Annotated in this window: 115 protein-coding genes, 1 tRNA gene and 1 pseudogene (2 of these 117 running past the window's edge); 56 read left to right on the plus strand and 61 right to left on the minus strand. The window is 68.1% G+C overall.

Annotation, left to right across the window (positions count from 1 at the left end; genetic code table 11):
• The 3 genes in view from EOW66_RS04690 to EOW66_RS04700 are tightly spaced (each overlapping or abutting the next) and all read left to right on the plus strand, a layout consistent with a single transcriptional unit that may run on beyond the window.
• Nucleotides 1-154, plus strand: the 3' end of a protein-coding gene (locus tag EOW66_RS04690; protein WP_128155216.1) for a hypothetical protein. 476 nt of this gene lie to the left of the window's left edge; only the last 154 of its 630 coding nucleotides appear in the window; its start codon lies beyond the left edge, outside the window; it ends in the stop codon at nucleotides 152-154.
• Nucleotides 147-545 (plus strand): cell division protein ZapA, encoded by a 399-nt coding sequence (locus EOW66_RS04695; RefSeq protein ID WP_113899388.1) that lies wholly within the window; start codon nucleotides 147-149, stop codon nucleotides 543-545. Before EOW66_RS04690 ends, EOW66_RS04695 begins: the two co-directional genes overlap by 8 nt.
• The gene (locus EOW66_RS04700) at nucleotides 545-883 is read left to right on the plus strand and encodes an MliC family protein (protein ID WP_128155218.1); all 339 of its coding nucleotides are present in this window, start codon (nucleotides 545-547) and stop codon (nucleotides 881-883) included. Before EOW66_RS04695 ends, EOW66_RS04700 begins: the two co-directional genes overlap by 1 nt.
• Before the next feature lie 121 nt (nucleotides 884-1,004).
• Here the strand turns inward: EOW66_RS04700 and purF are convergent, their stop codons facing one another.
• The 10 genes from purF to EOW66_RS04750 form a co-directional block, all read right to left on the minus strand.
• On the minus strand, nucleotides 1,005-2,486 hold the full coding sequence (gene purF / locus EOW66_RS04705) for an amidophosphoribosyltransferase (protein ID WP_128155220.1): 1,482 nt from the start codon (nucleotides 2,484-2,486) through the stop codon (nucleotides 1,005-1,007).
• 121 nt (nucleotides 2,487-2,607) lie between these two features.
• Nucleotides 2,608-3,213, minus strand: a complete 606-nt coding sequence (locus EOW66_RS04710; protein ID WP_128155222.1) for a CvpA family protein — start codon at nucleotides 3,211-3,213, stop codon at nucleotides 2,608-2,610.
• Between the two features lie 25 nt (nucleotides 3,214-3,238).
• Complete coding sequence (gene radA / locus EOW66_RS04715) at nucleotides 3,239-4,606, minus strand: DNA repair protein RadA (RefSeq protein ID WP_128155224.1); 1,368 nt, start codon at nucleotides 4,604-4,606, stop codon at nucleotides 3,239-3,241.
• Between the two features lie 185 nt (nucleotides 4,607-4,791).
• Entirely contained in the window at nucleotides 4,792-5,238 is a 447-nt protein-coding gene (locus tag EOW66_RS04720) for a paraquat-inducible protein A (protein WP_128155454.1), read from the minus strand.
• 11 nt (nucleotides 5,239-5,249) lie between these two features.
• On the minus strand, nucleotides 5,250-5,996 hold the full coding sequence (locus EOW66_RS04725; RefSeq protein ID WP_128155226.1) for an ABC transporter ATP-binding protein: 747 nt from the start codon (nucleotides 5,994-5,996) through the stop codon (nucleotides 5,250-5,252).
• Complete coding sequence (locus EOW66_RS04730) at nucleotides 5,993-6,772, minus strand: MlaE family ABC transporter permease (RefSeq protein WP_128155227.1); 780 nt, start codon at nucleotides 6,770-6,772, stop codon at nucleotides 5,993-5,995. The genes EOW66_RS04725 and EOW66_RS04730 overlap by 4 nt, the downstream gene beginning before the upstream one ends.
• Nucleotides 6,769-7,818, minus strand: coding sequence for an alanine racemase (gene alr, locus EOW66_RS04735; protein ID WP_128155229.1), 1,050 nt, complete (start codon nucleotides 7,816-7,818; stop codon nucleotides 6,769-6,771). The genes EOW66_RS04730 and alr overlap by 4 nt, the downstream gene beginning before the upstream one ends.
• Before the next feature lie 90 nt (nucleotides 7,819-7,908).
• On the minus strand, nucleotides 7,909-9,147 hold the full coding sequence (gene arsJ / locus EOW66_RS04740) for an organoarsenical effux MFS transporter ArsJ (protein ID WP_128155231.1): 1,239 nt from the start codon (nucleotides 9,145-9,147) through the stop codon (nucleotides 7,909-7,911).
• A complete protein-coding gene (locus EOW66_RS04745) occupies nucleotides 9,147-10,169 on the minus strand; it encodes an ArsJ-associated glyceraldehyde-3-phosphate dehydrogenase (RefSeq protein ID WP_128155233.1) in 1,023 nt (340 codons plus the stop codon). Before EOW66_RS04745 ends, arsJ begins: the two co-directional genes overlap by 1 nt.
• A 12-nt stretch (nucleotides 10,170-10,181) precedes the next feature.
• Nucleotides 10,182-11,012: a metalloregulator ArsR/SmtB family transcription factor gene (locus EOW66_RS04750; RefSeq protein WP_128155234.1), complete on the minus strand. Its 831-nt coding sequence runs from the start codon at nucleotides 11,010-11,012 to the stop codon at nucleotides 10,182-10,184.
• 161 nt (nucleotides 11,013-11,173) lie between these two features.
• Between EOW66_RS04750 and EOW66_RS04755 the strand changes: the two genes are divergently transcribed.
• From EOW66_RS04755 to EOW66_RS04770, 4 genes are read left to right on the plus strand one after another with little or no spacing between them, the layout of a single operon-like run.
• The gene (locus tag EOW66_RS04755) at nucleotides 11,174-11,461 is read left to right on the plus strand and encodes an ArsR/SmtB family transcription factor (protein WP_128155235.1); all 288 of its coding nucleotides are present in this window, start codon (nucleotides 11,174-11,176) and stop codon (nucleotides 11,459-11,461) included.
• Entirely contained in the window at nucleotides 11,458-12,516 is a 1,059-nt protein-coding gene (locus EOW66_RS04760) for a permease (RefSeq protein WP_128155236.1), read from the plus strand. Before EOW66_RS04755 ends, EOW66_RS04760 begins: the two co-directional genes overlap by 4 nt.
• A gap of 13 nt (nucleotides 12,517-12,529) precedes the next feature.
• Entirely contained in the window at nucleotides 12,530-12,760 is a 231-nt protein-coding gene (locus EOW66_RS04765) for a thioredoxin family protein (RefSeq protein ID WP_128155238.1), read from the plus strand.
• Nucleotides 12,761-12,770: 10 nt separating this feature from the next.
• Nucleotides 12,771-13,178 (plus strand): rhodanese-like domain-containing protein, encoded by a 408-nt coding sequence (locus EOW66_RS04770; RefSeq protein ID WP_128155239.1) that lies wholly within the window; start codon nucleotides 12,771-12,773, stop codon nucleotides 13,176-13,178.
• Nucleotides 13,179-13,412: 234 nt separating this feature from the next.
• Here EOW66_RS04770 and EOW66_RS04775 read toward each other — a convergent pair whose 3' ends face one another.
• The 3 genes from EOW66_RS04775 to pyrC all read right to left on the minus strand — a co-directional run bounded on the left by EOW66_RS04775 (nucleotide 13,413) and on the right by pyrC (nucleotide 16,937).
• Complete coding sequence (locus EOW66_RS04775) at nucleotides 13,413-14,909, minus strand: replicative DNA helicase (RefSeq protein ID WP_128155240.1); 1,497 nt, start codon at nucleotides 14,907-14,909, stop codon at nucleotides 13,413-13,415.
• A gap of 221 nt (nucleotides 14,910-15,130) precedes the next feature.
• Nucleotides 15,131-15,811 carry an orotate phosphoribosyltransferase gene (locus EOW66_RS04780; RefSeq protein WP_128155242.1) on the minus strand — a complete coding sequence of 227 codons (681 nt, stop codon included), beginning with the start codon at nucleotides 15,809-15,811 and terminating at the stop codon, nucleotides 15,131-15,133.
• Between the two features lie 85 nt (nucleotides 15,812-15,896).
• Entirely contained in the window at nucleotides 15,897-16,937 is a 1,041-nt protein-coding gene (gene pyrC, locus EOW66_RS04785; RefSeq protein ID WP_128155243.1) for a dihydroorotase, read from the minus strand.
• A gap of 144 nt (nucleotides 16,938-17,081) precedes the next feature.
• Between pyrC and EOW66_RS04790 the strand changes: the two genes are divergently transcribed.
• From EOW66_RS04790 to EOW66_RS04800, 3 genes are all read left to right on the plus strand, one after another.
• Nucleotides 17,082-17,387 carry a hypothetical protein gene (locus EOW66_RS04790; RefSeq protein ID WP_128155245.1) on the plus strand — a complete coding sequence of 102 codons (306 nt, stop codon included), beginning with the start codon at nucleotides 17,082-17,084 and terminating at the stop codon, nucleotides 17,385-17,387.
• A 116-nt stretch (nucleotides 17,388-17,503) separates the two neighbouring features.
• Nucleotides 17,504-17,725 (plus strand): hypothetical protein, encoded by a 222-nt coding sequence (locus EOW66_RS04795; RefSeq protein ID WP_128155247.1) that lies wholly within the window; start codon nucleotides 17,504-17,506, stop codon nucleotides 17,723-17,725.
• A gap of 140 nt (nucleotides 17,726-17,865) precedes the next feature.
• Nucleotides 17,866-18,210 (plus strand): urease accessory protein UreE C-terminal domain-containing protein, encoded by a 345-nt coding sequence (locus EOW66_RS04800; RefSeq protein WP_128155248.1) that lies wholly within the window; start codon nucleotides 17,866-17,868, stop codon nucleotides 18,208-18,210.
• Nucleotides 18,211-18,243: 33 nt separating this feature from the next.
• Here the strand turns inward: EOW66_RS04800 and EOW66_RS04805 are convergent, their stop codons facing one another.
• From EOW66_RS04805 to EOW66_RS04820, 4 genes are all read right to left on the minus strand, one after another.
• The gene (locus tag EOW66_RS04805) at nucleotides 18,244-19,215 is read right to left on the minus strand and encodes a phosphoadenosine phosphosulfate reductase (RefSeq protein WP_128155250.1); all 972 of its coding nucleotides are present in this window, start codon (nucleotides 19,213-19,215) and stop codon (nucleotides 18,244-18,246) included.
• 133 nt (nucleotides 19,216-19,348) lie between these two features.
• Complete coding sequence (locus EOW66_RS04810; protein ID WP_128155251.1) at nucleotides 19,349-20,401, minus strand: glycosyltransferase family 2 protein; 1,053 nt, start codon at nucleotides 20,399-20,401, stop codon at nucleotides 19,349-19,351.
• A complete protein-coding gene (locus EOW66_RS04815) occupies nucleotides 20,401-21,348 on the minus strand; it encodes a glycosyltransferase family 2 protein (protein ID WP_164881027.1) in 948 nt (315 codons plus the stop codon). Before EOW66_RS04815 ends, EOW66_RS04810 begins: the two co-directional genes overlap by 1 nt.
• A gap of 139 nt (nucleotides 21,349-21,487) precedes the next feature.
• Nucleotides 21,488-23,839, minus strand: coding sequence for a glycosyltransferase family 2 protein (locus EOW66_RS04820; RefSeq protein ID WP_128155254.1), 2,352 nt, complete (start codon nucleotides 23,837-23,839; stop codon nucleotides 21,488-21,490).
• Between the two features lie 152 nt (nucleotides 23,840-23,991).
• Between EOW66_RS04820 and EOW66_RS04825 the strand changes: the two genes are divergently transcribed.
• On the plus strand, nucleotides 23,992-24,852 hold the full coding sequence (locus EOW66_RS04825; protein ID WP_128155256.1) for a hypothetical protein: 861 nt from the start codon (nucleotides 23,992-23,994) through the stop codon (nucleotides 24,850-24,852).
• 3 nt (nucleotides 24,853-24,855) lie between these two features.
• Nucleotides 24,856-26,232, plus strand: a complete 1,377-nt coding sequence (locus EOW66_RS04830) for a hypothetical protein (protein ID WP_128155258.1) — start codon at nucleotides 24,856-24,858, stop codon at nucleotides 26,230-26,232.
• Nucleotides 26,233-26,470: 238 nt separating this feature from the next.
• Here the strand turns inward: EOW66_RS04830 and EOW66_RS04835 are convergent, their stop codons facing one another.
• Nucleotides 26,471-27,064, minus strand: a complete 594-nt coding sequence (locus EOW66_RS04835) for a L,D-transpeptidase (protein WP_128155260.1) — start codon at nucleotides 27,062-27,064, stop codon at nucleotides 26,471-26,473.
• A gap of 165 nt (nucleotides 27,065-27,229) precedes the next feature.
• Entirely contained in the window at nucleotides 27,230-27,820 is a 591-nt protein-coding gene (infC, locus tag EOW66_RS04840) for a translation initiation factor IF-3 (protein ID WP_239017496.1), read from the minus strand.
• A gap of 146 nt (nucleotides 27,821-27,966) precedes the next feature.
• Between infC and EOW66_RS04845 the strand changes: the two genes are divergently transcribed.
• Complete coding sequence (locus EOW66_RS04845; protein WP_128155262.1) at nucleotides 27,967-28,683, plus strand: hypothetical protein; 717 nt, start codon at nucleotides 27,967-27,969, stop codon at nucleotides 28,681-28,683.
• A gap of 156 nt (nucleotides 28,684-28,839) precedes the next feature.
• Here EOW66_RS04845 and EOW66_RS04850 read toward each other — a convergent pair whose 3' ends face one another.
• The 5 genes from EOW66_RS04850 to EOW66_RS04870 all read right to left on the minus strand — a co-directional run bounded on the left by EOW66_RS04850 (nucleotide 28,840) and on the right by EOW66_RS04870 (nucleotide 32,869).
• Nucleotides 28,840-29,661, minus strand: a complete 822-nt coding sequence (locus tag EOW66_RS04850; protein ID WP_128155264.1) for a ferredoxin--NADP reductase — start codon at nucleotides 29,659-29,661, stop codon at nucleotides 28,840-28,842.
• 132 nt (nucleotides 29,662-29,793) lie between these two features.
• On the minus strand, nucleotides 29,794-30,165 hold the full coding sequence (locus tag EOW66_RS04855; RefSeq protein WP_128155266.1) for a DUF934 domain-containing protein: 372 nt from the start codon (nucleotides 30,163-30,165) through the stop codon (nucleotides 29,794-29,796).
• Nucleotides 30,162-30,920 carry a phosphoadenylyl-sulfate reductase gene (locus tag EOW66_RS04860; RefSeq protein ID WP_128155268.1) on the minus strand — a complete coding sequence of 253 codons (759 nt, stop codon included), beginning with the start codon at nucleotides 30,918-30,920 and terminating at the stop codon, nucleotides 30,162-30,164. Before EOW66_RS04860 ends, EOW66_RS04855 begins: the two co-directional genes overlap by 4 nt.
• Nucleotides 30,910-32,571, minus strand: a complete 1,662-nt coding sequence (locus EOW66_RS04865) for a nitrite/sulfite reductase (protein WP_128155270.1) — start codon at nucleotides 32,569-32,571, stop codon at nucleotides 30,910-30,912. The genes EOW66_RS04860 and EOW66_RS04865 overlap by 11 nt, the downstream gene beginning before the upstream one ends.
• On the minus strand, nucleotides 32,564-32,869 hold the full coding sequence (locus EOW66_RS04870) for a DUF2849 domain-containing protein (protein WP_128155272.1): 306 nt from the start codon (nucleotides 32,867-32,869) through the stop codon (nucleotides 32,564-32,566). The genes EOW66_RS04865 and EOW66_RS04870 overlap by 8 nt, the downstream gene beginning before the upstream one ends.
• Before the next feature lie 142 nt (nucleotides 32,870-33,011).
• Here EOW66_RS04870 and EOW66_RS04875 point away from each other — a divergent pair, with 142 nt between their 5' ends.
• Nucleotides 33,012-33,473 carry an Lrp/AsnC family transcriptional regulator gene (locus tag EOW66_RS04875; RefSeq protein WP_113899353.1) on the plus strand — a complete coding sequence of 154 codons (462 nt, stop codon included), beginning with the start codon at nucleotides 33,012-33,014 and terminating at the stop codon, nucleotides 33,471-33,473.
• A gap of 155 nt (nucleotides 33,474-33,628) precedes the next feature.
• Here the strand turns inward: EOW66_RS04875 and tpiA are convergent, their stop codons facing one another.
• From tpiA to EOW66_RS04895, 4 genes are all read right to left on the minus strand, one after another.
• Complete coding sequence (gene tpiA, locus EOW66_RS04880; protein ID WP_128155274.1) at nucleotides 33,629-34,375, minus strand: triose-phosphate isomerase; 747 nt, start codon at nucleotides 34,373-34,375, stop codon at nucleotides 33,629-33,631.
• 97 nt (nucleotides 34,376-34,472) lie between these two features.
• Nucleotides 34,473-34,832, minus strand: a complete 360-nt coding sequence (locus tag EOW66_RS04885; RefSeq protein ID WP_128155276.1) for a HesB/IscA family protein — start codon at nucleotides 34,830-34,832, stop codon at nucleotides 34,473-34,475.
• A gap of 72 nt (nucleotides 34,833-34,904) precedes the next feature.
• A complete protein-coding gene (locus tag EOW66_RS04890) occupies nucleotides 34,905-35,978 on the minus strand; it encodes an alkene reductase (protein WP_128155278.1) in 1,074 nt (357 codons plus the stop codon).
• 114 nt (nucleotides 35,979-36,092) lie between these two features.
• On the minus strand, nucleotides 36,093-36,458 hold the full coding sequence (locus EOW66_RS04895; protein ID WP_113899349.1) for an SUF system Fe-S cluster assembly protein: 366 nt from the start codon (nucleotides 36,456-36,458) through the stop codon (nucleotides 36,093-36,095).
• Nucleotides 36,459-36,563: 105 nt separating this feature from the next.
• On the opposite strand from EOW66_RS04895, the gene prfA reads away from it, so the two are divergent.
• The 3 genes from prfA to EOW66_RS04910 all read left to right on the plus strand — a co-directional run bounded on the left by prfA (nucleotide 36,564) and on the right by EOW66_RS04910 (nucleotide 39,406).
• Nucleotides 36,564-37,619 carry a peptide chain release factor 1 gene (gene prfA, locus EOW66_RS04900; protein ID WP_128155280.1) on the plus strand — a complete coding sequence of 352 codons (1,056 nt, stop codon included), beginning with the start codon at nucleotides 36,564-36,566 and terminating at the stop codon, nucleotides 37,617-37,619.
• Nucleotides 37,616-38,473 (plus strand): peptide chain release factor N(5)-glutamine methyltransferase, encoded by an 858-nt coding sequence (gene prmC, locus EOW66_RS04905; protein WP_128155282.1) that lies wholly within the window; start codon nucleotides 37,616-37,618, stop codon nucleotides 38,471-38,473. The genes prfA and prmC overlap by 4 nt, the downstream gene beginning before the upstream one ends.
• 258 nt (nucleotides 38,474-38,731) lie before the next feature.
• Nucleotides 38,732-39,406, plus strand: a complete 675-nt coding sequence (locus EOW66_RS04910; RefSeq protein WP_128155284.1) for a DUF4167 domain-containing protein — start codon at nucleotides 38,732-38,734, stop codon at nucleotides 39,404-39,406.
• Between the two features lie 76 nt (nucleotides 39,407-39,482).
• On the opposite strand, the gene rsmA is transcribed toward EOW66_RS04910, so the two are convergent.
• The 6 genes from rsmA to lptF all read right to left on the minus strand — a co-directional run bounded on the left by rsmA (nucleotide 39,483) and on the right by lptF (nucleotide 47,218).
• Nucleotides 39,483-40,325 carry a 16S rRNA (adenine(1518)-N(6)/adenine(1519)-N(6))-dimethyltransferase RsmA gene (gene rsmA, locus EOW66_RS04915; RefSeq protein ID WP_128155286.1) on the minus strand — a complete coding sequence of 281 codons (843 nt, stop codon included), beginning with the start codon at nucleotides 40,323-40,325 and terminating at the stop codon, nucleotides 39,483-39,485.
• 105 nt (nucleotides 40,326-40,430) lie between these two features.
• Nucleotides 40,431-41,438: a 4-hydroxythreonine-4-phosphate dehydrogenase PdxA gene (gene pdxA / locus EOW66_RS04920; RefSeq protein ID WP_113899344.1), complete on the minus strand. Its 1,008-nt coding sequence runs from the start codon at nucleotides 41,436-41,438 to the stop codon at nucleotides 40,431-40,433.
• A complete protein-coding gene (locus EOW66_RS04925) occupies nucleotides 41,435-42,670 on the minus strand; it encodes a peptidylprolyl isomerase (RefSeq protein WP_164881028.1) in 1,236 nt (411 codons plus the stop codon). The genes pdxA and EOW66_RS04925 overlap by 4 nt, the downstream gene beginning before the upstream one ends.
• 80 nt (nucleotides 42,671-42,750) lie before the next feature.
• Nucleotides 42,751-44,988 (minus strand): LPS-assembly protein LptD, encoded by a 2,238-nt coding sequence (locus tag EOW66_RS04930; protein WP_128155290.1) that lies wholly within the window; start codon nucleotides 44,986-44,988, stop codon nucleotides 42,751-42,753.
• Nucleotides 44,988-46,097 (minus strand): LPS export ABC transporter permease LptG, encoded by a 1,110-nt coding sequence (lptG, locus tag EOW66_RS04935; protein WP_113899341.1) that lies wholly within the window; start codon nucleotides 46,095-46,097, stop codon nucleotides 44,988-44,990. Before lptG ends, EOW66_RS04930 begins: the two co-directional genes overlap by 1 nt.
• The gene (lptF, locus tag EOW66_RS04940) at nucleotides 46,094-47,218 is read right to left on the minus strand and encodes an LPS export ABC transporter permease LptF (RefSeq protein ID WP_128155292.1); all 1,125 of its coding nucleotides are present in this window, start codon (nucleotides 47,216-47,218) and stop codon (nucleotides 46,094-46,096) included. The genes lptG and lptF overlap by 4 nt, the downstream gene beginning before the upstream one ends.
• A gap of 129 nt (nucleotides 47,219-47,347) precedes the next feature.
• Between lptF and EOW66_RS04945 the strand changes: the two genes are divergently transcribed.
• The gene (locus EOW66_RS04945; protein ID WP_128155294.1) at nucleotides 47,348-48,841 is read left to right on the plus strand and encodes a leucyl aminopeptidase; all 1,494 of its coding nucleotides are present in this window, start codon (nucleotides 47,348-47,350) and stop codon (nucleotides 48,839-48,841) included.
• 1 nt (nucleotide 48,842) lies between these two features.
• Nucleotides 48,843-49,295: a DNA polymerase III subunit chi gene (locus EOW66_RS04950; RefSeq protein WP_128155296.1), complete on the plus strand. Its 453-nt coding sequence runs from the start codon at nucleotides 48,843-48,845 to the stop codon at nucleotides 49,293-49,295.
• Here the strand turns inward: EOW66_RS04950 and EOW66_RS04955 are convergent, their stop codons facing one another.
• Nucleotides 49,296-49,973: a DUF2270 domain-containing protein gene (locus EOW66_RS04955; RefSeq protein ID WP_380711086.1), complete on the minus strand. Its 678-nt coding sequence runs from the start codon at nucleotides 49,971-49,973 to the stop codon at nucleotides 49,296-49,298. It abuts the gene before it with no gap.
• Between the two features lie 125 nt (nucleotides 49,974-50,098).
• Here EOW66_RS04955 and tgt point away from each other — a divergent pair, with 125 nt between their 5' ends.
• Nucleotides 50,099-51,229 carry a tRNA guanosine(34) transglycosylase Tgt gene (gene tgt / locus EOW66_RS04960; RefSeq protein WP_128155300.1) on the plus strand — a complete coding sequence of 377 codons (1,131 nt, stop codon included), beginning with the start codon at nucleotides 50,099-50,101 and terminating at the stop codon, nucleotides 51,227-51,229.
• Between the two features lies 1 nt (nucleotide 51,230).
• Here tgt and trhA read toward each other — a convergent pair whose 3' ends face one another.
• From trhA to EOW66_RS04975, 3 genes are all read right to left on the minus strand, one after another.
• A complete protein-coding gene (trhA, locus tag EOW66_RS04965; RefSeq protein WP_128155302.1) occupies nucleotides 51,231-51,875 on the minus strand; it encodes a PAQR family membrane homeostasis protein TrhA in 645 nt (214 codons plus the stop codon).
• Between the two features lie 187 nt (nucleotides 51,876-52,062).
• Nucleotides 52,063-52,758: a sugar transporter gene (locus tag EOW66_RS04970; protein ID WP_239017497.1), complete on the minus strand. Its 696-nt coding sequence runs from the start codon at nucleotides 52,756-52,758 to the stop codon at nucleotides 52,063-52,065.
• A 3-nt stretch (nucleotides 52,759-52,761) separates the two neighbouring features.
• Nucleotides 52,762-53,379, minus strand: coding sequence for a thiamine phosphate synthase (locus EOW66_RS04975; RefSeq protein ID WP_128155304.1), 618 nt, complete (start codon nucleotides 53,377-53,379; stop codon nucleotides 52,762-52,764).
• Nucleotides 53,380-53,503: 124 nt separating this feature from the next.
• Here EOW66_RS04975 and EOW66_RS04980 point away from each other — a divergent pair, with 124 nt between their 5' ends.
• A complete protein-coding gene (locus EOW66_RS04980) occupies nucleotides 53,504-54,256 on the plus strand; it encodes an RNA methyltransferase (RefSeq protein ID WP_128155305.1) in 753 nt (250 codons plus the stop codon).
• 50 nt (nucleotides 54,257-54,306) lie between these two features.
• Complete coding sequence (locus EOW66_RS04985) at nucleotides 54,307-55,005, plus strand: hypothetical protein (RefSeq protein WP_128155307.1); 699 nt, start codon at nucleotides 54,307-54,309, stop codon at nucleotides 55,003-55,005.
• A 15-nt stretch (nucleotides 55,006-55,020) separates the two neighbouring features.
• Here the strand turns inward: EOW66_RS04985 and EOW66_RS04990 are convergent, their stop codons facing one another.
• Nucleotides 55,021-55,917, minus strand: coding sequence for a LysR substrate-binding domain-containing protein (locus EOW66_RS04990; protein WP_128155309.1), 897 nt, complete (start codon nucleotides 55,915-55,917; stop codon nucleotides 55,021-55,023).
• A gap of 88 nt (nucleotides 55,918-56,005) precedes the next feature.
• On the opposite strand from EOW66_RS04990, the gene EOW66_RS04995 reads away from it, so the two are divergent.
• From EOW66_RS04995 to EOW66_RS05020, 6 genes are all read left to right on the plus strand, one after another.
• Complete coding sequence (locus EOW66_RS04995) at nucleotides 56,006-57,151, plus strand: ABC transporter ATP-binding protein (RefSeq protein WP_128155311.1); 1,146 nt, start codon at nucleotides 56,006-56,008, stop codon at nucleotides 57,149-57,151.
• A gap of 70 nt (nucleotides 57,152-57,221) precedes the next feature.
• A complete protein-coding gene (locus EOW66_RS05000; protein WP_128155457.1) occupies nucleotides 57,222-58,115 on the plus strand; it encodes a carbohydrate ABC transporter permease in 894 nt (297 codons plus the stop codon).
• Entirely contained in the window at nucleotides 58,112-59,005 is an 894-nt protein-coding gene (locus EOW66_RS05005) for a carbohydrate ABC transporter permease (protein WP_128155312.1), read from the plus strand. The genes EOW66_RS05000 and EOW66_RS05005 overlap by 4 nt, the downstream gene beginning before the upstream one ends.
• A 32-nt stretch (nucleotides 59,006-59,037) precedes the next feature.
• Nucleotides 59,038-60,279 (plus strand): ABC transporter substrate-binding protein, encoded by a 1,242-nt coding sequence (locus EOW66_RS05010; RefSeq protein ID WP_128155314.1) that lies wholly within the window; start codon nucleotides 59,038-59,040, stop codon nucleotides 60,277-60,279.
• A gap of 69 nt (nucleotides 60,280-60,348) precedes the next feature.
• Nucleotides 60,349-61,203, plus strand: coding sequence for a phosphodiesterase (locus EOW66_RS05015; protein ID WP_128155316.1), 855 nt, complete (start codon nucleotides 60,349-60,351; stop codon nucleotides 61,201-61,203).
• Nucleotides 61,203-61,952 carry an HAD-IIA family hydrolase gene (locus EOW66_RS05020; RefSeq protein ID WP_128155318.1) on the plus strand — a complete coding sequence of 250 codons (750 nt, stop codon included), beginning with the start codon at nucleotides 61,203-61,205 and terminating at the stop codon, nucleotides 61,950-61,952. Before EOW66_RS05015 ends, EOW66_RS05020 begins: the two co-directional genes overlap by 1 nt.
• Here EOW66_RS05020 and EOW66_RS05025 read toward each other — a convergent pair.
• Nucleotides 61,949-62,800 (minus strand): EamA family transporter, encoded by an 852-nt coding sequence (locus EOW66_RS05025; protein WP_128155319.1) that lies wholly within the window; start codon nucleotides 62,798-62,800, stop codon nucleotides 61,949-61,951. The genes EOW66_RS05020 and EOW66_RS05025 overlap by 4 nt on opposite strands.
• Nucleotides 62,801-62,881: 81 nt before the next feature.
• Here EOW66_RS05025 and EOW66_RS05030 point away from each other — a divergent pair, with 81 nt between their 5' ends.
• The 7 genes from EOW66_RS05030 (at nucleotide 62,882) to trpB (ending at nucleotide 67,084) form a co-directional block, all read left to right on the plus strand.
• Nucleotides 62,882-63,400 carry a MarR family winged helix-turn-helix transcriptional regulator gene (locus tag EOW66_RS05030; protein WP_128155321.1) on the plus strand — a complete coding sequence of 173 codons (519 nt, stop codon included), beginning with the start codon at nucleotides 62,882-62,884 and terminating at the stop codon, nucleotides 63,398-63,400.
• Nucleotides 63,401-63,824: 424 nt separating this feature from the next.
• On the plus strand, nucleotides 63,825-64,112 hold the full coding sequence (gene ihfB, locus EOW66_RS05035; RefSeq protein ID WP_128155323.1) for an integration host factor subunit beta: 288 nt from the start codon (nucleotides 63,825-63,827) through the stop codon (nucleotides 64,110-64,112).
• A 1-nt stretch (nucleotide 64,113) separates the two neighbouring features.
• Nucleotides 64,114-64,470: a LapA family protein gene (locus EOW66_RS05040; RefSeq protein WP_239017498.1), complete on the plus strand. Its 357-nt coding sequence runs from the start codon at nucleotides 64,114-64,116 to the stop codon at nucleotides 64,468-64,470.
• Between the two features lies 1 nt (nucleotide 64,471).
• A complete protein-coding gene (locus EOW66_RS05045; protein ID WP_128155324.1) occupies nucleotides 64,472-65,143 on the plus strand; it encodes a phosphoribosylanthranilate isomerase in 672 nt (223 codons plus the stop codon).
• The gene (locus EOW66_RS05050; RefSeq protein WP_128155326.1) at nucleotides 65,140-65,589 is read left to right on the plus strand and encodes a GNAT family N-acetyltransferase; all 450 of its coding nucleotides are present in this window, start codon (nucleotides 65,140-65,142) and stop codon (nucleotides 65,587-65,589) included. The genes EOW66_RS05045 and EOW66_RS05050 overlap by 4 nt, the downstream gene beginning before the upstream one ends.
• A gap of 17 nt (nucleotides 65,590-65,606) precedes the next feature.
• Nucleotides 65,607-65,849 carry a hypothetical protein gene (locus tag EOW66_RS05055; protein ID WP_128155327.1) on the plus strand — a complete coding sequence of 81 codons (243 nt, stop codon included), beginning with the start codon at nucleotides 65,607-65,609 and terminating at the stop codon, nucleotides 65,847-65,849.
• A 2-nt stretch (nucleotides 65,850-65,851) separates the two neighbouring features.
• Entirely contained in the window at nucleotides 65,852-67,084 is a 1,233-nt protein-coding gene (trpB, locus tag EOW66_RS05060; RefSeq protein WP_128155328.1) for a tryptophan synthase subunit beta, read from the plus strand.
• Between the two features lie 54 nt (nucleotides 67,085-67,138).
• Here trpB and EOW66_RS05065 read toward each other — a convergent pair whose 3' ends face one another.
• Together EOW66_RS05065 and EOW66_RS05070 are read right to left on the minus strand one after the other, a co-directional pair.
• On the minus strand, nucleotides 67,139-67,642 hold the full coding sequence (locus EOW66_RS05065) for a GbsR/MarR family transcriptional regulator (RefSeq protein ID WP_128155330.1): 504 nt from the start codon (nucleotides 67,640-67,642) through the stop codon (nucleotides 67,139-67,141).
• An 83-nt stretch (nucleotides 67,643-67,725) separates the two neighbouring features.
• Complete coding sequence (locus EOW66_RS05070) at nucleotides 67,726-68,712, minus strand: zinc ABC transporter substrate-binding protein (protein ID WP_128155331.1); 987 nt, start codon at nucleotides 68,710-68,712, stop codon at nucleotides 67,726-67,728.
• An 84-nt stretch (nucleotides 68,713-68,796) separates the two neighbouring features.
• On the opposite strand from EOW66_RS05070, the gene EOW66_RS05075 reads away from it, so the two are divergent.
• The 4 genes from EOW66_RS05075 (at nucleotide 68,797) to EOW66_RS05090 (ending at nucleotide 71,305) form a co-directional block, all read left to right on the plus strand.
• Nucleotides 68,797-69,300, plus strand: coding sequence for a Fur family transcriptional regulator (locus EOW66_RS05075; RefSeq protein ID WP_128155332.1), 504 nt, complete (start codon nucleotides 68,797-68,799; stop codon nucleotides 69,298-69,300).
• Complete coding sequence (locus EOW66_RS05080) at nucleotides 69,297-70,085, plus strand: metal ABC transporter ATP-binding protein (protein ID WP_128155334.1); 789 nt, start codon at nucleotides 69,297-69,299, stop codon at nucleotides 70,083-70,085. Before EOW66_RS05075 ends, EOW66_RS05080 begins: the two co-directional genes overlap by 4 nt.
• Nucleotides 70,078-70,863: a metal ABC transporter permease gene (locus tag EOW66_RS05085; RefSeq protein WP_128155336.1), complete on the plus strand. Its 786-nt coding sequence runs from the start codon at nucleotides 70,078-70,080 to the stop codon at nucleotides 70,861-70,863. The genes EOW66_RS05080 and EOW66_RS05085 overlap by 8 nt, the downstream gene beginning before the upstream one ends.
• Nucleotides 70,864-71,116: 253 nt before the next feature.
• Entirely contained in the window at nucleotides 71,117-71,305 is a 189-nt protein-coding gene (locus tag EOW66_RS05090) for a hypothetical protein (protein ID WP_164879952.1), read from the plus strand.
• A 162-nt stretch (nucleotides 71,306-71,467) separates the two neighbouring features.
• Here EOW66_RS05090 and EOW66_RS05095 read toward each other — a convergent pair whose 3' ends face one another.
• The 5 genes from EOW66_RS05095 to EOW66_RS05115 all read right to left on the minus strand — a co-directional run bounded on the left by EOW66_RS05095 (nucleotide 71,468) and on the right by EOW66_RS05115 (nucleotide 77,635).
• Nucleotides 71,468-72,163: a YjbF family lipoprotein gene (locus EOW66_RS05095; protein ID WP_128155338.1), complete on the minus strand. Its 696-nt coding sequence runs from the start codon at nucleotides 72,161-72,163 to the stop codon at nucleotides 71,468-71,470.
• Nucleotides 72,160-74,328 carry a YjbH domain-containing protein gene (locus EOW66_RS05100; RefSeq protein WP_239017499.1) on the minus strand — a complete coding sequence of 723 codons (2,169 nt, stop codon included), beginning with the start codon at nucleotides 74,326-74,328 and terminating at the stop codon, nucleotides 72,160-72,162. Before EOW66_RS05100 ends, EOW66_RS05095 begins: the two co-directional genes overlap by 4 nt.
• A gap of 359 nt (nucleotides 74,329-74,687) precedes the next feature.
• The gene (locus EOW66_RS05105) at nucleotides 74,688-75,728 is read right to left on the minus strand and encodes a TRAP transporter substrate-binding protein (RefSeq protein WP_128155341.1); all 1,041 of its coding nucleotides are present in this window, start codon (nucleotides 75,726-75,728) and stop codon (nucleotides 74,688-74,690) included.
• Nucleotides 75,729-75,803: 75 nt separating this feature from the next.
• Nucleotides 75,804-77,129 carry a TRAP transporter large permease gene (locus EOW66_RS05110; protein WP_128155343.1) on the minus strand — a complete coding sequence of 442 codons (1,326 nt, stop codon included), beginning with the start codon at nucleotides 77,127-77,129 and terminating at the stop codon, nucleotides 75,804-75,806.
• Nucleotides 77,129-77,635 (minus strand): TRAP transporter small permease subunit, encoded by a 507-nt coding sequence (locus EOW66_RS05115; RefSeq protein ID WP_128155344.1) that lies wholly within the window; start codon nucleotides 77,633-77,635, stop codon nucleotides 77,129-77,131. The genes EOW66_RS05110 and EOW66_RS05115 overlap by 1 nt, the downstream gene beginning before the upstream one ends.
• A 386-nt stretch (nucleotides 77,636-78,021) precedes the next feature.
• Here EOW66_RS05115 and EOW66_RS05120 point away from each other — a divergent pair, with 386 nt between their 5' ends.
• The gene (locus EOW66_RS05120; RefSeq protein ID WP_113899484.1) at nucleotides 78,022-78,228 is read left to right on the plus strand and encodes a cold-shock protein; all 207 of its coding nucleotides are present in this window, start codon (nucleotides 78,022-78,024) and stop codon (nucleotides 78,226-78,228) included.
• Between the two features lie 274 nt (nucleotides 78,229-78,502).
• Here EOW66_RS05120 and EOW66_RS05125 read toward each other — a convergent pair whose 3' ends face one another.
• The 4 genes from EOW66_RS05125 to EOW66_RS05140 form a co-directional block, all read right to left on the minus strand.
• On the minus strand, nucleotides 78,503-79,549 hold the full coding sequence (locus EOW66_RS05125; protein ID WP_128155346.1) for an ABC transporter ATP-binding protein: 1,047 nt from the start codon (nucleotides 79,547-79,549) through the stop codon (nucleotides 78,503-78,505).
• Nucleotides 79,546-80,328: an ABC transporter permease gene (locus EOW66_RS05130; RefSeq protein WP_113899308.1), complete on the minus strand. Its 783-nt coding sequence runs from the start codon at nucleotides 80,326-80,328 to the stop codon at nucleotides 79,546-79,548. Before EOW66_RS05130 ends, EOW66_RS05125 begins: the two co-directional genes overlap by 4 nt.
• Nucleotides 80,325-81,197 carry an ABC transporter permease gene (locus tag EOW66_RS05135; protein WP_128155348.1) on the minus strand — a complete coding sequence of 291 codons (873 nt, stop codon included), beginning with the start codon at nucleotides 81,195-81,197 and terminating at the stop codon, nucleotides 80,325-80,327. The genes EOW66_RS05130 and EOW66_RS05135 overlap by 4 nt, the downstream gene beginning before the upstream one ends.
• A gap of 72 nt (nucleotides 81,198-81,269) precedes the next feature.
• Nucleotides 81,270-82,373 carry an ABC transporter substrate-binding protein gene (locus tag EOW66_RS05140; protein ID WP_206363665.1) on the minus strand — a complete coding sequence of 368 codons (1,104 nt, stop codon included), beginning with the start codon at nucleotides 82,371-82,373 and terminating at the stop codon, nucleotides 81,270-81,272.
• A 272-nt stretch (nucleotides 82,374-82,645) separates the two neighbouring features.
• On the opposite strand from EOW66_RS05140, the gene EOW66_RS05145 reads away from it, so the two are divergent.
• Nucleotides 82,646-82,963 (plus strand): antibiotic biosynthesis monooxygenase family protein, encoded by a 318-nt coding sequence (locus EOW66_RS05145; RefSeq protein WP_128155350.1) that lies wholly within the window; start codon nucleotides 82,646-82,648, stop codon nucleotides 82,961-82,963.
• Nucleotides 82,964-83,076: 113 nt separating this feature from the next.
• On the plus strand, nucleotides 83,077-83,706 hold the full coding sequence (gene parA, locus EOW66_RS05150; RefSeq protein ID WP_128155352.1) for a ParA family partition ATPase: 630 nt from the start codon (nucleotides 83,077-83,079) through the stop codon (nucleotides 83,704-83,706).
• Nucleotides 83,707-83,712: 6 nt separating this feature from the next.
• Here the strand turns inward: parA and uvrB are convergent, their stop codons facing one another.
• Nucleotides 83,713-85,896: an excinuclease ABC subunit UvrB gene (gene uvrB, locus EOW66_RS05155; protein ID WP_128155354.1), complete on the minus strand. Its 2,184-nt coding sequence runs from the start codon at nucleotides 85,894-85,896 to the stop codon at nucleotides 83,713-83,715.
• A 355-nt stretch (nucleotides 85,897-86,251) separates the two neighbouring features.
• On the opposite strand from uvrB, the gene EOW66_RS05160 reads away from it, so the two are divergent.
• Nucleotides 86,252-86,563 carry an ETC complex I subunit gene (locus EOW66_RS05160; protein WP_128155356.1) on the plus strand — a complete coding sequence of 104 codons (312 nt, stop codon included), beginning with the start codon at nucleotides 86,252-86,254 and terminating at the stop codon, nucleotides 86,561-86,563.
• A 583-nt stretch (nucleotides 86,564-87,146) separates the two neighbouring features.
• On the opposite strand, the gene EOW66_RS05165 is transcribed toward EOW66_RS05160, so the two are convergent.
• Nucleotides 87,147-87,761, minus strand: a complete 615-nt coding sequence (locus EOW66_RS05165) for a TetR/AcrR family transcriptional regulator (protein WP_128155358.1) — start codon at nucleotides 87,759-87,761, stop codon at nucleotides 87,147-87,149.
• 56 nt (nucleotides 87,762-87,817) lie between these two features.
• Between EOW66_RS05165 and EOW66_RS05170 the strand changes: the two genes are divergently transcribed.
• Both EOW66_RS05170 and EOW66_RS05175 read left to right on the plus strand, forming a co-directional pair.
• Nucleotides 87,818-88,264 carry a nuclear transport factor 2 family protein gene (locus tag EOW66_RS05170; protein ID WP_128155359.1) on the plus strand — a complete coding sequence of 149 codons (447 nt, stop codon included), beginning with the start codon at nucleotides 87,818-87,820 and terminating at the stop codon, nucleotides 88,262-88,264.
• Nucleotides 88,257-89,084, plus strand: a complete 828-nt coding sequence (locus EOW66_RS05175) for an NAD(P)H-binding protein (protein ID WP_128155361.1) — start codon at nucleotides 88,257-88,259, stop codon at nucleotides 89,082-89,084. Before EOW66_RS05170 ends, EOW66_RS05175 begins: the two co-directional genes overlap by 8 nt.
• Before the next feature lie 258 nt (nucleotides 89,085-89,342).
• Here the strand turns inward: EOW66_RS05175 and EOW66_RS05180 are convergent, their stop codons facing one another.
• Complete coding sequence (locus tag EOW66_RS05180) at nucleotides 89,343-89,963, minus strand: hypothetical protein (RefSeq protein ID WP_239017500.1); 621 nt, start codon at nucleotides 89,961-89,963, stop codon at nucleotides 89,343-89,345.
• Between the two features lie 61 nt (nucleotides 89,964-90,024).
• Here EOW66_RS05180 and EOW66_RS05185 point away from each other — a divergent pair, with 61 nt between their 5' ends.
• Nucleotides 90,025-90,702: a helix-turn-helix transcriptional regulator gene (locus tag EOW66_RS05185; protein ID WP_128155363.1), complete on the plus strand. Its 678-nt coding sequence runs from the start codon at nucleotides 90,025-90,027 to the stop codon at nucleotides 90,700-90,702.
• Between the two features lie 178 nt (nucleotides 90,703-90,880).
• Here EOW66_RS05185 and EOW66_RS05190 read toward each other — a convergent pair whose 3' ends face one another.
• The 4 genes from EOW66_RS05190 to EOW66_RS05205 form a co-directional block, all read right to left on the minus strand.
• A complete protein-coding gene (locus tag EOW66_RS05190) occupies nucleotides 90,881-91,846 on the minus strand; it encodes a sensor histidine kinase (protein WP_128155365.1) in 966 nt (321 codons plus the stop codon).
• Nucleotides 91,843-92,517, minus strand: coding sequence for a response regulator transcription factor (locus EOW66_RS05195; RefSeq protein WP_128155366.1), 675 nt, complete (start codon nucleotides 92,515-92,517; stop codon nucleotides 91,843-91,845). Before EOW66_RS05195 ends, EOW66_RS05190 begins: the two co-directional genes overlap by 4 nt.
• Nucleotides 92,514-94,001 (minus strand): DUF4153 domain-containing protein, encoded by a 1,488-nt coding sequence (locus EOW66_RS05200; protein WP_164881029.1) that lies wholly within the window; start codon nucleotides 93,999-94,001, stop codon nucleotides 92,514-92,516. Before EOW66_RS05200 ends, EOW66_RS05195 begins: the two co-directional genes overlap by 4 nt.
• A 306-nt stretch (nucleotides 94,002-94,307) precedes the next feature.
• Nucleotides 94,308-94,940, minus strand: coding sequence for a tyrosine-type recombinase/integrase (locus EOW66_RS05205; protein ID WP_128155370.1), 633 nt, complete (start codon nucleotides 94,938-94,940; stop codon nucleotides 94,308-94,310).
• A gap of 355 nt (nucleotides 94,941-95,295) precedes the next feature.
• Here EOW66_RS05205 and EOW66_RS05210 point away from each other — a divergent pair, with 355 nt between their 5' ends.
• From EOW66_RS05210 to EOW66_RS05225, 4 genes and pseudogenes are all read left to right on the plus strand, one after another.
• Nucleotides 95,296-96,051, plus strand: a complete 756-nt coding sequence (locus tag EOW66_RS05210) for a hypothetical protein (RefSeq protein ID WP_128155372.1) — start codon at nucleotides 95,296-95,298, stop codon at nucleotides 96,049-96,051.
• Entirely contained in the window at nucleotides 96,048-96,674 is a 627-nt protein-coding gene (locus EOW66_RS05215) for a hypothetical protein (protein ID WP_128155374.1), read from the plus strand. The genes EOW66_RS05210 and EOW66_RS05215 overlap by 4 nt, the downstream gene beginning before the upstream one ends.
• Nucleotides 96,675-96,857: 183 nt before the next feature.
• Nucleotides 96,858-97,325, plus strand: a pseudogene (locus EOW66_RS05220) (integrase core domain-containing protein); the annotation flags it as partial.
• A gap of 40 nt (nucleotides 97,326-97,365) precedes the next feature.
• The gene (locus tag EOW66_RS05225) at nucleotides 97,366-97,617 is read left to right on the plus strand and encodes a tyrosine-type recombinase/integrase (protein ID WP_239017501.1); all 252 of its coding nucleotides are present in this window, start codon (nucleotides 97,366-97,368) and stop codon (nucleotides 97,615-97,617) included.
• An 8-nt stretch (nucleotides 97,618-97,625) separates the two neighbouring features.
• Here the strand turns inward: EOW66_RS05225 and EOW66_RS05230 are convergent.
• A tRNA-Leu gene (locus EOW66_RS05230) sits at nucleotides 97,626-97,709 on the minus strand.
• A 142-nt stretch (nucleotides 97,710-97,851) separates the two neighbouring features.
• Here EOW66_RS05230 and EOW66_RS05235 point away from each other — a divergent pair.
• Complete coding sequence (locus tag EOW66_RS05235; RefSeq protein ID WP_128155378.1) at nucleotides 97,852-98,388, plus strand: Hint domain-containing protein; 537 nt, start codon at nucleotides 97,852-97,854, stop codon at nucleotides 98,386-98,388.
• Here EOW66_RS05235 and EOW66_RS20905 read toward each other — a convergent pair.
• Together EOW66_RS20905 and EOW66_RS20910 are read right to left on the minus strand one after the other, a co-directional pair.
• Nucleotides 98,385-99,239 (minus strand): NAD(P)H-hydrate dehydratase, encoded by an 855-nt coding sequence (locus EOW66_RS20905; protein WP_128155380.1) that lies wholly within the window; start codon nucleotides 99,237-99,239, stop codon nucleotides 98,385-98,387. The two genes, EOW66_RS05235 and EOW66_RS20905, sit on opposite strands and share 4 nt — an antisense overlap.
• 61 nt (nucleotides 99,240-99,300) lie before the next feature.
• Complete coding sequence (locus EOW66_RS20910; RefSeq protein WP_128155382.1) at nucleotides 99,301-99,969, minus strand: NAD(P)H-hydrate epimerase; 669 nt, start codon at nucleotides 99,967-99,969, stop codon at nucleotides 99,301-99,303.
• A gap of 173 nt (nucleotides 99,970-100,142) precedes the next feature.
• Here EOW66_RS20910 and EOW66_RS05250 point away from each other — a divergent pair, with 173 nt between their 5' ends.
• From EOW66_RS05250 to EOW66_RS05270, 5 genes are all read left to right on the plus strand, one after another.
• Nucleotides 100,143-100,481 carry a P-II family nitrogen regulator gene (locus EOW66_RS05250; protein WP_113901462.1) on the plus strand — a complete coding sequence of 113 codons (339 nt, stop codon included), beginning with the start codon at nucleotides 100,143-100,145 and terminating at the stop codon, nucleotides 100,479-100,481.
• Between the two features lie 56 nt (nucleotides 100,482-100,537).
• A complete protein-coding gene (gene glnA / locus EOW66_RS05255; protein WP_113901461.1) occupies nucleotides 100,538-101,947 on the plus strand; it encodes a type I glutamate--ammonia ligase in 1,410 nt (469 codons plus the stop codon).
• Nucleotides 101,948-102,055: 108 nt separating this feature from the next.
• Entirely contained in the window at nucleotides 102,056-102,580 is a 525-nt protein-coding gene (locus tag EOW66_RS05260; protein WP_128155383.1) for a hypothetical protein, read from the plus strand.
• Nucleotides 102,581-102,712: 132 nt separating this feature from the next.
• Nucleotides 102,713-103,288, plus strand: a complete 576-nt coding sequence (locus tag EOW66_RS05265; protein WP_128155385.1) for a YceI family protein — start codon at nucleotides 102,713-102,715, stop codon at nucleotides 103,286-103,288.
• Between the two features lie 478 nt (nucleotides 103,289-103,766).
• A protein-coding gene (locus tag EOW66_RS05270) for a tyrosine-type recombinase/integrase (protein WP_128155387.1) crosses the window boundary here: on the plus strand, nucleotides 103,767-104,823 show its 5' portion. It continues 224 nt past the right edge of the window; the window shows 1,057 of its 1,281 coding nt (coding positions 1-1,057); its start codon is at nucleotides 103,767-103,769; the stop codon falls past the right edge of the window.

Raw genomic sequence — 104,823 nt, forward strand, 5'->3', positions numbered from 1 at the left:
TCTGATCAACCGCGCGATGCAGGCCGAGCTCGAGGCGCTGCGCGCCGCACGGGCCGGGGAGGCGGCGGAACTGGCCGAGATCCTCGGCACGCTCGCACCGCTCTTCGCGACATCGGCCGAAGAGGCGCAACCGGGGGAGGGCGAAGATGCCTGAGCTGAAGATCACCATTGGCGAGCGCGACTTCGCCGTCGCCTGCGCCCAGGGCGAGGAACATTTCCTGCAGGCCGCGTCGGCGCTTCTCGATGCCGAGGCGGCGGTGCTGCTCGGCCAGATCGGGCGGATGCCCGAGACGCGGATGCTGCTGATGGCGGGGCTGATGGTGGCAGACAAGGCCGCCGGCACCGGCGACCGGCTGCGCCGGCTGCAGGCCGAGCTCGAGGCCGCACAGGGCCAGATCGCCGCCCTCGAGGCGGCGCTCGCCGAGGCCCGGGCGCATCCGGTCGAGGTCGAGGTGCCGGTGGTCCCGCACGAGGTCTTCGACACCCTCGCCGAGATTGCGGCACGGGCCGAGGCGATGGCCGACGCGATCGAGGAGAACGCCTGATGCGCCTTGTTGCAGCCGCTCTCCTGCTCGCCGCCCCGGCGGCCGCGCAGGACCTGGAGACCCTGCCGATGCACTATGGCTGCGACCGCGGCGCGCGGATCGAGGCGGTCTATGTGAACGGCGGCATGCCGGCGCTTGCGATCCTGACGCTCGAGGGGCGGATGGTCGTGCTCTCCAACGTGCCCTCGGGCTCGGGGGCCTTCTATGCCGAGGCGCCGGAGGGCCGGGCGGGCTATTTCTGGCGCACGAAGGGCGAGGAGGCCACGCTGAGCTGGCGCGCGGCCGACGGGGCGGAAACCGATCTGCTCGACGGCTGCACGGCACTGGCGAAGGACTGAGCGCCGCGATTGAAGACGGGGCGATCCCCGGTCTTCCAATTGCCTCAAATATCCCGGGGGTGAACTGGCCGGAGGCCAGGAGGGGGCAGCGCCCCCTCGCGACCGCGGAACTGAAGCGGCCTTACTCGGCCGCCTCCTGCGTCTTCATCTCGAAACCCTTCTCGATCTGGTCCGAGGGCACCACCGGATATTCACCCGAGAAGCAGGCGTCGCAATATTGCGGGCAGGCGTTGTTGCGGCCATTGGCCTCGCCGGCGGCGCGGTAAAGCCCGTCGAGCGAGATGAACTTCAGGCTGTCGACGCCGATCCAGTCGCGCATCTCGTCCTCGGTCATCTTCGCGGCGAGCAGCTTGTTGCGGTCCGGCGTGTCGACGCCATAGAAGCACGGCCAGGCGGTCGGCGGCGAGGCGATGCGGAAATGCACCTCGGCCGCGCCCGCGTCGAGGATCATCTCCTTGATCTTGCGCGAGGTGGTGCCGCGCACGACCGAGTCGTCGACGAGGATCACCCGCTTGCCCTTCACCAGCGACTTGTTCACGTTCAGCTTCAGCCGCACGCCCATGTTGCGGATCTGCTCGGTCGGCTCGATGAAGGTGCGGCCCATGTACTGGTTGCGGGTGATGCCAAGGGCGAAGGGGATGCCCGATTCCTGGCTGAAGCCGATCGCCGCGGGCGTGCCCGAATCCGGCACCGGGCAGACGAGATCGGCCTCGACCGGGGCCTCGCGGGCCAGCTCCACCCCGATCTGGCGCCGCGTCTCATAGACCGAGCGGCCGCCGATGATGCTGTCGGGGCGCGAGAAATAGACATGTTCGAAGATGCAGAACCGCGGCGACGCCTGATGGAACGGGCGTGCGCTCTCGATCTTGCCGTCCTGGATCACCACCATCTCGCCCGGCTCGATCTCGCGCACGAAATGCGCGCCGATGATGTCGAGGCCGCAGGTTTCGGACGACAGCACATAGCCGTTGTCACCGATCCGGCCGAGCACCAGCGGCCGCACGCCGAGCGGGTCGCGCACGCCAATGAGCTTGGTGCGGGTCATCGCGACGACCGAGAAGGCGCCCTCGCAGCGGCGCAGCGCGTCGGCGATGCGGTCGGCATGGGTCTTCTGGAACGAGCGCGCCATCAGATGGATGATGCATTCGCTGTCCGAGCCCGACTGGAAGATCGCGCCATGCTCGATCAGCTCGCGGCGCAGCGCCTCGGCATTGGTCAGGTTGCCGTTGTGCGCGATTGCCGCGCCGCCCATCGAAAACTCGCCGAAGAAGGGCTGGATGTCGCGGATCACCGCGGCCTTCTTGCCGGCGGTCGAATAGCGCACATGGCCGATGGCGAGGGGACCGGGCAGGGTCTCCATCAGCGAGGCCTTGGTGAAGTTGTCGCGCACATAGCCGAAGCGGTGCGCCGAGTTGAAGCCCTTCTCGGGATCATGGGCGACGATGCCGCCCGCCTCCTGGCCGCGGTGCTGCAGCGCGTGCAGGCCAAGGGCGACGAAATTCGCCGCATCGGTCACACCGATCACGCCGAAGACGCCGCATTCCTCCTTCAGCTTGTCGTCGTCGAACGGATGCGACAGGAAATGCGGTTCCGGTTGGGTCATGGGGGGTCTCCGACTCCGGCTTGCGATGGGGGCTTGCGCGGCGACATGTAATGCGAAACGGGAGGGGTGTTAAGCCCTCCCGCTGCGAATTCCGTCATCAGCGCGTCACGTTTGCGACGTTTCAGTTCGCCGTTGCCGCCGGAGCGGTCTCGGTGGTGCTCGGCGCCGCCGCGGGCGCGGGGCATTTCGACACCAGCTGCTCATAGCGCGCCACGATCCAGCCCGGCGCATCCGAGGGCATGGTCTCGTCGAGATTGCCGCTGAGCTGGGCAAAGACCTTGGCCGAGCGCGAGGCGTCGACGACCGGGATCGCCTCCTCGGCGACGACGCGGTCGTAGACGACGAAGGCCACCGCCACCAGCACCACGCCGCGCAGGACGCCGAAGAGGAAGCCGAGCGCCTGGTCGAGCCCGCCGATCGCCGAACGCTGCACCACCGAGGCGAAGAGCGGGGTGATGATCGAGAACACGACGAGGGCGAGCGCGAAGACCGCGGCAAAGCCGCCGATCGTCGCAAGTTCGCAGCTGTCGCCGAGGAACTTGTTGATCACCGGCAGCTGCGCGATCAGCGGCCGCGCCGCATCGGCGAACATATAGGCCACGACCGCGGCGGCGATCCAGCCGACGATCGCCAGCCCCTCGCGCACGAAGCCCCGGCTGTAGGCGAGGATCGCCGACAGGATGATGACGACCGCCACGATGGCGTCAACGATGGTAAAACCTTCCATGGTCCCCACATTTGCCTGCAGCGCCTCAGCCGGCGCCGAACATGTCCCCGACGAATGTCACGAGGTCGGGCAGCTTGCGCAACCGCATCCCCGCGCCGCCCTCGACCTTGGTCCCCTGCGGCAGGATTGCCTGTGTGAAACCAAGTTTCTCCGCCTCTTTCAACCTGTTTTCCACCTGACCCACCGGGCGCAGCGCCGCCGAAAGAGAGATTTCGCCGAAAATCACCAGGTCTGGCGGCAATGCCACATCTTCGCGCGCGGAAAGCAGCGCCGCGGCCAGCGCAAGGTCGGCGGCAGGCTCGCTCACCTTCATCCCGCCCGCGACGTTCAGGAACACGTCGAGCCCGGTGAAGGGAATGCCGCAGCGGCTTTCGAGCACCGCAAGGATGGTCGAGACGCGCCCCGAATCAAGCCCCACCACCGTGCGCCGCGGGCTTGCGAGCGAGGAGGGGGCGACGAGCGCCTGGATCTCGGTCAGCACCGGACGCGTGCCCTCGATGCCGGCAAAGACCGCCGAGCCCGGCGCGGGCTGGCCGCGCTCGGACAGAAACAGCGCCGAGGGGTTGGCGACCTCGGCCAGCCCGCCGCCGGTCATCTCGAAGACGCCGATCTCCGAGGCCGGGCCGAAGCGGTTCTTCACCGCGCGCAGGATGCGGAACTGATGGCCGCGCTCGCCCTCGAAATAAAGGACCGTGTCGACCATGTGCTCGACCACGCGGGGGCCGGCGATCTGGCCCTCCTTGGTGACATGGCCGACGAGGATCACCGAGACGCCGCGGGTCTTGGCGAAGGTGACCAGCTCATGCGCGGCCGAACGCACCTGGCTGACCGAGCCGGGCGCCGCCTCGACCGTGTCGGCCCACATCGTCTGGATCGAATCGATGATCACGAGGTCGGGCCGCTCGGCCTCGAGCGTGGTCAGGATGTCGCGCAGGTTGGTCTCGGCGCCCAGATCGACCGGGGCCTCCGCAAGACCCAGCCGCTGCGCCCGCATCCGCACCTGCGCCGCCGCTTCTTCGCCAGAGATGTAAAGGCATTTCAGCCCCTTGCGGGCGAATGCCGCGACCGCCTGCAACAGCAGCGTCGATTTCCCGATGCCCGGATCGCCGCCCACGAGGATCGCCGAGGCGGGCACGAGCCCGCCGCCGAGCACCCGGTCGAACTCGGCCATGCCGCTCAGCGTGCGCGGCGGCGGCGCCTCTTCGGTCGCGAGCGTGCTCAGCGCGATGCGCCGCCCCTTCGTGCCGCCAAGCGTGCGCGAAGCGGGGCCCGCGGACAGCGGCGCCTCCTCGGCGATGGTGTTCCACGCGCCGCAGGCCTCGCAGCGGCCGGCCCATTTCTTGTGGACGGCGCCGCAGGCGGTGCAGGTGAACTGGGGGGATGCCTTGGCCATGCCCCCTTGTGCCAGAGGGGCGCGCCGGCGGCAAGGCGGGGAAGGGGGCGCCGCCCCCTCGCGGCCAGGGCCGCTCACCCCCGAGGTCTTTCGGGCAAGGAGAAAGCAGGGGACAGGCTTCCAATTGCTGCAAATATCCCGGGGGTGAGGGCGAAGCCCGAGGGGGCAGCGCCCCCTCCGCCCGCTCAGCCGCGCGGCGGCGGAACATGCGAGAGTGCGAGCGAGGCGAGGACGCAGCCGGTGAGCAGGTAAAGCCCCCAGCCGGTCTCGATCCGGCCGACGCCCACCCCCTTCGCCACCACGATATAGAGCGCGACCAGGAAGATGTCGGCCATCGCCAGCCGGCCGAGCGCGTGCAGCGGCCCGAGCCAGCGCTGCGGCGCAAGGCCGGCATCGACGGCGGCGCGGCCCGCGACCTTGGCGAGCGGCGCGACAATGGCAAAGACGGCAACGAGTGCCGCCAGCAGCGGATCGGTCCTGACAAGCGTGGCAAGCCCCGAGACGACCGAAATCTCGTCAAGACCGAAGACGGGCAGCAGCCCGGCGCGTAGAAGCGGCGCGCTCCAGGCGACGGGAAAGAGGATCAGCAGCGACAGGTTCGCGAGCCGGGCAAGCCGGGCGGGGGCGCGCATGCCGCGCCGCATCAGCGCAGCGCGGTGATCGGGCCCTTGGCCCGGCCGTGGATGAACTGCTGGACGTAAGGGTCTGGTGTGTCGTCCATTTCCTGGACGCTGCCCTGCCAGCGCAGGACCCCTTCGTGCAGCATCGCGACACTGTCGGCGATGGCGCGGACCGAGGACATGTCATGGGTGATGGTGATCGCGGTGGCGCCCATCTCGCTGACGATCGAGCGGATCAGGTCGTTGATCACCCCCGCCATGATCGGGTCGAGCCCGGTCGTCGGTTCGTCGAAGAAGATCACCTGCGGGTCGGCGGCAATGGCGCGGGCAAGGCCCACGCGCTTTTGCATGCCGCCCGAAAGCTCGGCCGGGTAGAGGTCGGCCACTTCCGGGCCGAGGCCGACGCGCTTGAGCTTGTCGAGCGCGATCGCCCGGGCCTCGTCCTGCGGTCGCTTCGTGGCGCCGCGCAGCAGCCGGAAGGCGACGTTTTGCCAGACCGAGAAGCTGTCGAACAGCGCCCCGCCCTGGAACAGCATGCCGAAGCGGGCGAGGAAATCCTCGCGCGTCGCCTCGGTCACCGGCCGGCCCTCGAGCCGGATCACGCCGGCATCGGGCGGCACCAGGCCGAGGATGCATTTCAGCAGCACCGACTTGCCGGTGCCCGAGCCGCCGATCACCACAAGGCTTTCGCCGCGCTTCACGGTCAGGTTCACATCACGCAGCACCTGCTTGCTGCCAAAGGATTTTTTCAGGCCTTCGATCTCGATCATGCGGAGAAGAAAACCTCCGTCAGCGTGTAGTTCGCGGCAAGGATCAGGATCGAGGCGGCGACCACGGCGGATTTCGTGGCGGCGCCCACGCCCTGCGCGCCGCGGCCCGAGTTCATGCCGTAAAAGCAGCCCATCAGCGCCACGATGAAGCCGAAGGCCGCGCCCTTCACAAGGCCCGAGCCGACGTCCCAGAACTCGAGGTATTCCCAGGTGTTCTTGATGTAGGTCGCGGAGTTGAAGCCGAGCCGGCCGGTGCCGACCATCCAGCCGCCCATGATGCCGATCACGTCGCCCACGCCGACGAGCAGCGGCACGCTCAGCGTCGCGGCCAGCACGCGCGGTGCGGCGAGGTATTTCAACGGGTCGGTCGAGAGGGTGACGAGGGCGTCGATCTGCTCGGTCACCTTCATCGTGCCGATCTCGGCGGCGATCGAGGAGGCGACGCGGGCCGCCACCATCAGCCCGCCGAGCACCGGGCCGAGTTCGCGCACCATGCCGATCGCGGTGATCGAGGGCACGACGGATTCGGCCGAGAAGCGCGCGCCGCCGGCATAGATCTGCAGCGCCAGCGCCGCGCCGGTGAAGAGTGCGGTCATGCCGACGACCGGCAGCGAGAGCCAGCCGATCTGCATCAGCGCATGCAGGAACTCGCGGCCGTAGAACGGCGGACGCAGCAGGTGCGAGACCACGGTCAGCGCGTAAAGCGCCACCCGGCCCGCGCCGGCAAGCCCGTCGAGCACGATACGGCCAAGCGAGGCAAGCCCGCGCTCGATCACACCGAGCCCCCGACGTAGTGGCGGGTGTAGCGGTTGCCGAGCGAGGTCAGGATCTCGTAGCCGATGGTGCCGGCGACGTCGGCGAGGTCATCGACGCCCTGGTGCGGGCCGAGGATGTCGAGCGCCTTCGGCACTTCGCCCAGATGGGTGATGTCGACGGTGATCAGGTCCATCGAGATCCGGCCGACGAGCGGGCAGGGCACATTGCCGTGCCACAGCGTCGCCTTCGAGCTGAGCGTGCGCATCAGCCCGTCGGCATAACCGCCCGAGACGGTGGCGATGCGCGCATCCTCCTCGGCAGTCCAGGTGTTCGAATAGCCCACGGTCTCGCCCGCCTGCACGTCGCGCACCTGAATCACCGGCAGTGACAGGGTGACGACCGGCCGCGCCGCCTCGAAGGGCATGCCGCCATACAGCGCGATGCCCGGGCGGGTGACGTCGAAATGGTAGTCGCGGCCAAGGAGGATGCCGCCGGTGGCCGAGAGCGAACGCGGCACGTTCATCCCTGCGGTCATCTTGCGGAAGGTGTCGAGCTGATAGCGGTTCATCTCGTGCGCGGGTTCGTCCGAGCAGGCGAGGTGGCTCATGATCAGCTTCGGATGCGAGCCGAGCACGATCGGCGCGACGGCCTGCCATTCGGCGGGCTCGAAGCCGAGCCGGTTCATCCCGGTGTCGAGCTGGATGCCGAAGGGGGCGCCGGGCAGCGACTCGAAATGCCGCGTCACCTGATCGAGCGAGTTCAGCATCGGCGTCAGGCCGAGGTCGCCGATCATCTCGGTGTCGCCCGCCATGTGGCCGGAGAAGATGAAGATCTCGGGGCCTTCGCCCAGAGCCTGGCGCACCGCGGCGCCTTCCTCGGTGCAGGCGACGAAGAACTTGCGGCATCCCGCCCGCGCCAGCATCCGCGCGATGCGCGCGGCGCCGAGGCCATAGCTGTCTGCCTTGACCACGGCGCCCGTCTCGGTCGTCGTGCCCGTGAGCGCGTCCATCGCGCGCCAGTTCGAAAGGATGGCATCGAGGTCGATGCGAAGGGATGCGGTAGCCATGGGGGTTTTCTTGAACCATGGGCCGCGAAGGTCAAGGGCAATCGCACCCTGCATCCCGTGCGATGACGGAACTGTGGCCGGCGGGGCCGCTCAGGCGGCGGCGATCCGCGCAAGCGGGCGCATTGCAAGGGCGCTCGCCAGGGCCATCAGCCCGGCGGTGGCAAGGCAGAGCGGCAGCCCTCCCGCCTGATAGCTGAGCCCCGAGAGCAGCGTGCCGAGAAGCCGGCCGGCCGCATTCGCGCTGTAGTAAAAGCCCACGTCCATCGTCACCCGGCCCGTGCCCGCGAAGGCGAGGATCAGCCAGGAATGGAGCGAGGAGTTGAGCGCGAAGACCACGCCGAAGAGAAGCAGCCCGGCGACCAGCACCGCGGTGAGCCAGGGGGCGGGGCCGCCCGCGGCAAGCGCGGCCGCGGCCAGCGCAAATGGGATCGGCACCAGCGCACCGGCCCAGCGGGCGGCGGCGCGCGCGCCGTTCGCCGCGGCGCCGTGCAGGATCTTCGGCGCCAGCGCCTGCACCAGGCCATAGCCGATGATCCAGGCCGCCATGAAACCGCCGATCAGGAAGAAGGCGGCGCGGTTGCCGGCGGGCGTGCCATCGGACAGCACCGTGCCGAAATAGACCGGGATGCCGACCACGAACCAGACATCGCGCGCACCGAACAGGAACATGCGGGCGAGCGAAAGCCGGTTCACCCGCGGATCGCGCGACCAGACGGCGGCGAATTTCGTGCCCTTCTTGCCCGCCGGCAGACCGGGCGGCAGGAAGGCCGTGACGGCGATCAGGATCAGCGCCAGCACCGCGGCCATGCCCCAGACCGCGGCGCCGAAGCCCGCAACCGCCAGCAGCGCCGCGCCGAGGAAGAAGCCCACGCCCTTCACCGCGTTCTTCGAGCCGGTGAGGGCCGCGACCCAGCGAAAGAGCGCGCCATCGCCTGCGGGGGCGAGCAGCTTTACCGCCGATTTCGCCGACATCTTCGCCAGATCCTTGGCGACGCCGCTCACGCCCTGCACCGCCATCACGAAGACAACCGAGGCGCTGAGGCTCCAGCCCGGATCGAGATTGGCGAGCGCGACCAGCGCTGCGATCTGCAGCGCGAGGCCGCCGTAAAGGGTGGAGGCCAGCCCGAAACGCGCCGCGATCCAGCCCGCGGCAAGGTTGGTGACGATTCCCGCGATCTCGTAGAGCAGGAACAGCCACGCCAGAGCCACCGGCGAGAAGCCGAGCGCGTTGAAATGCAGCAGCACCAGCATCCGCAGCGCGCCGTCCGACAGCATGAAGGCCCAATAGGCCGCGGTGACGGCCGCATAGGCGCGCAGGGGCCGGTCCATCACAGCGCCCCCGCGACAAGGCCCAGCACATCGGCCAGCCGGCAGGCATAGCCCCATTCGTTGTCATACCAGGCGAAGATCTTCACCTGCGTGCCGCCGGTGACCATCGTCGCCCCGGCATCGACGATCGACGAGCGCGGGTCGTTCACGTAATCCGAGGATACGAGCGGCCGGGTCTCGAAGCCGAGGATGCCGGAGAGCGGCCCCGCGGCCGCGGCGGCGAGAAGCGCGTTCACCTCGGCCACGGTGGTCGGGCGCATGACCTCGAAGACGCAATCGGTGAGCGAGGCATTGAGCAGCGGCACCCGCACCGCATGGCCGTCGAGCCGGCCGGCAAGGTCCGGGAAGATCAGGCCGATGGCGCTCGCCGAGCCGGTGGTCGTCGGGATCAGGTTGGTCAGTGCCGAGCGGGCGCGGCGCATGTCCTTCGCCGGGCGGTCGACGATGGTCTGGGTGTTGGTCACGTCATGCAGCGTGGTGATCGCGCCGTGGCGGATGCCGATCCCCGCGTGGATCACCTTCACCACCGGGGCAAGGCAATTGGTGGTGCAGCTTGCCGCGGTGACGATGCGGTGGCGCGCGGGCTCATAGGCCGCGTGGTTCACGCCATAGACAAGGTTCAGCGCGTCGCCGTCCTTCACCGGGGCCGAGACCACGACCTTGCGCACGCCGGCATCCCAGCAGGGCGCGAAATCGGCGGCCTTGCGGAAGGCGCCCGAACAGTCGAGCACGATGTCGATGCCCATCTCGGTGAGCGGCAGGTCCTGAAACCGGCGCGCCGCGGTCAGGCGCAGGTGCTGGCCGTTCACCGTCAGGCTGTCGGCGCCATGGCCGATCTGCGCCGGCCAGCGGCCGTGCACGCTGTCGAATTCCAGCAACAGCGCGTGCTGCTCGGCGCGGCCCGCGGGCTCGTTCACCAGGACGAGGCCCTCGGCCGCGCCGGTGTCGATCAGGCGGCGCAGGACAAGCTTGCCGATGCGGCCAAGGCCGTTCAGCGCGATGCGCGGGGGCGTGCGGGTCATGGGAAGGCTCCGTCAGAGGTGATCAAGGCCGATCCGGTCGAGCTGCTGTTGCAGCGCGAGGCGGTCGAGCGTGTCGAAGGGCAGGGCGGCGAAGGCGGCGATGCGGCGGTGCAGCTCGCTGAAGGCGCGGGCGAAGGCAAGGCCGCGCTCGGCCTCGGTGCCCTCGGCCTGCACCGGATCGGCAACGCCCCAATGCGCGGTGAGCGGTGCGCCGGGCCAGGGCGCGCATTCCTCCGACGCCGCGGCGTCGCAGACGGTGAAGACGAAATCCATCCGCGGCGCGCCGGGCAGCTCGAACTCGGCGATATGCTTGGCGCGCAGCCCCTCGATGGGCAGCCCGTTGCGGCGCAGCAGATCGACCGCGATCGGGTTCAGCGCCGATCCGGGCCGGGTGCCGGCCGAGAAGGCGCGGAACCGCGTGCCGCCAAGCTCGCGCAGGATCGCCTCGGCAAAGATCGAGCGCGCCGAGTTGCCCGAGCAGATGAAGAGCACGTTCAGCGGCCGGTCGCGCGGCACGGGGCTTGCGCCTTGCGCGATCAGCGCCGCCGACAGCTCGGGCCGGCCGCGGCCGCAATCGGCGACGAGATAGCCGACGAGCGCGGTCAGGTTCTCGAGCGCGACCGAATAGAGGATCGCGCGGCCCTGCCGCTCCGAGCGGATCAGCCCCGCCGCCTCGAGATCGGCGAGGTGATGCGAGAGGGTGTTGGGCTTGACCCCGGTGAGGCGGGCGATCTCTCCGGGCCGCGTTGCCTGGGGCACGCGGCGCATCAGCAGCCGGAAAACGGCAAGCCGGCCGGGGTGGCCGAGGGCGGTGAAGGCGAGGGGGGCGTCAATCTGTTCCATTGTTCCTGAATAATGGAATTAATAACGCGTGCCAAGTGACGTTTCGATGACGGACAGGCGACAGCCGCGCTGCTGCATTCCGTCGCACCCCCGCTGGCGCGCTTGCACGGCCTGGGCGGCAGGCGCAACATGCGCCAGAACGCATATGCGCGAGTCCGGAAATGACCCTGACCATTCTCACCGCCCTTGCCGAACCCACCCGCCTGGCCGCGATCCGGCTGCTGGCGGACGGCGGCGAGCATTGCGTGTGCGAGTTGATGGCGCGGCTCGATGCCACGCAAAGCCGGATGTCACGGCACATGCAGACCCTGAAACAGGCAGGCCTCGTCACCGACCGGCGCGATGCGCAATGGGTGCGCTACCGGCTGAACCCGGAGATGCCGGCCGAGATCCGCGTCCTCCTTGACGCGGTTCTGGCGGCCGAGGCCGCAGAAAGGAGCGCCGCATGAGCGCCGACATCGAAGCCCCCCGCCCGTCGCCTCCCGCGCCTTGGCCGCATCTGGCGGTGCTCGCGGCGGTGGCCGCCTGGTTCTGGCTTTACGGCCGGTTGCCAGCGATTTCCGAGGCGCTGACCGCGCTGATCCCGGTCGAGCGGCACAGCCACACCGGCGAGGCGCTCGCCTTCTTCTTCTATGATGTGCCGAAGGTGCTGATGCTGCTCGCGCTCATCGTCTTCGCGATGGGGGTGGTGCGCAGCTTCTTCAGCCCCGAGCGCACCCGCGCGCTGCTGGCCGGACGACGCGAGGGGGTCGGCAATGTGCTGGCGGCGCTTCTCGGCGTGGTGACGCCGTTCTGCTCCTGCTCGGCGGTGCCGCTCTTCATCGGGCTCGTCTCGGCCGGGGTGCCGCTTGGCGTGACCTTCTCCTTCCTGATCGCCGCGCCGATGGTGAACGAGGTGGCGCTGGTGATGCTGTTCGGTCTGGTCGGGCCGGGCGTTGCGCTGACCTATTTCAGCTTCGGCCTCGCCGTCGCGATCCTTGCCGGCTGGGTGATCGGGCGGCTGCATCTCGAGGGCTGGCTGCAGGACTGGGTGCGCGACATCGCGACCGGCGCCTCTGCCCCCGAGGAGGCGGGCGGCGCGCCGCTGAGCATGGTGGCGCGCTATCGTCTCGGCCTTGAGGCCCTGCGCGAGATCATCGGCCGGGTCTGGCTCTGGATCCTGCTCGGCATCGCGATGGGGGCGCTGATCCACGGCTATGTGCCCGAGGAGCTGATGGTGCGGATCATGGGCGCCGATGCCTGGTGGAGCGTGCCGGCCGCGGTGGCGCTGGGCATCCCGATGTACACCAATGCGGCCGGCGTGATCCCGATCGTCGAGGCGCTTCTGGGCAAGGGCGCGGCGCTGGGCACGGTGCTCGCCTTCATGATGAGCGTGATCGCGCTGAGCCTGCCCGAGATGATCATCCTGCGTCAGGTGCTGACACTGCGGCTGATCGCCGTCTTCATCGGCACCGTCGGCAGCGGCATCCTGGCTGTGGGGTTCCTGTTCAACCTTCTGTTCTGAAAAGGGGATTTCGATGGAGATCAAGGTTCTTGGCAGCGGCTGCGCGAAATGCCGCGCGACCGTCGAGCTGATCGAGCGCGTGGCGCGCGAGGCGGGGCGCGAGGTCTCGGTCGTCAAGATCGAGGATCTGCGCCGGATCGCGGGCTACGGGGTGATGTCCACCCCCGCCGTGGTGGTGGGCGAGAAGGTGGTCCACAGGGGCTCGGTGCCGGCGCCGGCCGAGGTTCTGGGCTGGCTCGGCTGAGGAGGAAACGATGAGCGAAACGAGCGTGAAGGATCTGCCTGAGGTGCGCCTGGCCTGCCCGAGCACGAGCCAGCGGATGCTGGCCGAAGGGGCACTGCTGATTGACCTGCGCCCGCCCGAGGCGGTGGCGAAACTGGGCTTTGGCGGCTGCGATCTGCGCGCCATCCCCTTTGCCGAGTTCGAGGATCGCTGGACCGAGATCCCGCGCGAGCGGGCACTGATCCTCGTGGGCGACAGTGGCACGCAGGCGCGCAAGGCGGCATATTTCCTGATGTATCAGGGTTTTGCGGATGTCGCGGTGATGGAGCCGGGGCTCGAGCGCTGGATCGCGCGCGGCTTCCCGGTGACCGGCGATCCGGCGGCGCTGGCCGAGGCGAGCGCGGCGTGCTGTTCGGGCGCGGGGAGCTGCTGCGGCTGAGCGCGGAAGGGGGCGCTGCCCCCTCGGCCCTTCGGGCCTCACCCCCGGGATATTTGGGGCAATTGGAAGCGGGACGGGCGGGAGACGCGGCGCCGCGTGGCTCTCCTCCATCTTCCAATTGCTAAAAATATCCTCGGGGGGTGAATTGCCCGGCACGGGCAAGAGGGGGGCAGACAGCCCCCCTTTTGCGCTCAAGGCCCTGAGATCGCGTCGAATTTTTTCGGCGGGCCGGGCTCAGTAGCTCTCGCCGCCGTCGCCCTGCCATTGCCGCGCCAGATCCGAGAACCGGGTGAACTGGCTTTCGAAGGCGACCTCGACGGTGCCGATCGGCCCGTGGCGCTGCTTGCCGAGGATGATCTCGGCCTTGCCATGCACGCGTTCGGCCTTCTGCAGCCATTCGGCGAATTTCGGGTCGTCTTCCGGCGGCTTCATGCGCTCGTGGTAGTATTCGTCGCGATAGACGAACATCACCACATCGGCGTCCTGCTCGATCGAGCCCGATTCGCGCAGGTCGCTCAGCTGCGGCCGCTTGTCCTCGCGGCTTTCGACGGTTCGGCTGAGCTGCGAGAGGGCGACCACCGGGATGTTCAGCTCCTTCGCGATCGCCTTCAGCCCCATCGAGATCTCGCCGATTTCCTGCACGCGGTTGTCGGTGCGGCCGGTGCCGCGCAGCAGTTGCAGGTAGTCGACGAAGACCACGTCGAGCCCGTGCGTGCGCTTCAGCCGCCGGCAGCGTGCGGCGACCTGGCTGATCGGCAGGGCGGGGGTGTCGTCGATGTAGAGCGGGCAGGTCTCGAGCGCCTTCGCCGCCTCGACGAAGCGGCGGAACTCGCCCTCGGTCATGTCGCCGCGGCGGATCTGCTCCGACGGCACGCGCGAGGCCTCCGAGAGCACGCGCGCAGCCAGCTGTTCGGCCGACATTTCGAGCGAGAAGAAGCCGACCACACCGCCTTCGATCGCGCCTTCGGTGCCGTCGTGGCGCTGGCCGCGCTTGTAGGCCTTGGCGATGTTGAAGGCGATGTTGGTGGCAAGCGAGGTCTTCCCCATCGACGGCCGGCCGGCCAGGATCAGCAGGTCGGAGGGGTGCAGCCCGCCGAGCTTCTTGTTCAGGTCGCTCAGCCCCGTCGACACGCCGGCAAGCCCGCCCTCGCGCTGATAGGCGGCGTTCGCCGATTGCACCGCCTCGGTCACCGCCTTGAGGAAGCTGACGAAGCCCTTCTCGGCGGTGCCGGTCTCGGCGAGCTTGTAAAGCGCGCCTTCGGTCTTCACGATCAGCTCGTCGGGTTCGATGCCGACATCCACCTTCGACGCCGAGGCGCTGAGATCCTTGCCGAGCCGGATCAGCTCGCGCCGCAGCGCGAGGTCATGGATCATCTGCGCGTAGTCGCGCGCGGCATAGGAGGAGATCGCCGCGCCCGCGAGCCGCGCGAGATAGGTCGCACCGCCAAGCGCCTGCAGCCCCTGGTCATCCTCGAGATAGGCCTTGATCGTCACCGGCGAGGCCAGCGCGTTCTTCTGGATCCGCGCGATCGCGGTCTCGTAGATGGTGCGGTGCACCGGCTCGAAGAAATGCTCGGGCTTCACCACCGAGGCGATGCGGTCGAAGATGTCGTTGTTGGTCAGGATCGCGCCGAGCAGCTGCTGCTCGGCCTCGATGTTGTGCGGCAGCGCCTCTTCCGGCACCTCGGCGGGGGCGGCGGTGTCGTTGCGGATCGCGGTGGTCTCGTTCATCTTTGCCTCATGGCCCGGAACCCGTCGCATAGCCGATCGGGGGCGGGCCGCGCCATCTGGAAATCTCTGTGGATAACCGGCCGCCGGAGCGGCCGCTTGCGGCGTTGGTTGTGGGTGGTGAGGTTCAGCCTACCACGGATGGTGGGCGCATGCGAGGGGGCAGCGAGTCGGGGGCAGACTGTCCACAGCCTGCCCCCAAAACTGTCCACAGGTTTTTCGCCTCAGCCCTTCTGCCGGGCCTCCTGCCAGGCGCGCGGGGCCTTCAGGAAGGCTTCGACCTCGTCGAGGGTCTTCGCATCGAAGGCGCCCTGGGCGCGGGCCTCGGCCAGCACGTCCCACCAGGTGCACAGGTAGTGCAGCGCCACGCCGTGCTCGGCAAGCTTGCCCACGGTCTCGGGGAAGATGCCGTAGTAGAAGATCACCGCGGTATGCGCGCAGCTCGCACCGGTGTCGCGGATCGCATCGACGAAGCTCAGCTTCGAGCCGCCGTCGGTGGTCAGGTCCTCGACCAGCAGCACGCGCTGGCCTTCGCTCATCGCACCTTCGATGCGGGCGTTGCGGCCATAGCCCTTCGGCTTCTTGCGCACATAGGTCATCGGCAGCGCGAGCCGCTCGGCCACCATCGCGGCGAAGGGGATGCCCGCGGTCTCGCCGCCGGCGATGTTGTCGAAGGCCTCGAAGCCCGCATTGCGCAGCACGGTGACCGACAGGAAATCCATCAGCGTCGAGCGGATGCGCGGGAAGGAGATCAGCTTGCGGCAGTCGATGTAGGTCGGGCTGGGCAGGCCGGAGGCGAGGGTGAAGGGCTCTTCGGCGTTGAAATGCACGGCCTTGATCTCGAGCAGCATCCGCGCGGTGAGACGGGCGATTTCGTCCTGGGTCGGGTAGGAGGAGGGGATCATGTCGCTAATCCTTCTGAAGGGGCGTCCGGGGCTGCCCCCCGTCGGGCGCCGCCGGCGCTCCTTGGGGGACGGTTCCAGGGAAAGGTCAGGGTTTCACATGCCAGTAGACCGGGAAACCCGGGTCGAAGACGGTGACGGGGCCGGCGCCGCCGAAGATCTTCGCGGGCCAGTGCGCCGCGGTGTCGGTCTTTTCCAGCGTCAGCATCTCGTCGTTCACCGGCAGCCGGTAGAAGGCCGGGCCGTTGCGCGCGGCGAAGGCTTCGAGGTTGGCAAGCCGGCCCTCGGCCTCGAAGACATGCGCGAGCAGCGGCATCGTGTTCGTCGCGGTGAAGCAGCCGGCGCAGCCGCAGGCGCTTTCCTTGGCCGGGTCGGCATGGGGCGCGGAATCGGTGCCGAGGAAGAAGCGCGCCTCGCCCGAGGTCGCGGCCTCGACCAGGGCAAGGCGATGGCTCTCGCGCTTGGCGACCGGCAGGCAATAGTAATGCGGCTTGATCCCGCCCACCAGGATGTGGTTGCGGTTGATGATCAGGTGATGCGTGGTGATCGTCGCGCCGAGGTCTTCGCCCTGGCTGCGCACATAGTCCACACCATCCTTCGTGGTGATGTGCTCCATCACCACCCGCAGCCCCGGGGTGGCGCGGCGCACCGGGTCGAGCACGCGCTCGATGAACACCGCCTCGCGGTCGAAGATGTCGACGGCCGGGTCGGTGACCTCGCCATGCACGCACAGCGGCAGGCCGATCTCGGCCATCGCCTCGAGCACGCCGCGCACCTTGTCGAAGTCGCGCACGCCCGAGGCGGAATTGGTGGTCGCCCCGGCCGGATAAAGCTTGACCGCGGTGACGATGCCCGCGGCCGCGGCGGCGGCGACATCGGCCGGGTCGGTCTCCTCGGTCAGGTAGAGCGTCATCAGCGGGGTGAAGCGCATGTCGGCGGGCAGCGCGGCCAGGATCCGGTCGCGATAGGCCGCGGCCTGCGCGCCGGTCACCACCGGCGGCACCAGGTTCGGCATGATGATCGCGCGGGCGAAATGGCGCGCGCTCTCGGGCAGCACGGCCGCCAGCATCGCGCCGTCGCGCAGGTGCAGGTGCCAGTCATCGGGGCGGGGGAGCGTGATCTGGGTCATGGCTTTCCGACTACACCGGGTGCCGGTCCGAATCCAGTGGCAGCTTCGCGCCGATGTGACGCGGCGGGGGCCGGGAGGGGGATTGCCGCGGCGCGCGCGCCGGTGCAGCATGGCGCCGCCTTCAGGCCAACGAGGAGCGCAGCAATGAAGACCCTTTCCGCCCTGGCCGGTGCCCTGCTGGTGCTGGCCGCCTGCAACGATCCCGGCTTTCGCGGCGTGACCGGCGTGCGCACCGCCGAGGCGAGCGAGGTGGGAAGCTGCCGGTTCGTTTCGACGATCACCATGGAGCCCGGGGTCTATGGCCCGGTGCTCGGCGATCAGGGGATCAAATACGCCCGCAACAAGGTGCTCGACAGCGCCCGCGAAAGCGGCGCGAACACCGTCGTCTTCGACCGGGTCGAGCCCGGCGCGGCGGTCTATCTGATCAGCGCGCGGGCATTTTCCTGCTGACCGACGCATGGCTTGGGGGTCCGGCATGCGCCATGCGCAATAGTTATGGCAGCGATTCTGACGTATCCTGAGTGTCATGGGAGGAAACAGACTGACCCGAGATCAGGAGGTTTCCAATGGCATACGTCTTCACGGCAAGTCCGCGCGCCGTCCGCGCGTCCAAGGCCCACCCCCTGCTGGCGTCGCTTGCGGCGGCGCTTGCCTGCCACACCGAACGACAGGCGCGTCTGGCCGAGATCGACGCGCTTGCCGCACTGGGCGATGACGAGCTTCGGCGCCGGGGGCTGACCCGGTCGGGGCTGGCCTCGCATGTGCTGAGCGACCGGTTCTGCTACTGACCTCGGGCGGGCGCCTGGCCGGGGCGCGCATCTTGCCGCAGCTTCGGTCGTTCTCCCCGGGCCCCCTTGCGCATCGGCGCCGCGCGGCGGATAGTCGCCGGTGCCGGCCGGAAGCGCCGGGCGACGCAGGAGGGGACCGGATGCCTGAGACATCGACGATGCAGACGCTGACCGAGGTGCGGGGCGACCTGGTGCTTGCCGCGCTCTGCGTGGGCCAGTTCCGTGCGCCGTGCCAGATCGACAGCGACCGGCTGCTGGTGCAGGCGGACGAGGCACTGGGGCAGGCGCTGCACGCGCTTGGCCTCGAATTGCGGGTGACCACCGAGCCGTTCACCCCCGCGCCGCTTTTCGCGCCCGAACAGACGATCCTCGGCCAGGTCGCGCATGGCAGCGCGGCGCGGCGCGCCGCGGTGCATGTGCACGGGTCGCACGACCACGACGCCGACGCCCCCGAAGAGCCCACGGGCCGCGGCTCGAACGCCTGAGGCCACGCCCGCCCGATCTCCCGCGTCGCGGGCTCAGATCTCGCCGGGCAGGGGCAGCGGTTCGGGCAGGGGCGTGCCCTTTGCGGCAAGCGCCTCCTCGAGCGGGTCGAGACGCGCGCGGAATCGCGGCGCGTTCATTCGCCGCACCACGTTGCGGCACAGCATCGCCGCCAGATAGGTCCGCCCGGCGCCCTCGAGATGGGCAAGCCGGTGGCGCAGGTAGCGCCCCGAGATGCGCCGCGTGCGGTAGAGCCGCCAGAACGACATCGCGTCGAAGCTGCCGGCACAGGCCTGGGTCAGCATCGTTTCCAGCACGTCGAGATCGGTCAGCATGCGCTCGACCGTCGAACCGGCGCCGAAGCAGGCGAGCAGCTCGACCCAGGGCCGCGCCATCAGCGCCGCATGCATCGCGTCGAGCGTCACCGCCGGATCGAACAGCACATAGGCCCGGCCCACGCCCTCGAGCATGTCGGGGGCAAAGCCGTAACGGTCGGTGAAGCACAGCCGCCGCATCTCGGTGAACCGGTCGTCCCAGCCGGTCAGCCGCGGCTCGAGCGTGGCCTGCGGCTGGATCGCGATCACCGTGGCACCGGGGGCGACCACCGAGAAGGCCGCGGCGGCATAGCCGCAGGGCCCGGCACCGTAGAAGACGACGCGGTCAAAATCCTCGAAGAAACCGTCATCGACCAGCCGGTCGAAGAAGGCATAGACCGCCGGGTCGCGAAACCAGGTGTCGCGGTCCGAGATCAGCGTGAGGCTCGAATGATCGGCGGTCTCGGCTACGGCATAGCCGAGCGGCAGCTGCCCCTCGCCGCGGCTGCGGATCGCGCCGCGGCTCTCGAAACTGACCAGCAGCACCGGCCCGCGATCGGCGAAAAGCGCGGCATGGGCCGGGCCGAGCGGCTCGTAATAGCCCTCTTCCTCGCCCAGTTCCGCGATCTGCCGCTTCCAGTCGCTGTCGCTCATTTCCCGCATCGGTTTTCCGGGTTCCAGAATGCTGTCCATGACCTCCTCCGTTGTCCTCGGAAAGGTGCGCTTCGAAATATTAACCTAGCATTGCCGAATTCAGGCGAAAATCAGAGAAATTAAGGAATTTCAATGAACTGTCCGCCATTTCGCGGAAATGCTCCGAATCCGGTCAGACTGTTTCTCCGCGCGCCTTCTGGGCCCGCAGGGCAAGCGCCATCATCCGCGCGGCAAAGGCCGGTGGCAGCGGGCGTGAGGGCGGCGTCAGCAGCAGCCGGCCAAAAAGCGCCCGGAACGGCTCCTCGAGCAGCAGCTCGGCAATCCGGCTGTGTCGCCAGGCGACCGCGGCGGCATGCAGGCGCGCGAGCGCGGCATCGGCCATCAATTCGGCCATCCCTGCCGCCAGCGCCGGGGCGTGGCGGGCGATGGAGGTGTCTTCCTCGGTGCAGAAGTTGCGCTCGACCCAATAGCTCATGTCGAAGGTCGAGGCCTCGCGATTCGCCCGGCCGCGGTCGCATTTCAGCACATAGCTTTCCATCGCGCCGAGGGCGTAGTGGTTGAGCTGCACAAGGCCGTAATGCGGCGCGCCCGGCGGCGAGAACAACCGCGATCGGTGGTAGAGCGGCGGCAGCTCCAGTCCCGAACCGTCGAACCAGCGCTGCGCCGCCATGCGCGCGGGATCGGGGCTGCGCGGGCGGTGCACGCCGAGCTTGCGATAGCTGCCGTCATTGCGAAAGAGCGTCTTGAACAGCAGCGCCCGCCACGGCCATGTCATGGCGTCGGGTGCGGCGCGGGTGAATTGCGCGGTGACCGGCGTGTCGGTGTAATCGACGACGCCCGCATTGCCGAACAGCCGCCAGGTCAGCGGGATCGCCGTCGCCTCGGGCAGGGCGGTCAGCAGCGCCGCAACCGTGCCGTCGCCGGCGTGGATGTTGACGAATTCGTCGATGTCGAGGAACAGCACCCAGTCGGCCGCGGCCTTGAGCGGGTGCCGGTCGGCGGTCTTCAGCGCCGCCCATTGCGGGCCCTCGGGCCATGGCCCCGGGTTTCGCACATGGGTCAGCAGCCCCATCGCCGCCAGCCGGTCGAGCATCGCATCGGTGCCGTCGCTGCAATCGTTCGAGAAGACAAGGAAATCGGTGAAGCCGATGGCGCGGTGATGGGCCAGCCATTCGAGCAGGAAGGCGCCCTCGTTCTTCACCGTCAGGATCGCCAGCACCCGCATCACATCGCCCCCGCGGCAAGACGCGCCGAGAACGCGGCCCAGTCGGGGCGGGCGTGCAACGCGGCAATGCGGGCGCGGTGCCAGTCGCGCGCGGCGGCCTCGAGCCGGGCAAGCTCGGGGTCCGCCCGCAGCGCCGCAAGCTCCGCCGTGACCGCCGCGTCATAGCGGGCAATCGCGTGATCCTCGACCTCGTTGCGCTCGAACCGCGCCCAGTAGTCGGCGCCCATGTCCTCGCCCGCGTGGTTCACCCGGCCGCGGTCGCGCTTCACCAGAAAGCTGTCGCGCGCCCGCAGCGCATAGTGATTGACCTGCGCCACGCGGGTGTCGGCCCGCAGGATCAGCCCGCCGCGGCCGTTGCGCCAGGGCGCGCCGCCGGCAATGGCGCGTGCCATCTCGACCCCCTCGCGCGGGTGCGGCATGTGCACGCCGATCCGCGCCATCTCCGGCAGGCGGCGGAACAGCGATTTCACATAGGCCACACGCGGCGGCCGCTCGCAGCGGGTGAACTGCCGGGTGACGGGGGCAGGGTCATAGCCGGTGATCCCGGCCGAGCCGAACTGCCGCCAGCTCACCCCGATCACATCGACGCCGGGTGTGGCCCCGATCAGCGCGGCAAAACTGCCGTCGCCCGTCTTCACCACCAGAAATTCGTCGGCATCGCAGACCCAGATCCACTCGGCCTGCGTCACCTCCTCGTACCAGCGCGCCTGCCGCAGCGCCGCGCGCTGGATGCCGCCATGTTCGGTCGCGCGCGTCGCATGCGGGCGCACAAGGCCCATCCCGGCCAGGCGCGCCAGCATCTCGGGCTGACCATCCTCGCAATCGTTATGGGCGACATAGAAAGACGTCGCCCCCAGCACCCGGTAATGGGCGAGCCATTCGAGCAGGAAGGCGCCCTCGTTCTTCATCGTGGTGACGATGGCAACGCGTGGGGACGAGCCTGTCATCGCCGCCCCCGGCCGCCGCGCCGGACGCTCCGCGGGGAGTATTTTTGCCAAGAAAAAGGCCCATTTTCCTGGCCCAAATACTCCCGCCGGAGGCTCCTGCCATCGGGGCCGAGCACGCGGTCGGGCAGGGCGTGCGCGCTCAATGCTCGGCCTCCCCCACATGCTCGACGGTGAACAGGAAGTCGGGCGGCAGCACCTGTTCGTGCAGGTCGGGCGGGATCACGCCGGGCCCGGCGTTGAACACGCTCGAGCCGAAGACATGCAGCATGCGCGAGTATTTCTCGAAGCGCGGCGAGCACAGTTCGCCATAGAATTTCTCGTAATTCTCGGTGGCGCGCAGTTCGGCGATCTTCTCGCGGTGCTTCTTGACGGAATAGTCATGCGCGGCGCGGATCTCGGGGTCGGCCATCAGCCGGTCCCATTCTGCCTGAAGTGCGGGGATCATCCGCTGGATCGAGCGGTCCTCGACGGCGTTGTGGTTCATCCGGAACCAGTAGCTAAGCCCCTGATCGCGGTCGACATGGTTCACCCGGCCGCGGTCGCGCTTGACGAGGAAGCTTTCGGCCGAGCGCACGGCGTAATGGTTCAGCTGCACCCAGTCATAGCCATAGGTGTCGGTGGTCGAGCGCCAGCCGTTGCGGAACATCTCCTTCGGCATCGGATGGCCCGAGCCGTTGAGCCATTTCACCTGATCCCAGAGATCGGGGATCAGCCCCTTCGGCCGGTGCACGCCGAGCTTCTTGTAGATGTCGATGTTGCGGAAAAGGGTCTTGAACCCCCAGGCCTGATGCGGCTTGCGCACCACCTCGGGGGCGCAGGTGGTGAACTGGTCGAGCAGGAAGCGGTCTTCGTAGCCGTGCACGTCGCAATTGCCAAAGAGCCGCCAGGTCAGCGAGATCATGTTCGCCTCGCCCATGGCGGTATAGAGCGCGCGTAGCGTGCCGTCGCCGATCTTGATGTCGATGAATTCGTCGACATCCATGCAGATCGCCCAGCCGGCGTTCTGCATCATCGGCTCGCTTTCGGCGGCCTGCAGCGCCGCATGCTGGGGCTTGAGGTCCATCGTGCGGAACGGGTTGTCGCGATGTGCGCAGATCCCCTTGCGCTCGAGCAGGTCGAGCATCTCGTCGGTGCCGTCCGAGCAGTCGTTGGTGTAGATCAGGAAGTCGTCGACCCCGATCGCCCGGTGATAGGCGATCCATTCCATGATGAAGGGGCCCTCGTTCTTCATCGTGGTGACGATGCAGGTGCGCCCGCCCTCGACGGCGCGTTTCGGCGCCGCTTTCGGCTTCGACACCGGCGGCCGGATCGGCTTGTGGCCCCAGACCTGGGTGGCAAGCTCCAGAAGCTGCGGGTCCTCGATCAGCGAGGTCTTGGGCGCAAGCTCCGAGGCGGCGCGGCCCGGCACGCGCAGCCCCATGGCGCGCCAGAACGGGAAAGTGGTGTTCGGGTCGGGTTTCGCATAGGCCACGCGGATCGCGCGCCAGGTGGCATCGAGCCCGGCACGCGCGGGCGCGACGCCCCAGCGGGCAATGCCGCGGCGGGCGTCGAACTGGCGGCAGATGTGGTCGGAAAAGCGCGTGGACGCGCCCTGCCGCACCCGCCACGGATAGATCCGCCGCCCGACCAGCAACACCACGCCCGAGCGCGCGGTGGTGCAGGCGTCGAAGGCCGAGGGCGTGCCTGCCGCGCGCGGTGCGAGCAGGTCGGTGACGTCAAGCGTCAGCATCGCCCGCGCCTCGGTGAGGAAGCGCCATTTCGCGATCTCGTAGATCAGCGCCTGACCGAGCGGGGAACGCCAGGGGTCGGCCGCGGGCACCTCCATGCGGTCCTTGCCGGGCGCGTCGGGGGCGAGGAAAGGGTGGCTTTCCGGGCCGAGATCGGGCTTGCCGAGCGGGATCGCGCTTTCGACGATCGCCACCGCCATCTCGAGCTCGCGCTCCTCCAGGCCGCGGCGCAGGGCGCGGGCAAACTCCTCGGCACTGCCCGCCGCACTGTCGGGCGGCGCGCGGTTCACGATCACCGCGCCGGTCGCGCCGTGGTAATCGTGATGCCAGCTCAGCCAGTCGACCACGGTCTCGGCGCTTTCCTCGAGCCGCTGGCCGAAGAGGCAGTCGCGCCCGGCGAATGTGGCGCGGTCGGGGGCGGCGGCGTCGATCTCGTGCACGATCACCGGGGCGGCGGGGAGGGCGGCCTCGGGGCCCGGGCGCGGCGCCTCGGGGCTCAGCGCGATGCGCAAGGGGCCCTCGGCCGGGGCGCGCGCCACGACCATCACGCCGCCCGAGATCTCGCGCCGTTCGAGCACCTCGACGCAGCCCTCGGGCTGCTCGGGCGGCACCTGTCCGGCATGGGAAGGATTGGCGAGGAAGAGATGCAGGGTGCGCACCGGCTCGCCGTCGCGCCGGTCGGGCCAGAGCACCGCGTCGAGCACCGTCAGCCCGCCAAGCTGCACGACCCCAAGTTGCCGGCGGAACACCCCTGCCTCACTCATCTGCTCACCCCTTGCCTTTGCCTCTTCCTAGCACAGCCCTCCGCGCCCGCAAACCGCACCGGGCGGCGCGCGAATTTGCGTTGGCAATCCGGGGGGATTTGGCGATTATGGCGGCAAGAGAGACCAGTAAAGCCAAAAAGGGCAGTGTATTCATGTCGAAGGATTACCAGGTTGCGGCGCTCTGGATCGGAGGGTCGCTGAGCTATCTCGAACAGCTTTGTCTGAAATCCTTCGTCGATGCCGGCCAGCATGTGAAGCTTTACTCCTACGAGCCGATCGACAACGCCCCCGAGGGCATCGAGATGGCCGATGCGAACGAGGTGCTGTCGCAGGAGAACTTCCTGCGCCATGGCCGCACCAACAGCCCGGCGCTGCATTCGGACCTGTTCCGCTACCACCTGCTGGCGCAGAATGACCGCACGATCTGGGCCGATACCGACGCCTATTGCGTGAAGCCCTTCGAGACGCCGAACGGCCATTTCTATTCCTGGGAAAGCGCCGAGGGCATCAACGGCGGCGTGCTCGGCCTGCCGCGCGACAGCGAGGCGCTCGGCCAGCTTTTGGAATTCACCACCGACGAATATGCGATCCCGGAATGGTATGGCGATGCCTACCGCCGCGAGCTTGAGGCAAAGAAGGCCGCGGGCACGCCGGTGCATGCGGGCGAGCAGCCCTGGGGCGTGTGGGGGCCGCATGCGCTGACCCATTTCCTGAAGAAGACCGGTGAGTCGCGGTATGCGATGCCGATCTGGGGGCTCTATCCTTTTGAGTACAGCGAGCGCGCGCTGATGCTGCGCCCGGGCTATGACTGGCACAGCCACATCAAGGACGACACCTACTCGATCCATTTCTACGGCCGGCGGATGCGGGCGCGGCTCTTGGACAAGTTCGACGGCGTGCCGAAGCCGCGCAGCCTGATCGGGCAGCTCGTCAGGAAGCACGGCATCGACCCGGCCGCGGCACCGTTGCGCCGCCACGGCAAGCCCGAGCCCGACACCGGCGCGGAAGACTGAGCGATGCGCGGGGCAGGGGAAGACGCGCTCCTCGCGGCGACGGGGCTGACGCAGGTGGCCTCGGTCGCCGATCTCGGCGGCGGGGCGCTCGGGCCGGTGCTCGCGGCGCATGACCGCTGGGATTGCGACATCACGCTGATCGACATGGGGGCGAACGGCAGCTGGACCGGGCTGCGCTCGGACTGGATCGCGCCTTATCTTGCGGCGCTCGAGGCGGCAGGGGTGGACCCGGGCCGGGTCCGCGTGGTGACCCGCGCGGACGAGCTGCGCGCGGTTGATCTGCTGCTGAACCTGTCAGGCTGGGGCGACCGGCACAAGATCAAGCACCTGAGCGAGGTGCTCGAGACCGCGCTTCATGCCGACAGCCGGATGGTGCTCGACATCCGCCACGGCACCGGCAGTTTCCCGTTTCTCAAGGATTTCGGCGAGACCGAGATCGTGGCTGAGCTGCCGCCCCGCGACGGCAAGTCGGTGCGGCGGGTGGTCTTCACCCCGAACGCGCCGGCGCCCGTGGCCGATGACGGCTGGGCCGCGATCGCACAGGGGCTTGCGGGCCCCGACGGCTTCTACCGGGAGAGCGAGGGCCACAGCTTCCTTTACATCCCGCGCTCGAAAAAGGTGCTGGTCGTCACCTTCGACAATCTCGACATCGCGATGAACAAGCGCGACGACCGCCGGCCCTGGGGCTTTGCCTTCATCGAGAAGCAGGGCTGGTCGATGCTTGGGGTGATGGCGGGCGGCTGGACCTGGTATCGCACCCCCTGGGTCGCGGCCGAGTTCGACCGGCTGGCGGCCGAGGGCTTCTTCGCGCAGTTCGACCGGGTGGTGTTCTATGGTGCCTCGATGGGCGGTTATGCCGCCTGCGCCTTCTCGGGCGCCTGCCCGGGGGCGGATGTGGTGGCGATCTCGCCGCAGTCGACGGTCGACAGGACCGTGGTGCCCTGGGAAACGCGCTACAAGACGGTCTGGGGCGCGAATTTCAGCGGCAAATACGGCGATGCGGCACAGGTGAGCGGCGCGGCGCGGCGCATTGCGCTGCTCTATGATCCCTATGAGCCGCTGGATGCGCAGCATGCCGCGCGGTTTCAGGGCGCCAATGTGATGAAGCTGCGCGCGCCGCTTCTGGGCCACCGGCTCGGCTCCTCGCTCAGCCAGATGGGCATTCTCAGCCCGATCATCCTTGGTGCGCTCGACGGCACGCTGACCGAGGCCGGCTTCTATCGCCGGCTGCGCGCGCGCAAGGATTTCGCCCGCTATCAGCGCGAGCTGTTCGAACGGGCGGTGGCGAAGGGGCACAAGCGGCTGGCGCGGCGGCTTGGCGAATGGGTGCTGAAGCGCGGCGACAACCGGGCAATCCGGCAGGGGCTGGCGAAACTCTAGCGCGCCACGGGGGCAGCCAAAATGTCGCAGCCCGCGCCCGGGCAATCTTGATCTGGATCAACGTTGCCTGCCGGGCTGCCGCGTAGAAAGGGGGCATCAGGTTCCTGATCTCCCTGAAACACGGCGCAAGCCGGCGGGACCTGACCGAACCAAGGACGTTCTCCCTCGTCTGGTTCAACAATGCGCTGCGGGCCTCCCTCCCGCAGCGCTTTATTTTTGGGCCGATGCCAAGGGGATCTCAGATCAGCTTCACCTGCGTGCCGATCGGGCACAGACCATAGAGTTCCTCGATCTGCTCGTTGAACAGGCCGATGCAGCCCGACGAGCTCTTGCGCCCGATCTTGCGGGTGTCGTGGGTGCCGTGGATGATGTAGGCGGGCCAGCTCAGATACATCGCATGCGTGCCGAGCGGGTTGTCCGGCCCGGGCGGCATTGCATGCAGCGACGGGTCCGCGGCGATCATCGAGGCGGTGGGCGTCCAGCTCGGCCCGATCTTCTTGCGCACGATCTCGGTATAGCCGGTCCGCGTCAGCTCGGGGCTTTTCGGCACCGAGGTCGGGTAGAGCCGGTAATCCACGCCGTCGACGGCCCAGTAGTGCAGCGCCTTCGACACCGTGTCGGCGATCAGCGTCACCCGGTCGAGCCGGTCGAAATGGTCGCGCCAGTCGATCTCGCGGAAGGAGGAGATATTCGCGCGCATCTGCGGCGCGACGATCGCCGGCTGATCGGCCATCGGGATATCCTGCGTGCCGGCGCGCGCCAGCGCCGGGGTGAAAAGCGATGCGGCCCCCGCAGCGAGCGCCGCGCGGCGGCTGAGAATGATCCGTGCCATGTCTGTTCCTGTCCTCATATTCTGATTGCCGAATGGTCCCACTTCGCGCCGGCAGGGGCAAATCACGCCGCCTCACGAAAGGGCGAGTCTGGCCGCGGGCGGGGCTCAACGAAAAAGCCCTCCCGCGGGGGGAGGGCTCGCGATGCCTGCGCCGGGGCGCGGGGATCACCTCGGGCCGATCATCATCACCATCTGCCGGCCTTCGAGCTTCGGCATGCTTTCGATCTTGCCGGCCTCGCCGACATCGGCGGCGACGCGGTTCAGCAGCTCGAGGCCGAGGCCCTGGTGCGCCATCTCGCGGCCGCGGAAGCGCAGGGTGACCTTCACCTTGTCGCCATCCTCGAGGAAGCGCATCACCGAGCGCATCTTGACCTCGTAGTCATGGGTGTCGGTCCCGGGGCGGAACTTCACTTCCTTGATTTCGATGATCTTCTGCTTCTTGCGGGCTTCGGCCTCGCGCTTCTGCTGTTCGTACTTGAACTTGCCGTAGTCCATGATCTTGCATACCGGCGGCACCGCCGTCGGCGAGATCTCGACCAGATCAAGCCCGGCCTCTTCGGCCATCATCATCGCGCGCGCCGGGGTGACGACGCCCACGTTCTCGCCGTCCGCCCCGATCAGGCGGATTTCGGGCGCTCGGATCCGATCGTTGATCCGGGGGCCGGTGTCTCTTTGCGGCGGGGCATTGTGCGGTCTGCGGGCTATGGCTGTGATCCTTCTGCGGCCAAGTCGAATGGCGCGCAAAATAGGACCCACAGCCGCGGCTTTCAACCGGAATCAGCGGTTTTCCGCCCGATCGGCCCGGTAAGGGGAAAGGAGAGCGCCCTTAAGCCTTTGCCTCGCCGTCGCGGGTGTCCATATAGCAGGCGTCGAATTCGTTTCCGAACCGAAGGGAGAGAAACATGAAGAAGGTTCTTGGCCTTGTCGTGGTCGTCGCCGCGATTGCCGCGGGGGCGTGGTATTTTACCCGTTCGCCCGAAGGGCAGAAGGCTGCGACCGAGGCGGTGAACGACGCCAAGGATGCGGCTCAGGCCGTGACCGGGGCGGTCGAGTCAGGCGCTTCCGACAGCGCCACCGCCGCCCAGGATGCCGCGCAGACCGCGGCGCAGGCCGCGGCCGAGGCGACGAAGGCTGCGGGCGATGCCGCAACGGCTGCGACCGAGGCCGCGGGGGCCGCGGTCGACGCCGCGAAGGACGTGGCCACCGGTGCCGCCACCCAGGCTGCCGGGGCGGCGTCTGATGCCGCCACCGCCGCGACCGAAGCCGCCACCGCTGCCGCCGATGCCGCCAAGAAGGCGGCTTCGGACGTGACCGGCGCGGCCGGCGATGCCGCCACCCAGGCGGCGCAGTCGGCGGCGCAGGCAAGCTCGGCTGCCGCGCAGGCGGTGAGCGATGCGGCAAGCGCCGCGACCAATGCCGCCGCGGCCGGTGCCGGCGCCGATGCCTCGGCGCTGACCGTCGAGGGCTTCGATGCGGCCAAGGTCGGCACGATGATCGACGCCTCGTCGCTCTCGGCCGAAACCAAGACCACGCTCAAGGCCGCGGTCGAGGCGGCGAAGACGAACCCCGCCCTCGTTGCGGCGACCGTCGCCCAGGTGAAGGTCGCGCTTGGCCTCTGAGGCCGCAACGCAGCCCGCAAAACCGAAACGCCGCCCCTCGGGGCGGCGTTTTTCATTGGCGAAAGCCGCAAGTTTCATTGGCGGACGCCGCAAGCCGGAAACGGACAGGCCGCGGGGGGACGCACCCGCGGCCTGTCGCGGACCGCCGGGCCGTGCTCAGATGCCGTCGCCGACGAAGGCTTTCTCGACGACATATTCGCGCGGCTCGGAATTCGCGCCCTCGTGCAGCCCGTAATGTTCCAGCACCGCCATCACGTCCTTGTTGAAGGCGAGGCTGCCGCAGACCATGGCGCGGTCATGCCCGGCATCCATCGGCGCGATGCCGAGATCCTCGAAGACCTTGCCGCTCATCAGGTTGTCGGTGATGCGGCCGCGGTGGTGGAACTCTTCGCGGGTGGCGGTGGGATAGTATTTCAGCTTGTCGCCGACGAGCTCGCCGATCAGCGGGTCGTCCTTCAGGCTTTCGACCAGCGCACGGCCGTATTCCAGCTCGGCGACGGTGCGGCAGGTGTGCATCATCACCACTTCCTCGAACTTCTCGTAGGTCTCGGGCTCGCGCATCAGCGAGGCGAAGGGCGCGATGCCGGTGCCGGTGGCGAGGAACCACACCCGCTTGCCCGGAAGCAGCGCGTCGAGCACCAGCGTGCCGACGGGCTTCGGGCGCAGGATGATCTCGTCGCCCACGCCGATGTGCTGCAGCTTCGAGGTCAGCGGGCCGTCCGGCACCTTGATCGAGTAGAATTCGAGCTCCTCGTCCCAGGCCGGCGAGGCGATCGAATAGGCGCGCAGCAGCGGTTTGCCGTTCTCGCCCATCAGCCCGATCATCACGAACTCGCCCGAACGGAAGCGCAGCGACTGCGGCCGCGTCACGCGGAAGGAGAACAGCCGGTCGGTCCAGTGCTTCACATCGGTCACGGTCTGGGCGTCGGGCAGGTGCTTCACGGGCGGAATCGTCGCAGTCTGGGTCACGTCTGGCATCTCGTTCGGTTGGGCCCGGGGGAGGAGGACCCGGGGCGCGAAAAACATGAGCCGCAGATATCTCAATCCTCTGCGGCCAGCCTTGATCTAAGGCAATTTGCCGGGCTGCGGCAATCTGTCAACCCGCAAGGGTCAGCGCTGCAGCCGGGCGCGGTAATCATGCGCGCGCCAGTTGGCCCGGGCAAGCCATTGTTCCGCGCCCTGCCGTTCGGCCAGCGCCTCGGAAATCTCCACCTCGTCAAAGCCCGAGCGGCGCGCCATCGCATATTGGTCGGCAATCACATGGCCCGCCGCGCGCAGCCGCCCGGCATAGCCCGCCGCCCGCAGCCTGCGCGCCAGCGTGAAGCCGCGCCCGTCCGAGAAGGACGGGAAGGCGATGCGCACAAGCGCCGCGCCCGAGGCGCGCTGGATCAGCTCCTCGGACGGGGTATCGGGGGCGATCTCGACCGCCTCGCCGGTGAAGTCATCGGCGTGGAAGCCGTCGTCGCGCACGATCACGCTCATGCAACTTTCTCCTTGTTGTCAGGCTCTTGCGCGCCATTCTTCACGCGCACCGCCTTGCCGCCGATGAAATGGATGCCGCATTCCGTCTTTTGCGAGCCGCGCCAGCGGCCGGCCCGCGGGTCCTCGCCCGGGGCGACCTTCGAGGTGCAGGGCGCGCAGCCGATCGAGGGATAGCCCTGCGCCACCAGCGGATGCCGCGGCAGCCGGTTCTGCACGATGTATTCCTCGAGATCCTCGCGGCCCCAATGGGCGAGCGGGTTGATCTTCATCCGCGCGGGCGTCTCGACCTCGAAGAAATCTATCGTCGCACGGGTCGCGGCCTGAAAGCGCTTGCGGCCGGTAATCCAGGCATCGAACCCCGACAGTGCCTGTTCAAGAGGCACCGTCTTGCGCAGCGCGCAGCAGGCGTCGGTGTTGAACTGGTGCAGCGTGTCGTCCGGGTCCTCGAGATCGAGCATCGCCTGCGCGGCGGTGATCGTGCGCACGTCGGTCAGGCCAAGCTGGCGCGAGACCTCGCGCTGGTAGTCGAGCGTCTCCTGAAACAGCATCAGCGTGTCGACGAAGATCACCGGCGTGCCCGGCGCGATCAGCGAGACCATGTGCAGAAGCACCACCGATTCCGCCCCGAACGAGCTGACCAGGGCCACCTCGCCGGTGTCGGGGTCCTTCAGCGCCTTCTCCATGACCGCGACCGCCGCGTGGTGGCGGTAGCGGTCATTGAGCCCGGCGACCCGTGTCGCGATGTCAGGCAGCATCCCGTGCCTCGCCATAAAGCGCCGTCTTGAACGGCGCGGGGCCGAGGCGGCGGAACGCCTCGATGAAGCTTTCGGCGCGGTCGGCCCGCAGCGCCAGATAGGCGCGCAGGATCCGCTCGATCGCCGGCACCACCTCGTCATAGGCAAAGCCCGGGCCTGCCCGCTCGCCGATCGTGGTCGCGGGGCCGGCATCGCCGCCAAGGGTGATCTGGTAATTCTCCACCCCGGCGCGGTCGAGGCCGAGAATGCCGATGTGACCGACGTGGTGATGGCCGCAGGCGTTGATGCAGCCCGAGATCTTGATCTTCAGCGCACCGATTTCCTCTTCGAGGCCGATCTTGCGGAAATGCGTCGCCAGCTCCTGCGCGACCGGGATCGAGCGGGCGGTGGCCAGCGCGCAGTAATCCATGCCGGGGCAGGCGATGATGTCCGAGAGCAGCCCGACATTCGCCGTGGCGAGCCCGGCGCGCAGCAGCTGCGCATGGATTGCCGGCAGGTCGGCCTTGCGCAGATGCGGCAGCACGACGTTCTGCTCGTGGCTGATGCGCAGCTCGCCATAGCCGTATTGCTCGGCGATATCGGCCAGCACCCGCATCTGGCTGGCCGAGGCGTCGCCGGGGGTCTCGCCATGCGCCTTCAGCGAGACGGTGACGATCGCATGATCGGCGCGGCGGTGCGCGCTCAGGTTCTGGCCCGCCCAGGCCCGGAACAGCGGATCGACCTCGAGCGCGCGCTCGTAGAACTCGACCGGCGCCGCCTCGAAGTCGGGCAGGGCGAATTGCGCCTCGATCTCGCGCAGCATCGCCTGATCGACGCCTTCAAAGCTCGGCCGGACCCGGGCGAATTCCTCTTCGGTGGCGGCGCGGAAGGTGTCGATGCCATTCTCGAAGACGGTGATCTTGATCCGCGCCTTGTACTTGTTGTCGCGCCGACCCATCAGGTTGTAGGTCGAGACGATCGCCTCGAGATAGGGCAGCAGGTCGGCCTTCGGCAGGAAGGCGCGCAGCTCCTGGCCGACCATCGGCGTGCGGCCGAGGCCACCGCCGACGAAGACGCGAAAGCCGGTCTCGCCGTCCTGCTCGACGATCTGCAGCCCGACGTCATGGGCGCGGATCACCGCGCGGTCATCGGGCGAGCCGGTGATCGCGATCTTGAACTTGCGCGGCAGGAACTGGAACTCGGCATGGTCGGTCGACCATTGCCGGATCAGCTCGGCCACCGGGCGCGGATCGGCGATCTCGTCTGCGGCGGCGCCGGCAAAGGCATCGGTCGTGACGTTGCGGATGGTGTTGCCCGAGGTCTGGATCGCGTGCATCTGCACATCGGCCAATGCGTCGATGATCTCGGGCACGTCGGTCAGCTTCGGCCAGTTGAACTGGATGTTCTGGCGCGTGGTGAAATGGCCATAGCCCTTGTCCCAGGTCTCGGCGATATGGGCGAGCTGGCGCATCTGGTCGGCGCGCAGCGTGCCATAGGGAATGGCGACGCGCAGCATGTAGGCATGGAGCTGCAGATAAAGCCCGTTCATCAGCCGCAGCGGACGGAACTCGTCCTCGGTCAGCGCGCCCGAGAGGCGGCGCTCGACCTGGCCGCGGAACTGCGCGGCGCGTTCGCGCACGAAGGCTTCGTCGAAGTCGGAATACTTATACATGGGCCGCCTCCTGCTTGCCGTGCGGATAGTTCGAGGGGCCGCGGGTGCGGAACACCTCGCGGAAATGGACGGGTTCGGGACCGTTCGCCCCGGCGCGGGCCTCGGCGAGATAGGGGCCGACGACGACACCGGGCTGACCGAGTGCGGCGAGCAGTCGCAGCTCGCCATGCGCCTCGTCCTCGATCAGCTCGGCCTCGGCATGGCAGCGCGTCCAGCTGCCCGTCGCGGTCATGTAGACCACGTCGCCCATGCGCAGATCATTGGCGGTGACGACTTTCGGGGTGAACTTGCGGCTCATGGCGGCCTCCGGCGACGTGTTTTCCTGTCTGGAATATAGGAAATTTTCCCGGTATCCTGCCAGTCACCGGCGCAGATAAGGACATGTGTTCCGCATCCTGCGCCGCGGGGCATCAATTTCCCGGCCGAAGGAGAAAAGCGGAATGGCAGTCCGGATCGACGAGATGGATCGGAAAATCCTCTCCCAGCTGCAGGAGGACGCGAGCCAGTCGCTCGACGAGATCGCGCGCAAGGTCGGCTCCTCGAAGACGCCGGTGTGGAACCGGATTCGGCGGATGAAGGAGCAGGGCGTGATCGGCCGGCAGACGGTGATCCTCGACCCGGAGGCGCTCGGGCTCGAGGCCTGCTTCTTCGTGCTGATCCGCACCTCGGAACACGAGGCCGAGTGGCAGCAGAAATTCCTGCGCACCCTGCGCGAGCGGCCCGAGGTGCTCGAGGCGCACCGGCTGGCGGGCGATATCGACTATATCCTGAAGGTGCGGGTGCAGAACGCGCGCGCCTATGACGCCTTCTATCAGGCGCTGATCTCCGAGGTGAAGATCTACAACGTCACCGCGCTGCTGAGCATGGAAGAGATCAAGTCGACGACGCTGCTGCCGCTCTGAGCGCGAAAGGGGGCGCTGCCCCCTCGGGCTTCGCCCCCACCCCCGGGATATTTCAGGCAATTGGAAGCACAGAGCCGCGCTCCTCTTCCAATCGCGCCAAATATCCCGGGGGTGAATTGGCGCAGCCAAGAGGGGGCAGCGCCCCCTGCCTTTTTTCAGGCCTCGTCGAGCGCGGCGAGGATCGCGCCGAAATCGGCGGCCTTCAGGCTCGCGCCGCCGACGAGCGCGCCGTCGACATTCGAGGTGGCGAAGATTTCCTTCGCGTTCGAGGGCTTGACCGAGCCGCCGTAGAGCAGGCGGATCTTGCCGGCCTCGGCGGCGCCGAAGCGGCCGGCGAGTTCCGAGCGCATGAAGTCATGCACTTCGGCGATCTGCTCGAGCGTCGGCGTGCGGCCGGTGCCGATCGCCCAGACCGGCTCATAGGCGATCACCGTGTTCGCGCCGGTGGCGCCGTCGGGGGTGGAATCGTAAAGCTGCCGGCCGATCACCTCGAGCGTCGCTTCGGCGTCGCGCTCGGCCTCGGTCTCGCCGACGCAGATCACCGCGACCAGATCCGCCTCGCGCGCGGCCGCGGCCTTTGCCCGTACCATCGCATTCGTCTCGGCATGATCGGCGCGGCGCTCGGAGTGGCCGAGGATGACATGGCTCGCGCCCGCGTCCTTCAGCATCGCGGCGGCGATGTCGCCGGTATGCGCGCCCGAGGCTTTCATGTGGCAATCCTGCCCGCCGACCGCGAGGCGGCCCGCGGCAAGCGCCGCCATCGGCCCGATGAGCGTCGCAGGCGGGCACAGCAGCACTTCGGAGCGCGGCGCGGGATGGGCCGCGAGCAGCGCCTCGACCTCGGCGAGGCTCGCCGTGACGCCGTTCATCTTCCAGTTGCCTGCCGCGAGTTTTCTGCGCATCCGCCCCTCCATGTTTGCCCCAGATTAGGGCAGGGGCCGGGGCTGGGGAAGGCGCAAAGCACCGCGCCCGCCGATGATAACGCCAACAGTCGGCGCGTCAGCCGGCGTCCGCTTCGCGGAACTTGATCGACTCGCCGCAGCCGCAGGTTTCGACCACATTCGGGTTGCGGAACTTGAAGCCCGATTCCAGCAGGCCGGTTTCATAGTCGATCTCGGTGCCGATCATGAACATCTGCGCCATCGGCGCGATCAGCACGCGGGCCGGGCCGTCCTCGACCACGATGTCCATCGGGCCGGCTTCCTGCGCGATCTCCATGGTGTATTCCATGCCGGCGCAGCCGCCCTTCTTCACCCCGATGCGAAAGCCCGCGGCCTGTTCGCGTGCCATCAGCCGGGCGATCTGCGCGGCGGCGGCGGGGGTGAGGGTGACGGGCGGTTTTCCGGGAATGGCGAACATCGGGGCGGCTCCTGTGATGGGCCCAAGATAGGGTGCGCGGGGCGGGTGGACAACCCGCCCCGCGGCGGTGGATCAGCCGAGGGCGGGATAGTCGGTGTAGCCCTCTGCGCCGCCGCCATAGAGCAGGGCCGGGCGCAGCGGGTTCAGCGGTGCGTCGGCGGCCAGCCGGGCGGGCAGGTCGGGGTTGGCGATGAAGGGCCGGCCGAAGGCCACGGCATAGGCCGCGCCCGAGGCGACGGCGGCCAGCGCGCTCGCGCGGGTATAGCCGTTGTTCGCGATATAGGGCGCGCGGATCGCTGCGCGCAGCGCGGCAAGCTCGGCCTCCGGATAGTCGCGCGGCCCGCCGGTCTGGCCCTCGACGATATGGACGAAGGCGAGCGGATGGGCATTCAGCACCTCGGCCACCGCGGCGAAGAGCGCCGGCGTGTTGCTGTCGATGCCGACATTGTTCGCATTCGACCAGGGCGAGAGGCGGATGCCGGTGCGGCCGGCGCCGAGCACGCCCACCACCGCCTCGAGCACGCCCGCAAGGAAGCGCACGCGGTTCGCGATCGGCCCGCCCCAGTCGTCGGTGCGGGTGTTCGAGGTGTCGCGCAGGAACTGGTCGATCAGATAGCCGTTCGCGGCGTGAATCTCGACGCCGTCAAAGCCCGCCTCATCGGCGCAGCGCGCAGCATGGGCGTAATCGGCGAAGATCGCGGGGATCTCGTCGGCCGCGAGCGCGCGCGGCGTCACCGTCTCGACAAAGCCGGTGCCGTCGAAGGTCTTGGAATGGGCCGAGATCGCCGAGGGGGCAACGGGCAGGACGCCGTTCAGCAGCGAGGGATGCGAGATCCGGCCGACATGCCACAGCTGCGCGACGATCTTGCCGCCCTCGGCATGCACCGCGTCGGTGACCTTGCGCCAGCCGGCGACCTGTTCGGGGGAATAGATGCCGGGCGTCCAGGCATAGCCCTGGCCCATCGGCGAGATCTGCGTGCCCTCGGAGACGATCAGCCCGGCGCTGGCGCGCTGGCGGTAATATTCGACGGTGAGCTCGGTCGGCACCAGATCGGGGGCGCGGTTGCGGGTGAGCGGCGCCATCACCAGGCGATTGGCGATCGTGATCTGGCCAAGCTGGCCCGGCGAAAACAGTGTGTCGGTCATCGGAAAGACTGTCCCTTGTGCGGCGCGACCTGCGCGCCAGAGTGAACGAATGAGTTCAATTTTGGCGCGCGCGGCGCGGCCGACAAGGGGGAAGAGCAGAATTTCTGTTGGCGCTCACATGAAGCCGAGTTCGAGCCGCGCCTCGTCCGACATCATGTCCATGCCCCATTGCGGCTGGAAGGTCATCTCGACATTCACCGCCTGCACGCCCGGCACCGACTCGACCGCGTTCTGCACCCATTCGGGCATCTCGCCCGCCACCGGGCAGCCCGGTGCGGTCAGCGTCATCACGATGCCGACCTCGTTCGCGTCGTTGATCTCGATCGTGTAGACGAGGCCCAGATCGTAGATATTCACTGGAATTTCAGGGTCGAAGACCGTTCGGCAGGCCTCCACCACCGCGTCGAACAGCGGATGGTCGGTGGTCGAGGGCTTGATCAGCGGCGTGCCCTCGAGGGGCGTCTGGTCTTCGATGGTCATGGCGAACCCGCATCTGCGAAAGTCGAGCGTTTATATAGGGAATGTGCGGCAAAGGTAAAGAGCGCGGGGCTTGACCCGGAGAGATGAAAACGTCACATCCGCGGCATGGTCCCGCTCGAGAAACTTGCCCAGATCACGCAGCGCTTCGACTTTGTCGGGGCGAAGCTGAACGTCGCCACCGCGCCCGCCGAGATCGCGGCGCTGTCGCGTGAATATTCCGAGCTGCGCCTGGTGGTCGAGGAAATCGCCGCCTATCGGCAGGCGCTTGAGGATGTGGGCGAGGCCGAGGGCTGGCTTGCCGACCCCGAGATGAAGGCGCTGGCCGAGGAGGAGCTGCCGCGGCTGCGCGCGCGCATCCCGGAAATGGAGCAGGCGCTGCGTCTGGCACTTCTGCCCAGGGACGCGGCCGATGCCCGCCCGGCGATCCTCGAGATCCGCCCGGGCACCGGCGGCGACGAGGCGGCGCTGTTCGCGGGTGACCTGCTGCGCATGTATCAGCGCTATGCCGAGACCAAGGGCTGGCGTTTCGAACTGATGGAACTCACCCCCTCCGAGCTTGGCGGGGTGAAGGAGGCGGTGGCGCGGATCGAGGGCGAGGGGGTCTTTGCCCGGATGAAATACGAAAGCGGTGTGCACCGGGTGCAGCGCGTGCCCGAAACCGAGGCGGGCGGGCGCATCCACACCTCGGCCGCGACCGTCGCGGTGCTGCCCGAGGCCGAGGAGGTCGACATCGACATCCCGGCGGGGGACATCCGCATCGACACGATGCGCAGCTCGGGCGCCGGCGGTCAGCATGTGAACACCACCGACTCGGCGGTGCGCATCACCCACCTGCCGACTGGCATCGTCGTCACCTCGTCGGAGAAGTCGCAGCACCAGAACCGCGCCAATGCGATGGCGGTGCTGCGCGCGCGGCTTTACGAGATGGAGCGCGAGCGGCTCGCGTCCGAGCGCTCCGCCGACCGGCGCGCGCAGGTGGGCTCGGGCGACCGGTCGGAGCGGATCCGCACCTACAACTTCCCGCAGGGGCGGATGACCGATCACCGCATCAACCTGACGCTCTATTCCCTGACGCAGATCCTGAACGGCGATCTCGACACGGTGATCGACGCGCTGATTGCCGACGATCAGGCGGCGCGGCTGGCGGAGATCGAGGGATGAGGGCGCAGGAAGCCCTCGTCCTCGGCACCCGGGCGCTCATTGTCGCCGGGATCGAGGGCGCGGCGGGCGACGCGCGCCGGCTGATGGCGCATGCGCTCGGCGTCACGCCCGAGCGGCTGACGATGGCGCTTGGCGACGAGATCGGGGCCACGCAGCAGGCCGCCTTCGACGCGGCGCTTGCCGCGCGCGTGGCGCATCAGCCGGTGGCGCAGATCACCGGCCGGCGCCGGTTCTGGACGCATGAGTTCCGCGTCACCCGCGACACGCTCGACCCGCGCCCCGAGACCGAGCTGCTGGTGGCTGCCGCGCTCGAGGAGCCCTTCGCACGGGTGATCGACCTTGGCACCGGGACCGGCTGCATCCTGCTCAGCCTGCTCGCGGGCATGCCCTTCGCCACCGGCACCGGCACCGACATTTCCGCGGCGGCGCTTGCGGTCGCGGCCGAGAATGCGGCGGCGCTCGGGCTGAGCTCCCGGGTGCGGCTGATCGCCTCGGACTGGTTCGCGCAGGTGGGGGGCGTCTTCGATCTGATCGTCTCGAACCCGCCCTATATCGCCGAGGCGGAGATGGCGGGCCTTGCCGCCGAGGTGCGCGACTGGGAGCCGCGCGCTGCGCTGACGCCGGGCGGCGACGGGCTCGACGCCTATCGTGCGCTGGCCCGCGGCGCCGGGGCGCGGCTGCTGCCGGGCGGGCGGGTGCTGTTCGAGATCGGCCCGACGCAGGGCGCCGCGGTCTCCGAGCTGCTCGCCGCGCAGGGCTTCGAGCGGATCGAGATCTGCCGCGATCTCGACGGCCGCGACCGCGTGGTGATCGGCCGCAAACCGGCGGAAGCGGGCGGCTGCGGCTGCGCCTGAGGGCCGGTGCCGCGCTTTTCGGGCGCAAATCCGCGCCGTTTTGCAATTTCCGGCTTGCACGGGGGCGCACGAAATGCTTAGTCATTCGCGTGCGGGATGGAAATTCGATCCCCTGCACGGCTCAGCTCTCCACTGCGGGTCAGACGGTTCACGGGCATCGCCCGCGCGCGCCGGCCGCACCCCCTGGCGGGCCCGATCCTTCAATCCGATCGCGGCCCGGACTTCAGCGCCCCCGAGGGGCTCAACAGACGAAGGCCCATGAGATCTTCCAAATCCCGTTCGCGCAATAAGTCGAACCGTCAGCGCTCGATCGGCAACATCATCAATCGGGTGTTCGACAGCTCCGGCCCCGAGGGCAAGGTGCGCGGCACGCCGCAGCAGATCATCGAAAAGTATCTCGCGCTGGCGCGGGATGCGCAGCTTGGCAACGACCGTGTTGCCGAGCAGAACTTCCTGCAGCACGCCGAGCATTACACCCGCATGCTCGGCGAGGCGCAGCGCGAAATGGCGCGCGAGCAGGAGGAGCGGCAACGCTCCTTCCCGCAGCAGGGCGGCAATGGTGGCCAGAACAATGGTCAGCCCGGAGGCCAGAGCGGCAACCGCGAGCGGGCGGAACGCCCCGAGCGCGAGCCGCGGCCCGAGGAAGGCGCGGCGATGCCCGAGGCCTTTGCGACCGAGGATGACGGCCCGGGCCTCGTGGTGACGCCCGAGATGCAGGCCGAAACCGCTCCGGCGCCGGCCGCACCGGTCCTGCCGGTCGCGGGAACCGCCGAGGCGGGCGCCGAGCCCGCGCCGAAGAAGTCGTCGCGCAGCCGCTCGTCCGCGTCCTCGCGCAGCCGGTCGCCGTCGGCGCGCGGCAAGAAAAGCGACAAGGCCGAGGGACAGGGCGATGCCGCCCCGGCCGAGGCCCCGGCAGCGCCCACGGGCGACTAGGCCCGGGCGCGTCTTCCCGATTTCCAGAACTTCCGAAAGGCCCTGCAATCCGTTGCGGGGCCTTCGCCTTTCGCGCTCAGCCGCGGGCGACGAGACGGGCGAGGGTGCAGAACGCCTCGAGCGAGACCCGCTCGGCGCGCTCGGTGGGCGCAATGCCGGCCTCCTCGAGCAGCGCCTCGATGTTCGGATGCACGCCCTTCAGCGCGGCGCGCAGCATCTTGCGGCGCTGGTTGAAGGCGGCGGCGACGACGCGCTGCAGCACCTTCGGATCGGCAGGGAAACGCGGCTCGGGCAGGGCGCGCAGATGCACCACCGCCGAATGCACCTTCGGCGCCGGGGTGAAGGCCTCGGGCGGCAGCACCATCACGATCCTCGCCTCGCAGCGCCATTGCGCCAAAAGCGCGAGCCGGCCGTAATGGTCGGTGCCGGGTTTCGCCACGATCCGCTCGGCCACCTCCTTTTGGAACATCAGCGTCAGGCTTTCCCAGAACGGCGGCCAGTCGGGCGGCGTCAGCCAGCGGATCAGCAGCTCGGTGCCGACGTTGTAGGGCAGGTTCGCGGCAATGCGGATCGGCGGCGTCAGATGCGCGCGCACGTCGATCTCCAGCGCATCGCCGTTGATCACCTCGAGCCGGCCGGGGTAATGCGCCGCGATCTCGGCCAGCGCCGGCAGGCAGCGGCTGTCCTTCTCGACGGCGAGCACCCGGCGCGCGCCCTCGGCCAGCAGCCCGCGGGTCAGCCCGCCCGGTCCGGGGCCGACCTCGAGCACGTCGCAGCCGCTCAGCTCGCCCGCGGCGCGGGCGATCTTCGCGGTCAGGTTCAGATCGAGCAGGAAGTTCTGGCCAAGGCTCTTCTTCGCCACCAGCTCGTGGTCGCGGATCACCTCGCGCAGGGGGGGGAGCCCGTCGATCGCTGCCATGATCCGTTCCTTCATCTTGCCGGAAATACCTCGGGGGTCCGGGGGCTGGCCCCCGGCCGCGTCGGGCCCGGGCATACTGTCGCCGGGCTGCCGCGGCAAGCGCGCTCAGCGCGCCCGCGCGGCCCCCATCTTCGCCGCCAGTTTCAGCGCCGAGATCAGGCTCGCCGGATTGGCCCGGCCCTGGCCCGCGATGTCATAGGCGGTGCCGTGATCGGGCGAGGTGCGCACGAAGGGCAGGCCGAGCGTCACGTTCACCCCGCCGTCGAAATCGAGCGTCTTGATCGGGATCAGCGCCTGGTCGTGATAGGCGCAGATCGCCGCGTCGTATTTCGCCCGCGCCCCGGCGTGGAACATCGTGTCGGCGGGCAGCGGGCCTGCGACGGCAAAGCCCTCGGCGCGCAGCCCGGCGAGGGTGTCGTTCATCCAGTCGAGTTCCTCGTGCCCCATCGCGCCGCCTTCGCCCGCATGCGGGTTCAGACCGGCGACGGCGAGCCGCGGGTTCTCGATCGCGAAATCGCGGCGCAGCCCCTCGGCGGTGATCTGCACCGTCTCGCGCAGCAGCTCGGGGGTGAAGGCCTTCGGCACCGCGCTCAGCGCGATGTGAATGGTGGTCGGCACCACGCGCAGCGGCGGCGTGGCGCTTTCTGCGGCAAGCATCATCACCACCCGCGCGCCGCCCGCGAGATGGGCGAGGTATTCGGTATGCCCCGGGAAGGCGAAATTCGCGCCGTCATGCAACGCCTTCTTGTGGATCGGCGCGGTGGTCAGCGCGAGCCCGTCGCCTGCGCGCACGATCTCGACGGCACGGGCGATCACCGCGATCACCGCGGCGGCATTCGCCGGATCGGGCTGGCCGGGCAGCGCCGCGGCCGGAAAGGCATGGGGCAGCACCGGCAGCGCCGCACCGGCATGCAGCATCGCCTCGGACGGGTGGCCGATCTCGCGGATCTTCGTGCCGCGCGGCAGATGCGACGGATCGCCGATCCAGACGAAGGGCAGCGCCGCGCCGAGGATTTCCCAGGCCTTCGCGGCGATCTCGGGGCCGATGCCCGAAGGGTCGCCGCAGCTGACGATCACCGGCCGGTGCGCGGCGTCTTCCCGCACCATGCTCATGGCCGCACGATCACCGCATTGGCGGTCAGGTCGGCGAGGTAGCTGTCGGAATAGATGCCCATCCGCTCGTTTTGCAGCCGCGCGCGCACCGCATCGCGGTTCGGCGCGGTCTCGCCCTTGGCGTCGTCCACCGCCGCCTCGCGCGAGCACAGCATCACCAGCTCCTGCCCCGCACCCCGGCTCAGCACCGTGGTCTCGCCGATGTCGAGCCCGGCGAGCGCCAGCGCGATGTCCTTCGGCAGCGCCCCCTGCGGGGCCGGGTCGTGACGGCTGACGAGGGACACGGGCAGCCCCTTCACCACCGTGTAGAGGTCGTCGCAGCGCTTGGCGGCGGCCGCCTTCTGCGCCAGTTGCGCCGCCTGTTCGGAGCCCGCCGGGCCGAGCGCGAGCGTCGCATAGCCAAGCGTCTGCGCGCGGGTGCCGGCCGGGCCGTGCTCGTCGATGCTGCGCATCATGAAGATCGCGACGGCGCCGTTCAGCTCGATCGGGGCCGAGGCCTGGCCCGGAGCGAGACCGAGCAGCACCGGGCGCAGCGCCGGCGGCAGATTGTCGAGCGGCATCCAGTCGAGGCGCCCGCCGTTATCGCGGGTCGAGGCCGCCGACATCTGCCGCGCCGCCTCGGCGAAGGCGGCTTCGCTGCGCAATTGCGAGATCTTCTCGGCCTCGGCATGGGCTTCGGCCTCCTGACCGGGCGGGGCCGGCAGGATGATTTCCGAGATCAGCACCCGGGTGCCGCCGCCACGTTCCGATTCCATCAGCATGGCGCGGTCGATGTCGCTGTCCGAGATCCGCACCCGCGGCCCGAAGCGCTGCTTCACCAGCTCGCGCCAGACCAGGCCGGCGGTGACGAAATCGCGGAAGGTCGGTTCGTCGACACCGGTTTTCGCCAGCTCGGCGACGAACTGTTCGGAGGTCAGGTTGGCGCGGCCGGCAAACTCGGTCATGCCCTTGGCGACGGCGTCCTTGTCGAGCACGATGCCGGCCTGCTTTGCGGCCCAGACCCGGAGCCGGTCCTCGATCAGCGATTTCTCGGCGGCCTTGCGCAGGTCGCCCGGCTGGCGCAGCAGCTGCATGAAGCGCATCCGCTGCTCGATCTCGTAGCCGGTGACGCCAAGCCCGTTCACGAGGATCACCGGCGCGAAGGGGCTGTTCGTGGTGGCCGCCTGCGCGGCCACGTCGGTCACCGTCAGCCCGAGCGCGAGCGCCATGCCCAGAAGCGGGGTCAGTCGCATCCTCATCCTCATCCGTCTTTCGTCCGTCATCCGTTCCGTTCCTGCCCCGTCGCTCCCCGCCGGGGCGTGTCTTCGCGCGCTCAGTAGCGGCACACGCGCGTCGCGCTGCCGCCGGTGGTCTTGCGGCTCGTCGAGGTCGCGCCGAAGCCTGCCAGCTGTACCGAGAGACCGAAGTCGGTTTCCGGCTTCACAGTAGAGGAGGACGTGAAGCGACGCGAGAGGGAAAGATCGACGCTCATGCACTCGTTGGCATATTCCAGCCCGACCGTGGCGCGGGCGGCCCGCTCGGCGGTGAAGTCGTAGCGCGTCGAGAGGGTGGAGCGCCAGCCCTCGGTCCAGGTCCAGCCGGTCTCGAGCAGAAGCTCGGAGGTGTCGGTGATCCGGCCCTCGGTCTCGCTTGCGTCCATCCACAGATAGCCTGCCGCGATCTGGTACTTGTCGCCCGCGAAGGCGAGCCGCAGCTCGTCGCGGGAAAAGCCGAAATCATTGTCGAACAGCGCCCGGTTCGACAGCGTCAGCCCCTCGGCGGTGGTCAGGTGCGCGGCGATGAGCCAGTCCGACCGCCGCCCCGACAGGCCCGAGCCGGTGGGGAACTGATCGGTGTCGGTCAGCCGCACCACGCGCCCCGCGGTCACGCCGAGCGACCAGCCCGAGGCATCGTGCCGGGTCCAGCTCAGCCCGAGGTTGGCGCGCAGCCCCTCTTCGCGCGCATCCCCGCCCGGGTAGCGCGAGAAGGAGAACAGGTTGCCCTCGTCGAATTCGGTCAGAAGGCTGTCCTCGTTGGCCACCTGTTTCAGGTTGTCGGGGCTCCACACCAGCTGTGCGATCGGCTCGATCACCTGCGAGGCGCGGCCCGAGGTGGCAACCCAGGGCCAGCGCAGCTCGACGCCCACCGTGGGCAGGGCGCGCAGCGTGTGATCGGCCCAGTTCTCGTCCTGCCGCACCATCACCGCGTCGCCCGCAAGCTCGGTCTGCATCGCGGCGAGTACGCCCCCCGAGAGCAGCCATTGCCGGCGCCAGCCGGCGACGAAGGAGGTGCGCAGCGTGTCGCGCCCGTCCGAGACGGTGTCGCTGTCCTCGATGCCGTCGACCGTCATGTCCGAGGCACGGCGATGCGCATGCACCGACCAGTCGATCGTCGCCTCGCCGCCGATCACCGCCGGGCGGATCACCCGGGTCCAACTGAAATCGCCCGAGAGCATCGGCTCGGTCGAGTTGCTTTCCCCCGAACGGATCGAATGGGTGTTGCCGGCGCGCAGCCAGATCATCTCGTTGCGGTGCACCTTCTCGAGGGTGACACCAGACCACAGCCGGTCGTCCTCGGTGATGCCGTAGTTCAGCAGATAGGACGGGTCGCTCACCACTTTCAGCTGCAGCCCGAGGGTGTAATCCGAGGGCAGCTTGAAGGTGCCGTCGGCAAAGAGATAGCCGCGGTTTTCGCCCTTGCGGATGCTGTCGCTGCTGAGCGCGCCCTCGGCGTTGATCGTGCCATTGTCGAAGGCCTGACGGTAGCGCAGCCCGAGCGTGCGGGTGTAGGAGCTCGACAGGTAGGGCGTGACGGTGAGGTCGGCGCTTGGTCCGAGGGCGATGAAATAGGGCAGCTTCAGCCCCGCACCGAGGCTCGAGGTGGTGCGGAAGCTCGGCCGCAGCAGACCCGACATCCGCGTCACCGTCGGGTCGGGCATGCGCAGCTTCGGCAGCCAGACGAGCGGCACGCCCATCACGCGGAACTGCGCGCCCTCGAAATGCAGTTGTCTCGTGTCGTTGTCATGGGTGATCTTGCGCGCCCGGATCTCCCACAGCGGGGTCGGGTCCGAGGCGCAGATCCGGCACGACGAGGCGACGACCTCGGTCAGGGTGGTGATGCGGCCATCCTTGCGGTCGATCCGGTTCGCGGCGAGCTGCAGCTCGCGCGCCATCACCATCCGCGCGCCGAGCATCACGCCGTTTTGCAGATCGCGCGACAGCTCGGCCTGATCGGCGACGATCACCGAGCCGGTCTGCCCGGGTTCGACCAGCCGGATCGGCCCCTCGATCGTCAGGGTCTCGGTGGTCTGGTCATAGATGACGCGGTGCGCGGTCAGCCGGTTCTGCTTCCAGTAGACCTCGACCGCGCCCTCGGCCAGCAGCCGGTTGTCGGCGGTGGTGACGATGCGGTCGGCAAGCAGGGTCGCCGCCTGATCGGCATCGGCCACGGTATAGCCGCCCGGCGCGCCGGCGGGGGCATCGGCGCTGCCCGCAGGGGGCTCGGCCCATGCCGCGGGCGGCAGGGTCAGCGCGGCACTCGCGAGCAGCGCGGCAATCAGCCCGTTCCTCATCAGCCGTCTTCCTCCTGCAAGATCAGCGCCAGCGCCAGCATCAGCGCGATTGCCGGCGGCGCCCAGGCGGCCAGCGCCACCGGGATCTGCCCGTTGTCTCCCAGAACCTGCGCGACATTGCGCAGGAAGAACACGCCAAGCCCGGCGGCAAGCGCAAGGAGCACCATCACCCCGGTGCGGCCGAGCCGGCTGTGGCGCATGGTGAACCCGGCCGCGATCAGCACCATCGCCGCCATCACCAGCGGCTGGGCAAGCTCCATCTCGAACCACACCAGATGGCGGCGCGCCGAGAAGCCGGCGTTCTCGAGGCCGCGGATGAAGCCCGGCAGCTGCCAGATCGGCACCGTCGAGGGGGTGCCGAAGCTGTCCCGGATGCGCTCGGCGGTCAGGTCCGAGGGCAGGCTGAGCCGGTCGGCGCGGGTCGCGTCGCGCTCGGGGTTGGTCGAGCTGCCGAGCGGCCAGTCCTTGACCTTGCTCAGCTCCCATGCGCCGCGGGTCAGCACCGCCTCCTCGGCGTCGATCCGGCGCACCGGGCCGCGCTCGGGGTCGACGATCAGGAAGGTCACGTCATAAAGCCGCGTCGCATCGAGATTGGCGCGTGCGGCGCGGATCACCGCCTGTTCGCCGGCACTGTCGCCGCCCATGCCCTGGCGCATCCACACGCCCTCCTGACCGATCGACACCGCCTGCACGCCGGTAGCGCGGTAGCGGCCTGCGAGTTCCTCGTAGCGCTTCGAGGTGGCCGAGACGATCGGGTTGCCGATGGCGACGGTCAGCACGCCCAGAAGCAGCGCCACCACCACCGGTGCGGCGAGCATGCGCAGCGCCGAGCGGCCCGAGGCGCGGATCACCACCAGCTCGGAGGAGCGCGCAAGGCCCAGAAACAGCGCCACCGCGGCGAGGATCATCACCAGCGGCAGGATGGTGTAGAGCGAGGCCGGCACCGACAGCCCGGCGAGCAGCGCGGCCTGCGCAAGGCCGACCTTGGCGGCGCTGAAGGAGCGGATCTTCTCGACCATCTCGATCAGGAAGAGGATGCCCCAGAAGGTCGCCGCGACCATCAGGAAGGCGCGCAGGAAGCGGCGCGCGATGTAGAGCGACAGCGTCATGCCTGGGCCTCCCGCCGCGGACAGAGCCTGCGCGGGCGCCCGGCCCACCACAGGACCGCCGCCGAGGCCGCCGCGCCGATGGCCGCGGGCAGATAGGCGAGGGCCCAGAGCTCGGGCCGGCCGCGCATCGTGCTGTCGACGGCATTGGTCAGGAACTGCAGCACGATCAGCCCGACGATGGCGAGCGCGATCTGCCGCCACATGCCAAAGCGCGAGAAGCCGCCGAGCATCAGCGCGGCAAAACCGAGCACCGCCGCCGCCGGCGCCAGCAGCGGCTGCGCCATCCGGTCGTTCAGGATCTGCCAGGCCTCTGCGGCGCTGCCGCCGGTGGCGGCGAGCAGCTCGGCCGAGGGCGCGATCAGTCGCCAGCTCGGCACCTCGTCCCAGCTCGTCACCCCCTTCACCGGCGCCCCGATCAGCGCGCCGATGTCATAGGTGAAATCCGAGAAGCGGGTGACGGCGAGGCTGTGGTCGCTCAGCCGCAGGGTCTGCGCCATGCCGTCGAACATGATCAGCTTCGGACCGCTGTCCGAGCGCACGATCAGGGCCTTTTCCGCGGTATAGGTGGTGCGCTGCGTCGTCGAGCGGGCATCGACCAGATAGGGGTCGAGCAGTTCTCCCAGCTCCGAGATCTGCCGGATGTAGATCGTCACCCCGTCGACCGGGTGCTGGAAGCTGCCCTCGGTCAGGAAGCGGGCGGTGACGTTCTCGTTGATCTGCGCCTGGCGCGCGGCAAGCTGGCTGCGCGAGACCGGCACCAGCACATGCACCAGCACCATCATCAGGGCCGCGACGATCAGCCCGAACACCGCGACCGGGCGGGAGAGCCGCCAGGGCGAGGCGCCGGTGGCCTGCATCACCACGAATTCGCTGTCGGCGCTGAGCCGGTTGACCGCGTAGATCGTCGCCGCGAAGGCCGCGACCGGCAGCACCAGGCGGATGACGTTCGGCAGGGTGAGGGCGGTGAACTCGAGCACCACCCAGGCGGTCTGGCCATCCGAGATCAGCTTGTCGAACAGCAGCACGGCCCGGTTCACCCAATAGACCGAGACCAGGATCAGCGCGAAGAATCCGAACAGCGCCATCAGCTGGGACAGCAGATATCGGTCCAGTCTCGTCACGCGCACCCCCGGCAGTTTCGCCCTGTCTATCCCGTCGGCGGGCCGCGCGAAAGCCCCGCCTCCCGCGGCTTTTCATTTTCCGCCGAGGCCGCTAGGCTGACCCCCGATCACCCTTTCGAGAGAACCGCCATGACCCATCCCGTCGCCATCCGTTTCAGCGAAGCCGACCTTGACGATCTTGCCGCGCGGCCGGGGCGGATCGCGCTTGTCGTGACGCCGGGGGCAGGGCGCTCGCCCGCGGCGCGGCGGATCGAGCGGCTGACCCGCGGCGCGCTTGGCCGGGCGCTCGCCTCGGAGGCCTGGGACAAGCTGGCGGCGGGCGAGTCGATGGAGCTGGCCTGGCCCTCGGGGCTTGCCTGCGAGGCGCTGCAGCTGGTGAAGCTGGCCCGCCGTGCGCCGGTTGCCACCGCGCGCAAGGCCGGCGCGGCGATCGGGCGCGCGCTGTCCGGCGCCGATCTGCTGGTGCTGGCCGAGAACCACCCGCGCGCGGCCGAGCTGGCCTTCGGTCTGGCGCTGCGCGCCTATCGTTTTGACTATCGCAGCGAGGAACGCGCCCCCTTTGGTGCGGTCGAGATGATGGTGGCGAAGCCCGAGGCGGTGGCGGCCGAGGCGGCACCGCATGCGGCGCTCGCCGAGGGCATCTTCTTCACCCGCGATCTGGTGAACGAGCCCGCCAATATCCTGACCACCGACGATTTCGCCGCCCGCCTTGCGGCGATGCAGGAGCTGGGCCTCGATGTGCAGATCCTCGAGGAGGAGGAGCTTGCCGCCCTTGGCATGCGTGCGCTGCTCGCCGTGGGGCAGGGCTCGGAAAGCCCCTCGAAGGTGGTGGTGATGCGCTGGACCGGGCTGCAGCCGACCGAGGACGAGAACGGCGAGGCGATCGAGGTGCCGCCGCTCGCCCTGGTCGGCAAGGGCGTGTGCTTTGACAGCGGTGGCATCTCGCTCAAGCCCGGTGCGGGCATGGAGGAGATGACGATGGACATGGGCGGCGCCGCGGTCGTCGCCGGCGTGATGCGCACGCTCGCCCTGCGCAACGCGCCGGTGAATGTCGTGGGGCTTGTGGGCCTTGTCGAGAACATGCCCGACGGCCGCGCCCAGCGTCCGGGCGATATCGTGAAATCGATGAAGGGCGACACGATCGAGGTGATCAACACCGACGCCGAGGGGCGGATGGTGCTGGCCGATGTGCTGTGGCACGCACAGCAGGCATTCCGGCCTTCGGCGGTGATCGACCTTGCGACGCTGACCGGCGCGATCATCGTCGCGCTCGGCCACGAGAATGCCGGCGTGTTCTCGAATGACGACCGGCTGGCGGATGACCTGCTGAAGGCCGCGGCGGCCGAGGGCGAGGGCGCCTGGCGGATGCCGCTGGCGCCGGCCTATGACGCGCTCATCACCTCGCGGCTTGCCGACATCAAGAACACCGGCGGCCGCCACGGCGGCGCGATCACCGCCGCGGCCTTCCTGAAGAAGTTCATCGCCGAGGGCACGCCCTGGTGCCACATCGACATCGCGGGCGTCGCGCTGCCGCCGAAGGAGACGACACTGGCGCCGAAGGGCCCGACCGGCTGGGGGGTGATGGCGCTCGACCGGCTGATCCGCGACCGGTTCGAGGCGTAAGGTGCCCGCGCTCTTCTACCACGTCACGCAATCGCCGGTGGAAGAGGTGGTGGCAAGCCTGCTGCCGCGTGCGCTCGCGCAGGGCTGGAAGGTCGAGCTGCGCGGCACCGATGCCGAGCGGATGGACTGGCTCGACCAGCGGCTCTGGCTCGGCGGCGACGAAAGCTTCCTGCCGCACGGGCTGGCGGGCGGGCCGCATGACGCGCTGCAGCCGGTTCTGCTGACCGTGCGCCCCGCCGCCGCGGGGCGCGACGCGATCATGACGGTCGACGGTGCCGAGGTCACCCCGGCCGAGGTCGGCTCGGTGCAGCGGGTCTGGATACTGTTCGACGGCCGCGACGATCGGGCCGTGGCGCGCGCCCGCGACCAGTGGAAGGCGCTGACCGGCGGCGGCGTTTCGGCGCAATACTGGAGCGAGGAATCGGGCCGCTGGGAGAAGAAGGCCGAGCGCTAGCTAGCCCATGCCGCTGTCGCCCGCGCGCCCGGTGGCGCGGCGGCGGTCGTCCCAGGCGCTTGCCACCGCCGCCAGCGTCCAGCTCAGCACGTAAAGGCAGCCCGTGCCGATCACGATCCGCCCGTCGACCGGGCCGATCGCCGCGCGCTCGTAAAGCTCGCGCGCCGAGGTCAGCGGCCCCGGGTGCACCATCAGCTTGCCGGCATAGGCCGCGCTCTGGATCAGCAGGATCCAGATGTAATTGCGCCGGATCCGCCGCCCGACCGCCACCCGCATCGGCACGTGATAGCGCGGAAAGCGGTAATCCTCGGCCAGCACGGTCTGCCAGCCGGTTTCCAGATGCTGCGCGCCATCGGTCAGCAGCGGCGCGAAGAAATGCCGCTCCATCCAGCGGCAGCGCGCCCGCCAGACGTTGAAATAGCGATAGCGCCGCGCCTCGAGCATCAGGAAGAAGATGATCAGGATGCCGACGAGGATCAGCGGCAGCGGCGAGGCGGCGGGCGAGGCGAAGGAGATCGACAGCGCAATCCCGAGCGTCACCACCGACCAGTTCGTCGTGGTGTCGAGCCGCGTGCGCCAGATCGTCGAGCGATAGACCTCGCCGCGGTAGAGATGCGCCACCGCGCCGAGCTCGCCGGCATCGAACCTGCTGCGCCGATCCTCCTCGTCTCGCGCCATCATCCTCACTCCCCGGGGCCAGACTGGCACGCTGCCCCGGCGTCAGGCAAGGGCTTTGCGGCGCGCCGCCCACCTTTCCAAGGCGGCGCTTTCGCGCTACACCCCGCCGGCAAAGGAGCGCCCGGATGACCGAGAAATTCAGCTTCACCCTCCACGCCACCGACGGCAAGGCCCGCACCGGGGTGATTTCCACCCCCCGCGGCGAGATCCGCACCCCGGCCTTCATGCCGGTCGGCACCGCGGGCACGGTGAAGGCGATGATGCCCGAAAGCGTCGCCGCGACCGGCGCCGACATCCTTCTGGGCAACACCTATCACCTGATGCTGCGCCCGACCGCCGAACGCATCGACCGGCTCGGCGGGCTGCACCGGTTCATGAACTGGCCGAAGCCGATCCTGACCGACTCGGGCGGCTTTCAGGTGATGAGCCTCTCGGGCCTGCGCAAGCTGACCGAGGAGGGGGTGACCTTCGCCAGCCACGTCGACGGCTCGAAGCATTTCCTCAGCCCGGAACGCTCGATGGAGATCCAGCGGCTGCTGGGCTCGGACATCGTGATGGCCTTCGACGAATGCCCGGCGCTGCCCGCCGACGAGACCCGCGTGGCCGAGAGCATGCGGCTGAGCATGCGCTGGGCCAAGCGGTCGCGCGACGCCTTCGGCGACCGGCCGGGGCATGCGCTTTTCGGCATCATGCAGGGCGGCGTGACACCTGAACTTCGCGCTGAAAGTGCCGAGAAACTCACGGAAATCGGTTTTGACGGCTATGCCGTCGGCGGCCTTGCCGTGGGCGAGGGGCAAGAGGCGATGTTCGGGGTTCTCGACTATGCGCCGGGCTTCCTGCCCGAGGACCGGCCGCGCTATCTGATGGGCGTTGGCAAGCCCGACGACATCGTCGGCGCGGTCGAGCGCGGCATCGACATGATGGATTGCGTGCTGCCCTCGCGCTCGGGCCGCACCGGGCAGGCCTGGACCCGGCGCGGTCAGGTCAACATCAAGAACGCCCGGCACATGGACGATCCGCGCCCGCTCGACGAGCACTGCACCTGCCCGGCCTGCCGCAACTATTCGCGCGCCTATCTGCACCACGTCTTCCGGGCGGGCGAGATGATCTCGGGCATGCTGCTGACCTGGCACAACCTGCAGTATTATCAGGAGCTGATGCAGGGTCTGCGCGACGCGATCGCGGCGGGGCGGCTGTCGGCCTTCGTGGCCGAGTTCCACGCGCTGCGTGCGGAGGGCGATATCGAGCCGCTCTGAGTTAGTGCGCGGCCACCAGCAGCACCGCGGCGTAATGCACCGCCGCGGCCGCGAGCACATGGCCGTGCCAGATCGCGCGCGAGAACGGGATGCGGTCGAGCTGATAGAAGATCGTGCCGAGGGTGTAGATCACGCCGCCGGCCCCGAGCAGCAGCAGCGCCGCAAGCGGCAGCGCCTGCAGCAGCGGCCAGATCGCGACGATGCCGAGCCAGCCCATGGCGAGATAGAGCACGAAGCCCGCGCGCTCGAAGCGGTGGAAGAAGCCGAGCTTCATCACCATGCCGAGAAGCGCCAGCGCCCAGATTGCCGCGGTCAGCCACAGCCCGGCCCGCCCGCCAAGGCCGATCAGCGCCATCGGCGTGTAGGTGCCGGCGATCAGCAGATAGATCGCGGCATGATCGAAGCGGCGCAGAACGGCGCGGGTCTTCGCGTGCAGCGTCATGTTGTAACCCGCCGAGAAGCCGAACGAGGCGAGCAACCCCACCGCATAGACGACAAGCGGCCAGATCCGCCCGGGCTCGGCGGTCAGCGCCGCCCAGACGATCAGCGCGCTCACCCCGGCGACGGCGGCGATCACGCCAAGGACATGCATCACGCCATCGGCGAAATGTTCGGCAAAGGAATGGGCAAGGGTGTGGTGGGTCATGGCGGTCTCCGGGGGATGGGCGCATCCTAGCAGGACGCAGCCTGCCACACCAATCACGACGCTGCGTGACAGCCGGTCCACCGGCAAGGTCCCGCGCATCGCGGCCCCTGCTTTCTTCTTGGCCGAAATACCTCGGGGGTGAGCGCCAAAGGCGCGAGGGGGCAGCGCCCCCTGACCCCGCCAGGGCTCAGCCCGCCACCACCAGATCGGCGGCACGGTTTTCCTGCCGCAGGAGCCGCCCGTTCGGCAGGTCGTTTTCCTCGACGCGGCGGCGCGCCTCGGCCTCGGGCAGGGCCTGCCAGCGCAGAAGCAGCCGGCGCCGCAGCTCGGCCTCGGGCACCGAGAGCCGGATCGTCAGATCGAAAAGCGGGTAAAGCGCGCGCCAGTCCGGCCGGGTCAGCAGCAGGTAATTGCCCTCGACGAGCACGAAACGCGCGGCTGCCGGCACGGTCTCGGCCGCCGGAACCACCGCATCCGCCTCGCGGTCGAAGCCCGGCACGGCGACCGCGTCGCCCGTCTTCAGCGCCGCAAGCGCCGCCGCAAGGGCCGCAACGTCGAAGGTCTCGGGCGCGCCCTTGCGGGGCAAGAGCCCGCGCGCGGCAAGCACCTCGTTCGGCAGGTGAAAGCCGTCCATCGCCACCACGGCGGCCGACCCCGGCGCGCGCGCGTTCAGCTCGGCCGCAAGCTCGGCGGCCAGCCGCGACTTGCCGGCTCCGGGGGCACCGGCGATCGCAATCAGGGAGCGCGCGCCGTCAAGCTGACGGAGATGGCCGGCCAGATCGGCGCGGTCGGCGCGCAGCTCACTTGCCATGAACGCCCCGACATCGCCCATCGGCCCGTCGGAATTGCCCAGCCAGAATTCGCCCGCCTCGCTCTCGCGCATGGCTCAGCCCATCGCCGCGACAAGCCGGGCCAGCGCCGCGACCGGATCGTCGCTGCCCCAGATCTCCTCGCCGATGCCGAAGAAATCGGTCACCGGGGCAAGGTCGCGCACCAGATCCTCGGTCAGCGCCCCCTCGGCCACCACCGGCACCTCGATCATCTCGCTCCACCAGGCGAAAAGGTCGCGCTCGGCCCGCGCGCCGTGGCCCAGCCCGGTCTCGCCGACCGGACCGAAGGCGACGTAATCGGCGCCGGCCTCGCCCGCGCCCATGCCGTCGTGTCTCGACGCGCCGCAGAAGGCGCCGACGATCGCGTCGGTGCCGAGCGCCTTGCGCGCCGCGCGCACCGAGCGCGCGCCGTCGCTCAGGTGCACGCCGTCGAGGCCGTGACGTTCGACGAGCTGGACGTGATCCTCGATCACCAGCGCCACGTCATGCTCGTGGGCCACAAGCCGCACCGCGTCGGCGGCGCGCATCACCGCATCCTCGTCGCGGCTGGCGAGTGCGAGGCGGATGCAGGCCACCTCCTGCGCGGCAAGCACCCGCGACAGCGTCTGCGGGAAGATGTCGAGATCGAAGCTCGGCGGGGTGAGCAGGTAGATCTGCGGGCGGTCCTCGGCCATGACGCCTCCTGGAAAACGTGTTTCGCGCCTTCTAGCGCAGCGCAGGGGCCGAGGCCAGAGGGCTTGCGGCGCGGCGCCTGCGGGGCTAGGACGGCGCGCGAAAAGGCCCCCGAAAGGACCCCCGATGACCGATCCCGACGACAGCCTGATCCGCAACCCCGTTTTCGTGCTGGTGCGCCCGCAGATGGGCGAGAACATCGGCGCGGCGGCGCGCGCGATGCTGAACTTCTCCTTCGCCTCGCTCAGGATGGTCGCGCCGCGCGACGGCTGGCCGAACCCGAAGGCGGTGGCCACCGCCTCGGGCGCGGCGACGAAGGTGCTCGACCATGCCGGCGTTTTCGACGACACCGGGGCGGCGATCGCGGATTGCGATTTCGTCTTCGCCACCACCGCGCGCGGGCGCGAGCTGACGAAGCCGATCTACACCCCCGAGGCGGCGATGGCCGAGGCGCGGGCGCGGATGGCGGCGGGGCAGAAGGTGGCGGTGCTCTTCGGGCCCGAACGCACCGGGCTTGAAAACGACGACATCGCGCGGGCGAATGCGATCATCACCGTGCCGGTCAACCCGGTGTTCTTCTCGCTCAACCTCGCGCAGGCGGTGCTGCTGATGGCCTATGAGCTGTCGCGGCAGGAAAGCGCGGCCGCCCCCGTCGCGCCCGGCCTTGCCGGCACCGAGGTGGCAAGCGTCCTCGATGTCGAGAAGCTGGGCGATCATTACGAAGAGGTGCTCGAGGAGGCGGGGTTCTTCTTCCCCCCCGACAAGGGCCCGATGATGAAGCGCAACCTGCGCAACATGTGGTCGCGCTTCGGGCTGACGCGGGCCGATGTGCAGACCCTGCACGGCATGCTGCGGCAGATCATCCGCCGCCGCGGCTGAGGCTTGCGGGGCCGGCCGCGCGCGGCCATCCTGTCCCGATGTGGCGGGCGATGCGCATTTCCCTTCTGGCCCTCGCGCTTGGCGCGGGGCTTGGCGTTGCGGCGCTGCTGGCCTTTCTGCCGGCGCTGCGCGGCGCCGCCTGTCCGCGCTGCTTCGGGCTTGACCCCGCGGGCGGCGGGCTTTGGGTCGAGGCCTCGATGCCGGCCCATGCCCGCGCGGCGCTTGTGGCCGAGGTCCGCGCCGCGCGCGCCCGCATCGCCGCCTTCTACGGCCCGCCGCGCGCCCATTTGCGACTGATCGCCTGCGAAACTGCCGCCTGTGACCGCCGCCTTGGCGGACGGGGGGCGGCGGCGGTGACCTATTCGCTCGGGCCCATCTCGGTGGTGCGGCTTGCGCCGCGCGGGCTGTCGCCCACCGTGCTGACGCACGAGCTTGCCCATGCCGAGACCCATGCGCAGCTTGGCCTTTGGGGGCAGCTTGGCGGGCGGTTGCCGACCTGGTTCGACGAGGGGCTGTCGGTGGTGATCTCGGACGACCGGCGCTATCTCGGACCGGGGCAGGGGGTGGCGCGCTGCCGCCGCGCGCCGCGCGCCGATCTGCCGGCAACTCCCTTCGACTGGGCGCCGCTTGCCGCGCGCGACCCGGGGCTTTACGCCGAGGCGGGCTGTGCGGTGCTGCACTGGCTGCACGACAGCGGCGGGGCCGCGGGGCTGCGCGCCCGCTTTGCGGCAGGGGCGGCCCTGCCCTGAAGGGAGGGGCGCGGGTCAGCCGCCCGGCGCCGCCAGCCCGAAGAACACCTCGTGCAGCGGTCCGCGGGCCGAGCGCAGGGCGAACACGTAATCTGCGCGCTCGCGGCGCATCTCGCGGCAGGGGATCGGCACGAAGCCGTCGCGGCGGCTGGTGCCATGGCTCCACATGAAGCCGATGCCGAGGGCATTGGCGACCGCGTCGAGAACGCCGTCGCGGGTGTCGAGCACGATCGTCGCATGGGGCGACAGGCGGGCGCTGCGGAAGGCCTCGTCGACGGCGCGTTGCGTCGAGGAGCCGGGCGTGCGGAAGATCAGCCGTTCCGAGACGAGTTCCGCGCAGCTGATCTCGCTCCGGCCGGCGAGCGGATGGCCGGGATGGGCGATCGCCACCACCGCCTGGCTTTGCACCTGCCGGCGGCGGAACCGCGGCTCGTCGGGCACGTCGGGCAGCACGGCGACATCGACACGCCCCTCGATCACCGCCTCGTAGATCTTGCCCCAGCTGCCCATCTCGATCTTCACGCCCACCCCGGGGCAGAGCTTCTGGAACGCCCCGATCCGCGCCATGCCGGGCATCGCATTGCCCAGCCCGATCCGCAGCTCTCCCTGTTCGAGCGTGCGGTGCTGGGCGAGCAGATCGGCGATCCGCTGGCCCGCCGCCTCGATCTCGCGCGAAAGCGTGTAGATCTGCTGGCACAGCGGCGTCGGCATCATGTCATTCGCCACGCGGCGGAACAGGTCGAGGCCGAGCGCGCGCTCGAGATCCCGCACCTGCTGGCTGATCGTGGCCTGCGACACCGCCAGCCGGCGGGCGGCGGCAGAAAAGCTGCCGGTCTCCATCACCGCGTTCAGCGCGCGCAGGCGTGACAGCGTCAGGGCGGGCAGCAGGTCCTTGGGCGACAACGAGTTCATGCGGCCCTCATAGGCATTGCCTGTAACCGTAACATGACTGTCGCAGAAGCTGCCTATGACGCCCCGGAAGAGAGCGCAGGAGACCCCGATGGCGACCGTAGACCTGGATGAGATCCGCAAGACCTTCGGCGGCAGCGAGGTGCTGAAAGGGGTGAGCCTGCAGATCGCCGACGGCGAGTTCCTGTCGCTGGTCGGGCCTTCGGGCTGCGGCAAGTCCACGCTGCTGCGCATCCTGGCCGGGCTCGAGACGCAGACGAGCGGCCGCGTGTCCATCGGCGGCGCCTGCGTCGACGGGCGCCGCGCCGCCGACCGGGACCTTGCCATGGTGTTCCAGAGCTATGCGCTTTACCCGCATCTGACGGTGGCCGGGAACATCGCCGTGCCGCTGACCATGCGCCGGCTCTCGGTGGCGCAGCGGCTGCCGCTCGTCGGCCGCTTCCTGCCCGGGGCGCGGGCGCGGCGCGCGGCAATCGCGCAGACCGTGCAGGAGACCGCCGAGATGCTCGAGATCCGCCATCTGCTGGCGCGCAAGCCCGGCCAGCTTTCCGGCGGGCAGCGCCAGCGCGTCGCGCTCGGCCGGGCGCTGGTGCGCGAGCCGGCGGCCTTCCTGCTTGACGAGCCGCTGTCGAACCTCGACGCGAAGATGCGGGTGCACATGCGCGCCGAGATCGCCCAGCTCAACCGCCGGCTCGGCGCCACCTTCGTCTATGTCACCCACGATCAGGCCGAGGCGATGACGATGTCGGACCGGATCGCGGTGATGATGGAGGGCGAGATTCTGCAGGTGGGGGCGCCCGCCGAGCTCTACGACCATCCCGCCGAGCTGCGCGTGGCGCAGTTCATCGGCTCGCCGGCGATCAACATCCTGCCCGCCGAGACCGGCGCGGACGGGGGGATCGGCATCGAGGGGCGTCCGACCGGGCTGCGCGCCACCACCCGGCCGGTCGAGCATCTCGGCATCCGGCCCGAGGCGCTGAGCCCCTGCGACGGGGACGGGCTGATTGCCGGGCGGGTGCGGCTGGTCGAGAACCTCGGCGCCGATCTCTTCGTGCAGCTCGAGGTGGCGGGCGTCGCCCGTCCGGTCGTCGTCCGCCTTGCCGCGGCCGCGCGCGCATCGGTGGCGCCGGGCAGCCTGTTGCGGCTGCGCGCCGATCCGGCGCGGATCACCGGCTTCGACGTGGCGGGCAAGGCGGTCCCGGTGGCGCGGCTGGCGGAGGCTGCGGCCGGTGTCTGACACCTCCCCGCTTCCGCTTGCCGCGCCGCACGCCGCGGTTCGGCCCGAGCGCACCCAGGCCCGCGCCGGGATGCTGATGTTTGCCCCGGCGCTGGTGCTGATGCTCGCGCTCCTGATCCTGCCGGTCGCGGTGGCGGCGGCGCTCTCCTTCACCGATTACACCCTCGGCCGCCCCGATCTGCACTGGATCGGCCTTGGCAATTACGCCGAGCTGCTCGCCCGCCCGAGCTATCGCAAGATGATCGGCGTGACGGTGCTCTATGTCGTGCTGGTGGTGCCGGCTTCGGTCTGTCTCGGGCTGGGCGCGGCGCTGCTGATCCGCGCGCTGAAGATCGGCCAGACTTTCTACAAGACGGTCTATTTCCTGCCGGTGATGGCCTCGCTGCTGGCGATGGCTATCGTGTGGGAATTTGCGCTGCACCCGACGCTCGGTCTGGTCAACCGCACGCTGGCACTCGGCTGCGGCACGGCGCTCGAGCTTTGGCCGTGGTTTGCGCGCGGCTGTGCCGGGGGCTTTCCGCTCTGGCTTGGCGACCGCGACCTCGCGCTTGCGACGCTCGCCTTCATCGGCATCTGGCAGAGCTTCGGCTTCAACATGGTGCTCTATCTCGCCGGGCTGACCGCGGTGCCGCGCGACCTTTACGCCGCGGCCGAGATCGACGGGGTGAGGCGCGCGACAGAGCGTTTCCGGCTGATCACCTGGCCGCTGCTGGCGCCGACCACCGTCTTCGTCGTCACCGTCACCACAATCCGCGCGTTTCAGGTCTTCGACACGATCGAGGCCCTGACCCACGGCGGCCCGGCGAAGTCGACCTATGTGATGATCTACGCGATCTACGAAAAGGGCATCGCGCAGAACCTCGTCGGCCTTGGCGCCGCGATCACCGTGGTCTTCCTCGGCTTCGTGATGCTGATCAGCGCGGCACAGCGCCGCTTCGTCGAACGCAAGGTGCAGGACCGATGACCCACCGCCTTTCCGCCCGCCAGACACTGGCGCATCTCGTGCTGATCCTCGGTGCGGTGATCGTGCTGCTGCCGTTCTACGTGATGGTCTCCACCGCGTTCAAATCCCCGGCCGAGATCGCGTCTGGCACCGGCGGCCTCTTCGGGGCGCAGGCGCCGATTGCCGATGCGAGCTGCCGCAACCTTGGCGGCACCGAGGCCGCGTGCCTGACCCGCCCGGTGATCGACAATTATCGTCAGGCCTTCGCCAAGGCGCCGCTGGGACGCTATCTGCTCAACGGGGTGATCGTCACCGCCTCGATCTTCGCGTTGCAGGCGCTGGTTGCGGTGCCGGCGGCCTATGCGCTGGCGAAGCTGCGCTTCTGGGGCCGCGAGGCCGCCTTCGGCCTGGTGCTCTTCTGCCTGCTGATCCCGGTGCATGCGATCGCGCTGCCGCTTTATGTGCTGCTGGCGAAATTCGGGCTGACCAACAGCTATGCCGCGCTGATCCTGCCCTGGACCGTCTCGGCCTTCGGCATCTTCCTGATGCGGCAGTTCTTCCTGACCGTGCCGGACGAGCTGCTCGACGCCGCGCGGATGGACGGGATGGGCGAGTTCGCGATCATCTGGCGGGTGCTGCTGCCGGTCGCGATCCCGGCGCTCCTGGCCTTCGCGATCTTCTCGGTGGTGGCGCATTGGAACGACTATTTCTGGCCGCGCATCGTGATCACCGGCGACCGCAGCCTGTTCACCCCGCCGCTTGGCCTGCGCGAGTTCAAGGGCGACCTCGACGGCGATTTCTACGGCCCGATGATGGCCACCGCGACGGTCATCGTCACCCCCCTCGTCGTCGCCTTCCTGCTGGCGCAGCGCCGCTTCATCGACGGCATCGCGCTCAGCGGCATGAAATGACCCTTCCTCGCTTCCGCAAAGGACCCCACGCCATGAAACACCTGATTCCGCTCGCCCTTGCGGCGACGCTTGCCGCCGAGGGCGCCGGCGCCGTCCAGATCGAGGTGGCCTATGCCTATTCCTCGGTCTTCGATCCGACCTTCGAGCGGATCATGCAGGCCTTCACCACGGCGCATCCCGACATCGAGGTGACGTTCCGCGCCACCTATGAGGATTACGAGGATGCGACGAACACCATCCTGCGCGAGGCGGTGGCGAACACCCTGCCGGACGTGTCCTTCCAGGCGCTGAACCGGCAGGCGATCCTGGTCGAGCGCGGCATCGCAAAGCCGCTCGATCCCTATATCGCCGCCGAGACCGGCTTCGACGCGGCGGGCTATCACCAGGCGATGCTCGAGCTCTCGACCTTCGGCGGGCAGGTCTATGGCCTGCCGTTCTCGGTCTCGACCCCGATCGGCTTTTACAACATGGACATCCTGCGCGCGGCCGGGATCGAGACGGTGCCGCAAAGCTGGGATCAGGTGATCGACGCCTGCCGGGCGATCCGGGCGACGGGCCGGCAGGATGCGCTGTTCTGGCACTGGAATATCTCGGGCAACTGGCTGCTGCAGGCGGCGATGTGGAGCCAGGGCGTGCCGATGATCAGGGACGGCAAGCTCAACATGGACAATCCCGAGGGGCTGAAGGCGCTCGAGACGGCGCAGGCGATCTTCCGCGACTGCGGGATGAAGAACCTCTCGGGCGCCGATGCCTCGAAGCAGTTCGCGGCCGGAGAGCTTGGCATGTTCTTCAGCTCGACCGCCTATGTGGGCTTCGTCGACCGCTCGAAGACTGGCAGCTGGGATTTCGTCACCGGCCCCTATCCGGGGATCGGCGGGGCGCCGCAGGCGCTGCCCGCGGGGGGCAACGCGGCGATGCTGACCTCGGCCTCCGACGACCCCGAGGTGCGCCGGGCCGCCTGGGAGTTCATCCGGTTCACCACCTCCGGCGAGGGGGCGGCGGCGGTCGCGCTGACCACCGGCTACATCCCGCCGAACCGGGCCGCGAACGCGCTGCTGATGGACAGTTTCTATGCGCAGAACCCGAACAAGCTGACCGCGGTGAACCAGCTGCCGCTGCTGTCGGAATGGTTCGCCTATCCGGGCGATAACGGGCTCGCGGTGACGCAGCTCATCGACGACAGCCTCGAGTCGATCCTGACCGGCGATGCCACGGACATGGAAGCGCTGCGCGACGACATGGTCGAGGAGGCGAACGGCCTGCTGCCGCACTGAGCCCCCGGCCGCACCGAGCCCCGTGGCGCGGCGGGCCTGCCGCCGCGCCCTTTTGCAAAGGATTTCCGCATGACCGCTCCTCTCCGTTTCGCCGTGCTGACCGACCTGCATTTCGTCCCCGCCGGCCAGCGCCTTTACGGCTTTGACCCGCGCGCGGTGTTGCGCCGGGCCCTCGCGTTCCTGACCACCCTGCCGCAGGTCGATTTCCTGGTGATCGCCGGCGATCTGACCGACCGCGCCGAAGAGGCCGCCTATGCCAGCCTGCGCGCCGAGCTGGCGGCGCTGCCGGTGCCGGTGATCCTGATGCTCGGCAATCACGATGCCCGCGCCCCGTTCCGTGCGGTCTTTCCCGCCGCGCCGCGCGATGCGAGCGGCTTCGTGCAGGGGTTGCATGTCTTCGCGCAGGCGAGCCTGATCACCCTCGACACCCTGTGCGAGGCGGAGGAGGGCCATCACGGCAGGCTTTGCGCCGCGCGGCTGGCCTTTCTCGAACAGGCGCTGCGCGCGGCGCCGGCGGACCGGCCGGTGCTGCTGTTCCAGCACCATCCGCCGATGGATCTGGCGATCCCGCCGATGGACGCGATCCGGCTGCGCGACGCCGAGGCGGAGCTTGCCGCCTTCGCCCGCGCCGGGCGCCGGCCCGACTACCTGTTCATGGGTCATGTGCATCGCCCGATCGCCGGGCTGTGGCACGGCATTCCGTTCCATGTTCAGCGCGCGCTGATGCATCAGGTGCATCACGCCTTCGACCGGCCCGGCCGGATCCTTGGCGCGGCCGAGGCGCCCGATCTCGCCTGGGTCAGCGTGGCCGGGGGGCAGGTGCTGATCCATGACTGTTCCTTCGCCTATGACGGGCCGGTCTTCGATCTCGAAAGCGCCGAGGCTGCCGCCGTCGCCACGCCGCAGGACCTCGGGCGGTTCTGATGCAGCTCGAGGACTACGACGCGATCCTGTGCGACCTCGACGGCTGTCTGGTGTCGGGCCCGCGGGTGCTGCCCGGCGCCGAGGCGCTGCTCGCCCGGGCGGGGGCGCGGCTGATCGTGCTGAGCAACAACTCGACCGATACCCCCGCGACGCTGTCGGCGCGGCTCGCGGGCATGGGGCTTGCGGTGCCGGCCGGGCGGATCGTGCTGGCGGGCACCGCGGCGCTCGAGGCCCTGGCGCGCGAGCGCGAGGTGCGGCTCTGTCTTTACGGCAGCCCGGCGCTGCACCGCCACGCGCGCGCGCTCGGGTTGCAGCTCGACCGGCAGAGGCCGAGCCATGTGCTGCTGACCCGGGACGAGCGGTTTTCCTATGCCGATCTGCGGCGCTGTGTCGGCATGCTGCGGCGCGGGGCGCGGCTGCTCGTCGCCAATCCGGACGAAAGCCATCCGGGCCCCGACGGGGATCCGGTGCCCGAAACCGGCAGCCTGCTTGCGGCGATCCGCAGCGTCCTGCCCGGGCTCGATTACACCGTGATCGGCAAGCCCGAGCCGGGGCTCTATCACCACGCCCTCGCGCGGCTGCCGGCGGGGCGGCGGCGGGTTCTCGCGATCGGCGACACGCCGGCGACCGACGGGGCAGGGGCCGCGCGCCTGGGCTTCGACCTCCTGCTCGTCGGTCCGCTCTCGGCGCGCTACCCGGACCTTGCGGCGGTTTGGGCGCCGGCGACCGGGGCCGGGCGCGGCGCCTAGGCGCGGCGCCCGGGGCGGCTGCTGAACCAGGTCGCGGCAAGCACGATCGCCGCGCCGAGGAGCTGCATCGGCGTCAGGCTCTGCCCGAGCACTGCCCAGCCCAGCCCGACCGCGGTCAGCGGGCTGAGAAAGCCAAGCCCGGTGACGCGTTCCGGGCCGAGCCGCTCGATGCCGCGAAACCACAGGAAATAGGTCAGTGCCGCGCCGATCAGCCCGAGCCAGAGGAAGCCCGCGACGTTCACCGCGCTCAGCGGCGGCAGGGCCGGCTCGGCCGCAACGGCAAAGGGCACCAGCAGCAGCCCGCCCGCGGTCAGCTGCCAGGCGGTGAAGGTCAGTGCCGGAACCTCGGGCCGCCACTTCCGGGTCAGCACCACCCCTGCCGCCATCGACACCGCCCCGACCAGCGCCGCGGCGACGCCCACCGCGTCGAGCCGCGCCTGCGGTCCGAGTACCAGCAGCGCCACGCCGCCGATGCCGGCAAGTGCCGCAAGCACCCGTTGCGGCGTCAGCCGGGTACCGAGGAGGAGCCGCGCAAGGCCAAGCACGATCAGCGGCTGCACCGCGCCGAGCGTCGCCGCCACGCCACCGGGCAGCCGGTAGGCCGAGACGAAGAGCGCCGCCCAGAAGAGCGCGAAATTGAGCGCCCCGAGCCCCAGCAGCCGGCCCCAGAGCGCGGGCGGCGGCAGTTGCCGGGTGAGCGCCATCAGCAGCAGCCCCGCCGGCAGCGCGCGCAGCGCCGCGGCAGTCAGCGGATAGCCCGGCGGCAGCATCTGCGAGGTGACGATATAGGTCGTGCCCCAGATCATCGGGGCGGCGGCGGCCAGCAGCAGGTCGGCGGTTCGGGTCATGGCATCCTCATTTATCTCGACGTCGAGACATATCGGGCGGTTTATCTTGACGTCAAGATAGTTTTCGCCTAGATCCGCCGCATGGACCGCGTCGATGACATCCTTGCGCAATGGGCCCGCGAGCGGCCGGATCTGGACACCGGGCCGATGGGGCTGCTTGGCCGGCTGAAGCGGCTGACCGATCTGCTGTCAGAGGAGCTGACCGCGGTGTTCCGCGCCCATGGCCTGACCGCGGCGAGCTTTGACGTGCTGGCGACGCTGCGCCGCGCCGGGGCGCCCCATGCGCTCAGCCCCTCGGAGCTGATGGACTGGACGATGGTCGCCTCGGGGACGATGACGAACCGGCTCGACCGGCTCGAGGCCGAGGGGCTGATCGAGCGGCGGCCGAACCCGGCCGACGGGCGCGGCTCGATCGTGCAGCTTACGCCGCAGGGGCTGGCGCTGATCGACCGCGTCGTCACCGATCACGTCGCCAACCAGCACCGGCTGCTGGCGGCTTTGCCGCCCGAGCTGCGCGGGCCGGTGGGCGCGGGGCTGAAGGCCTGGCTGGCCGGGCTGGAAGCGGGGGCACGCTCGGCGGCCCCCGGGACGGGGCGCTGACGCCGCCGGTCGCCGTGCGGGGCATCCGCGGTCAGCGTGCCCGGCCATCCGCTGCGAGACGCACGCGGCACGCGGCTTTCGGAACCGGCGCGGGCTCCGGGCCGATCCGGTCTGCGGAAAGCAAGGGCGGGGGAGGGGGCGGCCCCCGGTGTGCCGGAGGGCCGCGCCTGCGGCCCGTGCCCCTTCCCCTCGGGCGATTCGCCCCGGTTCCCGCCGCCACCGCCTTTCCCCCCGGTTTCCCCCCCGGTTTTCTGCGCCTGCATTCGCCATTGCATCGGGCAGGGACGGCGGCACCTCGCCGCACCGCGCTGAATCCCACGCCTTTCCAAGCCTTTGCTGTTTGTGCTGGAAAAAATTCTTCGTATAGTCCGGGAAGAATCCAGTACCGGGGCTGCCACCCGGACACCCTTGGGGGAACGCACGCATGATCCGGTCCGAGCTGATCGCGAAGATCTCAGAGGAAAACCCGCATCTCTTCCAGCGCGACGTCGAGAAGATCGTCAACACGATCTTCGAGGAAGTCATCGAGGCCATGGCGCGCGGTGACCGGGTCGAGCTGCGCGGCTTCGGCGCCTTCTCGGTGAAGAAGCGCGACGCGCGCACCGGCCGCAACCCGCGCACCGGCGATGCCGTCGATGTCGAGGAAAAGCATGTGCCCTTCTTCAAGACCGGCAAGCTGCTGCGCGACCGGCTGAACGGAGAGGCGGACTGAGATGATGAAATACCTGCGCTTCCTGCTGCTCGGCGTGCTCGCCGTGCTGCTGGTGGCCATCGCGCTTGCCAATCGCGCCCCGGTGACGCTGCGGCTGCTGGCGCCCGAGACCGGGGAATTCCTCGGCTTCACCTGGGCGGTGCAGCTGCCGCTGTTCCTGGTGATCTTCGCCAGCCTGCTGATCGGGCTGCTGCTGGGCTTCGTCTGGGAATGGATGCGCGAGCACCGCATCCGTTCGGGCGCGGCGAAGACGGCACGCCATGCCGCCTGGCTCGAGGGCGAGCTGGAGCGGCTGAAGACCACCCACGAGGCGCCGAAGGACGAGGTCCTGGCGCTTCTCGACAAGACCGCGCGCTGAAATGGTGACGATCGCAGTCAATCGGGGCCGCCCGGGCGGCACGCGGGTAAAGATCTGCGGGCTCAGCCGGCCCTCCCATGTCGCGGCCGCCGTGGCGGCGGGCGCGGCCTATGTGGGCTTCGTCTTCTTCCCGAAATCGCCGCGCAACGTCTCGGCCGAGGTGGCGCGCGACCTCGCGCTCGACGTCCCCTTCGGCGTCGCCAAGGTCGGGCTGTTCGTCGATCCGAGCGATGCCTTCCTCGATGAGGTGCTGGCGCAGGTGCCACTCGATCTGGTGCAGCTCCATGGCCACGAAAGCCCCGAGCGGGTGGCCGAGCTGCGCGCCCGCGCCGGGCTGCCGGTGATGAAGGCGGTGGGGGTCTCGACCGCCGAGGACCTGCCCCATCTCGAGGCCTACGAGGCGGTGGCGGACCAGATCCTCGTCGATGCCAAGGCGCCTGCGGGCGCGGCGCTGCCGGGCGGCAACGGGTTGCCCTTCGACTGGCAGCTGATCGCCGGGCGCAGCTGGACGCGGCCCTGGATGCTGGCGGGCGGTCTCACCCCCGAGAACGTCGCCGAGGCGGTGCGCCTGACCGGCGCGACGCAGGTCGATGTCAGCTCCGGCGTCGAGAGCCTGCCGGGCGAGAAGGATGCAGAGCTGATCCGGGCCTTCGTCGCGGCGGCGCAGGGATGATCTGCTGGCGCGAGGCGGGCGAGGCCGACCTTGCGCCGGTGCTGGCGCTGCTTTCCGACGACCGCCGCGATGCCGATCCGCAACCGATGGCGCCCGAGGTGGCACTTGCGCTCTGGCACGAGATGGTGGCGCAGGGCGTCACCCGGCTGATCGTCGGCACCGATGACGCGGGGCAGATCGTCGCCACCTATCAGCTCTCGGTCCTCACGGGGCTTTCGCTTGCCGCGCCCCGGCGCGCGCAGATCGAGGCGGTGCGGGTCGCAGCCGGGCTGCGCGGGCAGGGGATCGGTGCCGCGCTGATGGCTGATGCCGAGGCGCGTGCCCGGGCTGCGGGGGCCGTCGTGATGCAGCTGACCACCCATGTCTCGCGCACCCGGGCCCACGCCTTCTACGAGCGGCTTGGCTTTACCCGCAGCCACTTTGGCTATAAACGCAAGCTCGACTGAACGCGCGAGGTGAGACGATGGCGCTCGTTGTTTCTCTTGAAAAAGAGACTGACCGGACTCTTCGGTCTGTGCATCCGACGCAACTTCCGTGCAAGTATATGGTCGGCGAATTCGATGGGAAGAGAGTGCTGCAATTGAACACCTATGGTTCGGTGTCGCGCGAAATTCCCGGCAAACTGAGCCAAACGCTTCAGTTCGATGAGGCCGCCGCGCTGCAACTCTATCGGATGCTAAAGTCCGAGTTTGGATTTAAGGAGTGACGATGGCCGAGGACCTTCCCAACAGCTTCATGACCGGCCCGGACGAGAACGGGCGCTTCGGCATTTTCGGCGGGCGTTTCGTCTCCGAAACGCTGATGCCGCTGATCCTGGAGCTCGAGGCGCAATACGAACACGCCAAGACCGACCCGGAATTCTGGGCCGAGATGGAGTATCTGTGGAAATACTATGTCGGCCGGCCCTCGCCGCTCTATTTCGCCGAGCGGCTGACCGAGGAGCTGGGCGGCGCCAAGATCTATCTCAAGCGCGAGGAGCTGAACCACACCGGCGCGCATAAGATCAACAACGTGCTGGGGCAGATCCTGCTCGCCCGCCGCATGGGCAAGACCCGGATCATCGCCGAGACCGGCGCCGGTCAGCACGGCGTGGCGACGGCGACGGTCTGCGCCAAGTTCGGGCTGAAATGCGTCGTCTACATGGGCGCGACCGATGTCGAGCGGCAGGCGCCGAACGTGTTCCGGATGCGGCTTCTGGGCGCCGAGGTGCACCCGGTGACCTCGGGCCGCGGCACGCTGAAGGACGCGATGAACGATGCGCTGCGCGATTGGGTCACCAATGTGCGCGACACCTTCTATTGCATCGGCACGGTGGCGGGCCCGCATCCCTATCCGGCGATGGTGCGCGATTTCCAGTCGGTGATCGGCAAGGAAACCCGCTGGCAGCTTGAAGAGCTCGAAGGCGAGGGCCGGCTGCCCGACACGCTGATCGCGGCAATCGGCGGCGGCTCGAACGCGATGGGGCTGTTCTATCCGTTCCTCGACGACCCTTCGGTGAAGATCATCGGCGTCGAGGCCGGCGGCCATGGCGTCGACGCGCGGATGGAGCATTGCGCCTCGCTCACCGGCGGGCGCCCGGGCGTGCTGCACGGCAACCGCACCTATCTGCTGCAGGACGAGGACGGCCAGATCCTCGAAGGGCATTCGATCTCGGCCGGGCTCGACTATCCGGGGATCGGGCCGGAGCATGCCTGGCTGCATGACATCGGCCGCGCGGACTATGTCTCGGTGACCGACATGGAGGCGCTCGACGCCTTCCAGATGCTGTGCCGGACCGAGGGCATCATCCCGGCGCTGGAGCCGAGCCACGCGCTGGCCCATGTGAAGAAGATCGCGCCGACCCTGCCCAGGGACCACATCATCGTGGCCTGCCTTTCGGGCCGTGGCGACAAGGACATCTTCACCGTCGCGCGCCATCTCGGCGTCGAGATGCAGGGCTGACAGGGGCAGGGCGGGGGCGTCCCCGCCCGCCGCCGCACCGCGCCTTCCGGGCGCTCAGTCGCGGTTCTTCTTTTTCTTCTTCTTCGGCAGCTCGCCCGCCTGCATCAGCTGGGCAAGCTCGGCCGCATCATGGCGGGCAAGCCGCGCGAACCAGTCGTCGGCGCTCTGCACCATCTGCGCCAGCGGCGCGAGACGCGGGTCGTCCGAGCCCTCCGCCAGTGCCGCAAGCCGTTCGGCCAAAGGCGCGAGATCGCGGCGCTGACGCTCGATCAGCAGCGCGCGCAGCAGCGCCCAGGGGTCGGGATCGGCGACGAAGTAATCCTTGCGCGAGCCGAAGCTGCGCGCCGCCTGGATCAGGCCGCGCTCGCGCAGTTCTTTCAGTGCCACCGAGACGTTGGAACGGGACAGACCGAGGATCGTCACCAGATCCTCGGCCGAGGGCGCCTGCGCGGCGCGCCAGATCGCGGCGAAACAGGCGCCGGCGGGGCGGCTGAGGCCGAAGCGGGGAGCCGCTTCGGCAAAGAGGCGGGCAAGATCCGGGGGCGGGGTGGCAGGCATTCGCGGTCTCCTTCGCCCCCGGTTCTAGCAGGGCTTTGCGGGCTTGTCGCCCTCTGCCCTGCGCCCCGATGCCGCGTCGCAGCTTAACCGGCGAGGCAGCCCGAAATCGTGTCGGCAAGGCCCTGCATCAGCCGCTCGTAGAGGTCCGCGCCATAGCTCAGCGTGCTGCCCGAGGGATCGAGCGCGCCGCCGAGCTTGACGCCGGTGCCCTCGATCAGCCGCTCGGCCGGGCGGGTGTCATGCTGGGCCTCGGGGAAGGCGCAGACGACGCCGTCGGCGGTCAGGTCGGCGCGCAGCTCGGCCAGATGCGCGGCCCCCGGATCGGTCGCGTCACCCAGTGCGATCGCGCCCGCGACCTTCAGCCCGTAATGGTCGGCGAAATAGCCGTAGGCGGCATGGAAGACGACGAAGGGGCGGTCCTTCACCGGCGCAAGCTCGGCCGTCAGCGTGGCGTCGAGCGTGGCGATCTTCGCCTTTGCGGCCGCGGCATTGGCGGCATAGGTCGCGGCATGCTCGGGATCGAGGCGGCTGAATTCGTCCGCGATCAGGCCAAGCCAGAGCTCGGCATTCGCCGGGTCGAGCCAGGCGTGCGGGTCGAGGCCGGCATGGACGTGGCCGTCCTCATCCTCGTCGCCATGCGCATCCGCGCCCTCGGCGGCATGGTCATGTGCGTCGGCCGCGTGCTCATCCGCCCCGTGCTCGTCCTCGTGGTCATGCGGTGCGGCGAAGTCCTGCCGGTGCGTGCCCTCGGCATGCAGCAGCGACAGCACATGCGCATCGGGCGCGACCGAGGTGATCGCGCGGTCGAGCCAGGGGGTCATCTCGGCCCCGACCCAGAGCACCAGATCCGCCTGTTCGAGGGCGCGCGCCTGCGACGGCTTCATCTGATAGCTGTGCGCATTCGCGCCCTGTTCGAGCAGCACCTCGACCGGGCCGAGATCGCCCATCACCTGCAGTGCGAGCGACTGCACCGCGGGCAGGTCGGTCACCACCTTCGGCACCTCGGCCCAGGCGAGGCCGGGCAGGGCGGTGCCCCCCAGCAGGGCGGCAAGCAACAGGGGAGAGCGCATGAGGAACCTCTTCATCTCTTGTGATCGGGGCTCCGGTTATTTATGTTATATCGTAACGCGTCAAGGGAAATGTGATAAGATAACATGAACAACGAATCCGATCCCGATGCCGCGGCGGCCTTCGCGACGCATGACCACAGCGCCTGCATGGGCGAAACGCTGGCGCGGGCCGAGGCCGAGGCGGCACGGCGCGGCGCGCGGCTGACCCCGGTGCGGCGCCGCACGCTTGAGATCTTGCTCGAGTCGCATCGCGCCATGGGGGCCTATGAGATGCTCGACCGGCTTGCCGCCGAGGGCTTCGGCAACCAGCCGCCCGTCGCCTATCGCGCGCTCGAGTTCCTGGTCGAGAACGGGCTGGCGCATCGGGTGCGGCGGCTCAATGCCTTTGCCGCCTGCATGCACCCGGGCGAGGTGCATGCGCCGGTCTTCCTGATCTGCCGCGCCTGCGACAGCGTCGCCGAGGCGCCCGGCGCGCCGGTGCGGGCGGCGCTGGACGAGGCTGCTGCCGCGCTTGGCTTCACCATCGAACGCGCGAATATCGAGGCGCTTGGCCTGTGCCCTGCCTGCGCCGGGAAGGAAGCGCCATGATCCCGCTCATCACCGCCACCGGCCTCAGCGTCCGCCATGGCGAGGCCGAGGTGCTGTCGGACGTCGACTTCACCATCGCGCCCGGCGAGATCGTCACCGTCGTCGGGCCGAACGGCTCGGGCAAGTCGACGCTGATCCGCGCGCTGATCGGGCTCGAGCCGCTGGCCCGCGGCACGGTGCGCCGGCGCGAGGATCTGGTGATCGGCTACGTGCCGCAAAAGCTGCACATCGACCCGAGCCTGCCGATGACCGTGCGCCGCTTCCTGTCGCTGCCGCGGCGGGTGGACGATGCCTCGGCCGAGGCGGCGCTGATGCGCACCGGCGTGCCGGGGCTTGGCGGGCGGCAGATCTCGCGGCTGTCGGGCGGGCAGTTCCAGCGCGTGCTGCTGGCGCGCGCGCTGCTGGCGCGGCCCGACATCCTGATCCTCGACGAGCCGACGCAGGGCCTTGACCAGCCCGGCACCGCGGCCTTCTACAAGCTGATCGAGGAGGTTCGCGGCGAGACCGGCAGCGCCGTGCTGATGGTCAGCCACGACCTGCATGTGGTGATGTCGGCCTCGGACCGGGTGATCTGCCTGAACGGTCATGTCTGCTGCGCCGGCACGCCGCGTGTGGTCTCCGCGGCGCCGGAATACCGCGCGCTCTTCGGGCTCGGCACCGGTGGCGCCTTCGCGCTGTACCGCCACGTCCACGATCACGACCACGAGGCGGATGAGGGCCACGGCCACGATCCGAGCGCGCCGCATTGCGCCCATCCCCACAGCCACGAGCACGATCATGCTTGACGATTTCCTGATGCGTGCCGGGCTTGCCGGCATCGGCCTGACGCTCGCCACCGGGCCGCTCGGCTCTTTCGTGGTGTGGCGGCGCATGGCCTATTTCGGCGACGCGACGGCCCATGCCGCGATTCTGGGAGTGGCGCTCAGCTTCGGCTTCGGCCTGTCGGTCTATGTCGGCACGCTCGCCGTGGCGCTCGCCATGGCGGTCACCGTGGCGATCCTGTCGGGGCGCGGCCATGCGATGGACACGATGCTTGGTGTGCTGGCCCATGCGGCGCTCGCCTTCGGTCTGGTCGCCGCCTCCTTCATCTCGGGGCTGCGCGTCGATCTGAGCGCCTATCTCTTCGGCGACATCCTGGCGGTGAGCCGCGCCGATGTCGGCATCATCTGGGCCGGCTCGGCGCTGGTCGCGCTGCTGCTCGCCTGGCGCTGGCAGGGGCTGCTCACCGCCACGGTGAACGAGGAACTGGCCCAGGCCTCGGGGCTGAACCCGCGGGCCGAACAGCTGGTGCTGACGCTGGCCCTCGCGCTGACCGTCGCGGTGGCGATCAAGATCGTCGGCGCATTGCTGATCTCGGCGCTGCTGATCCTGCCTGCGGCCGCGGCGCGGCAGCTCGCGCGCGGGCCCGAGGTGATGGCGCTCGGCGCGACGGCAGTCGGCAGCCTCTCGGTTCTGGCCGGGCTTGCCGCCTCGCTGCGTTGGGACGCGCCGGCCGGGCCGTCGATCGTCGCCGCGGCGGCGGTGCTCTTCGCCGTTTCGCTGCTTGTCCGCCGCCGCAGCTGAGTCGTAGCGCGGGCGTCCACGGTCCGGACAAACACCCGGAATCACGCGGATTTCCGCAAGGGATCCGGGGGATCACGCGAGCGTGTCTGGTGCGGAGGACCACGGCTGGGGAAACTCGTGCCAAAGTGCAACAGTTCGGCCCCACTGCGCATCCCCGAGCGAGATTCTCTCTTTGCAAGTCACACTGCCTGTGCAAATCTCGCCCCGATGCTGCCAAACAAGGCGGCTGTCAAAAGTAATGACGGAGATTACTATGAAAAAGCTCGCTACCATCGCCCTGGCCCTCGGCCTGTCGGCTTCGACCGCTTTCGCCGGCGGCTACACCGCTCCGGTCGTCGAGGCCGAACCGGTCGTCGTGAAACAGTCGTCGTCGTCGAACGCCGGCATCCTGATCCCGGCGCTGCTGCTCGTCGGCATCGCGGTCGCCGCGTCGTCGAACTAATTTCGACGATCCTTCGGGATCTCGAAAGGGGCCGGAAAGCATCGCTTTCCGGCCCTGTTCATTTTCGTGCCCCGCAAGAGGTGTGGCGCGACGGGGCAGGGCCCGACATGCAAAAGGCGCGCCATCGGCGCGCCCTTGTCGTTTCGGGGGATGGTGCGGCGCTCAGGGCCGCACGGTCTGGATCGTGACATAGCCGAGCTGCGGCGAGATCCACTGCCGCGAGGCGACGATCTGGCCCGCGGCCGAAACGATGAAGGTGTCGTCCATCTTCATCCCCAGCCCCTCGCAATGCTCGACCACCTGCCGGCCCGACCAGGTCTGCCCGGCGAAGGGATAGCTGGTGTCGGCGCCGACGCTGACCGTGCAGTCGAGCGGGATCGGCCGCTCGAGCCCGAGCCCGTCGAGATAGCGGATCACCTTCTTGCCGGTGCCGGGCGTGCGGGCGCGGATCAGCCGCCCGGTCTGCTCGACCTCGGCCGACATCATGTCGAAGCCGAGCCCGCGCGTGCCGGCCAGCATCCCGCCGCGCAGGATCACCGCCTGCATCGAAGGCGTGGCATAGGTGCGCATCGTGCCGTTTTCGCCGATCATCCCGAGGATCGAGACGTTCTTCGGCGTCTCCTGCGACAGAAGGATCAGCGGGCCCTTGTTCAGCTCGAGTGACGAGCGCGCCATCGCCTCGGCATCGGGGGCGGCGGCCACGGTCTTGTCACGCTTGAAGGTGGAGAAGATCTGCTTGATCGACTCGCCGGCCATGCGGCTGTTCTCGGTCTGGTTGGTGTCCGAGCCACAGGCGGCGAGCCCGCCCAGACCGATCACTGCGGCCAGGGCGAGCGCCCGGCTCCGAAGGCCCGTCATCGCCAGAATCTCCCCCAGCTGTCGTAAAGGTCGCCGGTATGTGCCATGCGCACGGTCTCGTAGAGCCGGCCGTCGATGTCGAGCCGCGCGCCGCCGTCGCGCATCAGCGGGCGGATCGTGGTCTTCAGCTTGTTGACCGAGGGCCGGCCGGTGGTCCAGGCGACCGGGATCGTCAGGCGGATGCCCTTGTCGAACGAGCCTTCGCCGAAATCATCCGAGGACATGTCGGTGAAGGTCGCGAAGGCGCCCACGCTCCAGCCGTTCTCGAATTCGCGGTCGATGGCGATCGTCGCGCCCCAGTCCTTGGCGAGGTAGCGGCCGACGTCGAGCTCGGCGGTATAGCCCTTGCCGATGTCGTAATAGGCCGAGACATGGCCGGTGACGGTGGAATAGTCCTGCAGGCCGAAATGCTGGTCGAAGTCGCGCTGCTTGGCCCAGTTCGCCTCGATCCCGAGGGCGAGGCGGCTGTCGACCGGGGCCCAGAGCACTTCGCCCGAGACGCCCGCATACATCCGCTCGAGATAGCCGGCGCTGACGCGGGTATAGAGGTTCTCGCTCAGATGGCCGTATTTCGCCAGCGTCAGGCGCTGGATCGCGAGATCGCCGTTCTTCTGGTATTCGGCGAGATCGGAGCGCACGTGCTGCACCACCGAGTTCGACACCCGCGTGCTGTCCTCGAGGTTGCCGACGACCTTCTGCCGCACCGTGCCCGACAGCACGAACCCCGGCGCCATCTCGTAGCGCGCCGAAAGCTCGGCGCCCACGTCGAGGCGGAACGGGTTGTCCGGGTCGAAGATCGAGGCTTCGGCATAGGGCGTCAGCGCCCACTGGAACCGCGGATAGACGGCATCGCTGCGCACGAGCCCCGGCGCGTCCTGCGGCGCGGCGGTGATCGCGACCTGCGGCAGCATGTCGTAGGAGTTGGTGTTCTCCATCCGCTCGAGATCCGAGCGGCGGAAGGTGACCGAGGACAGAGCCATGCCTTTCTGCACCGGCGTCACCACGATCGTCTCGACCGAGGGCGGCAGCGCGCGCGTCGCCATCCGTGCGACATGGCCGATCGCCTGCGGTTCGGCGCCGTAGGTCTCGTTGCGCACGCGCAGCTCGGCCCGGGTCGCGCTGAGCGACATCGATTCGAGGATCTGGCCGTCCTTGGCGAGGCTTGCCGCAAGGGCCTTCTGGATGCCCGGATGCACCTCGGGGTCGGCGGCCCAGGCCCCCGACCAGCCCTCGGGATCGGCGGCGGGGGCAGGGCGCGGCCGCACCGGCAGCGGCGCCTTCTCGATCCCCGAGGGGAACGGCGGCGAGTGCGGGTCGATGTTGCGCACGAATTGCAGGCCGACCTTCTCGCCGTACATGTAGTAAAGCTGCACGCCGAAGAATTCGCTCACCTGGTAGTCGGCGGCGAAGTTGATCGAGCTGTTGCGCTCGAACCCGTCGAGCTGGGCTTCCTTGGCATAGGCGTCCGAGGAATATTCGGCCTTCAGCGTCAGCCGGTCGGTCGCGGCATAGGAGATGCCGAAGAACGGCGCGAAATCGCCCTTGAACCAGGAGCCGGAGTTGAACTTGCCGCCGGTGCTGGTGACGTCATACCCGGGGCGGGTGCCGGTCGAGCCGATCGAGCCGAAGGAGCCGAGCCGGCCCCAGCCGAGGCCGCCGCTGACCCGCAGCTTCGGCCCGAAGCTTTTCGTCGCAACGATGTATTCCGAGGAATAGACGCCGGTGCCGATGAAGTCCTGCAACCCGATCGCCATCGCCGGGGTCCAGCCCCACTTGCCTTCGTCGAGGAACTGGAAGCGCAGGTCGAAGGAGCGGTCGTAGAGCGCTTCATAGCGGCCGGTGCCGTCGTCCTTCGGCATCAGCCCGGGCACCTTCGAATAGCGGAAGGCGCCGGTCAGGCGCGGCGTGATCTGGAAGGTCAGCGTGTTACGCATGGTGCCGTCGGTCAGCCCCATCAGCGACAGGCCAAGCTCGCCATCGGGGCGCACCTCGGCCGTCGGCATGTCGATCAGGCCGGCCATGCCGAAGGTGTTGCGGCTCTGCCCGATCAGCGGTTCGGCGTGGCCCGCCGGAGCGGCAATGCCAGCCGCCACCGAGAATGCGCCAAGTGCCCCCGCAACCTTTGCCCTGCGTCTGCGTTTGCGCTGAATGCTCGAGACCGTCACGCTTCCCTCCGCCGTCTTTGCGCCAGTTATACCGGCTTTTCTCATGGGAGCGAGAGGAAAGCCTTGGCCGGCGGCAAAACCCTGCCGTCTCTGGCGCGGCTGCATCACCTTGCGGCAGTTTCTCAATCACCGGGTGGCGTTGCGGCAATCCGCCCCAATGAAACATCGAAAATACATGATATCATGAACGCCGTTCCCGCGGGAGAATCGGATGCCCGCCCGGCCCTCGGCTTGCCAGCGCTGCCGGCCAGGGCGGACAGATACCGGCGCGGCGGCCTTGCGTCCCTTGCCGCCGCGCCAGTGTCTTTTCGGTCCCCGTCTTGTCGGGACGGGCCCGCCCGCGGACCCGCCCCCGCGGCTCAGCCGTAGCGGTAGGGCTGGCCGGCCTTGACCATGGTTTCGTTGTATTTCTTGATGATCTCGACGACCTTTGTCTTCAGCGGGCTCTCGGCGGCGATCTCGTCCCAGAATTTGTGCGCGGCCGCTTCCATCTTGGCGTAATCCTCGGCCGGGATCGAGGTCAGCTTCATGTCCGCCCCCTCGACGCGCAGTTTCGCCTCGCCCGCCCAATACCACCATTGCCGGTGATAGTGCGACTGGTCGAAGCAGGTCTGCATCAGCTGCTTGAGGTGGTCGGGCACCTCGTTCCAGCGGTCCATATTGGCGAAGAAATGGCCGATCCAGGCGCCCGAGATGTTGTTCGTCAGGAAATAGGGCGCCACCTTCGACCAGCCCGAGGTGTAATCCTCGGTGATCCCCGACCAGGCGAGGCCGTCGAGCTCGCCCGTTTGCAGCGCGACCTCGACATCTTCCCAGGGCAGGGTGACCGGCACCACGCCGAATTGCGCGAGGAAGCGGCCCGCGGTCGGGAAGGTGAAGACGCGCTTGCCGTTCAGGTCGGCGAGGCTGGTGATCGGCTCCTTCATGTTGAAGTTGCACGGGTCCCAGGAGCCCGCCGAGATGTGCTTGATCCCGACCTTGGCGTATTCCTCTTCCCAGATCTCTTTCAGCCCCCAGGAGTTGAAGAGCGCGGGCACGTCGAGCGAATAGCGCAGCGCGAAGGGGAAATAGCCGCCGAACACGGTGACCTCGGTGGGCGAGGCCATCGAATCGTCGTCGGACTGCACCGCGTCGATCGTGCCGTTCTGCATCGCGCGGAACAGCTCGGCCGTCGGCACCAGCTGGTCCGAGGTGTAAAGCTCGATCTCCATCTGGCCGTTGGCGATGGTGTTGAAGGCCTCGATCGCGGGCTTCACCACCTCCTCGGCCAGCGCCGGGCCGGCATAGGTCTGCAGCCGCCACTTGATCGCCTTTTCCTGCGCCACCGCCGGCGCGGCGAGCCCCGCCGCCGCCGCACCCACGGCGCCGGTCGTCAGGAATTTCCGTCTGGTCGTCGTCATCTGTCTCTCCTTGTTGGTCGAATGCCCCGTTTCGGGGTCGTTGCGATTGTCGGGGGGGGGGGGATTGCGGGGGGCTCAGCGGCCCAGCACCTCGCGCGGCAGCCACAGCGCGAGCTCGGGGAAGACCATCACCAGCACCAGTGTCAGGATCATCACGAGGACGAAGGGGAAGACCGAGCGATAGATCACCGGCAGGGTGAACTCGGGCGGCGCCATCGCCTTCATCAGGAACAGGTTGTAGCCGAAGGGTGGCGTCAGATAGGCGATCTGGCAGGTGATGGTGTAGAGCACGCCATACCAGACGAGATCGAAGCCCAGGCTTTTCGCAAGGCTGACATAGACCGGCGCCACGATCACCAGCATTGCGGTGTCGTCGAGGAACATCCCCATCACCAGAAAGCTCGCCTGCATCAGCACCAGCACCTGCCAGGGCGCAAGGCCGAGGCTGTTCAGGAAGAAGTTGTTGATCGCGCGGCCCGCGCCGAGCCCGTCGAAGACCGCCCCGAAAGAGAGCGCCGCGGTGATGATCATCATGAACATCACGGTGATCATCAGCGTCTGCCGCGTCGCGGTCTCGAACACCGCCCGGGTGAAGCGGCCCTTGACCAGCGCCGCGGCGACCGAGGCAAGCGCGCCGATCACCGAGGCCTCGGTCAGGCTTGCCCAGCCATTGAGGAACGGCACCATCATCGCGACGAAGATGAAGACCGGCAGCAGCCCGGCGCGCAGCAGCCGGAACCGTTCGGGCCAGGAAATCAGCGCGCGCTCCTCAGCCGGCATCGGCGGGGCAAGGGCGGGGTTCAGCTTGCAGCGGATGACGATGTAAAGGACGAAGAGCGCCGCCATCAGCATCCCGGGCACCGCGCCCGCGAGCCACAGGTTCGACACCGGCTGCCGCGCGATCAGCGAGAACAGCACCAGCACCACCGAGGGCGGGATCAGGATGCCGAGGCTCGATCCCGCCTGGATCACCCCCGAGATCATCAGCCGGTCATAGCCGCGCCGCACGAGTTCCGGCAGGGCGATGGTGGCGCCGATCGCCATGCCGGCAACCGAGAGCCCGTTCATCACCGAGATCATCACCATCAGCAGGATCGTCCCGATCGCAAGTCCGCCGGGCAGGGGGCCGAACCAGACGTGGAACATCCGGTAGAGATCTTCGGCAAGCCGGCTCTCGCTCATCACATAGCCCATGAAGACGAACATCGGCAGGGTCAGCAGCGGCGTCCATTTCATCAGTTTCATCACCGCGGAAAAGCCCATGTCGGTGCCGCCCGGCCCCCAAAGGGCCAGCGCCGCGATGACGGCGACGAAGCCGATTGCGCCGAACACCCGCTGCCCGGTGATCATCATCAGGAGCATCGTCGAGAACATCAGGATCGCGATGGTGTTGTGATCCATCAGATCTTCTCCCCGCGCAGGGTAGCCACGTCGCGGATCAGGATCGACACCGCCTGCAGCAGCATCAGCGCGAAGGACAGGCTGATGATCCCCTTGATCGGCCAGAGCACCGGGCGCCAGGCGGTCGGGTTGCGCTCGCCGACCTCGACGGAATAGGCCGTCGAGTCGAGCGCGCCCCAGAGCATCACGCCCAGATAGAACATCAGGCAGAAGACGGTGAACACGTCCCAGCCCGCCCGTCCCTTCGTCGAGAAGCGGGAATAGAGCAGGTCCATGCGCACATTGGCATCGGTCTGCAGCGCCCAGGGCGCCCCCAGCATGTAATAGGCGACGAGGGTGAACTGCGCCATCTCGAGCGTCCAGATCGCCGGAATGTGCAGGATCTTGGTGAAGGACGACCACAGCAGGATCGCCATCATTGCATAGAGCAGGTACATCGCGACGCGGCCGAGCCTGCGGGTCAGCCCGTCGATCAGATGCACATAGGATATCAGCGCGGCGGGCATCAGTGCCTCCGCCGCCGCATGCGCCTGCCGGTCATTCACATCCCCTGTCGTGGTCTGGTTTTTCTTGCGTTGCGGGCAAGGCTCGGCCCGGCCCCGCGCGGCTGTCAACGGCGGATGGATTTTGACCGTCCGTTACAATCTCACGGGGCGGCGCTTTGCGCGAATGACAGGAGCCCTGCCTGTTTTGGTGGCAGGCCGGAAATCTGCGGCGGCATCGCAAAAGTTGCGAAAAAATCTCTTGCAACACGAAAATGATGCCTTATGTTTGACGTCGCTACGTTGTTCCGACCGCACCTGTCTCCTTCATCGGCTTCAGTCTGCTTTTCGATCTGACCAAGCCGGGCTGTCGCAATTCCGTGGGCAGCAAACATCAAGGAGATCTCGCGATGGCCAAGGGCACCGTGAAATGGTTCAATTCCACCAAGGGCTTCGGCTTCATCCAGCCGGACAGCGGCGACAAGGACATCTTCGTCCACATCTCGGCCGTTGAACGCGCCGGCATCCCGCACCTGGCCGACGGCCAGAAGGTGACCTTCGAAATCGAGACCGGCCGTGACGGCCGTCAGTCGGCGCGCGATCTGGCTCTTGCCTGATTGCCGGCTGCGGGCGCCGGATCGGCGCCCGGAACGCTCGACGAAGACCTGAAATTCCGTTCCCCGACGTCAGCCGGGGAACATCTCTGGTGGCACCAGAGCCGCCCCGCGCGCCCGGCTCTCCTGCCCGCGCACCCTCCCCGAAAATCACCGGTCCGGATCACGTGAGCGCGCGTCGCTGTCACGTTGCAGGCGCTTTCGCCATGGCTTCCAATCGCGGCAAATATCCCGGGGGTGAGGCCCGTGAGGGCCGAGGGGGCAGCGCCCCCTCGCTTCAGGCGCCGATCACCATCAGATCCGCGGCATTCAGCCCCAGCACCACGGTCTCGCCGACCCGCGGCGGCACCGAATGGGCGGCGTTGAAGGTGTCGAACGCCAGGCTCTGGCCACCGAGATCGGCGCGCAGCCGGATCACCGAGCCGAGGAAATCGACCTCGGTGATCTGACCCGACAGGCCAAGCTCGCAGGCGCCTTGCCCCAGCCGCACCGCCTCGGGGCGCAGCCCCAGCGTGACATGGCCCGCGGGCAGGGGGCGGTGCAGCACCACCTCGGTGCCGGCGAGTGCCACGCGCCCGGTCGCGCCATCCTTCACCTCGGCCTCGATCGTGTTCAGCGTGCCGACGAAGCCCGCGACGAAGCGGGTGGCGGGGGTGTTGTAGATCTCGAACGGCGTGCCGACCTGATCGGCCACGCCCTGATGCATGACGACGATCCGGTCCGACATCGACAGCGCCTCTTCCTGGTCATGCGTCACGAAGATCGTGGTGATGCCGAGCCGGCGCTGGATCGCGCGGATCTCGTTGCGCAGCGACACCCGGATCTTCGCATCGAGCGCCGAGAGCGGTTCATCGAGCAGCAGCACCCGCGGCCGCGGCGCCAGCGCGCGGGCAAGCGCCACGCGCTGCTGCTGCCCGCCCGAGAGCTGGAACGGATAGCGCCCGCCCAGATCGGGCAGGCCGATCAGGTCGAGCATCTCCTCGACCCGCCCGGCGATCTCCTTCGCCGGCGTGCCCTTCACCTTCAGCCCGAAGCCGACGTTCTGCGCCACGGTCAGGTTCGGAAACAGCGCATAGGCCTGGAACACCATGCCGATGTTGCGCGCGTTCGCGCGCAGCCGCACCATGTCGGCGCCGTCGATCGCGATCGACCCCGAGCTCGGCGTCTCGAAGCCCGCGACCATGCGCAGCACCGTGGTCTTGCCGCAGCCCGAGGGGCCAAGCAGCGAGATGAACTCGCCCTGCTCGACGGTGAGGTTGAAATCCTTCACCACACGGGTCGGCCCGAAGCTCTTTTCGAGGTGAGAGAGGGTGAGGAAGGTCATCGCGCAGCCTTGTCGTGTTTCGAGAATCGGGTGACGAGCTGGATCAGCCCCATGCAGGCCCAGGTGATGACGAAGGCGATGGTCGCCAGCGCGAAGGGCTCGTAGGCGCGGTTGGCGCCCATCAGCTGCAGATAGGGGCCGAAGGCCGGCCGGTTGAGCAGGGCCGCCATGGTGAACTCGCCCATCACGATGGCGAAGGTCACGAAGGCGCCCGAGAGGACGGAGACGAGAACATTGGGCAGGATCACCCGGGCCAGGATCGTGCCCCAGCCCGCGCCGAGCGACTGTGCCGCCTCGGTCAGGGTGGCGACGTCGATGGTGCGCAGCCCGGTATCGACGGCGCGATACATGTAGGGCAGCGACAGGGTGACATAGCCGAAGACCAGCAGCAGGTTGGTGCCGAAGATCGTGCCGGTCAGCGGCAGCACGCTCGAGGTGTTGTAAAGCCGGATATAGCCGAAGACGATGACGATCGCCGGGATGACGAGCGGCAGCAGGGTGACGAACTCGACATAGGGCCGCAGCCCCGGCATCTTCAGCCGCACCCAGAAGGCGGTGGGCACCACGATCGCCATGCCGACGGCGATGGTCAGCAGCGCCATCCCCACGGAGAAGCTGAAGGTCTCGCGAAAGCGCGGATCGGCCAGCACGACGCGATAGGCCTCGAGGCTGTAGATCCCGCGCTTCATCGACAGCGAGAACTCGACCATGCCGAGAAGCGGCAGGATGAAATAGGCCATCCCGAGAAGCAGGATCGCCCAGGCGGCAGCGCGTTTCATTTCAGCCACCTCTCGGAGCGCATGCGCAAAACGATATAGAGCACGTTTGCCACGCCGGTGATCAGGATCATGCCGAAGGCCATGGCATAGCCCAGATGCGGGTTGCCGAGCACGTCGCCGCGGATCTGCGCGAAAAGCATGATCGGCACGATGTTCAGGCTCGAGCCGGTCAGCGCGATCGCCGTCGCCACCGCGCCGAAGGCATTGGCGAAGAGCAGCGCGAAGGTGCCGAGGATCGAGGGGAAGAGGATCGGCAACGCCACCATCCGCCAGTATTGCGCCCCCGAGGCGCCGAGGCAGGAGGCGGCCTCGCGCCACTCGCGCTTGAGCCCGTCAAGCGCGGGGGTGATGATCAGGATCATCAGCGGGATCTGGAAGAACAGATAGGTGATGGTCAGGCCCCAGAAGCTGAGGATGTTGAAGCCGTAGACCCGCAGGTTGATGCCCAGATGCGTCTTCAGCGCCAGCGTCACCAGGCCAAGCGGCCCGAGCGTGGCGAGGAAGGCGAAGGCGAGCGGCACGCCGGCGAAGTTCGAGGCGACGCCCGAGAAGGTCAGCAGCGGCGAGCGGATCGACCGCGGCAGCCCGCCGAGCACCATCGCCGCCGCCATCAGGAAGCCGACAAGACAGCCAAGCGCCGCCGAGGCGACCGAGATCTTGATCGAGATCCAGTAGCTCGACAGGATCGAATCGGTGAACAGCCCGGCGATGTTTTCGAAGGTGAAGCTGCCGTCGGCGCGCTGGAAGGCGCCGAGCACGATCTTCATCGTCGGCGCGATCAGGAACAGCGCGACAAAAAGCGCGAAGGGCGCAAGCCCGAGCCAGGTCAGGGGCAGGCGCCGGCGGGCAGGGGGAGGGGTATCGCTCACGGGTCCGTCCGTTCGGAAAGGCAAAGGCCGCCCCCGATAACGGGGGCGGCACGAGGGGCGAGAGGCCCCGATTTACTGGACGTTCGCGCCGACGACCTTGTCCCAGCCGGCGACGACCGCTTCCTTGTTCGCGCCCTGCTCGTCGAGCGAGGGGAAATAGGCCTTGGCATAGCTTTCGGCCGGCGGCAGGGCGTCGATCAGCTCCTGCGGGACCTTGCCGGCGGCGGCCATCGCGTTGAAGCGCGCCGGGTGGCAATAGCCCTTCAGCCAGAGGTTCTGGCCCTCGTCCGAGTAGATGTATTCCATCCACAGCTTCGCCGCGTTCGGATGCGGCGCATGGGCCGAGATCGCCTGCACGTAGACACCGGCAAGCACGCCCGAGGCCGGCACCACGACCTCGACCGGCGGGTTGCCGGCGAGCGTGTCGCGGGCCGCGAGCGCGTTGTAGTCCCACATCACCACGATCGGCGTCGCGCCCTGCGCAAGCGTGCCGGCCTTGCCGATCACCGGAACGAAGTTCTTCTCGTCGTTCAGCTTCTTGAAGAAGCCGAGGCCCTTCTCGCCGGCGTCCTTGCCGGCCTTGCCGCCCTCGGACATGCCGGCGGCGAGCACCGCGAGAATCGCCTGGTTCGAGGCGCGCGGATCGCCCGCGAGCGCCACCTGGCCGGCGTAGTCGGATTTCAGCAGGTCGGACCAGTCGGTCGGCACGGTGTCGACGAGGTCCTTGTTCACCATGAACGACATGACGCCGTAATAGTCGCCATACCAGTAGCCGTCGGCGTCCTTGATGGTGTCCGGGATCTCGTCCCAGCCCGAGACCTTGTAGGGCTGGATCAGCCCTTCTTCCTTGGCCTGCGGGCCGAAGCTCAGACCGACGTCGATCACGTCGGGAGCCTGCGGGCCGGTGTTGCCCTTGTTGGCGCGGATCGCCTCGAGTTCATCGGCCGAGCCCGCGTCGGGGTTCAGCTCGTTCACCTTGATATCGGGATACTTGGCCTTGAAGCCGTCGATCACCGCGCCATAGCCGCACCAGTCATGCGGCAGCGCGATGGTGGTCAGCATGCCTTCGGCCTTCGCCGCCGCCTCGAGCGCGGTCATGTCTTCGGCGTGGACGAGCGCGGTGGTGGCGAGCAGCGCGGCGGCGCCTGCAAGCCAGTGCATCGGTTTCATCGTCATTCGGTTTCTCCCCGTTGTCGGAAGCCTGGGCCCGGGATGGGCTGCAGCATGCACCTAGGCGCCTTCTGTGACAGTCTCGCGACACGAGCGCCTTTCGGCCGTCAAGTTTTGACCAGCGGGGCAAGACTTGCCCGATTCCGGGCGCGTTGCAACAAATCTGTTGCACGGCTGTCATCTTCCGCGCGGCGCGCCCCGGCCGGCCCCCGCGCCGACGCGCGGCGCGTGATTTTTTGTCGCAGCCGTGGCAGGATGGGCCGAGGGAGGACCGACATATGACCGAAATCACGACGGATTTCGACGGGCAGACGGTGATCTGCACCTTCGAGATGACCCCCGCCACTGCGGCCGAGCTGATGGCCGCGCTCGAGGATGCCTATGAGAACTGCATCCGCCACCAGCCGGGATTCCTTGGGGCAGGGCTGCACATGAACGACGCGCAGACGCGGATCGCGAATTATTCGAAATGGAAAAAGCGCGGCGACTATCAGGCGATGTTGCGCACCCCCGAGATGATCACGCGCAACCGCCACATCGCCACGCTGTGCCGCAGCTTCGAGCCGGTGATGTACGAGGTCGGCGCCGTTTTCTGACACCGCGCCGGGCGAAAACCCGTATTCTCCATGCCACGGGTGCCGCCTGCCTTGCGCGACGCCCGGGTTTGTGCTGCGGTGCGGCAAGTCACGGATACGAGGCGGGGGGAAGAATGGCAGGCACGGTAATCACGGTCGCGCAGCAGAAGGGGGGCGCTGGCAAGACCACGCTCGCGGTGAACCTTGCGGTGGCGCTGCTGAAGCGGGGCGCAAGCGTCGCGCTGCTCGACACGGACCCGCAGGGCTCGCTCGGCCGCTGGTTCATGACCCGGCGCGAGACGCTGGGCGAGGCCGGGCTCGAGTTCTCCACCTCCTCTGCCTGGGGGGTGAGCTACGAGGTCGAGAAGCTGAAGAAGCTGGTCGACGTGGTGATCATCGACACCCCGCCGAAGGTCGACAGCGACCTGCGCCCGGCGCTGCGCGAGGCGGATATGGTGCTGGTGCCGATCTCGGCGAGCCTTGTCGATCTGTGGGCGACCGAGGGCGTGCTCGACCTTGCCCGGCGCGAGGGCAAGCAGCCGAAACTGGTGCTGAACCGGGTGAAGCGCGGCACCCGCCTGGACGGCGAGGTGCGCTCGGCGGCCGAGAAGCTCGAGGGCGAGCTGCTGGAGCCGGTGCTGGCGCATCGCGTCGTCTATGCCGAGACGCTGGGGCAGGGGCTCGGTGCGCTCGAGGCCGCGCGCCGCGGTCCGGCGAGCGACGAGGTCGAGGCGCTGCTCGACGTGCTCTTCGCGCGCGGCTGATCCGCCTCAGCGCTTCTTCGGCCGCTTGACCCCGCCGCGCTGGCCCGGCCGCCCGGCGGTCGAGCGGCCACGCACCTTCACCGCCGCCTCGACGGCCTCGTCGACTGCCTCCTGGCGCACCAGCGGATCGTCGGCGATGGTCAGTTCCACCGCCTCGAGCCGCTTCACCTCGTCGCGCAGCCGTGCCGCCTCCTCGAATTCGAGGTTCTCGGCCGCCTTGCGCATCCGCGACCGCAGATCGGCAAGATGGGCCTCGAGATTCGCGCCGACCTTCGGCGCATCGATCTTCGCGGTGACCCGCGCCATGTCGGTGTCGCCCTGATAAAGACCGGCGAGCACGTCCTCGACGTTCTTCTTCACCGTCTGCGGCGTGATCCCGTGTTCCACGTTATAGGCCATCTGCTTCACCCGGCGCCGGTTGGTCTCGCCGATCGCGCGCTCCATCGAGCCGGTGATCTTGTCGGCATACATGATGACCCGGCCGTCGGCGTTGCGCGCGGCGCGGCCGATGGTCTGGATCAGCGAGGTTTCCGAGCGCAGGAAGCCTTCCTTGTCGGCGTCGAGAATCGCGACCAGCCCGCATTCCGGGATATCGAGCCCCTCGCGCAGCAGGTTGATGCCGATCAGCACGTCGAAGGCGCCAAGCCGCAGGTCGCGCAGGATCTCGATGCGCTCGATCGTGTCGATGTCAGAGTGCATGTAGCGCACCCGGATGCCCTGTTCGTGCAGGTATTCGGTCAGGTCCTCGGCCATGCGCTTGGTCAGCGTGGTGCACAGCACCCGCAGCCCCTTCGCCGCGACGATGCGGATCTCGTCGAGCAGGTCGTCGACCTGGGTCTCGACCGGGCGGATCTCGATCTCGGGGTCGAGCAGGCCGGTCGGGCGGATCACCTGCTCGGCGAAGACGCCGCCGGCCTGTTCCATCTCCCATTTCGCCGGGGTGGCCGAGACGAAGACCGACTGCGGCCGCATCGCGTCCCATTCCTCGAACTTGAGCGGGCGGTTGTCCATGCACGACGGCAGGCGGAAGCCGTGCTCGGCCAGGGTGAACTTGCGCCGGTAGTCGCCCCGGTACATGCCGCCGATCTGCGGCACGGTGACGTGGGATTCGTCGGCGAAGACCAGCGCGTTGTCGGGGATGAATTCGAACAGCGTCGGCGGCGGCTCGCCCGGGCCGCGGCCGGTCAGATAGCGCGAATAATTCTCGATGCCGGCGCACATCCCGGTCGCCTCGAGCATCTCGAGATCGAAATTCGTGCGCTGCTCGAGCCGCTGCGCCTCGAGGAGCTTGCCCTCGTCGTGGAACTGCTTGAGCCGCTGCGCAAGCTCCACCCGGATCTGCTTCGTCGCCTGCTGCAGCGTCGGGCGCGGTGTCACGTAGTGGCTGTTCGCATAGATCCGGATCTGCTGGAATGTGTCCGTCTTCTGCCCGGTGAGCGGGTCGAATTCCGTAATGCTCTCAAGTTCTTCTCCGAAGAAACTGAAGCGCCAGGCGCGGTCTTCGAGGTGCGCCGGCCACAGGTCGATGGTGTCGCCCTTGACCCGGAAGGCGCCGCGCTGGAAGGCGGCATCGAGGCGTTTGTATTGCTGCGCGATGAGCTCGGCCAGGAACTTGCGCTGGTCGTAAAGCTGGCCCACCGCCATGTCCTGGGTCATCGCCGAATAGGTCTCGACCGAGCCGATGCCGTAGATGCAGCTGACCGAGGCGACGATGATCACGTCGTCGCGTTCGAGCAGCGCCCGGGTCGCCGCGTGGCGCATCCGGTCGATCTGCTCGTTGATCATCGATTCCTTCTCGATATAGGTGTCGGTGCGCGCGACATAGGCCTCGGGCTGGTAGTAATCGTAGTAGGACACGAAATACTCGACCGAGTTCTCGGGGAAGAAGCCCTTGAATTCCCCGTACAATTGCGCGGCGAGCGTCTTGTTCGGGGCAAGGATGATCGCCGGGCGCTGCGTCTGCTCGATCACCTTCGCCATGGTGAAGGTCTTGCCGGTGCCAGTGGCGCCCAAAAGCACCTGGTCATGATCGCCCGCCTCGACGCCCGCCGAAAGCTCGGCGATGGCGGTGGGCTGATCGCCTGCCGGGGAGAATTCGCTGTGCATGACGAAGCGCCGGCCGCCCTCGAGCTTCGGGCGGGTGAGCACGTCGAAGCGTTCTGAGGGCTGGTTGGTGGTGTTGTGCGGCATGGGGGCTCCTCGCTCGGGCGCGGCGGTCCCGTCATATTTGATCTCTTTTCGTTCTCTTTCAAGAGCTTGCCGGCGCAGGTTTCCGGTGGAGCGGCTGATGTTGAAAATTTTAGAAATGAAATCAGGTGATTGTCGGATTGTTTGCTTGAGGCTGTTCCGCAATGTTCGCATATTGTTCTGGCCTGCCATGCAGGTCCGCCGGCCGGGTCTTTCCCGAAGGCCCTCGTTTCCCGGCCCGGCCGGTGGTGTCGCATTCGCCCGAGAGGGATGCGGAGGCGGACGGATCGGGGCGCTCGAGGCTTGCGCTTTCGTGTGGATCGACTAGAAAAAGGCGAGTTCCGAGAAGGGGAAGACCATGCGCGCGCGTATCTATCAGCCGGCCCGCAATGCGATGCAATCCGGTCAGGCCAAGACCAGGGTCTGGTATCTCGATTTCGAGCCCGCCGATGCGCGGGAGATCGATCCGCTGATGGGCTGGACGAGCTCCGACGACACGCAGTCGCAGGTGCGGCTGAAGTTCGAGACCCGCGAGGCGGCCGAGGCCTATGCCAAGGAGAGCGGCATCGACTATGCCGTGACCGAGCCGCACAAGCGCACCGCCAACATCCGCGCCCGCGGCTATGGCGAGAACTTCGCCTCGGATCGCCGGGCGAACTGGACCCACTGAGGGTGTAAATCGGGATCAAGTTGCGGCCGGATAGGCCGCAAGCTTTAGCCGAGCCTTGTTTCCTTGAGGCGCTAACTGCCACTCATCGGTGGCCAAGGTTGTGCGCCGGTGGAGATCACTGTGCCGTAGCGGCCTAAGGGCAGTTTCACCAAGGCTGGCCCTGACCAACTTCGTCGTAAGTCGCTCAGGCACTATGATGTTTTAGCACACCGAGGCCATTGCGCGGCGACCAGGTATGCCACGTCGTCGACCCTCCAGGATGGCTATGAGGGCGATGCGTTGGCCACGGCATTGGCGGCAAGTCACGAGTAAGAAGCATTGGCGTGTCGCGGGACGCAGTTATGTGGGAGTGTGCCTCATGCTGGCGACAACCACGCAGCGGCTACGATCACTTTCAGTCTGCGCAATGCGGAGCAATCCTAACAGGTTCGGCAGATAGCGGACGGTTACGGTGCGGGGGGCGTAGTGGCCGGCCAGCGCCGGGAGAATGTTCGCTGCGTTCTGGGGGGATGGCGGTGAAGGGGAAGCTGTACCGCGGCGACGGCGCATGCTCGACCGTCCGCTCAGGGCCGGGCGCTGGCGTTCATCCCATTGCCCGCAGACCCGCGGTGATCGCCGCTGCCAGTTTGCTCACCTCAGCGCGCGTGGGCGTCACCCCGATGACGATCATGCGCCAGTAGAGCGGCGCGGGGAGCAGGTCGAGCGCGAGCTGCAGATCCAGTGTCGAGGGCAGTTCGCCACGCGATATGGCGCGCGACAGGAGCGCCTGCCCCTGATTGCGCCGCTGCCCTGCCACGCGCGCATTCAACTTGCGCATCTCCGTGGACCGGACCGCCTCCGCGTGGATATCGGGCAGGATGCGCCGAACCAGCGGATGCCGCAGCGCCGCGCGGAGCCGGAAGAGAAAGGCCTCCACGTCGGCCTCGAGCGAGCCCTGATCCTCGATGACGGCCATTTGCAGGCCAAGCGCCTCGAGCGCCTCAGCGGCGAATTCCCCGCGCGAAGACCAGCGCCGATAGATCGCCGCCTTTCCCGCCCCCGCCCGGCTGGCGACCCGCTCGAGGCTGACGGCCGCGAACCCCTTCTCCGCCCATTCGAGAAACAGCGCACGATAAAGCGCCTCGGTCAGATCGACCCGGGGCACCGCCGCGCCCGACGGGGCGCGTTTCTTAATTTCGTCGGAACGCTTGCGTTCCATCCAGATTCCCCCGTATGGTCGAGACGATACCGTTCCAACCATTATCGGAGCTTCTCATGACTGGCAAGTTTGACACTTTCGGCGATGTCCTGCGGGGGGCCCTCGGCCCCCGCCTGACCTCCACCGACGATTTCCTTGATCTCTTTGCCGAGGATGTGATCTTCGAATTTCCCTATGCCCCGCCGGGGATGCCCGGTCGCCTCGACGGGCGCGAGAGCTTGGCCGCGTATCTGGAGCGGCTCGGGCCGCTGCTCGAATTCGACGGCTTCGAGCTCAGGTCCTCCTATCCCTCTGGCGACACGGTCATCTTCGAGTTCACCTGTGACGGGCGAGGCGCGGCAACCGGCAAGGCCTACAACCAGAGCTACATTTCAGTGGTCACCCTCAGGGATGGGCGCATTGCCCAATACCGGGACTACTGGAACCCGCTGATCCTGCGCGCGGCGCTCGGGGAGGAGGGCGGGGTTGCGGCGCTGGCCGGTGAGGACGCGGCCCATGGCTGAGCGTATTCTTGTCACGGGCGGCACCGGCACCACCGGCAGCCGCGTCGCCCGGCGCCTCGAAGAGCGGGGCATTCCGGTGGCGATCGGAACCCGGCGCCCGAAAGCGGCAGGTGATGTGCCGTTCGACTGGGCCGACCCGGCCTCCGCCGCCGCGTTCGACGGCTGCACTGCGGCCTATCTCGTGGCGCCGACCGACCGCACCGACCATCTGGCGCTGATGCAACCGATCCTCGAGCGCGCGATGGCCCGCGGCACCAGGCGTTTCGTGCTGCTCAGCTCGTCGCAATTCGCGTCGGGCGGCCCGATGATGGGCGAGGTTCATGCCTGGCTCGCCGGCGCCGTGCCCGAATGGGCCGTCCTGCGGCCGTCCTGGTTCATGGAGAATTTCTCGCACGGCCCGCACGACCGGACCATCCGCGAAGACGACGCGATCTTCAGCGCAACCGGCACCGGCTGCGTCGGGTTCATCAGCGCCGACGACATCGCCGCGGCGGCTGTCGCGGCGCTGACGGTCGAAACCTCGCTCAACAGGGATGCCATTCTCACCGGCCCGGAAGCGCTGAGCTACGGTGATGTCGCAGGGGTGATCTCGGGCCTGCTGTCGCGTCCGGTCCGCCATGTCAGCCTGGAGAGTGCGGATCTGGTGCGGCGCCACATGGCCCAGGGCCTGCCGCGCGACTATGCCGAGGCGCTGGCGCATCTCGACGAGGTCATTCGCGACGGGGGCGAGGACCGGACCACCCCGGAAATCCTGCAACTGACCGGGCGGGAGCCGATATCCTTCCGGCAGTTTGCCGAAAGCAACCTGCCCCGCTGGTGAGCGGAACACTGCGGGTTGACATATTGCTGCTGCCTGTCGGCGAACGTTTGGCAGGTCCCGCACTCCTGACACTCGCTCCGCCGGGCATGCTGCGGCAAGCATGAATGGCCGGTTCAACGCTCTGCGATCCGGCATCAGACAGACCCGTGACCGGCAGGTCAGGGCCGGCCCGGTCGGCTCGTGCGACGGGCCGCCGAAAACCGGCGAACCAGCCGGTTACCATGGTGCGGCACGTTGCTCGGAGCTCATGGCTGACGGTCAGGCGATCCCGCCGAATTCCATACTGATCGGCTCGATCAGCGCCAGGAACGCGCAGCAATCCGCATTCCCCGCCCAGCTTTCGCAAATCGCCCGGGCATGGCCCGGGGTCGCCGCAAAGGCCAGGTCGAGCCAGCTGCCATCCTCAAGCTTTGCCAGCCTCTGGCCGCGCCAACCGGCCTGTCGGGACAGGTGGCGCTCGATCATCCGGGCATGAGCTTCGCGGAGCACCTCCTCTGTCACACCGGGGCGCAGGCGGAAGCGGCCCAGCTCCATACCTTCGCCCGCCTGCATCATCGGCAGACCGCCGGCAGGTAAGCAGAAATGCCCCATCGCGCCGAAGGCCGAGATCGTTGCCCGAAACGGCGCGAAGTCATCGTCTGATCCAACCTTACGTGCCGCCTCGGCCGCTGCTTCCGGGGTGGCCCAGACCACCAGATCCGCGCGCCGTTCACGGGTTTCGGCATCTGCAAGCGGTAGCCAGCCAGAAAATCCCGGAAAGCCCGCGGCAATCTCTTTGGCGCATTGGCGCTGCGCATCGGCCTCACCTGCCGAGCCGACCTGATAGGTGACGATTTCCAGTAGAGGATGTGTCATGTGATGTCCTTTCCGATGCTTCACCGCACCCTGATAAAACTCACCCCTGACAGAAGCTGTCAGGGGTATGCTATGAACAGCTCTTATGAAAACACTGCGTCTTTTCGCCCTTATGGATCATCTGCGCGCGGCCAGGCGGCCCGTTTCCGCCGAGGCACTTGCCGCACGTTTCGCGGTTTCGCCGCGCACCATCTACCGTGACATTGCCAGCCTGCAGTCGATCGGCGCGCCCATCCGCGGTGAATCCGGCGTCGGCTATCAGCTGGAGCAGGGGTATTTCCTGCCGCCGCTCCAGTTTGATGCCGAGGAGTTGGAGGCGATCATGCTGGGCATGCGCCACCTGATCGCGCGCCAGGGCGGCGGGTTGCGTGACGCAGCCGAACGAGTGACTGGAAAGGTTGCGGCGGCACTGGGATCGGAGGCCCGCGAGCAGTTCCGGAACCTCAACATTCTGGCTGTTCCCCGTCAGCGCGAGGAAGATCTGCTGGCGGATAAATGGGGCGGTCTGGCGCGTCAGGCTATTCGAACGAGATCCGTGCTGGATCTGGTCTATCTCAGCCTCGACGGGCGTGAAAGCAGACGCTGCGTTCATCCACTCGGGCTGACGCTGTTTGATGAGGTCTGGTTGCTGACGGCGTGGTGCGAGACCGCAGAAGATTTCAGGAATTTCAGACTGGACCGGATCAAGGCCATGGGCGAAACCGGCGCAAGGTTTCGCCAGGTGCCCAAGCAGCGTTTCCAGGATTATCTGGCCCGTCTGTGATGATCCCCGAGCGGCGGCTTCGCCCCGGATCGTTGTCAAATCTGCGCAGGGTTAACTGCGGATGACGTCGAACGTCGGCTAAGGAGCATGCGGCCCTGCAGCATGTCGGGCAATTGAGCGGTGGCAAGGGGCCGAACTTCACGACATTGCATTTGCTGTGGGCAGATTGCTCAGTCAGTCAGACTGGGGGGAAAGTAATGCGGAAACGTGTGGGATGCCCGTTGCAAAGGGTGATCTCGGCATGATGGGCGTTCAGCAGGTTGCGCACAACTGTAAGCCCCATGCCGGTGCCGCCCGTCTCGCGCCGTGTGGTGAAGAAGGGCTCGAAGATCCGTGCCGCATTGCCAGCCGCGATTGCCAAGCCGTCATTGGTGATCTCGAGGACAGGGCCGGTTTCCGCCGCGCTTGCCGCTAGCGTCACCCTTCCTGCGCCATGGTCGGCAGCGTTGCGCAAAAGCTGCGCCAGCACGATCCCCAGTCCTGCGGCGGCGAGCGGCAGGCGCAGGGTCGCGCCTTCGGTCTCGATTTTCAAGTCCGGAAAGTCGGCGCCGAGGTCGGCAGCCAGATCCGCCAGCCGCGATTGCCCCAGATGACGCACCTCGCGCGCCTGCGCTGCGCTGCGCAGTGCGGCCAGTTGCGATTCGAGCTGGACACGCGCGCCATCAATCTCGGACAGCAATCGCGCATCCTCGGGGCCAAGCGCACCACCGTCTTCCAGCAGTTCCGTGGCTGCCCTGATCGCCGCGACAGGGGTCTTGAGTTCGTGTGTGACATGGTCGGTGAAAGCGCGGATCGTCAATTCTCGGTCGCGCAAGGCCTCGGCCATGGTGATCACCCGCACCGCCGTCGCCGCCGTCTCGCGGGTGCCAAAATGCGCCGGCCGCGCCGCAGGGGCACCAGTTTCCTGCGCCTGCGCATAGGCTTCAAGCGCCAGGATCGGGCGCAAAAGCAGGCGCAAAAGGAGCCACCCGAGCCCCGCCGTGCCAGCGCTGATCGCCAGTGCCAGCCCCGCTGCCGCAGATCTGAATCCGATCACGGGGCCCAAATAGCGCAGTGCCACCAGCCCAGTGAAAGAAAGCGCCAGCGTGCCCGCCAGTGCCCCCCCCAGCACGAAAGCAAGTGAAGGCCGCCAGCGCCGGTTCATGCGCAGGCCCCGAGCCGCATCCCCTGGCCATGCACTGTTTCGATCGCGTGATGGCAGCCCGCCTCGGCCAGTTTGCGGCGCAGGTTGCGCAGATGGCTGTCGAAGGTTCGGTCGGAAACCGGACTCTGCGCGCCCCAGAGCGCTGCGATCAACGCAGGGCGTGCGGCAAGCCGGTCGGGCTCGGCCATCAGCCGCGCGAGAATATCGAATTCGGTCGCGGTCAGCGCCACCTCGGTGCCGGCGATCCGGCAGATCCGCGCCCGCAGATCAAGCGCGATGCGCCCGTGCGCCAGCGTTTCGGGGCGGGCCGCGTGTCCTGCGCGTTTGAGAATCGCGCGCACCCGCGCCACCAGTTCGCGCGGCGAGAACGGTTTGGTCACATAGTCGTCAGCCCCCAGTTCCAGCCCGACGATCCGGTCGATCTCGTCGTCGCGCGCGGTCAGGAACAAGATCGGAACTTCCGATGTGGCACGGATGCGGCGACAGACCTCGAACCCGTCGATCTCAGGCAGGCCAATGTCGAGCAGGACGAGGTCGGGTGCCTCTCGGCGGGCATGGATCAGCGCGGCGGCACCCTCGGCGGCGGTGAGCGTGGCGAAACCCGCGCGCTCGAGCGTGATGCGCACCAGATCGCGCAGGCGGGGATCGTCATCGACGATCAGGATCTTCATTGCGTCGGCTCCGCTTTCGCCATCGCTGCACTGTAGTGGGCGACGCGCCAGGAACGAAAGCCCCAATCCCGCCAACCCTTGATGCGGGGAGCCGTGGCGATCGGGCAAGGATAGACTTCGTCCAGTTCCGCATCGGTGACCGGCGATGAGGCCATCAATGCGCCGTGCGCCATCGGGCCAAGTGCGCAGATGTAGTCGGCATCGGCACCGGGGCGAGCAAGGTTCTGCGCGGCGATGACCTGAGCAAAATTGACAAAGGCGCAAAGGTAGAGCGTGCCGAGGCCAAGCGCGATGCAGCGGATCAACAGCCAGAGAGTCGTGCGCCCGAGCACGACCTGTGTCGCGACGAGGCCGAGGCCGGCGGCGACAAGGCCCATCCAGATCAGCGCGTAGAGCCGCAGATAGGTCAGGCCGAAGGCGTCGATGTAATGCTCGAGGCGCATCATCGCTGCACCGCAAAGCACCATGTTCTGGGCCAACCACAGCAGAAGCAGCGGCAGCATCGCACGATGTTCTTTCAGGAATGGCCGGATCGCCAGCGCGAAACCCCCGGCCAGCAAAGTGGTCGCCAGAAGCGGATAGGCGCCGCGGTGGGCGTATTCGGCCATGCTCATCCCCTCGGGCAAGGCCGCGCCGAAGACGAGGATGCACAGATCGGTTGCCGACTGCACCGCGATGAGCGCGTTGAACACGAAAAGCGCGCGCAGCACCGAGCGGGGATTGAGACCGAGGCGGGCAACGGAGGGCAGCGCGACGGGGGAGAGGGACATCGGTTCGGGTATCTCAGGCGCAAGGAGAGGGGCAATGAACAGCGCCATACCGGCCCAGAAGAGCACACGGGTGAACATCGACCAGAGGTCGAGATCGAGCGTCAGCAGTCGCGCGAGCACGGGGTTCGCCTGCATCAGCAGGGCCAGAAAAACCAGGCTTCCGGCCAGCGGAAAGGCCCAGTCGCGCAACGACTTGCGCGCGCTGCCGTTGCCACCTGCAGAACGGATCTCCCGAGCGGCCAAGGCCCTGCGCGGCGCCAGCGGGGTGAACCAGCGGCCGGGCAACCGGCAAAGCCAGGCCGCGGTGCGTGCGATGATCTCGGCAGTGCCCGCCTCGGGGCTGCGCAACCAGACCAGCGCTGCCGCCAGGCTCAGCGTCAGAAAGGCGAGCGAGAGCATCTGCACATGTTCAATGGCAGGCGCGACGCCGAGGACAAGCAAGGCGAGCGGCCCCGCGCGCCTCCGCACGTTCCCGACCGCCGCCACCAGAAGGATTGCAAGGGCGAAGAGCGCCAGCGACAGGCCGGGGTCATGGTGCCAGAACAGGATATCCGCCAGCGCCACCAATGCCGCAAGCCCGGCCCAATGCGGCCAGCGGGCGGACGCTGCGCGGATTGGCGAGCGCTCGGGGGCTGCGGCCTCGGGCATGTCGAGCCACCAGCCGTCGAGCGCGAGCGACCGGGGAAGACCGGGGATGAGAAGGGGTTGGGGCATGATCTGTCTCCGCAAAATATCTTGCGGTACCCTGGCTCGACGCTTGTGCAGAAGCCGCGCGCAGGTTGTGCAGCTTTTGTGCAGAGCGGCAATTCGGTGCATGCAAAGTGTTGGGCAGATACGTTTCCCGAAATTCCTTGCGCGCCTCGAGGGCCAGTTGCGCCTCCCTCGAGACCAGCCCTTTCATCGCTTTTCTGCACCAAGCCCTGGTCGTCAGCTTTTTGGGCAGCCGCACCGCGGTGTCGGCTCGTCCTCGACCGTCCGCTCAGGGCCGACCGGCGCTAGGTATGCCGGTCGGCAGAGCAGTTACAGGTCGATCCCCTCTGACAGGGACAGCGCATCTTCAATGTCGACGCCGAGATAGCGCACTGTGCTGTCCATCTTCGTATGGCCGAGCAGCAGTTGAACAGCCCGGAGGTTGCCGGTCTTCTTGTAGATCTGTGCCACCTTGGTCCGGCGCATGGAATGCGTCCCGTAGGCGCTCGGCTCCAGGCCGAGCGATGTAACCCAGCTCCTGACGATCCGTGCATATTGCCTGGTCGAAAGATGCGGGCTGCCATGGATCCGGCTGGGCCAGAGAAACTCGAGACCGATCATCTCGGGGTCGCGGATCCACCGCTCAAGCGACAGCCGAGTGGTCTCGGTGATCTCGAAGCGGACCGGCTTGCCCGTCTTGCTCTGGATCACCGACGCGCGTTCCTTGACGCGCCCGGCAACGAAGACATCCCGGACCCTGAGGCCGACGAGATCGCAACCGCGAAGCTTGCTGTCGACGGCCATGTTGAAGAGCGCGAGGTCGCGAGCGTTGCCCGCCATCTCGAGGCGGACCCGGATGGACCAGACGTGCCGCGGCAACAGCGGGCGCTTCTGGCCGATGATGCGCCCCTTGTTCCAGGGGACGCGGGAGGGCCGAAGGGCGGGAAGAAGATCGACGGACATGGGGCTACCTCCTGTCCACCGGGCCCGCCCTTTTTCGGTCTTGCCGACGCCGACAGGATATCATGTCCCGCGACGTATTGTCCTCGTGTCGGGCGGAGAGCTGCCCGCTGCATGCGCTGCATCAAAATCCGCAGAAATCCACGATAGCCGCCACACGGCATCTTTATCCAAGTGGCTGCGCGCGGAGTTCGCTGACATAGCTAGATCGGTTCCGCCTCCGCGCGAACTGGGGGGACGCCGCATTCGACGATGCCGCCCCATCGACGTAACCCGAAGAGCCGGATCCTATCCGCTTGCAGGAGGAGCGAAGCGGTCATAGCCTCGGAGTGGATTTCCTGTTCTGGAGCGGGTGGTTATGTTCGATGCCGTGGTCGCGAAGAAAGCAAGGATGGAGAGGCTCCTCCATGGCGCGAAGCGCAATCCCCGGGAGGACCTTGTGACCTCCTCTCTCTTCGGAATGCTGCGGCTTCTGACGCCTGAGTCGAGGCAGGCGGCGCTTTCGGTCCTGTGCGGCCACCCGCTGCCGAGTGACGCCAAGATCTATCTTTGGCCGTTCTTCGTCGGCGAAAGCGAGAACTCCGAACCCGATGTCGTGCTGGAGTTTATGAAGGACGGGCAGCGGGCTTTCTGGATCGTTGAGGTGAAATGGGGCGCACCACTCGGCGCGGACCAGTGCGCTCGCGAGATCCGAACCGTGGCGCGTGGACGGTGCCGCCGTGGCGGTGTGCCAGCGAGGGAGCGGAGGGTGCTTGGCTACACGCTCCTTGGGGCCGAGGCTCAGCACCAGAAAGCGGTGGAGGACCTGCGCTGCACGGTTCGGAACGGGCTGGAAGCCGTCCCGATCGACGGCATTAGATCGCTGGAATGGACTACCGCCGCCGAGAACCTGCGGGCCTTGGAACGCGGCGCAGTCGACGCCGGTCTCAAATCATGGTCGGCGCTGTCCGCCAACTTCCTCGCAGGGCAACCGCAGGGGGCGGTGCTGGGGGCCTGGCCGACGATGACGATGCCGGTGAAGGGCAGCTTTGCTTTCGACGACGAGGAGCGGTTCGCCCTGCCGCCGATGACCGCTGTGCCTGCAACCCGATACGATTTCAGAGAGAACAAATGACCAACCACGATGCAATTCTTTGGCAATCCGCGAGGAACCTGCTCGATGCGCAAGAGAACCTGAACAAGCTGTTTAAAGCCTTTTGGCTGGTCGAATGCAGCGGCGAGGACCCGAAAATCGAAGAGCTCGAATATGACAGGTCGAGCGGGGATTTCCTCCAGCCCGTTTGGAACAGCTTTTTCCTTCACCGGAACACGCGCGCCAACGGCAAAGCCAAAGGCATCGTGACAATCGCGATCCAGCTTACCGCGGATGAAGGCACCGAGGCCGACTGGGCGGACGGCAAGCGATCGAAGGTCATCGTCGGGTACTCGACCGGCATCGTGAGGCAGGATGCATGGGCGTTCACGACGGATGGCCCTAACGAGGCCGGATATATGGAAAACTGCGTCGCCGAGCAGCGTTTCTGGCGCCCAGAGGACAAGGAGGACGAGAGCTGGTTCTATGCTGTACCGCTCGATTTTCTGACCAGCACGGAGCGCGTACGAGAACTTGTCGTGGCCCCAGTGCGTGAGATCCTGCGCGGCGGTCCGCTTGACGACGTCTTCGAGAAGGTCGACGCCTCCCTCGCCAAGGTCGAAGCCAGCCTCTGCCTTCCGCCGCAACCCGGCGCCGCAGGATGACCAAGCGCTTCATCATTGGCAAATGGGCTCGACATCAGGACCCGCCCGAAGGGAAGGGGCTGCATAAGTAGAATTTTCTCGCCAAGAGAACCGAGGAAATCCTGAGCGAAGACAAGCAGATACTCTGAGGCGCAGATCCTTGCGATCCCGGGGGTGGGCCGAAGGCAGGATGCTGGGTGCCGAGCTGTGCCGGGCGCATGGCCGACCGGCCGACCCGCCGACCGGCCGGGCGACGGCCGCCAGTTCCGGCTGCTGAACGTGCTGGATGACTTCAACCTGGAGGGGGGCATCGAGGTCGACGTTTCTCTGTCGGCGGAGCGGGCCATCCGAAGCCCTGACCGGATCATTGAATGGCGCGGCAAGCCCGGCACCATGAGGGGCGACAATGGCCCCGAATGCATCAGCGGCAAGCTGCTGATCTGGGCTGGGAAACGGGGCATCACCATCCAGCACATCCAACCTCAGCAGAGCGCCTACATCGAGCGCGACAATCGCACCGTCCGGCATGAATGGTTCGACCAATGCACCATCGAAGCAATCGAGGAGGCACAGGACTTCACCACGCAATGGCTCTGGACTCACAACAAAGACCGCCCAAACATGGGCATCGGTGTCCGCACACCCGCCCGGAAACGGAAGATGGCCGCGTGAATTCTACGGATGCGCCCCTCTAAGGATGGGGGGATTACCGGTGCCCCACGGATGGCGCTACACGGCGGCCAAGGAGATGGCCGATGCCGGTGTCGATATCCGCGACATCCAGTCTGTGACGGGGCACAAGACCCTTGAGATGACGCAGAAATATGCTTCCGGCGCGGATCAGAAAAAGGCGTCGAAACGGGCTCAGCAGAAGCGGGAACGAAACGGCGACAAAGCGGGAAAGTGCGAAACTTCACCGGAGTCGCAGGATCAGGCGGAGAAAAAACCGGAAAATGACAAATGATTTCAAAATGGTGCGGGTGAAGGGACTCGAACCCCCACGCCAAAGGCGCCAGAACCTAAATCTGGTGCGTCTACCAGTTTCGCCACACCCGCATCTGCCGCCTTCTAGCAACGCCCCCGCGGGCTGAACAGGGGGCGGAGGAAAAAATCCTCGCCCCATCGGGGAATTCGTTCTAGTCTCGAAACAAAGCCGAAAACGGCGCGCCTTCAAGGCACAACGAGCAGGACAGACCCGATGGACAGGCCGTCTTCGGGACGGGAGATGCAGGGTGCCGCCGCGCCCGGCAGCCGTTCCGCCATAGTTCTCGACCCTCATCCCGGCGCCGGCGCCGGCGCCGGGCTTGCCGGCATTGCGCTCGGCACCCGGGTGGCGACGCTCGACGGGCTTTTGCCGGTCGAATATCTCGGCCCGGGCGACCGGGTCATCACCCGCTCGGGCATGTGCCGGCTGCGCGCCGCCACCTCGGTCCCGACGCGCGGCCGCCTCGTTCAGGTCGCTCCCGGTGCGCTTGGCCATGACCGGCCCGAGCGTGCGCTGCTGCTGGGCGAGGGCACGCCGGTGCTGATCCGCGACTGGCGCGCCGAGGCGCTCTTTGGTCGCAAGGAGGCGCTCGTCGAGGTGTCGCGGCTGCTTGACGGGCAGTTCATCGCCCGTGCGGCCGGCGCGAAGACCCGTCTTTTCGCCCTGCATTTCGATGCGGCCGAAGTGATCTATGCCGACGGCGTCGAGATCGGCACCACGCCGCTGCGCACCGCCGCCGCGACCGGCTAAAGCACGATCGCGCGGAACACCTTCGGCAATTCGTCGGGCAGGTCCTCGGCGATCAGGCCGGGGCCGAAGCTGCGCGCCGCCTCGACATGCAGCCAGGCGCCGGTGCAGGCCGCCTCATAGGCAGGGAACCCGCGCGCGAGCAGCCCGGTGATGATCCCGGCAAGCACGTCGCCGGCGCCGGCTGTGGCCAGCCAGGGCGCGGCGCGCGCGCCGGTGGCAAGGTGCAGCGCCGCCTCGCCGGTGGGGGCGGCGATCGCGGTCTCGGCGCCCTTCAGCAGCACCGTGCAGCCGGCCCGATCGGCCGCCGCGTGCGTGGCCTCGACCCGGGTCAGCACGCCGTCGGCAAGTGCCTTCGCAAGGTCGGGAAAGAGCCGGCCGAATTCGCCCAGATGCGGGGTCAGCACCACATTCTCATGCAGCTGCGCGAAGAGCTGGCGGGGCTCGGCGGCAAAGGCGCTGAGCGCATCGGCATCGAGCACGGTCGCCCGTTTCGCCCAAAGCGCCGCGGGCACCATCTCCTGCGCGCGCGGCAGGCCGAGGCCGGGGCCGAGCAGAAGCGCGTTCAGCCGCCCGTCCTGCAGCTTGCCGCGCAGGCTGTAGCCGTCGGGCAGGGCCGCAAGCATCACCGCGGTGAGCTGGGCGGCGTTTTCCGGCATTGCGGCCTGTGGCGGCAGCAGCGTCACGAGCCCTGCGCCGACCCGCAGCGCGGCGCGTGCGGCCAGCCGCGCCGCGCCGCCATGGCCAACGCCGCCCGCCAGCACCAACGCATGGCCGTGGCCGTATTTGTGGGCCTCGACAGGCTTGCGCAGCGCGGCGCGCATGTCTTCGGTCAGGGTGATGTGGCGGATCATGTCGGGACTCCGGCGATGGCTTGCGCGCAGGGGCGGGCAGGGTGGGGGAACAGGGCGTGATTCACAGCCCGATGTCCGCGACGACGACCGGCACGCCTTGCGCACGCAGGGCGGCGTGCACGGGCTTCTCGCGGTGGAAGGTGACGACGAGGTCGCAGCCGGGCGGGAGTGGCGCGGGCGGCGGGGCGTCGGCCGCAAGGCCCGAGGGGATGTCGATCGCGACACGTTTCCAGCCTGCGGGATGCGCGCGGGCGATCTCCTGTGCGGTGGCCAGCATCTGTGCCGCGGCAGCGGGCAGGGGCGGATGAAAGCCGATGCCATAGAGCGCGTCGATCACCACGCCGGCGCGGCAATCCTGCGCGTCTGCCGCCGCAAGGGCCGTCGCGGGCAGGGCCCGCGCGCCGGGCGTGGCGAGCCAGGCCTCGGCCGCCGCGCGCGCGTCGGGCGGCAGCCGCTCGGGCGTGCCGAGGAGATAGGTCGCGACGCGCCAGCCGCGGGCGGCCAGCCGCCGCGCCACGACAAAACCGTCCCCGCCGTTGTTGCCCGGCCCGCACAGCACCACGGCGCAGGGCGGTACGGCCGCGGCAGCAAGCGCCGGCCAGGTTTCGAGGATCGCCGCCACCACGCCTGCGCCCGCCCGCTCCATCAGCGCAAGGCCGCTGACCCGTCCGGCCTCGATTGCCGCCCGTTCGACGGCGCGCATTTGGGCAGATGTCAGGATTTCTGCCATAATCCCCTCGAACTGTTTTCTTTTCGCCGCTATAATGCGCCACATGCACAAAAACTGTGCGACACATTGTGAATTGCCGGACGGCTCGACCCGGCTCCAGCCTAGCCGATTGCGAGCCCGGCTGGAAAGTGGTCAGTGAGGTTCGGCTAGACCTGAAGGGGGGAGTCGGCGGTATGAAAAAGGTTGAGGCGATCATTAAGCCCTTCAAGCTCGATGAAGTGAAGGAAGCGCTTCAGGAAGCCGGGATCCAGGGGCTTTCGGTGATCGAGGTGAAGGGGTTCGGCCGGCAGAAGGGCCATACCGAACTGTATCGCGGCGCCGAATATGTCGTGGATTTCCTGCCCAAGGTGAAGATCGAGATGGTCCTGCCCGACGAGATGGTCGAGGCTGCCGTCGAGGCGATCATCTCTGCGGCCCGCACCGAGAAGATCGGCGACGGCAAGATCTTCATCTCCCCCGTGGAACAGGCGATCCGCATCCGCACCGGTGAAACCGGCGACGACGCGGTCTGAAGAATTCAGGGCCGATGGCCCGGATACCCAATGCTCAAAGGAAAGGGTTATTTGCAATGAGCGCAGTCAAGAAAGCTCTCGAACTGATGAAGGCGGAGGAAGTCGAATACGTCGACGTCCGCTTCACCGACCCGCGCGGCAAGCTGCAGCACGTGACGCTGGTGGCCGACCTCGTCGACGAGGACTTCTTCGAGGAAGGCTTCATGTTCGACGGCTCGTCGATCGCCGGCTGGAAGTCGATCGACCAGTCCGACATGAAGCTGATCCCCGATGCGGCCTCGGTCTACATCGACCCCTTCTATGCCGAAAAGACCATGTGCGTGCATTGCGACGTGGTCGAGCCGGACACCGGCGAGGCCTATGAGCGCTGCCCGCGTCAGGTCGCCCACAAGGCCGAAGCCTATCTGAAGTCCTCGGGCATCGGCGATGCGGCCTACTTCGGCCCGGAAGCCGAATTCTTCATCTTCGACGACGTGCGCTACTCGGTCACCCCGGCCAAGGTCGGCTACGAGATCGACGCCGAGGCCGCTGCCTGGAACACCGATACGCTGATCGAGACCGGCAACCTCGCGCATCGCGCCGGCCACAAGGGCGGCTACTTCCCGGTGAACCCGGTCGACGAAGCCCAGGACCTGCGTGGCGAGATGCTCTCGACCATGAAGCGCATGGGCATGAAGGTCGACAAGCACCACCACGAGGTCGCGACCTGCCAGCACGAGCTGGGCATGATCTTCGGTGGTCTGGTCGAGCAGGCCGACAACATCCAGAAGTACAAGTACGTGATCCACAACGTGGCCCACGCCTACGGCAAGACCGTGACCTTCATGCCGAAGCCGATGAAGGGTGACAACGGCTCGGGCATGCACGTCAACATGTCGATCTGGAAGGACGGCAAGCCGCTCTTCGCCGGCGACAAATATGCCGACCTGTCGCAGGAAGCGCTGTATTTCATCGGCGGTATCCTGAAGCACGCCAAGACCCTGAACGCCTTCACCAACCCGGCGACGAACTCCTACAAGCGTCTGATCCCGGGCTTCGAGGCTCCGGTGCTGCGCGCCTATTCGGCCCGCAACCGCTCGGGCTGCGTCCGTATTCCGTGGACCGAATCGCCGAAGGCCAAGCGCGTCGAAGCCCGGTTCCCCGATCCGGCGGCCAACCCCTATCTCGCCTTCGCGGCGCTGATGATGGCCGGCCTCGACGGCATCAAGAACAAGATCGATCCGGGCCCGGCGTCGGACAAGGACCTCTACGACCTGCCGCCGGAAGAACTGGCCGCGATCCCGACCGTCTGCGGTTCGCTGCGGGAGGCTCTGGAAGCGCTGGAAGCCGATCACGACTTCCTGCTCGCCGGCGACGTGTTCACCAAGGGCCTGATCGAGGGCTACACCGCGCTCAAGTGGGAAGAAGTCTACGCCTACGAGCACACGCCGCACCCGATCGAGTACCAGATGTACTACTCCTGCTGATCCCATCCGGGACAGCGAGAGAAAGGGCGCCCCTCGGGGCGCCCTTTTGCGTTGCGCCTTCCCCGCATCTCGGGTCTCATGCCCGTCATTTCCGGCATGAGGCATAAGATGTTATCCCATTTCATTCGTAGTTTCGCCGTGGCGCTGATGCTGCTTGGGGCGCTGCCGCAAGCGGGGCACGCAGGCGGGCGGCGGGGACAGGCGACCGTTGGCGATTATCGCGTCGGCTGGGGCACGATGCCCCGCCCGGCGGGCGAGCGCGCGGATGTGCTGCTGTTCACCTTCGTCTGGAAAGACCCGGTGCCCTCGAGGGGTGTCAGCGAGGCCGACTGGGCCTTCGAGGCGCAGCGGCAGGGGACGGATGTCTACACGCTGAAGACGATCATGGGGCGCGAGGTCTATCGCCCGGCGCGCGGCGGCGTGGCAATCTGCACGGTGAGCGCGGTCGCGCAGGGGTTGTGCGGGCGCAAGCTCGGGCTGAGCGAGACGAAGCGCGCCGAGATCGCCGCCTCGGTGCTGCGCGTCGACGGCCGCTGTACCGCCGCGCCCTTCGATCCGGCCTTCAACCGGCGGATGTCGAATGCAGCCGGCGGGGTCGACCAGATCGTGGTGCTGCGCGCCCAATGCCGGTGAGGGGCGGGAAATCGCCGGTTCGGTGCGGGTTATGAGCGGCTGCGCACAGACTCTGTTTGGATCTGTGGAATTGAGCAGGACCTGCCGCAGCGGCATCTTGGTGCCATCCCATGCAACACGGAGTCCTCCCGCATGAAATCGCTTCTTCTCGCCGCCGGTCTCGCCTTCGGCCTTGCCACCGTCGCCGTCGCCGAGCCGGTCGAATATGACCTTGACCCGAGCCACAGCCAGATCGTCTTCCACTACAACCACCTTGGCTTCTCGACCACCACGGGGATGTTCTCGGGCTTCAACGGCAAGATCATGTTCGACGCCGACAAGCCGGCCGACAGCTCGGTCGCCGTGACCTTCCCGGCGAAGTCGCTGTTCACCGGCTGGGACGAGCGCACCGCGCATTTCCTGACCGACGATTTCTTCGGCGCCGACAAGAACCCCGACATCTCGTTCAAGTCGACCTCGATCGAGGTGACCGGCGAGAAGACCGGCAAGATCACCGGCGATCTGACGATGAACGGCATCACCAAGCCGGTCGTCCTTGACGCCACGATGACCCAGATGGGCGAGCATCCGATGCTGAAGAAGCCGTGGGTCGGCTTCGAGGCCGCCGCCACGGTCAAGCGCTCGGACTTCGACATGGGCATGTATGCGCCCTACATCGGCGACGACGTGACCATCGCGATCTCGATCGAGGCGGGGAAGGCCGAGTAATCGGTCCGCATCGGAGATCCGAGACGGCCGCGGGCAGACCCGCGGCCGTTTTCGTTTTCCGCAGCCGGCCTGGCTGTGGCCGCGGCGTTTGGCGGTGCCGGGGCACTGCTGCTGGAGCTTGCTGAAAGCGGTGCCTGGGCGGGGGACGGGCAGGGCGAAGATCTACTTGCGGTGAGGCGGCCTGCGCCGGCGGCGCCCCTGTCCGGAGTGCTCCGGCCACCGCGCGAAATTCCCGCGCGCTTTTGCGCGACACACCACGACGCCCCAGGATGCCGGGGCCCCGTTACGGGAATTCACTGATATCTCGGGAGAAAGCGGCGGAGAGACAGGCCGCCATTTAATGTTCTCTAACCGTCTTCATGTGGCTGTATGTGTCACTTAAGTATCTGAAAAAGCGTGATGGATTTGTATGCATGATTCTTGATTTGGTCGTCACGTTCTGGCAATAATTGGCAATAGAACGGTTATAGGTGGCGACATGGCAAGAGGCATTCACAGGCTTTCGGCGGCAAAGGTTAGGGCGGAAACGAAACCCGGCTTCTACAGCGACGGCGGCGGGCTTTACCTGCAAGTCAGTCAGTTTGGCGGGACGAAATCTTGGGTCTTCAAGTTCACCGTGAACGGTCGCAGGCGGGGCATGGGGCTTGGCCCGATCCACACTTTCAGCTTGGCCGAAGCCCGCGACAAAGCGGCGGAACTGCGTAAGGTCGTTGCAGACGGTCGCGACCCCATCGCGGAACGGGATGAACTGCGCCGCAAAAGTCAGGTCGAAGACGAACGGCAAATCACCTTCGCGCAGGCGGTCGAAAAATGCTTAGCGAAGAAAGAGAACGAATTCCGCAACGATAAGCACCGCAAGCAATGGCGTTCGACGCTGGATACCTACGCCGCGCCCGTGCTTGGCGACATGAACGTTGCCCACATTACCTTCCAAGACGTGCTTCGGGTTCTGGAACCGATCTGGACGACGAAGACCGAAACGGCATCCCGGCTTCGCGGTCGCATCGAAAACGTGCTGTCTTGGGCGACGGTCGCGGGCTATCGCACGGGCGACAACCCGGCACGTTGGGCGGGCAACCTGAAAGAACTTCTGCCGAAGCCGTCGAAGGTCGCAACGAAAGACAATCACCCGGCCTTGGCGTTGACCGATCTGCCTGCATGGTTCGCTGCCCTTCGGAAGCGTGACGGCATTTCGGCCCGTGCGGTCGAATTCTTGACGTTGTGCGCCAGCCGAAGCGGCGAAGTTCGCGGCGCGGTTTGGTCCGAAATCGACCTTGAGGCAAAGCTTTGGGTGATCCCGAAAGAACGGATGAAGGCGCAGCGCGAACACCGCGTCCCGTTGTCGGATGCCGCCGTTGAACTGTTGAAGGCGCTTCCCCGCATCGAAGGTTCGGATTTCGTGTTCCCTGCGGCTCGGGGCGGGGCGCTGTCCGATATGAGCCTGTCAGCCGTCATGCGACGGATGCAGGACACGGCGACCGCCAAGGGCGGCAACGGCTTCGTTGACCCGCGTTCGGGGCGTCCTGCGGTGCCGC

It is taken from the genome of Paenirhodobacter huangdaonensis (genome assembly GCF_004022465.1).
GTDB lineage: Bacteria > Pseudomonadota > Alphaproteobacteria > Rhodobacterales > Rhodobacteraceae > Rhodobacter > Rhodobacter huangdaonensis.

What these genes read in the sequence shown, in the direction of transcription:
- EOW66_RS04695 (WP_113899388.1), top strand. Translation starts at nt 147, where the DNA reads ATGCCTGAGCTGAAGATCACCATTGGCGAGCGCGACTTCGCCGTCGCC.
- EOW66_RS04700 (WP_128155218.1), top strand. Translation starts at nt 545, where the DNA reads ATGCGCCTTGTTGCAGCCGCTCTCCTGCTCGCCGCCCCGGCGGCCGCG.
- purF (WP_128155220.1), bottom strand. Translation starts at nt 2,486, where the DNA reads ATGACCCAACCGGAACCGCATTTCCTGTCGCATCCGTTCGACGACGAC.
- EOW66_RS04710 (WP_128155222.1), bottom strand. Translation starts at nt 3,213, where the DNA reads ATGGAAGGTTTTACCATCGTTGACGCCATCGTGGCGGTCGTCATCATC.
- radA (WP_128155224.1), bottom strand. Translation starts at nt 4,606, where the DNA reads ATGGCCAAGGCATCCCCCCAGTTCACCTGCACCGCCTGCGGCGCCGTC.
- EOW66_RS04720 (WP_128155454.1), bottom strand. Translation starts at nt 5,238, where the DNA reads ATGCGCGCCCCCGCCCGGCTTGCCCGGCTCGCGAACCTGTCGCTGCTG.
- EOW66_RS04725 (WP_128155226.1), bottom strand. Translation starts at nt 5,996, where the DNA reads ATGATCGAGATCGAAGGCCTGAAAAAATCCTTTGGCAGCAAGCAGGTG.
- alr (WP_128155229.1), bottom strand. Translation starts at nt 7,818, where the DNA reads ATGGCTACCGCATCCCTTCGCATCGACCTCGATGCCATCCTTTCGAAC.
- arsJ (WP_128155231.1), bottom strand. Translation starts at nt 9,147, where the DNA reads ATGGACCGGCCCCTGCGCGCCTATGCGGCCGTCACCGCGGCCTATTGG.
- EOW66_RS04745 (WP_128155233.1), bottom strand. Translation starts at nt 10,169, where the DNA reads ATGACCCGCACGCCCCCGCGCATCGCGCTGAACGGCCTTGGCCGCATC.
- EOW66_RS04750 (WP_128155234.1), bottom strand. Translation starts at nt 11,012, where the DNA reads ATGGAACAGATTGACGCCCCCCTCGCCTTCACCGCCCTCGGCCACCCC.
- EOW66_RS04755 (WP_128155235.1), top strand. Translation starts at nt 11,174, where the DNA reads ATGACCCTGACCATTCTCACCGCCCTTGCCGAACCCACCCGCCTGGCC.
- EOW66_RS04760 (WP_128155236.1), top strand. Translation starts at nt 11,458, where the DNA reads ATGAGCGCCGACATCGAAGCCCCCCGCCCGTCGCCTCCCGCGCCTTGG.
- EOW66_RS04765 (WP_128155238.1), top strand. Translation starts at nt 12,530, where the DNA reads ATGGAGATCAAGGTTCTTGGCAGCGGCTGCGCGAAATGCCGCGCGACC.
- EOW66_RS04770 (WP_128155239.1), top strand. Translation starts at nt 12,771, where the DNA reads ATGAGCGAAACGAGCGTGAAGGATCTGCCTGAGGTGCGCCTGGCCTGC.
- EOW66_RS04775 (WP_128155240.1), bottom strand. Translation starts at nt 14,909, where the DNA reads ATGAACGAGACCACCGCGATCCGCAACGACACCGCCGCCCCCGCCGAG.
- EOW66_RS04780 (WP_128155242.1), bottom strand. Translation starts at nt 15,811, where the DNA reads ATGATCCCCTCCTCCTACCCGACCCAGGACGAAATCGCCCGTCTCACC.
- pyrC (WP_128155243.1), bottom strand. Translation starts at nt 16,937, where the DNA reads ATGACCCAGATCACGCTCCCCCGCCCCGATGACTGGCACCTGCACCTG.
- EOW66_RS04790 (WP_128155245.1), top strand. Translation starts at nt 17,082, where the DNA reads ATGAAGACCCTTTCCGCCCTGGCCGGTGCCCTGCTGGTGCTGGCCGCC.
- EOW66_RS04795 (WP_128155247.1), top strand. Translation starts at nt 17,504, where the DNA reads ATGGCATACGTCTTCACGGCAAGTCCGCGCGCCGTCCGCGCGTCCAAG.
- EOW66_RS04800 (WP_128155248.1), top strand. Translation starts at nt 17,866, where the DNA reads ATGCCTGAGACATCGACGATGCAGACGCTGACCGAGGTGCGGGGCGAC.
- EOW66_RS04805 (WP_128155250.1), bottom strand. Translation starts at nt 19,215, where the DNA reads ATGGACAGCATTCTGGAACCCGGAAAACCGATGCGGGAAATGAGCGAC.
- EOW66_RS04810 (WP_128155251.1), bottom strand. Translation starts at nt 20,401, where the DNA reads ATGCGGGTGCTGGCGATCCTGACGGTGAAGAACGAGGGCGCCTTCCTG.
- EOW66_RS04815 (WP_164881027.1), bottom strand. Translation starts at nt 21,348, where the DNA reads ATGACAGGCTCGTCCCCACGCGTTGCCATCGTCACCACGATGAAGAAC.
- EOW66_RS04820 (WP_128155254.1), bottom strand. Translation starts at nt 23,839, where the DNA reads ATGAGTGAGGCAGGGGTGTTCCGCCGGCAACTTGGGGTCGTGCAGCTT.
- EOW66_RS04825 (WP_128155256.1), top strand. Translation starts at nt 23,992, where the DNA reads ATGTCGAAGGATTACCAGGTTGCGGCGCTCTGGATCGGAGGGTCGCTG.
- EOW66_RS04830 (WP_128155258.1), top strand. Translation starts at nt 24,856, where the DNA reads ATGCGCGGGGCAGGGGAAGACGCGCTCCTCGCGGCGACGGGGCTGACG.
- EOW66_RS04835 (WP_128155260.1), bottom strand. Translation starts at nt 27,064, where the DNA reads ATGGCACGGATCATTCTCAGCCGCCGCGCGGCGCTCGCTGCGGGGGCC.
- EOW66_RS04845 (WP_128155262.1), top strand. Translation starts at nt 27,967, where the DNA reads ATGAAGAAGGTTCTTGGCCTTGTCGTGGTCGTCGCCGCGATTGCCGCG.
- EOW66_RS04850 (WP_128155264.1), bottom strand. Translation starts at nt 29,661, where the DNA reads ATGCCAGACGTGACCCAGACTGCGACGATTCCGCCCGTGAAGCACCTG.
- EOW66_RS04855 (WP_128155266.1), bottom strand. Translation starts at nt 30,165, where the DNA reads ATGAGCGTGATCGTGCGCGACGACGGCTTCCACGCCGATGACTTCACC.
- EOW66_RS04860 (WP_128155268.1), bottom strand. Translation starts at nt 30,920, where the DNA reads ATGCTGCCTGACATCGCGACACGGGTCGCCGGGCTCAATGACCGCTAC.
- EOW66_RS04865 (WP_128155270.1), bottom strand. Translation starts at nt 32,571, where the DNA reads ATGTATAAGTATTCCGACTTCGACGAAGCCTTCGTGCGCGAACGCGCC.
- EOW66_RS04870 (WP_128155272.1), bottom strand. Translation starts at nt 32,869, where the DNA reads ATGAGCCGCAAGTTCACCCCGAAAGTCGTCACCGCCAATGATCTGCGC.
- EOW66_RS04875 (WP_113899353.1), top strand. Translation starts at nt 33,012, where the DNA reads ATGGCAGTCCGGATCGACGAGATGGATCGGAAAATCCTCTCCCAGCTG.
- tpiA (WP_128155274.1), bottom strand. Translation starts at nt 34,375, where the DNA reads ATGCGCAGAAAACTCGCGGCAGGCAACTGGAAGATGAACGGCGTCACG.
- EOW66_RS04885 (WP_128155276.1), bottom strand. Translation starts at nt 34,832, where the DNA reads ATGTTCGCCATTCCCGGAAAACCGCCCGTCACCCTCACCCCCGCCGCC.
- EOW66_RS04890 (WP_128155278.1), bottom strand. Translation starts at nt 35,978, where the DNA reads ATGACCGACACACTGTTTTCGCCGGGCCAGCTTGGCCAGATCACGATC.
- EOW66_RS04895 (WP_113899349.1), bottom strand. Translation starts at nt 36,458, where the DNA reads ATGACCATCGAAGACCAGACGCCCCTCGAGGGCACGCCGCTGATCAAG.
- prfA (WP_128155280.1), top strand. Translation starts at nt 36,564, where the DNA reads ATGGTCCCGCTCGAGAAACTTGCCCAGATCACGCAGCGCTTCGACTTT.
- prmC (WP_128155282.1), top strand. Translation starts at nt 37,616, where the DNA reads ATGAGGGCGCAGGAAGCCCTCGTCCTCGGCACCCGGGCGCTCATTGTC.
- EOW66_RS04910 (WP_128155284.1), top strand. Translation starts at nt 38,732, where the DNA reads ATGAGATCTTCCAAATCCCGTTCGCGCAATAAGTCGAACCGTCAGCGC.
- rsmA (WP_128155286.1), bottom strand. Translation starts at nt 40,325, where the DNA reads ATGGCAGCGATCGACGGGCTCCCCCCCCTGCGCGAGGTGATCCGCGAC.
- pdxA (WP_113899344.1), bottom strand. Translation starts at nt 41,438, where the DNA reads ATGAGCATGGTGCGGGAAGACGCCGCGCACCGGCCGGTGATCGTCAGC.
- EOW66_RS04925 (WP_164881028.1), bottom strand. Translation starts at nt 42,670, where the DNA reads ATGCGACTGACCCCGCTTCTGGGCATGGCGCTCGCGCTCGGGCTGACG.
- EOW66_RS04930 (WP_128155290.1), bottom strand. Translation starts at nt 44,988, where the DNA reads ATGAGGAACGGGCTGATTGCCGCGCTGCTCGCGAGTGCCGCGCTGACC.
- lptG (WP_113899341.1), bottom strand. Translation starts at nt 46,097, where the DNA reads ATGACGCTGTCGCTCTACATCGCGCGCCGCTTCCTGCGCGCCTTCCTG.
- EOW66_RS04945 (WP_128155294.1), top strand. Translation starts at nt 47,348, where the DNA reads ATGACCCATCCCGTCGCCATCCGTTTCAGCGAAGCCGACCTTGACGAT.
- EOW66_RS04955 (WP_380711086.1), bottom strand. Translation starts at nt 49,973, where the DNA reads ATGGCGCGAGACGAGGAGGATCGGCGCAGCAGGTTCGATGCCGGCGAG.
- tgt (WP_128155300.1), top strand. Translation starts at nt 50,099, where the DNA reads ATGACCGAGAAATTCAGCTTCACCCTCCACGCCACCGACGGCAAGGCC.
- trhA (WP_128155302.1), bottom strand. Translation starts at nt 51,875, where the DNA reads ATGACCCACCACACCCTTGCCCATTCCTTTGCCGAACATTTCGCCGAT.
- EOW66_RS04970 (WP_239017497.1), bottom strand. Translation starts at nt 52,758, where the DNA reads ATGCGCGAGAGCGAGGCGGGCGAATTCTGGCTGGGCAATTCCGACGGG.
- EOW66_RS04975 (WP_128155304.1), bottom strand. Translation starts at nt 53,379, where the DNA reads ATGGCCGAGGACCGCCCGCAGATCTACCTGCTCACCCCGCCGAGCTTC.
- EOW66_RS04980 (WP_128155305.1), top strand. Translation starts at nt 53,504, where the DNA reads ATGACCGATCCCGACGACAGCCTGATCCGCAACCCCGTTTTCGTGCTG.
- EOW66_RS04985 (WP_128155307.1), top strand. Translation starts at nt 54,307, where the DNA reads ATGCGCATTTCCCTTCTGGCCCTCGCGCTTGGCGCGGGGCTTGGCGTT.
- EOW66_RS04990 (WP_128155309.1), bottom strand. Translation starts at nt 55,917, where the DNA reads ATGAACTCGTTGTCGCCCAAGGACCTGCTGCCCGCCCTGACGCTGTCA.
- EOW66_RS04995 (WP_128155311.1), top strand. Translation starts at nt 56,006, where the DNA reads ATGGCGACCGTAGACCTGGATGAGATCCGCAAGACCTTCGGCGGCAGC.
- EOW66_RS05000 (WP_128155457.1), top strand. Translation starts at nt 57,222, where the DNA reads ATGCTGATGTTTGCCCCGGCGCTGGTGCTGATGCTCGCGCTCCTGATC.
- EOW66_RS05005 (WP_128155312.1), top strand. Translation starts at nt 58,112, where the DNA reads ATGACCCACCGCCTTTCCGCCCGCCAGACACTGGCGCATCTCGTGCTG.
- EOW66_RS05010 (WP_128155314.1), top strand. Translation starts at nt 59,038, where the DNA reads ATGAAACACCTGATTCCGCTCGCCCTTGCGGCGACGCTTGCCGCCGAG.
- EOW66_RS05015 (WP_128155316.1), top strand. Translation starts at nt 60,349, where the DNA reads ATGACCGCTCCTCTCCGTTTCGCCGTGCTGACCGACCTGCATTTCGTC.
- EOW66_RS05020 (WP_128155318.1), top strand. Translation starts at nt 61,203, where the DNA reads ATGCAGCTCGAGGACTACGACGCGATCCTGTGCGACCTCGACGGCTGT.
- EOW66_RS05025 (WP_128155319.1), bottom strand. Translation starts at nt 62,800, where the DNA reads ATGACCCGAACCGCCGACCTGCTGCTGGCCGCCGCCGCCCCGATGATC.
- EOW66_RS05030 (WP_128155321.1), top strand. Translation starts at nt 62,882, where the DNA reads ATGGACCGCGTCGATGACATCCTTGCGCAATGGGCCCGCGAGCGGCCG.
- ihfB (WP_128155323.1), top strand. Translation starts at nt 63,825, where the DNA reads ATGATCCGGTCCGAGCTGATCGCGAAGATCTCAGAGGAAAACCCGCAT.
- EOW66_RS05040 (WP_239017498.1), top strand. Translation starts at nt 64,114, where the DNA reads ATGATGAAATACCTGCGCTTCCTGCTGCTCGGCGTGCTCGCCGTGCTG.
- EOW66_RS05045 (WP_128155324.1), top strand. Translation starts at nt 64,472, where the DNA reads ATGGTGACGATCGCAGTCAATCGGGGCCGCCCGGGCGGCACGCGGGTA.
- EOW66_RS05050 (WP_128155326.1), top strand. Translation starts at nt 65,140, where the DNA reads ATGATCTGCTGGCGCGAGGCGGGCGAGGCCGACCTTGCGCCGGTGCTG.
- EOW66_RS05055 (WP_128155327.1), top strand. Translation starts at nt 65,607, where the DNA reads ATGGCGCTCGTTGTTTCTCTTGAAAAAGAGACTGACCGGACTCTTCGG.
- trpB (WP_128155328.1), top strand. Translation starts at nt 65,852, where the DNA reads ATGGCCGAGGACCTTCCCAACAGCTTCATGACCGGCCCGGACGAGAAC.
- EOW66_RS05065 (WP_128155330.1), bottom strand. Translation starts at nt 67,642, where the DNA reads ATGCCTGCCACCCCGCCCCCGGATCTTGCCCGCCTCTTTGCCGAAGCG.
- EOW66_RS05070 (WP_128155331.1), bottom strand. Translation starts at nt 68,712, where the DNA reads ATGCGCTCTCCCCTGTTGCTTGCCGCCCTGCTGGGGGGCACCGCCCTG.
- EOW66_RS05075 (WP_128155332.1), top strand. Translation starts at nt 68,797, where the DNA reads ATGAACAACGAATCCGATCCCGATGCCGCGGCGGCCTTCGCGACGCAT.
- EOW66_RS05080 (WP_128155334.1), top strand. Translation starts at nt 69,297, where the DNA reads ATGATCCCGCTCATCACCGCCACCGGCCTCAGCGTCCGCCATGGCGAG.
- EOW66_RS05085 (WP_128155336.1), top strand. Translation starts at nt 70,078, where the DNA reads ATGCTTGACGATTTCCTGATGCGTGCCGGGCTTGCCGGCATCGGCCTG.
- EOW66_RS05090 (WP_164879952.1), top strand. Translation starts at nt 71,117, where the DNA reads ATGAAAAAGCTCGCTACCATCGCCCTGGCCCTCGGCCTGTCGGCTTCG.
- EOW66_RS05095 (WP_128155338.1), bottom strand. Translation starts at nt 72,163, where the DNA reads ATGACGGGCCTTCGGAGCCGGGCGCTCGCCCTGGCCGCAGTGATCGGT.
- EOW66_RS05105 (WP_128155341.1), bottom strand. Translation starts at nt 75,728, where the DNA reads ATGACGACGACCAGACGGAAATTCCTGACGACCGGCGCCGTGGGTGCG.
- EOW66_RS05110 (WP_128155343.1), bottom strand. Translation starts at nt 77,129, where the DNA reads ATGGATCACAACACCATCGCGATCCTGATGTTCTCGACGATGCTCCTG.
- EOW66_RS05115 (WP_128155344.1), bottom strand. Translation starts at nt 77,635, where the DNA reads ATGCCCGCCGCGCTGATATCCTATGTGCATCTGATCGACGGGCTGACC.
- EOW66_RS05120 (WP_113899484.1), top strand. Translation starts at nt 78,022, where the DNA reads ATGGCCAAGGGCACCGTGAAATGGTTCAATTCCACCAAGGGCTTCGGC.
- EOW66_RS05125 (WP_128155346.1), bottom strand. Translation starts at nt 79,549, where the DNA reads ATGACCTTCCTCACCCTCTCTCACCTCGAAAAGAGCTTCGGGCCGACC.
- EOW66_RS05130 (WP_113899308.1), bottom strand. Translation starts at nt 80,328, where the DNA reads ATGAAACGCGCTGCCGCCTGGGCGATCCTGCTTCTCGGGATGGCCTAT.
- EOW66_RS05140 (WP_206363665.1), bottom strand. Translation starts at nt 82,373, where the DNA reads ATGACGATGAAACCGATGCACTGGCTTGCAGGCGCCGCCGCGCTGCTC.
- EOW66_RS05145 (WP_128155350.1), top strand. Translation starts at nt 82,646, where the DNA reads ATGACCGAAATCACGACGGATTTCGACGGGCAGACGGTGATCTGCACC.
- parA (WP_128155352.1), top strand. Translation starts at nt 83,077, where the DNA reads ATGGCAGGCACGGTAATCACGGTCGCGCAGCAGAAGGGGGGCGCTGGC.
- uvrB (WP_128155354.1), bottom strand. Translation starts at nt 85,896, where the DNA reads ATGCCGCACAACACCACCAACCAGCCCTCAGAACGCTTCGACGTGCTC.
- EOW66_RS05160 (WP_128155356.1), top strand. Translation starts at nt 86,252, where the DNA reads ATGCGCGCGCGTATCTATCAGCCGGCCCGCAATGCGATGCAATCCGGT.
- EOW66_RS05165 (WP_128155358.1), bottom strand. Translation starts at nt 87,761, where the DNA reads ATGGAACGCAAGCGTTCCGACGAAATTAAGAAACGCGCCCCGTCGGGC.
- EOW66_RS05170 (WP_128155359.1), top strand. Translation starts at nt 87,818, where the DNA reads ATGACTGGCAAGTTTGACACTTTCGGCGATGTCCTGCGGGGGGCCCTC.
- EOW66_RS05175 (WP_128155361.1), top strand. Translation starts at nt 88,257, where the DNA reads ATGGCTGAGCGTATTCTTGTCACGGGCGGCACCGGCACCACCGGCAGC.
- EOW66_RS05185 (WP_128155363.1), top strand. Translation starts at nt 90,025, where the DNA reads ATGAAAACACTGCGTCTTTTCGCCCTTATGGATCATCTGCGCGCGGCC.
- EOW66_RS05190 (WP_128155365.1), bottom strand. Translation starts at nt 91,846, where the DNA reads ATGAACCGGCGCTGGCGGCCTTCACTTGCTTTCGTGCTGGGGGGGGCA.
- EOW66_RS05195 (WP_128155366.1), bottom strand. Translation starts at nt 92,517, where the DNA reads ATGAAGATCCTGATCGTCGATGACGATCCCCGCCTGCGCGATCTGGTG.
- EOW66_RS05200 (WP_164881029.1), bottom strand. Translation starts at nt 94,001, where the DNA reads ATGCCCCAACCCCTTCTCATCCCCGGTCTTCCCCGGTCGCTCGCGCTC.
- EOW66_RS05205 (WP_128155370.1), bottom strand. Translation starts at nt 94,940, where the DNA reads ATGTCCGTCGATCTTCTTCCCGCCCTTCGGCCCTCCCGCGTCCCCTGG.
- EOW66_RS05210 (WP_128155372.1), top strand. Translation starts at nt 95,296, where the DNA reads ATGTTCGATGCCGTGGTCGCGAAGAAAGCAAGGATGGAGAGGCTCCTC.
- EOW66_RS05215 (WP_128155374.1), top strand. Translation starts at nt 96,048, where the DNA reads ATGACCAACCACGATGCAATTCTTTGGCAATCCGCGAGGAACCTGCTC.
- EOW66_RS05235 (WP_128155378.1), top strand. Translation starts at nt 97,852, where the DNA reads ATGGACAGGCCGTCTTCGGGACGGGAGATGCAGGGTGCCGCCGCGCCC.
- EOW66_RS20905 (WP_128155380.1), bottom strand. Translation starts at nt 99,239, where the DNA reads ATGATCCGCCACATCACCCTGACCGAAGACATGCGCGCCGCGCTGCGC.
- EOW66_RS20910 (WP_128155382.1), bottom strand. Translation starts at nt 99,969, where the DNA reads ATGGCAGAAATCCTGACATCTGCCCAAATGCGCGCCGTCGAACGGGCG.
- EOW66_RS05250 (WP_113901462.1), top strand. Translation starts at nt 100,143, where the DNA reads ATGAAAAAGGTTGAGGCGATCATTAAGCCCTTCAAGCTCGATGAAGTG.
- glnA (WP_113901461.1), top strand. Translation starts at nt 100,538, where the DNA reads ATGAGCGCAGTCAAGAAAGCTCTCGAACTGATGAAGGCGGAGGAAGTC.
- EOW66_RS05260 (WP_128155383.1), top strand. Translation starts at nt 102,056, where the DNA reads ATGTTATCCCATTTCATTCGTAGTTTCGCCGTGGCGCTGATGCTGCTT.
- EOW66_RS05265 (WP_128155385.1), top strand. Translation starts at nt 102,713, where the DNA reads ATGAAATCGCTTCTTCTCGCCGCCGGTCTCGCCTTCGGCCTTGCCACC.